Below are 100,305 nucleotides of genomic sequence, written 5' to 3'. Positions count from 1 at the left end.
CCCCCCCGCCGCGGTGGTCGCGCCCGCCGCCCCGGCCACGGCATCGCCAGAGGCCTCGGTGCTGGCCGCCCGCCTGCAGGCGGAAGTCGAACAGGTCATGCGCCAGGCCCTGGCCGACGCCATCGAACAGATCCAGGCCCGCATGGACGAGGAACTGCCGCGTATCGTGGCGCGGGTGATGCAGGACGTCAGGCCCGGTTGAAATCGGCATGACCATCCCCATAATGGGGTCATGCCTGCCCACCCTGCGCGCTAATTCTTCCGAAAACTGGATTCTTCAGGGAACTGTAAGGTATCCTTGGCATCTAAGCCTTCTAGGCAAATCAATTTCTGCCGTACACAGGAGTCCTCCATGAACGAATATCGTCCGTCCCCCTTTAACCGTTCCGGCACCCTCGCCGGCGCGCCGGGCGAGGTCGTGCGCAACAAAGTCCTGCGCAACACCTATTGGCTCCTGGCCCTCTCGCTGATCCCGACCGTGCTGGGCGCGGCCGTCGGCCTGTACACCGGCATCAACCGCGTCATGGGCGCCAGCCCGGGCCTGTCCGCCATCGTGTTCCTGGTGGGCGCCTTCGGCATGATGTTCGCCATCGAGAAGAACAAGAACAACTCGCTGGGCGTGGTCCTGCTGCTCGCCTTCACGTTCTTCATGGGCGTGATGCTGTCGCGCCTGCTCGGCTTCGTGATGGGCTTCAGCAACGGCTCGCAACTGGTCATGACGGCCTTCGGCGGCACGGCGATCGTGTTCGGCACCATGGCCACGCTGGCCACCACCATCAAGCGCGACCTGTCCGGCCTGCAGAAATTCCTGTTCATCGGCGCGGTCGTGATCCTGGTGGCGGCCCTGGCCAACATCTTCCTGCAGCTGCCCGCGCTGATGCTCACCATCTCGGTGCTGGCCATCGTGATCTTCTCGGCGTTCATGCTGGTCGACCTGCAGCGCGTCGTGAACGGCGGCGAGACCAACTACGTGTCCGCCACGCTGGCCATCTACCTGGACGTCTACAACGTCTTCTCGAACCTGCTGATGCTGCTGGGCATCTTCGGCGGCAACCGCGAGTAAACGCGCTGCCGTGACAGTCGCAAGGGCCTGCATGAACAATGCAGGCCCTTTTTCATTGGAGCGAGCCATGCCTGATCGCCGTCGATTCCTGCAGGCCGCCGCCTGCGCGCCGCTGCTGGCCCAGTCGTGGACGGCAAGCGCCCTGAGCCCCCGGCAGCCGATGCTGGCCCGCCCGATCGGGTCCACCGGCGACATGCTGCCGGTGATCGGCCTGGGCACCGCCGACACCTTCAATGTGTCGCCCTCGGACGCGGCCGCCATGGCACCGCTGGCGCAGGTCGTGGACGCCCTGCTGGAGGCGCGCGGCTCGCTCATCGACACCGCCCCCAGCTACGGACAGGCCGAGGCCGTCACCGGCGCGCTGCTGGCGCGCGAGCCGGACCGGCGTCCGCTGGTGTTCCTGGCCACCAAGATCAACACCCAGGGCCACGACGCGGCCCGGCGCCAGATCGAGAACTCGCTGCGCGCGCTGCGCACGCAGAAGCTCGATCTGATCCAGGTCCACAACCTGATCGACACCCGCAACCAGCTGGCGCTGCTGCGCGAACTCAAGCAGCAGGGCGTGACGCGCTACCTCGGCATCACGCACTACACCGACGCCGCCCATGACGAACTGACCGAGCTGGTCGAAAAGGAAAAGCCCGACTTCCTGCAGATCAATCTGTCGGTAGGCGCGCGCAATGCCGAAAAGCGCCTGCTGCCGGCCTGCCAGGCCAATGGCGTCGCGGTGCTGATCAACCGCCCGTTCCAGGACGGCGCGCTGTTCCGCCAGGTCCGGGACCGGCCGCTGCCGGACCTGGCCGGTGAAATCGGCTGCACCTCGTGGGCACAGTTGTTCCTGAAATTCATCATCGGCCATCCGGCCGTGACCGCCGTCATCCCCGCCACCTCCAAGCCGGCCAACATGGCGGACAACGCGCGGGCCGGCTTCGGGCCGCAACCGGACGCGGCGCTGCGCGAACGCATCGCGGCCCTGCTGGGCTGACGCCATGCGCGCCGCCGGCTCCTGGCGCCAGCGGGCGGCGCAAGCGCTGGGGATCCAGCCCGGCGAGGTGGCGGCGGGCGCCTGCGGCTTCGCCTTCTTCTTTTTCCTGTTCTGCGGCTATTTCATGCTGCGGCCGATCCGTGAGACCCTGGGCATCCAGGCCGGCGTCGACCAGCTGCAATGGCTGTTCACGGCCACCTTCCTGGCCATGCTGGCGGTGGTGCCGCTGTTCGGCTGGCTGTCGGCCCGGGTGCCGCGCGCCACGCTGGTGACCTGGGCCTACGCGGTGTTCGCCATCACCATGGCCGGCTACGCGGCGCTGTTCCACTGGCAACCCGATGGCGTCTGGGCCGCGCGCAGCTTCTACGTGTGGCTGTCGGTCTTCAACCTGTTCGTGGTCTCGCTCGGCTGGAGCCTGATGGCCGACGTCTTCCGCATGGAGTCGGCCAAGCGCCTGTTCGCCTTCATCGCCGCCGGCGCCAGCGCCGGGGGACTGTGCGGTCCCCTGCTGGGCGGCCTGCTGGCGGGCACGCTCGGCGCGGCGGGCCTGCTGCTGTTGTCGGCGCTGCTGCTGACGGCGACGCTGCCGCTCAAGCGCTGGCTGCTGCGCTGGCGCGCCGCGACCCGCCCCGAGGCCGAGACCGCCGAACTGGCGCGCCCGATCCCGGGCGCCATGCTGGCGGGGCTGTCACGGGTGTTCCAGTCGCCCTACCTGCTGGGCATCGCCGTGCTGGTGCTGCTGCTGGCCACGCTCAGCACCTTCCTGTACATGGAGCAGGCGCGGCTGGTGGCCGAGACCTTCCCGGACAGGGCGCAGCGCATCCGCGTCTTCGCCACGCTGGACTTCATCGTGCAGGCCCTGGCGTTGCTGTCGCAGCTGTTCCTCACCGGCCGCGTCGCCGCCTGGCTGGGCGTGCGCTTCCTCATGGCGGCGGTGCCGCTGGCGATGGCGCTGGCGTTCCTGGCGCTGGCGGCCTACCCGGTGTTCGCGGTGCTGGCCGTGGCCATGATCCTGCGGCGCGCCGGCGAGTACGCCCTGGTCAAGCCGGGACGCGAGATGCTGTTCACCGCGGTCCAGCCCGAGGACAAGTACAAGACCAAGAACGTCATCGACACGGTGGTCTATCGCGCCGGCGACGCGGCCAGCGGCTGGGTCAAGGCCGGGGTCGATGCGCTGGGCCACGGCGTGGCGCTGATCGCCCTGCTGGGCGCGCTGTGCGCGCTGGCCGCAGCGGCGCTCGGCTACGGCCTGGGACGCAAGGCCGACCGGCAGCCGCCGTCCCAACCTTAGATTTCACCGAACAACCATCTTAGAAAGCCAAACGGATTCCCGGCGCGGCCGCCGCACAATAGCGCAGCCCTCAACGTTCCGGGAACCGTCATGAAACGCGCCGCCAGCCTTGCCGCCCTGTTGCTTTGCCTGACCGCGCAGCCCGCGCTGGCCGAATACCCGGAACGGCCGATCACGATGATCGTGCCGGCCGCCGCCGGCGGCAACGCCGACATCACCGCCCGTCTCGTCGGCCAGGAAATGAGCCGCGTGCTGGGCCAGCCGGTGGTGATCGAAAACCGCGTCGGCGCCGGCGGCCGCATCGGCACCCAGGCGCTGGTGCGCGCCGCGGCCGACGGCTACACCATCGGCTATGCCCACGTCGGCACGCTGGTGCTGCATCGCTACCTCTTCAAGCAGCAGCTCTATGACCTGGACCGCGACATCACGCCGATCGGGCTGGTGGCCGAAACGCCCAACGTCATCGTCGTCAACGCCGCCTCGCCGTATCGCGATCTCAAGAGCTTCATCGACGCCAGCCGCGCCCAGCCCGACCGCCTGACCATGACGTCGGCCGATCCCGGCACCACCAGCGAAGTCGGCGTCAAGCTGTTCATCGCCCAGACCGGCGCGGCGGTGCGGCAGATTCCCTACAAAGCCACGGCCGCGCAACTGGCCGACCTGCTGGGCGGCCACGTCGATTCGATGATGGAGAACCTGCCGCCCCTGATCGGCAACCTGAAGGATGGCCGCCTGCGTGCGCTGGCGGTCACCACCAAGGCCCGCGCGGCCTCCAACCCCGACGTGCCGACGGTGGCCGAGCAAGGCTACCCCGACTACGAACAATCGGCCTGGAGCGCATTGGTGGCGCCGGCCGGCACGCCGCCCGCCGTCATCGCGCGACTGAACGCGGCGATGAATGCCGCGCTGCGCGCGGAGCCCGTCGCCCGCGAACTGCGCAGCCGCTCCCAGGAACCGCTCGGCGGCACGCCCGCCGACGTCAAGACCCAGATTCAGAAGGAACTGCCCAAATGGGAACACCTCATCAAGGCCGCCGGCACCACGCTGGATTGACGCCCCATCGCCCGCAACCGGAAGGCACGCCATGATCAAGGTGAGCCGCGAAGACTTCACCTGCGCCGCGGCGACCAACGCCTCGGCCTACCGGCGCGTCACCATCCCGGTATTGAAGATCGAGGCCGGCCCCGGGCCGGCCGTGGCGCTGATGGCCGGCGTGCATGGCGACGAATGGGAAGGCCAGGCGGCCATCCTGCAGCTCTGGCAGCTGTTGCCGGGCGTCCTGCAGCGCGGCACGGTCTACCTGCTGCCCGCCGCCAACGCTGAGGCCTCGCTGGCCGGCACGCGCCTGTCGCCTTCCGACGGCGGCAACCTGAACCGCGCCTTCCTCAGCGCGCCGGCGCGCGGCTATACCGAGAGCGTGGCCGCCGCCCTGGAGGTCCGGCTGCTGCCGCGCATCCAGGCGCTGGTGGACGTCCACAGCGGCGGCGCGTCGCTGCGCTACCTGCCGTCCTCGGTCATCACCCGCTATGGCGACGACGCCTATGATGCACGGCTGCCGGCCCTGGCCCGCGCCTTCGGCATGCCGCATTGCGTGTTCTTCCGCGGCGGCGAATCCGGCTCGATGCCGGCCGCCGCCAGCCGCCTGGGCGTGTTGCGCCTGAGCGCGGAAATCGGCGGCGGCGGCGAGACCTCGCGCGCGCTGGTGGAACGCTGCCGCGACGGCCTGCTCGGCTGCCTCGCCGAGCTGGGCCTGCTGGCCGCCGCCGCGCCGCGCCAGCCGGCCCCGTCGCTGCACGACCTGGACGCGCCGGCCGCGACCCTGCGCGGCCGCGAACCGGGCGTGTTCATCCCCGCCGTCGATCTGGGCCAGACCGTGACCGCCGGCCAGACCATCGGCCAACTCATCGAACCCGCCCGCCCCGACCTGCCGGCGCGCGCCCTCGCCAGCCCGCAGGCCGGCACCGTCGTCTGCCTGCGCGCCATCGCCCGCAGCGACGACGGCGACTGCCTGCTGCAGGTCGCGCCCGCCCTTCCCCTGGACTCCCTTGCCTCGTTGTACTGACCCATGCAGATGAACCCCCGCTTGTCCGGCCTGCGCTGCATCCGCTGCGACAGCCGCCTGCCGCCCGCCGACTACCCGGAAGGCTGCCCGCATTGCCTGGAGGCCGGCCATCCCGCGACGCTGGAATGCCAGTACGACGCGGGCGCCGCCGACGCGATCGACCTGCCGGTGCTTGACCCCGTGACGCTCGGCGAAGGCGCCACGCCCTGCCTGGACGCGCCCGCGCTGGCGCAGGCCGAGGGCGTGGGCCGGCTCTGGCTCAAATGCGAAAGCGCCAACCCCACCGGCAGCCACAAGGACCGCATGGCCGCGCAACTGGTGTCGCGCGCCCGGCTGGCCGGCGCCACGCGCGTGGCCGCGGCCTCCAGCGGCAACGCCGGCGTCTCGCTGGCGGCCTATTGCGCCGCCGCAGGCCTGCAGGCCGACATCGCCATCACCCGCAACTGTCCGCCGTTGCAGCGCGACGCCATGCAACGCTTCGGCGCCCGCTTGACCGCGTTCGACGACAGCCTGGGCCGCTGGCCCCATGTCGCCGACCTGTGCCGCAACCAGGGCGCCTTCGCCGGCACCAACTACCTCAATCCGCCGGTCGGCACGCATGCCTACGGCGTCGAAGGCTACAAGCCGATCGCGCGGGAATTGTTCGACCACTGCGGCCTGCCCACCGATATCGTCGTGCCGACCGCGCGCGGCGACCTGCTGTGGGGCATCCTGCTGGGTTGGCAGCAACTGCTGCGCGCCGGTCGCATCCCGCGCCTGCCGCGGCTGCACGCGGTCGAGCCGTACGCCCGCCTGTCGCGGGCGCGCGCCGCGGGCGATGCGCGCGGCCTGTGGGAAGGCGCCACCGACCAATACTCGATCGCCGGCGGCACGGTCACGCTGCAATCGCTGGAGGCCCTGGCGCGCTCGGGCGGCTCGCCGGTCGAGGTCTCCGATGCCGCCGCCGCCCAGGCGCAGCAGCGGCTGGAGCGCCTCGGACTGGCCACGGAGCTGTCATCGGCCGCCGCGCTGGCGGCGGTCACGCGTTTGCGCCGCGCCGGCCAGCTGGATGCGGAATCGTCGGTGGTGCTGATCCTGACGGCGGACGGCCGCCGCGGCTAGGCGGCGGCAACGACCGCGCGGCACCCGCGCCCGTCAGCCGCGCTTGACGCCGTAGCGCTCCAGCAGCGGCGCCAGCGCCGCGCGCAGGCAGGTCGCCCAGTACTTGCCGGCCTCCGACAACGGCCGGCTGCCATGCAGGATCATGTGGCATTCGAAATGCACCGGCGCCGCCAGCGGCCGGTGGCACAAGCCCGCGGCTTCCAGCCCCACCGCGGTGGCGGGGTTGGCGATGCCGACGCCATGGCCGGCCAGCGCAAGCTGGCACACCGTGCTCGAGTACGGCGTCTCGATCGCGACGCGCAGGCTGAGGCCGGCCTGCAGCACCAGCGCGTCCAGCCGCTGGCGCGAGGCATCCTCGGCATTCAGGGCGATCACGTCCACCTCGGCCAATTGCGCCAGGCCGACCTGCTCCAGGCGCGCCAGCGGATGGCCATCGGGAAATACCGTCACGGCCCGCAGGCTGGCCAGGCGATGGCCGCGCAGGCCCTCCAGCTCCGACTCATCGGCCACGGCAGCCAGATCGAGCTCACCCGACACCACCATGTCGCGCAGCGTGTTCGAATCCCGGATTTGCAGATACAGGGGCGTGTCCGGATAGCGCTCGCGAAAGCGCGCGATCGTATCGCTGACGATCGCCCCGCTGTAGGCATGGATGCAGCCGATGCGCAGGCGCGGCTGGGCCGCGCCGCGGATCGCGCGGATCTTGCGACCCAGGCTTTCCAGGCCGACGTTCAGGCGGCGGATTTCCTCGTACAGCAGCGTGGCTTCGGGCGTGCGCTGCATGCGCTGGCGCACCCGCTCGAACAGCCGCAGTTCGATGCTGGCCTCGAGCGCGGCCAGCGTGGCGCTGACGGTGGCGGGCGACACATCGAGCCGCCGCGCCGCGGCGGTCACGCTTTCCGTTTCATAGACGGTGCGGAAGGTCTCGACCTGTTTGAGCGTGAAGGTCATGGCCGGACGCGCCGCGGGTTCAGATGCGCTGCAGGTCCATCAGCACCCGGCGCGTGGCCAGGGGCCGGCCCGCCAGGTTCTCGGCCAGGCGTTCGCGCAGGTCGCGGCGCAGCGCCGGCTCGATGACGGGGTCGTCGAAATCGGGTTCGGCCTCATCGACGCCGTAGCCGGTTTCGCGCAACAGCGTCCATTCGAAGCGGCGCAAGGCGCCGGCCGCGCGCGTGCCGCCCGACAGCTGCTGCAGCGCCATGTCATAGGCGTCGAACAGCAGCGGATGGGCGTCTTCGCGCGGCAGCAGCCGCAGCAGCAGTTCATTCATGTACCACGCCGACATCAGCGCGGTGCCGCTCAGGGCGCGCACGCCCATGATCTCGGCGCGGGTCAGGGTCTTGACCTCGCCGTTGCCGGTCCAGGACAGCAGCAGCGGCTGGAACGCCGACAGCACCGGGCGCAGCACGGAATACGGGCGCTTGGCGCCCTTGGCGACCATGGCGACACAGCCGTGGTCGCGCGAGAAAGTCTGAACGATGAGGGATGTCTCGCGCCACGCCGTGGCGTGGAGCATGTATCCCGGGCGATCCTGGACGCGAGGCGCCCGTTTACTCATAGCCCAGGTCGCGCAGCGCACTCTCGCGGTCAGACCAGCCCTTGCGCACCTTGATGTAGATCTCCAGGTGCACCGGCTTGTCCAGCAGCTTGGCGATGTCCTGCCGCGCCTCGGAGGCGATGCGCTTCATGTGCATGCCGCCGGTGCCCAGCAGGATGGGCTTGTGGCTGTCGCGCTCCACCACCACGCAGGCGGCGATGCGCGCGCCCTTGTCGGTCTCTTCCCATTGCTCGATCACGACCGTACAGCCGTAGGGCAGTTCGTCGCCCACCAGGCGGAAGATCTTCTCGCGCACCAGCTCGGCGGCGATGAAGCGCATCGGCCGGTCGGTCAGGGTGTCTTCCTCGAACATCGGCTCGCCTTCCGGCAGCCGCGCCGCGATTTCCTGCAGCAGCTGGTCGAGCTGCTGATTCTTGGTGGCGCTGACCGGCACCACGGCGCCGAACGGATGCAGCGCCATGATCTTCGAGACGAAGGCGAACAGCTCGTCGCGGTTCTTCAGCGCGTCGATCTTGCTGACGACCAGGATGGTGCGTTCCGGCGCCGGCAGCAGCGGCAGCAGCTTGGCGTCGCCCTCCGACCACTTGCCGGCCTCGACCACGTGGACCACCACGTCGACGTCGGCCAGCGCCTGCGTCACGACGCGGTTCATCATGCGGTTCATGGCGCCGCCGTGGCGCGTCTGGAAGCCCGGCGTATCGACGAACACGAACTGTTCGTGGTCGCGCGTCAGCACCCCGTGGATGCGGTGGCGCGTGGTCTGCGCCTTGCGCGACACGATGGAGATCTTGGAACCGATCAGCGCGTTCGTCAGCGTGGACTTGCCCACATTGGGGCGGCCGACGATGGCCACGAAACCGGTACGGAAAGGGGTATCGCTCATTTAGTCTCTTGGGACACTGCCACGGGCAGCGACAACTGCGCGGTCTTGCGCGCCTTGCCCGACTTGCGGGCGGCCTTGGACGCCGGGCTGATGGCCTGCGCCGCCTCCAGCGCCAGCTTGGCGGCCGACTGCTCGGCCGCGCGGCGGCTGGCGCCGGGCGCGTTCACCTTGATCTCCAGCGCCGGAATGGCGCATTCGACCTCGAACTGCTGGCTGTGGGCGGCGCCGTGCGTGGCCACCACGGTGTACACGGGCAAGGCCAGCTTGCGGCCTTGCAGGAATTCCTGCAGCAAGGTCTTGGCGTCCTTGCCCAGGGTCTTGGGATCGACCGAGGCCAGCACCGGCTGGTACTGGCGCACGATCACGCGACGGGCGGCATCGAAGCCGGCGTCCAGGAACACCGCGCCGAACAGGGCTTCGACCGTGTCGGCCAGAATCGACGGACGGCGGAAACCGCCGCTCTTCAATTCGCCTTCGCCCAGGCGCAGGTATTGGGACAGTTCCAGGCGCTGGGCGATATCCGCCAGCGAGGCCTGCTTGACCAGGTTGGCGCGCAGGCGCGACAGGTCGCCCTCGTCGATTTTCGCGTAACGCTCGAACAGCATCGCCGCGACGACGAAGTTGAGCACGGAATCCCCGAGGAATTCCAGGCGCTCGTTGTGGCGCGCACCATGGCTGCGATGGGTCAACGCCTGTTCAAGCAATGCTGGGTCACCAAAGTGGTGATCCAGCCGGTTTTCTAGCGTGGCTAGCGACATAATCAGTTGAACCGGCCGATGCGGCTGAGATCGCTGAAATTCATCCAGATGAAGAAGGCCTTCCCGACGATATTGGATTCCGGCACGAAACCCCAGTATCGGCTGTCGGCGCTGTTATCCCGATTATCGCCCATGGCGAAGTATTGCCCCTCGGGTACTTTGCAGCGTACCCCATCGCGGGAATATTGGCAGTTCCCGAGGTTGGGAAATTGGTATTGCGGGCGATATTCCTGCGGCCGGCCCTCATCCAGCAGGATATTGTGGCTAACTTCGCCCAACTTCTCTTTATATTGTGCGATATACGAGACACGGTCGGGTTCGAAATAGTCGCCGGCGCGCTCATGCGGCACCAATTGACCGTTCACATACAGTTTTTTGTCGAGGTAGGCGATTTCGTCACCGGGCAGGCCGACCACGCGCTTGATGTAGTCGACGTCCGGATCGACCGGATAGCGGAACACGAACACGTCGCCGCGCTGCGGCTTGCCGATGTCGACGACCTTCTTGTCGATCACCGGCAGGCGCAGGCCATAGCTGAACTTGTTCACCAGGATCAGGTCGCCGGATTGCAGCGTCGGCAGCATCGAGCCCGACGGAATGCGGAACGGCTCCACCACGAACGAACGCAGCACGAACACGAACAGGATCACCGGGAAGAAGCTGACCGCGTATTCGATCCACCACGGCACGCGGCGGGCCTTGTCGCCGGCCTCGCGCCGCTGGCGTTCGGCATCCTGCAGATCGTCCGCCAGCGCCGCGTCGTACTGCGCCATCGCCTCTTGCGCCCGACGCTCGCGGCCGCGTCGCAATACGGCCAGATCGAGCGCCCAGATAATGCCGGTCAGCACCAGCAGAACAAACAGGATCAGGGCAAAGTTCCAACTCATCAGCTAACCGCCTTCTTTGGTTCTATTTGTCTTCCACTTGCAGGATGGCCAGGAACGCCTCCTGCGGAATTTCCACGGTACCGACCTGCTTCATGCGCTTCTTGCCGGCCTTCTGCTTTTCGAGCAGCTTCTTCTTGCGCGAGATGTCGCCGCCGTAGCACTTGGCCAGCACGTTCTTGCGCAGCGCCTTGACGTTCTCGCGGGCGATGATTTCGGCGCCGATGGCCGCCTGGATCACCACGTCGAACATCTGGCGCGGAATCAGGCCGCGCATGCGTGTCACGACGTCGCGGGCTCGATGGCGGGCGTTGCTGCGGTGGACGATCACGGCCAGCGCGTCGACGCGGTCGTTGTTGATCAGCAGGTCCACGCGCACCACGTCGGCCGAGCGGTACTCGAGGAACTCGTAGTCCATCGAGGCGTAGCCGCGCGACACCGACTTGAGCTTGTCGAAGAAGTCCAGCACGATCTCGGCCAGCGGGATCTCGTACACCAGGTGCACCTGGCGGCCGTGATAGCTCATGTTGATCTGCACACCGCGCTTGTTGTTGCACAGCGTCATCACCGGACCGACGTAGTCCTGCGGCATGAACAGCGTGACCTTCACGATCGGCTCGCGAATGTCGGCGATCTTGCCGATCTCGGGCATGCGCGACGGGCTTTCGACGGTGATCACCGAACCATCGCGCTGCTCGACTTCGTACACCACCGACGGCGCGGTGGTGATGATGTCCATATCGAACTCGCGCTCCAGGCGCTCCTGCACGATTTCCATGTGCAGCAGGCCAAGGAAGCCGCAGCGGAAGCCGAAGCCCAGCGCCTGCGACACTTCGGGCTCGAACATCAGCGCGGCGTCGTTCAGCTTGAGCTTCTCGAGCGAATCGCGCAGCTGGTCGTATTCCGAGCTTTCGACCGGGTACAGGCCGGCGAACACCTGCGGCTTGACTTCCTTGAAGCCGGGCAGCGGCGCGGCGGCCGGCTTGTTCGCCAGCGTCACCGTGTCGCCGACCTTGGCGTCTTCGAGCTGCTTGATGCCGGCGATGATGAAGCCCACCTCGCCCGCCGACAGGTGCGGACGCTGCTGCGACTTGGGCGTGAACACGCCGGTCTGCTCGCACAGGTGGGTGGCGCCGGAGGCCATCAGCAGGATCTTGTCCTTGGGCTTGAGCACGCCATTGACGATGCGCACCAGCATGACCACGCCGACGTAGTTGTCGAACCACGAGTCGATGATCAGCGCCTGCAGCGGCGCGTCGGGGTCGCCCTTGGGTTGCGGCACGCGCGCGACGATGGACTCGAGGATCTCGTCGATGCCCATGCCGGTCTTGGCGCTGGCCAGCACCGCGTGCGAAGCGTCGATGCCGATCACGTCCTCGACTTCCTGGCGCGCGCCTTCCGGATCGGCCTGCGGCAAGTCCATCTTGTTCAGCACCGGCAGCACTTCCACGCCCAGCTCGATGGCGGTGTAGCAGTTGGCCACGGTCTGGGCCTCGACGCCCTGCGAGGCGTCGACCACCAGCAGCGCGCCTTCGCAGGCCGACAGCGAGCGGCTGACTTCGTACGAGAAGTCGACGTGCCCCGGGGTGTCGATCAGGTTCAGGTTGTATATCTTGCCGTCCTGCGCCTTGTAGTGCAGGGCCGCCGTCTGGGCCTTGATGGTAATGCCGCGCTCACGCTCGATCTCCATGGAGTCGAGCACCTGGGCCGACATTTCGCGATCCGCCAATCCGCCGCAGCGCTGGATCAGGCGATCGGCCAGGGTCGATTTGCCGTGATCGATGTGGGCAATGATGGAGAAGTTGCGAATATGCTGCATGCTTGAATTTAAAAGGGACGGAACATTCGGCAAACTGCCGGAAGACGCCGCCACCAGGGTAGGCACGGCTGACGGGTTGGGGCCGCTAGGCCGGACCGCCCGCCGCCGGGCCTCGCTTGCGGCGGGCCGCGGGCGGCATCTGGCGGGGAGCCGGGCAAAAACGAGGGGGCGCCAGGCGCCCCCTCTTGCGGCAACCAGCCATTTTAGCCGGTCTTGGGCCTTATTTGCTTGCGGGCACCGCCACCCACTGGGTCTGCTCGCCGCGGCGCACCAGCAGGCCGACCGCGCGGCCCTTCTCCAGCTTGCCGACCAGCTCGGCGAATTGCTTGGCGCCGGTGACATCGGTGTCGTTCAGGGCCAACACAATGTCGCCTTCCTGCAGGCCGGCCTTGGCCGCGGCGCCTTCGGCGACCTTGACCTGCACGCCGCCCTTGATGCGCAGCTTCTTCTGCACATCGGCGGGCACGTCGATCACGCCCAGGCCCAGCGCGTTGGTGACTTCCGGCGCCGGCGGCGTGCCCTTCTTGCCCGGGGCCGCCTTGTCGACCGGAATCTCGCCGACCTTGACCGACAGGGTCATCTTCTTGCCCTTGCGCCACACTTCCATGTCGGCGCGCGTGCCCGGCTTGGTTTCGCCGACGATGCGCGGCAGATCGGACCAGCGCTTGATCGGTTCCTTGTTGAAGGTCAGGATCACGTCGCCCGGCTGCACGCCCGCCTGTTCGGCCGGACCGTCCGCCTCGACGCTGCTGACCAGCGCGCCCTCGGCCTTGGGCAGGCCGATGGCCTCGGCCACGTCCTTGCCGACTTCGCCGATCTGCACGCCGACGCGGCCGCGCGTGACCTTGCCAGTGGCGCGCAGCTGGTCGACCACCCGCATCGCTTCGTCGATCGGGATGGCCAGCGAGATGCCCATGAAGCCGCCGCTGCGCGAGATGATCTGGGAGTTGATGCCCACGACCTCGCCCGCCAGGTTGATCAGCGGACCGCCCGAGTTGCCCGGGTTGACCGCCACGTCCGTCTGGATGAACGGCAGGTATTCGCCGGTATCGCGGCCGATCGCGCTGACGATGCCCGAGGTCACGGTGGAGTCCAGGCCGAACGGCGAACCGATCGCCAGCACCCACTGGCCCTTCTTCAGCTTTTTGGGGTCGCCGATCACCAGCGGCGTCATGTCCTTGGCTTCGATCTTGATCAGCGCCACGTCGGTGCGCTCGTCGGTGCCGATGACCTTGGCCTTGAATTCGCGGCCGTCGGTGAGGGTGACGTAGATGTCGGTTGCATCGCTGACCACGTGATTGTTGGTCATGATGTAGCCGTCATCGGAGATGAAGAAGCCCGAGCCCACGCCGCGCGGCACGGTGCGCTCCTCGGGCTGTTGCGGCTGCGGGCGCTGGCGCGGGTTGGGCGACTGCTGGCCCGGCGGCTGGAAGTCAGGACCGAAGAACCAGCGGAACAGCTCGGCCGGATCGTTGCCGCCCGGGCCCACGCCGCGGATCGGCACGGTGGCCGTGGTGCGGATGTTGACGACCGCCGGGTCGGCTTTTTCGATGATGCTGGTGAAGTCAGGCAACGCCACCGTCGGGGTGGGCGTTTCGGCCGCCGGGGTCTGCGCGTGCGAGACCGGCGCGAACGCGGCCGACATCAAGAGCCCCGCCGTCGCGGCCGCCAGGAAGCGGCGCAGGCCGGGGTTCGACACCATCATTGCTTTCATAGATTGCTCCGAAATCACTTCTTGCCGCAGAGGCCGCTCATCACTTGGAGCCGGCCGCCGGAGCGTTCGCCACGGGTACGTATTCTGTCGCTTCCGCCAATTGTTCCAGCGTCGCCACGGGCACTTCGCCCACGGCCGTCAGCCAGTAATCGGCGATGCGGGTGCCATAGACGGTAATCGATCCACGCTGCGCCGCGCCAGGGGGCGGATGATGGCCGCGCTGGCTGTCGTAGGGTTCGATGAACACCGAGATGGCCGCCAGGCCGTCGGACAGCACCATCTGGTTGACCGTCGCGCCGCGACCCATCGAGCGCGCCACCTGCATCACCACCGTGAACCCCTTGGGCGCCGGAATGCGCCATCCCAGGGCGCCCAGGTCGACCGGCTTCATGGAGGGCTCGAGCACCTTCCAGTCGCGCGTGTTCCAGCGCGACGACAGCGACTTGGGATCCACTTCGGCGCCCAGGCGCAGCGAGGTGAACGACACCTGCTCGACCACGCCGCGGGCGGCGTTGAGGGTCTGGGCCTTCAGCAGCAGATTGGTTTCGACGTCGGCGCAGAGGCGATAGCCATAGCGCAACTTGTCCAGCGGCTCGATAGTGATCAGGCGGCATTCGCGCCCGGCGACGCGATGCAGCGCCGACTCGGTGCGGATCTTGTAGTGATCGGTCAGGTTGGCCGGATCGCCCAGCAGCAGGCCGGGAAAGCGGTCGCCGCGGCGACGCTCGATCAGGACCGTCTTGCGCTCGGGGATCAGGCACTGCACGTCTTCGTTGTGCCGCAGGTATTCGCGCGGCTGCCCGTCCAGGATCTCGAGACGCTCGCGCTCGCCGGTGCCGTCCAGGACGTGCACCAGCCGCGAGGACTGGATCATCTCGCCTTGTTGATACATGAACACGCCGGCGTAGTCCTGCTTGCGCGCGGCCTGCTGGATGCGCGAAAGCAACTGCACCACGTCATCGCCCTGCTGGGCGGGGGCGGCGTCGGCGGCGCGCGCGGGGTCATGCGCGGCCAGGAATGCGGTCAGGAGCGTAGCGGCGAACCAGCCGGCGCGGTGGGCTTGCCAGGAGGCAGCCCGTCCCAGCACCGGCCAACGAGTCGGAAGCACCAGGGCCATCAGCGCCCCGCCCCGACGTCGAACGACACCTGACGCACCGCGCTGGGGCCGGCCATCTGGCGATGGGCCTCCAGGTAGTCGCTCAGGCCCGACGTATCGGCGCTGCCGCTCAGGCTGGCGTCCGCCAGCACGCGCGTCTCGGTGGCGGGGGAACCGCCCGCCAGATACGGCTGGGCGACCCAGGCCACCGTGGCGACCGCGGCCGCCACCGCCAGGCCGGACAGGCCCAGGCGCAGCGGTGAGCGGCGCCGCGGCGCGGCCACGATCGGCAGTTCGGCATCCAGCGCCCGCGACAGGCGGGCGTGGAAGTTCGCGCTGGGCGTCAGCGCCAGGTCGGTGTTGCGCAGGGCATCACCGATCAGATGATAGGTATCCCAGGTCTGTCGCCCTTCGCGGGTCAACAGGCCGGAGAGAATATCGTCGGTTTCTTCCCCGTCCATCCAGGCGGAAACGGATTCCTCCCAGGCGGCTTCGGAAGAAACGACGGACTTGGCTGCTGTAGTCTGCATGACTGCCACTCCTTACCAGCGACGCTCGGCATCGGTGCCAAGCAATGGGCGCAACTTGGTCGCAATGGCTTCTCGCGCACGGAAAATGCGGGAGCGCACCGTACCAATGGGGCAGTCCATGCTCTGGGCGATGTCTTCGTAACTCATACCTTCGATTTCACGCAGGACGATTGCGGTGCGCAATTCCTCGGGCAATTCCTCGATGGCCGCGTTCACCGTTTCGGCGATCTCGCGGCTGGCCACCATGGACTCCGGCGTGCTTATATCGGTTAGGTTGTCGGTTTCGTTAAAAGTTTCACCGTCTTCCGTTTCTATCGCATTGGGCGCGCTCGGCCGCCGTCCCTGGGACGCGAGCCAATTTCGGGCCGTATTGATGGCGATACGATACAACCAGGTGTAGAACGCGCTCTCCCCCCGGAACTGGGGCAAGGCCCGGTAGGCCTTGATGAACGCTTCCTGGGCCACGTCCTCGATCTCGGCGGGATCGCGGATCATGCGGGCCAGCAGACGGAGGATCTTGCGCTGGTACTTGAGCACCAGCAGGTCAAAGGCCTTCTTGTCGCCCCGCTGGACGCGCGCGACAAGCTCAGCGTCGACTTCGCGCTCGCTCATGAGGCCTCCCGCAGGCGGACCGTCCGGGGCGTCTGCCGCGCCGCGCCGGCCAGCAGGCACAGGCGCCGCCAGTCGTCGGGTCGCAACGTCGGTTGCCAGACGGTGAAAGTTACATGGTGGTCGTTAAAGGCCATACTCCCGGAGGGCAAGGGCTGCAGGGTGAGCGAAAGCCACGCCGGTCCGCGACGCTGTTGCACCAGCGACGCGTCCCGCCAACCGCTCGGCAGGCGCACCTGCCAGCGGCCGCCACCGGCCGCCGTGCGCAGGGCCGATACCGGGGACAGGCTGCGACGGGTCAAGTGTAACAGCCCCGCCGCCAACGCCGATGACATCAGCGCGGCGCCGGCCGTCCAGGCCGTGCCGTGCCACGAGGCGGCGGTGAGAAGGCTGGCCGCGGCGGCGGCCAGCCCCAGGCCGGGCAACGCCGTCACGCCGCGCGGCCGCAGAACGGGCACGCGAAACGTCCAGCGCCCCTGGCCCGGGCCTTCCAAATCAGACCCGGCGAACGGCCATCGAGCCGTTGGTGCCGCCGAAGCCGAACGAGTTGGACAGGCCGACGTCGATCTTCATCTGCCGCGCCTCGTTGGCGCAGTAGTCCAGGTCGCATTCCGGATCCTGGTTGAAGATGTTGATGGTCGGAGGCGAAACCTGGTTGTAGACCGCCAGGGTCGTGAACACCGCCTCGATGCCGCCGGCCGCGCCCAGCAGGTGGCCGGTCATCGACTTGGTCGAATTCACCACCAGCTTCTTGGCGTGGTCGCCGAACGCCAGCTTCAGCGCGTCGCTCTCGTTCTTGTCGCCCAGGGGCGTCGAGGTGCCGTGCGCGTTGACGTACTGGACGTCTTCCAGGTTCAGGCCGCCGTTGCGCAGCGCGTTGAGAATGCCGCGGCGCGGGCCGTCCTTGTCGGGAGCCGCGATGTGATGCGCGTCGGAGCTCATGCCGTAGCCGGCGAACTCGCCATAGATGCGCGCGCCGCGCTTCTTGGCGTGTTCGTATTCTTCCAGCACCAGCACGCCGGCGCCCTCGCCCAGCACGAAGCCGTCGCGGTCGCGGTCCCAGGGACGCGAAGCCGTCTGAGGATCATCGTTGCGGGTCGACAGCGCGCGCATCGCGGCAAAGCCGCCGATGCCCAGCGGCGATACGGTCGACTCGGCGCCACCGGCCAGCATGACGTCGGCATCGCCGTACTCGATCAGGCGGGCAGCGTCACCAATGCTGTGCAGGCCCGTGGTGCAGGCCGACACGACGGCGTAGCTGGGGCCCTTCATGCCAAAGGCGATGGACAGGTGGCCGGAGATCAGGTTGATCAGCGAACCCGGCACGAAGAACGGCGAGATCCGGCGCGGACCCTTGGCCATGTATTCGACCTGGGTTTCCTCGATGCGCGGCAGACCGCCGATGCCCGAGCCGACGATCACGCCGATGCGTTCGGCGTTGGCTTCGGTGACTTCCAGGCCGCAATCGCGCCAGGCCTGCATCCCGGCGGCCAGGCCGTAATGGATGAAGGTATCCATCTGGCGGGCTTCTTTGCTCGAGATATAGGTGCTGATGTCGAAGTCTTTGACTTCGCCGGCAATGTGCGTGGTGATGGCCGAGGGATCGAAACGGGAGATACGGCTGATGCCAGAACGTCCGTTGACGATATTGTCCCAAGCGGTGGTCAGGTCGTTGCCAACGGGCGAAACGATACCAAGGCCAGTGATGACGACACGTCGCTTCACGGATGACTCCTCAAACAGACAAAAGAAAGGCGGCTTTCGGGATGCACTGCGCGTGCGGAACACGCAATAGCGGGTCGGGCATCAATGCCCTTCCCGCGCGTGGACCACACGGCAAATTCCTGAAACCGCCCCGGTTCCCGGCTGGCCCCGGACATGGGGCAACCGGAAGGATATAGGCTGAGCTTACTGCTTACCGTTCGAATTGATGTAATCAATCGCTTGTTGCACGGTCGTGATCTTTTCGGCCTCTTCGTCGGGGATCTCGGTCTCGAATTCGTCTTCGAGCGCCATGACCAGTTCGACCATGTCGAGCGAATCGGCACCGAGGTCGTCAAGGAAGGAGGATTCGTTCTTGATCTCGGCTTCGTTCACGCCAAGTTGTTCAGCGACGATCTTCTTGACGCGCTGTTCGATGCTTTCCATGCAGATCTCCAAATGGGAAAAATCCCGCGAATTATAGCCAAGCGCAGAGTACTGCAAACGCCAGGCCGTGACAAAAATAACACCGCGCACTTTGATCTGTCGCCCGCCGGGCGCAGGAAAACCGGTGTGCGGCGTTTCCGGATGAACCGCGCGTTGCCGTGCCGGTTGTGCGGCGCCGGCGCGGCGGCCTGGGCCGCCCGCGCGTTTCGTGACTTATTGCATGTACATCCCGCCGTTGACGTGCAGGGTGGTGCCGGTAATGTAACCCGCCTGCGGCCCGGACAAAAAGGCCACCGCATGGGCGATGTCCGTGGGCGAACCCAGCCGGCCCAGCGGAATCTGCTGCAGCAGCGCGGCGGTCTGGTTCTCGCCCAGCGCGCGCGTCATGTCGGTGTCGATGAAGCCCGGCGCGACGCAATTGACGGTGATGTTGCGGCTGCCCAGCTCGCGCGCCAGGGCGCGCGACATACCGGCGACGCCGGCCTTGGCGGCGGCGTAGTTGGCCTGGCCGGCATTGCCGCTGGAACCCACCACGGAGGTGACGTTGATGATGCGTCCCCAACGGGCCTTCATCATGTTGCGCAACACGGCGCGCGACAGGCGGAAGACCGACGCCAGGTTGGTGTCGATGACCGCGGACCAATCGTCGTCTTTCATGCGCATTGCCAGCGTATCGCGGGTGATGCCGGCATTATTGACGAGGATGTGCGGACCGCCGCCTTCCTTGCCGAGCGCGTCGATGAGCGCGTCGCAGGCCTCGGCGTTGGTCACGTCCAGCACCACGCCGCGGCCGCCGAACGGCGCCAGCGCCTCGGTGATGGCGGCGGCGCCCGATTCGGAGGTGGCGGTGCCGACGACCACCGCGCCGCGCGCGGCCAGTTCCTGGGCGATGGCGCGGCCGATGCCGCGCGTCGCGCCGGTGACCAGGGCGATCTTGCCCTGCAGTTCGATCGAGGTGTTTTCCATGGTCTTAATTTCCGTTGACCGCGGCCAGCGCGGCCTCAAGCGAGGCCGGATCCGTGATGGCCAGGCCGGTGAGCTCGGGGTCGATGCGTTTGGTCAGGCCGGCCAGCACCTTGCCCGGCCCGCACTCGATGACGTGGGTCACGCCCTGCGCTTTCATGGCGCGCAGCGTCTCGACCCAACGCACAGGATACCATGCCTGGCGCACCAGCGCATCCCGGATTGCCCCGGGTTCCGTCGGCGAGGCGACATCGACGTTGTTGATGACCGGGATCTGCGGCGCCGCCACGTTGACCGCGGCCAGCGCGCCCGCCAGCACGTCGGCGGCGGGCTTGAGCAGGCTGGAGTGGAACGGCGCGGACACCGGCAGCAGCAGCGCGCGCTTGGCGCCCGCGGCCTTGGCCAGTTCGCAGGCACGTTCGACGGCGCCCTTGTGGCCGGCGATCACGACCTGCGCCGGCGCGTTGAAGTTGACGGCTTCGACCACTTCGCCCTGGGCTGCCCCGGCACACGCGGCGCGCACGGCATCATCGTCCAGGCCGAGAATGGCGGCCATGGCGCCCGTGCCGACAGGCACCGCGGCCTGCATGGCGTCGGCGCGCACGCGCACCAGGCGCACGGCGTCTTCCAGCGCCAACGAGCCGGCGGCCGTCAGCGCGGCGTATTCGCCCAGGCTGTGGCCGGCGACGACGTCGGGATTGCGGCCACCCGCCGCGCGCCAGGCCGCGAAGAACGCGACGCCGGCCGTCAGCATGGCGGGCTGGGTGTTGGTGGTCAGGTTGAGCTGTTCGATGGGGCCCTGCGCGATCAGCGCGCCCAGGTCCTGGCCCAGCGCCTGCGAGGCGCGCGCCACGGTATCGGTCACGGCGGCGACGCCGGCCCAGGCATCCAGCATGCCGACGGCCTGCGAACCCTGGCCAGGAAAGACAAAAGCGATTTTCATGTTCGACCGTGTGGAGTGATTCTGAGTCTGTGGAATGTCGGACGCGGCATCCGGGCGGGCGCGGCAATCCGCGTCCCGGCCGGACACGCCCTTACATGCGGGCCAGTACCGAACCCCAGGTGAATCCGCCGCCCACGCCCTGCATCAGCACGAGCTGGCCCGGCTTGACGCGGCCATCGCGGCGCGCGGCGTCAAGCGCCAGCGGCACGCTGGCAGCGGAGGTATTGGCATGGCTGTCGACGGTGATGACAACCTTCTCGACCGGCACGGCAAGCTTGCGCGCCAGGAAATTCAGGATGCGGACGTTGGCCTGATGCGGCACCAGCCAATCGACTTCACTGATGTCGACGCCGGCTTCGGCGCAGGTGTCGCGGGCGGAGCGGTCCAGCACCGTGACGGCCTGCTTGAACACCGCCTGGCCGTCCATGCGCAGGAACGGATCGCCGGTGACGTCGCCATAGGCCACGTTGCCCGCGGCGCTGAGGATCTTCATCTGGCTGCCGTCGGCATGCAGCTGGGCGGCCAGGATGCCGGGCTTGTCGGAGGCCTTGAGCACCACCGCGCCGGCGCCGTCGCCGAACAGCACGCAGGTGCTGCGGTCGTTCCAGTCGAGGATGCGCGAGAACACTTCGGCGCCGATCACCAGGGCGCAACGCGCGCGGCCGGCGCGGATGAAGCTGTCGGCGGTGGTCAGGGCATAGACGAAGCCGCTGCACACGGCCTGCACGTCGAAGGCGGCAGACCCCTTGGCGCCCAGGTTGGCCTGCACCAGGCAGGCGGTGCTGGGAAACACGAAATCGGGCGTGGACGTAGCCAGCACGATCAGGTCAACCTCGGAGGCATCGACACCCGCATCGGCCAGCGCGCGGCGCGAGGCCTCGGTCGCCAGCTGGCTGGTGGTGACGCCGCGTTCGGCGAGGTGGCGCTGGCGGATGCCCGTGCGCTCGACGATCCACTCGTCGGAGGTGGCGATATCGCGCGTCGCCAGCTCCGCGGCCAGGGCGTCATTCGAAACCACACGTTCCGGCAGGAAGCTGCCGGTGCCCGCGATCACGGAATATTTCATTGCGGTATCCATCAAGCGGTGTCTCCAGCCGCGCCCGGCTCGAGCGCCGGAGCACCCGAGGCAGACTGGACGCGCTGGTTGAGCTGCGCGACCGTCTGTGCGGTGCGCTCCAGCAGTTTACTCACGACGGCTTCGCGCGCCCGTTGCAGCGCGAACCCGAAGGCGTAGACATCAGCCGAGCCGTGGCTCTTGATGACCACGCCACGCAGGCCCAGCAACGCCGCGCCGTTGTAGCGGCGGTTGTCGACGCGATTGCGCAAGCGGTTCAGCACCGGCTTGGCCACGGCGCCGGCCAGCAGCGTGATCAGGTTGCGTTTGAACTCTTCGCGGATGACGCTGGACAACATCTTGGCCAGGCCTTCCACGGACTTGAGCACGACGTTGCCGACGAAACCGTCGCAGACGACGACGTCGACCGTACCCTTGAAAATGTCATTGCCTTCCACGTTGCCGTAGAAGTTCAGGGGACTGGCGCGCAGAAGCTCGGCGGCTTCCTTGACGACCTCGTTGCCCTTGATGACTTCTTCGCCGATGTTGAGCAAGCCCACGGTGGGGTTGTCGCGATGGTCCACCGCCTGCGACAGCGCGGCGCCCATGATGGCGAATTGCAGCAGGTGCTCGGCCGTGCAGTCCACATTCGCGCCCAGGTCCAGCACCGTGGTGGCGCGGCCCGTCTGGTTCGGAATGGACGTGGCGATCGCCGGCCGGTCAATGCCGTCCAGCGTCTTGAGCACATAGCGTGAAATGGCCATCCACGCGCCGGTGTTGCCGGCGGAAATGCAGGCGTCGGCATTCCCGTCCTTGACGGACTGGGCGGCCAGGCGCATGGAGGAGTCTTTTTTGCGGCGCAGGGCGACCTCGACCGGGTCGTCCATGGTGACGACTTCGGAAGCCGCCACGATCTCGAAGCGATCACGCTCGACGCCGCGGTGCTCGGAGAGCGCCGCTTCGATGGCGTCGGGAAGCCCGACCAGCAATAGCCGGATGTCCGGAAATTGCCGGGCGAACTCGATCGCAGCCGGAATCGTGACGGGCAGACCGAAGTCTCCGCCCATACAGTCTATGGCGATGCGTATCACGGGTGCCAGGTATCAGCGCTCAGCCGAATTGGTCCGAGTACGAGTTCGGCCCGGGGGCCTTATTCGTCGGCCTTGGTCTTCAGGACCTTGCGGCCACGGTAGAAGCCGTTGGGGCTGATGTGGTGACGCAGGTGCGTTTCGCCCGTGGTCGGTTCGATAGCCGTCGACGGATTCACCAGAAAATCGTGCGAGCGGTGCATACCGCGCTTGGACGGGGACTTCTTGTTTTGTTGAACAGCCATGATGACTCCTAGAAACGGGGCGCATTGTACGCGATGCGGCCCGATGTTGATCTCAATCTTTGTGCTTCAGTTGTTCCAGCACCGCAAACGGCGACGGACGCTTGACAACGGGCTCTTGGGGAGCTTCGCTGTCCTTGGCCTGCGCGCCCGGGCATACATCATGCTTGGGCACATACGGAACGCTCAGAATGAGCTCATCTTCGATCTGGGCCAACAGATCGAAATGATGCGAACCCACCACCTTTTCAGGCTGGTTGGACACAAAACCTTTTCCTGCGTTTCCTGCTTCCTCGCCGTCCTCATCCTCGTCGTCGAAACCCGCGGCGTGACCGCCGGAGGCAAAGCCGTCGTCGAGGTCGGCTTCGGACTTGACCAGTTGCAGCAGGACCTCGCTGTCCACCGGATAGGCGAACGGCTCATTGCACCGCTGGCACACCACGACCGGATTCGCCCGCACATGAATGTGCAGGAGCGGCTGACCTTGCAGCAACCCGGCCTTGCCCATCTCGCCGCGCACGGACCACGTCACGAGGCCGGCCTCACCCGCCGGTTGCTCGGGAAGTCCGTCAACCGCGCGCGTCAACCGCACAAGAGGTATGGTGCCTTGCGCTTCCTTGCCCGAATGGGCGAATGCGAATGCGTCGATGGGCTTGATGTTCTGTCCTTTCGCACAAGACCGCCGGGCATGCGCATCGCGCACAACCTGCTCATCCCGTGCATTCGCGGCCATCCCAGGGCGCCAAACCGATGACTCGCGCCGGGGTTGCGCCCCGCCCAAAAGTCATGCTGCCCTGCAAAAATGCCGCAAAACGTTAGATAATACTGTGACTTACGTCCCAGCGTCAAATATCGCATGCCCTCACAACCCAGCCTGATCCTCGCTTCCAGCTCGCGCTACCGCAAAGAACTGCTCAGCCGCCTGCGCCTGCCCTTTACCGCCATTTCGCCGGATGTGGACGAAACGCCACAACCGGGCGAATCCCCCGAAGCGCTGGCGCTGCGCCTGTCGGTCGCCAAGGCCATGGTGGTGGCGTCCGCGCATCCGGGCAGCATCGTGATCGGCTCGGATCAGGTGGCGACCGTGGACGGCCAACCCATCGGCAAGCCTGGCGACTTTTCGCGCGCCCAGGCGCAATTGCGGGCACTTTCCGGGCAGATGGTGGAATTTCACAGCGCGTTGGCGGTCACGGACGGTCAACGGGTGGAAAAAGCCGACATCGTCACGCGCTGCCGCTTCCGGCGCCTGTCCGACCAGGCCATCGACGCCTATCTGCGCGCAGAGGAACCCTACGATACCGCAGGCAGCGCCAAGGCGGAAAGCCTGGGCATCGCCCTGATGGAAAGCATCCAGAGCGACGATCCGACCGCCATCATCGGCCTGCCGCTAATCGCCCTGACCACCATGCTGGCCGGGTTCGGGCTCGACCCGCTGGCGGCGCCGGGAGCGCCCGCATGAGCGGCTCGCTGCACCTGATCCCCGTGGGGCTGGGCGAGGCCGCCCTGGAAAGCTGGCTGCCCGCCGACGCGCGCGCCCGGGCCGGCAGCCTGGACACCTACATCGCCGAGAACGCCAAGACGGCGCGCGCCTTCCTCAAGCTGGTGGGCACCACCCGGCCGCTGCAGGAAATCACCATCCACACGCTCAGCGACAAGACCGACGCCGCCGAGATCGGCGCCTGGCTCGAGCCGGTGCGCCGCGGCGCCGACATCGGCCTGGTGTCCGAAGCCGGCTGCCCGGCGGTCGCCGACCCTGGCGCCAAGGTGGTGGACGCCGCCCACCGGCTGGGCATCACCGTCAAGCCCTGGGTCGGCCCCTCCTCCATCCTGCTGGGCCTGATGGCCAGCGGCCTGGACGGCCAGCGCTTCGCCTTCCACGGCTACGCCCCCGTGGACGCCAGCGAGCGCGCCAAACAGCTCAAGGCCTGGGAACAGCACTCCGCCCGGCACAACCAGACGCAACTGCTGATCGAAACCCCCTACCGCAACGCCGCCATGTTCGCGACGCTGCTGGCCAGCCTGAAGGGCGACACCAAGCTGTGCGTGGCCCGCGCGCTGACCACCGCCGACGAATGGATCGCCACGCGCACCATCGCCGACTGGAAAAAGCAGCCCGCCCCGCAGCTGGACAAGATGCCCACCCTGTTCCTGTACCTGGCGCGCTGACCATGATCCGAATTGCCGCCGTATTCCTGGCCCTCGCGGCCCTGGCCGGTTGCGCCCAGCGCGGCCCCGCCGGCCTGAACCTGGACACCTCGGTCACCGCGGCCAGCCAGAGCAGCCGGGTGCGTTTCGTCGTGGTGCACTACACCTCGACCGACGACGCCGTATCGATGAAGCTGCTGTCGCAGGGCAAGGTCAGCGCCCACTACCTGATCGATACCTCCGGGCGCGCCCACCGGCTGGTCGATGAAACCCGCGCCGCCTGGCACGCCGGCGAAAGCGCCTGGTACGGCCTGAACGCCATGAACAGCACCTCGATCGGCATCGAGATCGTCAACCCGGGGTGGACCGACGGCACCGACGGCAAGCCGCAATGGCATGCCTACGGCGACCGCCAGATCCGCGCCCTGACCATCCTGTTGCGCGACATCATCCAGCGCAACGGCATCACGCCCGAGAACGTGGTGGGCCACAGCGACATCGCGCCCCAGCGCAAGGTCGATCCGGGCCCGCTGTTCCCCTGGAAGCAATTGGCCGCGGCCGGCATCGGCCGCTGGTACGACGAAGCCGGCGCCGCCGCGCACCTGGCGCGCCTGCAGGCGCAGGGCACGCCCGACGTCGCCTGGTTCCAGCAACAGTTGCAGCGGCTGGGCTACACCACGCCGCAGAGCGGCACACTGGATCGCGCCACCATCAATGTGCTGGCGGCCTTCCAGATGCACTACCGCCCCGCCCTCCACGACGGTCAGCCCGACGCCGAGACGGCGGCGATCCTGCTGGCCATGCTGTAGCCGGACGGTGCGCGCCGCTCAACCCGGGCGGCGGCGCCACCAGGCGGCCAGCCGCCAGCCCAGCAGCAGCGCCAGCGCCGCGGCGTACAGGATCGGCTGCGACAGGTCGTTCTTGCCGGCCTTGTGCCACCAGTAGTGCAGCACCGCCAGCAGGCCGATCAGGTAGATGGCGCGGTGCAGCTGCTGCCAGCGCCTGCCCAGCTTGCGCATGGCCCATTGGGTCGAGGTGGCCGCCAGCGCCGTCATCAGCACGAAGGCGGCGAACCCCACGGTAATGAAGGGCCGCTCGCCGATGTCCTGCAGCATGGCCGCCGGATCGAAGCCGCGATCCCACCAGACCCAGGCCATGAAATGCATGGCGCCGTAGAAGAACGCGAACAGGCCGCACATGCGGCGCAGGCGCACCAGGGCCGGCTGGCCGGTCAGGCGCCGCAGCGGCGTGATCGCCAGCGTCACAAGCAGGCATACCAGCGTCCAGGTGCCCGACGAGCGGGTCAGGAATTCCACCGGGTTGGCGGTCAGCCCATTGGTGAAGCCCAGCCAGATCCAGCGCGCGAACGGCGCCAGGCCCAACAGGAACAGCCAGGGCTTGAGGCGCCCCACCGCGCGCGCCGACCACTGCGGCTTGCGCGGCGCGGCCACGGCGGCGCCATCAGCCACGGGCGGCTTCAATAGTTGGCCTTCAGATCCATGCCCTGGTAGAGCGACGCGACCTGATCGGCGTAACCGTTGAACATCAGGGTCTTGCGCTTGGGCGTGAACAGGCCGTCCTCGCCGATGCGGCGCTCGGTCGCCTGGCTCCAGCGCGGATGCGGCACGGTCGGATTGACGTTGGCATAGAAGCCGTATTCCTGCGGCGCGGCCTTGACCCACGAGGACACCGGCTGCTTTTCCACCAGGCGGATCTTGACCAGCGACTTGCCCGACTTGAAGCCGTACTTCCAGGGCACGGCCAGCCGCAACGGCGCGCCGTTCTGGTTGGGCAGCACCTTGCCGTAGACGCCGAACACCAGCATGGCCAGCGGATGCATGGCCTCGTCGATGCGCAGGCCCTCGACATAGGGCCAGTCGAGGATGGCGGCGCGCACGCCCGGCATGTTCTCGCGCTGCACGGCGGTCACGAATTCCACGTACTTGGCATTGCCGGTGGGCTCGACCTGCTTGAGCAGCGCCGACAGCGAGTAGCCGACCCACGGGATGACCATGGACCATCCCTCGACGCAGCGCAGCCGGTACACGCGCTCTTCCATGGGCGCCAGCTTGAGCAGCTCGTCGATGTCGAAGGTGCGCGGCTTGCCGACCTCGCCCTCGACGCTGACCGTCCACGGACGGGTCTGCAGCTTGCCGGCGTTGGACGCGGGCTCGCCCTTGTCGACGCCGAATTCGTAGTAGTTGTTGTAGGACGTGATATCAGCGAAGGACGTCTGCTTGTCCATGACGCTGAATGCCGCGTTGGGCTGGCCCGCCAGGCCGCCGGCAGCCGCGCCCTGGGCGAAGGCGCTGCGCGCCGCCCAGCCGGACAGCCCCAGCCCCGCCGCCGCCACGCCCGCGCGCAGGATCAGGTCGCGGCGCGAGCGCCAGACCGCCTCGGTAGTGATGTCGGACGGAACGATGTCATCGGGCCTGCGTATCAACATGGGGATTCTCCTGGGGGCCGGCGCGTGGATTCGCGTCGCTGCCGCCCCGCTCAAACCGTGGACGTTTCGCGACCCCATGATATTCCGCCGGACTGGCCGACGGCGATCAGCAATAGACCGCCCCACCCGCCGGGCGTTCCCGGCGGGACCGACGCCTCGGCCGTCAGGCGGCGGCCAGGGCCCGGCTGAGCAGCCATTCGCGCACCAGCGGCACGCTTTCCAGCACCGCCTGCGGGCCGCAACCCTCAAGTTCCTTCAGGGTATGCGCGCCGTAGGTCACGCCCAGGCCGTGCACGCCGGCGTTGGTGGCCATCTGCATGTCGTGGGAAGTGTCGCCCACCATCACCACGCGGGCCGGATCGACATCCAGCTCGCTCATCAACTCGTGCAGCATGGCCGGATGCGGTTTGCTGAAGGTCTCGTCGGCGGTGCGGGTGGCGTCGAACATGGGGCCCAGGCCGGTCGCGGCCAGGGCGCGGGTCAGGCCGACCCGGCTCTTGCCGGTGGCGACAGCCAGGCGCACATCGCGCTCGGCCAGCGCCGTCAGCAGCTCGGGGACCCCCTCGAACAGGCGCAGTTCGGGGTCGCGCAGCAGGTAATGGGTGCGGTAGCGCTCGAGAAAGCGCGGCAGCATCGCCTGGGTCAGCTGCGGCACGGCGCGGCGCAGCGCGCTTTCCAGCGACAGCCCGATCACCCAGCTGGCGTCGGAGGCCGACGGCACGGGCAGCTCCAGGTCGCGACAGGCGCCCTGGATGGCGGCCACGATGCTGTGCGTGGAATCCATCAGGGTTCCGTCCCAGTCAAAAACGACCAGCGAATACGACATATCAGACCGACTCCAGTTGTTTCAGTATTTTCCGGCAGGCGGGCGGCAATTCGGCGGTCAGCGTCATCGGCTCGCCCGTCAGCGGATGGTTCAGGGTCAATTGGTGGGCATGCAGGAACATGCGGCCAAAGCCCATGCGCGAGAACTCGGCGCGGACCTCGTCGTGGCCGTACTTGTCGTCACCCACGATGGGAAAGCCGCTGGCCGCCAGGTGCACGCGGATCTGGTGGGTGCGCCCGGTGCGCAGTTCCGCGTCCACCAGGCTGTAGCGGCCGAAGCGCTGCTTGAGCGTGATGATGGTGTGGGCGGTCTGGCCGTCGGGATCGACCTTGACGCGGCGTTCGCCGGACTGGGTGGTCCATTTCGACAGCGACAGCTTGATGTGCTGGCGGTCGTTGACCCAGTCGCCCTCGACCAGCGCGTAATAGTGCTTGTCGCTGCGCCCCTCGCGCAGCATGGCGTGCAGGGCCAGCAGCGCGCTGCGCTTCTTGGCGACCATCAGCAGGCCGGAGGTCTCGCGGTCGAGCCGGTGCACCAGCTCCAGGAACTTGGCCTCGGGACGGGCGGCGCGCAGTTGCTCGATCACGCCGAAGGACACGCCGCTGCCGCCGTGCACCGCCACGCCGGCGGGCTTATCCACCACCAGCATCGCGTCATCCTCGAACACCACCGGGAATTCGGCGGCCGGCACCGGCTTGGGCTTGCCCGGGTCGGGCAGGCGCAGCGGCGGAATGCGGACCATATCGCCTTCCGCGACCCGATAGTCGACCGAGATGCGTCCCTTGTTTACCCGGACCTCGCCGCCACGGATGGCCTTGTAGATGTGGGTTTTGGGGACGCCCTTGCACAGGCGCATCAGGTAATTATCCAGGCGCTGGCCGGCGTGTTCGGCCCCCACTTCCACCATGCGGACGGAGGGGGTGGCCATAGGGGAGGAAGTTTCTTTGCGCATTGCGGAAAGCGACATATAATCGGGACAGCCTTAAGGGGCTGAATCAGCCGCTGGCGTAGAGATGCAACTCAAGTACGCAACTCCGTCGAGCGCGTGGGCCGCCATTGTACTGCCTGCTCATTCAACCCCTGGGTCATTTGGTCGCCGGCGCAACCGCGCCCTGCCGGATAGTGGTGTGGCATTCATTTTGCCCGCTGTCCCAGCAGGTCCGTTGCCTGCCGCAAGCGGCTTGAAGCACTGCAAGAATCGTCGCATATTTAAAGCACCAGCTGCGCGTCGGCAACCAATCCGGCCGCAACTGCCGTTCACAGCACATTTCCGTCAAACCACATTCAGTGAAGCTGACCCTCCTGCTGAAAGAACCCCGTGCCCCACGGCACGACGTGCCCGCCTGACCCGCGGCGGATACGCCTGGGCGCCGCCCAGGTACGGTCCGCATCTTCTTGCCCGCTTCAGCCGCAACCCGAGTGGCCCGAGGTCACGCGCCGATATCGGCGCGTCATGACAACGGAGAAACCCTCTCATGAAGCGCATGCTGTTCAATGCGACGCACCAGGAAGAATTACGCGTCGCTATCGTCGATGGGCAAAAACTCATCGACCTCGACATCGAGACTGCCGGCCGCGAACAACGCAAAGGCAACATCTACAAAGGTGTCATCACCCGGATCGAACCCGGCCTCGAAGCCTGCTTCGTCAACTACGGCGAAGACCGCCACGGCTTTCTTCCCTTCAAGGAAGTGGCCCGCAGCTTCTTCAAGGAAGGCGTCGACGTCCGCACCGCCCGCATCCAGGACGCCCTGCGCGAAGGCCAGGAACTGATCGTCCAGGTTGAAAAGGAAGAGCGCGGCAACAAGGGCGCCGCCCTGACCACGTTCATCTCGCTGGCCGGCCGCTACCTGGTCCTGATGCCCAACAACCCCCGTGGCGGTGGCGTTTCGCGCCGCGTCGAGGGCGAGGACCGCCAGGAACTGCGCGACACGATGGAGCAGCTCGAGCTGCCCCAGGGCATGAGCATCATCGCCCGCACCGCCGGCATCGGCCGCAACGTCGAAGAACTGCAATGGGACTTGTCGTACCTGTTGCAGCTCTGGACCGCCATCGACGGCGCCGCGCGCGACAACTCCGCGCCCATCCTGATCTATCTGGAATCGAGCCTGGTCATCCGCGCCATCCGCGATTACTTCTCGCCCGAGATCGGCGAAATCCTGATCGACACGGACGAAATCGCAGACCAGGCCACCGCGTTCATGAGCGTGGTGATGCCGGACAACGTCCAGCGCGTGAAGCGCTACCGCGACGACATCCCGCTGTTCTCGCGCTTCCAGATCGAACACCAGATCGAAACGGCCTACTCGCGCACGGTCACGCTGCCCTCGGGCGGCGCCATCGTCATCGACCACACCGAAGCGCTGGTGTCCGTGGACGTCAACTCGGCCCGCTCGACCCGCGGCGCCGACATCGAGGAAACCGCCCTGCGGACCAACTCGGAAGCCGCCGACGAAGTGGCCCGCCAGCTGCGCTTGCGCGACCTGGGCGGCCTGATCGTCATCGACTTCATCGACATGGAAGACAGCAAGAACCAGCGCGCCGTCGAACAGCGCCTGCGTGACGCCCTCCATTTCGACCGCGCCCGCGTCCAGATGGGCAAGATCTCGCGCTTCGGCCTGATGGAACTGTCGCGCCAGCGCCTGCGTCCGGCCCTGAACGAAGGCTCGCACATCACCTGCCCGCGCTGCAACGGCACCGGCGTGATCCGCGACGCCGAATCCAGCGCCCTGCACGTCCTGCGCCTGCTGCAGGAAGAAGCCATGAAGGAAAACACCGCGGCGGTCCACGCCCAGGTGCCGGTCGACGTGGCGACCTACCTGCTGAACGAAAAGCGCGCCGACATCACCAAGATGGAAGCCCGTCTGAAGGTCAACCTGGTGCTGATCCCCAACAAGCACCTGGAAACGCCGCACCACCACATCGAGCGCCTGCGCCACGACGATCCGCGCCTGGAAGAAGTGAAGACCAGCTTCGAGCTGGTCGAAGCGCCCGCCACGGACGCCCCCTGGCAGCCGCGCGAAAGCGAGATCAAGGCCCGTCCGGAAGCGCTGGTCAAGGGCATCACGCCCTCGCAGCCGGCTCCCGTGTCGACCCCTGCCCCGACGCCCGCCCCCGCGGCCGCGCCGGCGCAATCGGGCGGCCCCGGCCTGCTCAAGCGCCTGTTCGGCTGGCTGACCGGCAACAGCGAGCCCGCCAAGGCCGCGCCCGCCGCCCAGGAAGAGACCGGCGCCAAGCGCGCCGCGTCGCCGGCCCGCGGCAAGGGCCGCAGCGGCCACGACGGCCAGGAACGCCGCGGCGAACGCCACGGTTCCGACCGCAACCGCAACCGTCGCGGTGAATCCCGCGCCGAAGGCGCCGAGGGCAGCGAAGGCGGCCGTCCGCATATCCGCGGCAACCGTCGCCCCGAAGGCGAACGCGGTGAACGCCAGGAACGCGGCGAGCGCCACAACCGCAACGAGCGTGGCGACCGCGATCAGGCCGTGCAGGCCGCGCAAGCCTCGAACCGTCCCGACATCGCCCCGGAAGCCGCTGGCGATGACGCCGGCGCCGGCCGCAACCGCCGTCGCGGCCGTGGCCGCAACCGCCGCGAGGAAGGCCAGGCCGACGCGCCGATGAGCGATCAGGAAAGCATGGTGGCCGCACTGGCCCAGACGGTCGCCACAGCGCTGCCTGAAGCCAAGCTGCCCGCCGCCGACGCCGCGGCCGAGCAGGCCGATGCCGTCGAACAGACCGCCGATGGCGTGCCTACCGCGGAAGGCGCCGAAGCCGGCGCCGATCCGGAACGCAAGCGCCGCCGCCGCCGCAGCCGTCGTGGCCGCCGCAGCCCGGACGAAGCCGGCCTGGCTGGCAGCGACGAGCAGCAGGAAGATGGCATCGACGACGAAGCCGGCGAGCCGGCCTCGGACGTGACCGCCGCGCCCGCGCCGGTGGCCGCCGCTCCGGTGGCATCGCAAGCCGAAACGGCCCCGGCCGAGGCGCAAGCCCCGACCCAGCCGGTCGAGGCCGCGCCGGTTCAAGCCGAGCAGGCTCCCGCTCCGGCGGCCGAGCCCGTGGTCGAGCCGCAGCCCGTGCAGGCCGCCGCGCCCGAAGTGACCGCGCCGGTGGCCGTCGAGCCCGCCAGCCAGGTCTCCGAGCCCGCCGTGCCCGCCACGGCGCCGGTGGAAGCCGCCACGGCCGAACCGGTCGTCGAGCCCATCGTGACGGCGCCCCCCGCCGCGCCGGCCGAACCGGTCGCCGCTCCGGCTCCGGTTGCTGCCCCGGCTCCGGTTGCTGCCCCGGCTCCGGTTGCCGCTCCGGCGCCGGTCGCCGCGCCCGTGGCCGCCGCGCCGGTCAGCGCCCAGCCCATCGTGGTGCCGGCAACGGCTCCGTCGGCCAAGGCCCAGGCCCTGCACGAAGTGGTCAACGCCGCCGGTCTGCAGTGGGTGGAAACCGACCCTGAGCGCCACGCGCAGACGCAGCTGCGCATCGCCGCCGCGCACACGCCGGTGCGCCTGGGCCGCGAGCGCAAGCCGGTGGCGCAGGTCTCGAACGAACCCCTGGTTCAGGTCGAAACCCGCCACTGAAGCAAGCCGCGCAAGCAAAAGCCCCCATCGAATGATGGGGGCTTTTTTTTTCAGATCACGCACCTACGTTCGACAACCTGCTCGACCGCCTCTGCTTCGGGGGCCGGCGAGCAACGCTGGCAGTTGCCGGCGGTCAGCTCGCGCAGCGCGCATTCATCGCGCTTCCGGCCAAGTCTTCAGAACGCGCACACCTTCGGTTCCAGCCCCGGGCCAAAGCTGGATCACGTATCGGTCATCTCCTTCCAGGCCATCTTCATCGAGCGTGTCGAGGCCGGAAAAACTGGCACGCACGCCGAGCGGCCCCACCGTCACGGGAAGTCGCGGCGCGGTGGGCGCGTAATCCGTCAAGCCGGCCAGCACGAGTTGACCCGAGGGACAATCGAACCGGGCCTCGACAACGTGTTGGTAGGCATCGAGATCGGGAGCGGGACGCTGATCGTGCCATTCAACGCGGATCGGCACGGTCATATTGCGCGCTGTCTGGAGGACGACGGCATAGGGCCCGACCATGAGGCGGCGGGCCAACACCTCATCGGTGTAATCGTCAGGCAGGTCGGGATGCCCCTCATCGTGCAGGTAGAGCTGGAAATAGTCGGCGAAGAGCTCGCCTTGATAGAGTATCGAGGATGCCGTTGGACGAGCGGCCATGGGCTGTGTCATCGTGATCACTCCGGTTCGCGAACCCTCAATGGGTGAAAGGCGGCATGCCCCGCCTGGAAATACGCCGCGAATCGCCGGGGCATGGCGCGCACCGTGGTCGAAAAAAACCCTCGTCGCCGAGGGTTTTCGTTTGTCAGGCCGGATCGCGCAGCGATCAGAACTGGTACGTGTAGGTCAGCTGCACCATGTCCAGGCCCGGGTTCGGGCGCTTGATGCTGGCGTTGGAGAAGTGCGAGTAGCGCACGCCGATGCGGTTGTTCGGCGTCAGCAGGAAGCCCATGCCGACGTGGTCGCCGAACTGGAAGGCGGTGCTGATGTTCTCGTCGGCGAAGCGGGTGCGCGAGAACACGGTGGCGCCGATACCGGCTTCGAGGTAGAAACGCTCGCCGGTCCACCAGCGGAACATCGGGATGGCGTTCAGTTGCCAGACGCTGCTCGGCGAACGATCGCCGTCAGCCCACCAGTACGAAGCGCCGAATTCCGGCGTCAGGTCGAGGCGGCCCCAGTTGCCGCCGAATTGGTACGTCCAGATCGACGGGGTTTCGTAGTTCAGCGTCAGGCGCTGGTAGTGGTCACCGATACCGTAGTGCAGGCTCACGCCGCCCTGGGTGCCTTGAGACGACTGCGCGCTGGCAAGGGTAGCGCCACAGGCCAGGGCCAGACCGACAAGGCGGACGAGCATTTTCTTCTTGGTCGACTGCATTGGGAGCAACTCCGTATTTTGTTGGCACGAACACCCGGCAAAAATCACAGGTGACATCGAGTACTACAGAACATAGCAAAAACCGGGCCAGAAGGCTCGCAATATGTCGCAATAAGGCAACATAATCGATGGAAAACACTGTTCCGCTCGGCGGACGAAATGTTGTTGTCATGCTCCTGCCCGCGCGCACGTGAAAACGCCGCCGGCACGATGGCGCGGCGGCGTCCTGGTGGGCCTGCCCCGGACAGGAGGCGGCGGATCGATCAGGCGGCGGTGACGACGTCGGCCGGCTGATTGGTCAGCAGCGCCAGCAGGCGGGCGATTTCCTCGCGCAGCTGACGGCGGTCCACGACCATGTCGATGGCGCCCTTCTGCAGCAGGAACTCGGCGCGCTGGAAGCCTTCGGGCAGCTTCTCGCGCACGGTCTGTTCGATCACGCGCGGACCGGCAAAGCCGATCAGGGCCTTCGGTTCGGCGATGACCACGTCGCCCATGAAGGCGAAGCTGGCGGACACGCCGCCCATGGTGGGATCGGTCAGCACGCTGATGAACGGCAGGCCGGCCGCCGACAGGCGCGTCAGCATGGCGTTGGTCTTGGCCATCTGCATCAGCGACAGCAGGCTTTCCTGCATGCGCGCGCCGCCCGAGGCGGCCACGCAGATGAAGGGCGTCTTGTTGTCGAGCGCGGCCTGGGCGCCGCGCGCGAAGCGCTCGCCGACCACCGAGCCCATGGAACCGCCCATGAACTCGAATTCAAAGCACGCCAGCGTGGCGGGCACGCCGCGGATGGAACCGCTGACCACCACCAGCGCGTCGGTCTCGCCCGTCTGCTTGACGGCTTCGGCCAAGCGCTCGGGGTACTTGCGGGTGTCCTTGAACTTCAGCGTATCCACCGACCGCGTGGACTGGCCGATCTCGACCCGGCCTTCGAGGTCGAGCAGCGACTCGATGCGAGCGCGGGCGCCGATGCGCATGTGGTGGTCGCACTTGGGGCAAACGTGCAGGTTGGCCGCGAGATCTTCGCTGTACAGCACCGTTTCGCACGACGGGCATTTCACCCACAGGCCTTCCGGCACGCGGCGGGCGCCGCTGTCGCTGGTCTTGTTGATGCGAGGCGGCAGGAGTTTTTCGATCCAGCTCATTGTTTGTTCATCCCGTAAGGAGGTCGCGCCAGGCCGTTCAGGCCGACGCGCTCTGTCGTTTTACTTGGTCCAGCGCCTGCCGGATGGTGCGCAGCCAGCCGCTGGCGGCGGCGACTGCGGCGTCGGTTTGCTGGGCGGCGGGGGCGTTGGCCACCGCCTGCTCCATGGTTTCAATCAGTTTGCTGCCGATGACGACCGCGTCGGCCACGGCGGCCACGCGCTGCGCGCTGTCGGCGTCGCGGATGCCGAAGCCCACGCCGACCGGAATGTCGCGCACGTGGCGGCGGATCACGGCCAGGCGCTCGGCCACGTTGTCGGTGTTGAGCGAGCCGGCGCCCGTCACGCCCTTGAGCGACACGTAGTAGACATAACCGCGGGCCACCTTGGCCACGGCCTGGATGCGGTCCTCGGTGGAGGTCGGCGCCAGCAGGAAGATCGGGGCGATGCCGTGGCGGCCGAGGGTTTCGGCGAACTCGACCACCTCTTCGGGCGGATAGTCGACCACCAGGACGCCGTCGACGCCGGCGGCTTCGGCACGGCGGGCGAATTCAGCCTGGCCCATGCGTTCGATGGGATTGGCGTAGCCCATCAGCACCACCGGCGTGGCCGTGTCGCGCTGGCGGAATTCGGTGACCAGGTCGAGCACGCGGCTCAGCCCCACGCCCTGGGCGATGGCGCGGTCGGCGGCGCGCTGGATCACCGGGCCGTCGGCCATGGGATCGGAGAACGGCACGCCCAGTTCCAGGACGTCGGCGCCGGCCTCGACCAGCGCGTGCATCAGGGGAACGGTGGCGGCGGGCGAAGGATCGCCGGCCGCGATGTAGGGGATCAGCGCCGCGGCGCGGCCGGATTCGGCGGTGCGCGCAAAGGCGGCGGCGATGCGATCGGAGCGGGTTGTCGTCATATCAGAGTTCGATACCAGCGCGTTCGGCGACGGTATGCATGTCCTTGTCGCCACGGCCCGACAGATTGACCAGGATGACCGCGTCGCGCGGCAGCGTGGCGGCCATCTTCACGGCCTGGGCGATGGCATGGGAGGATTCCAGCGCCGGCATGATGCCTTCGATGCGGCAGCAGTCGTGGAAGGCCTTGAGGGCTTCATCGTCGGTGATGCCGGCGTATTCGGCGCGGCCGGTATCCTTGAGCCAGGCGTGCTCGGGGCCGACGCCCGGGTAGTCCAGGCCGGCCGAGACCGAGTGCGTTTCCTGGACCTGGCCGTCGGCATCCTGCATGACGTAGGTACGGTTGCCGTGCAGCACGCCGACCTGGCCGGCGGCCAGCGACGCGGCATGCTTGCCGCTGTCCATGCCCTCGCCGGCGGCTTCGACGCCGATCAGGCGCACGTTCTCGTACGGAATGTAGGGGTGGAAGATGCCCATGGCGTTGGAACCGCCGCCGACCGCGGCCACGACGTAGTCGGGCTGGCGGCCGATGGCCTCGGGCATCTGCGTCAGGCATTCATTGCCGATGACGGTCTGGAAGTCGCGCACCATGCGCGGATAGGGGTCGGGACCCGCCACCGTGCCGATGATGTAGAAGGTGTTCTCGATGTTGGTGACCCAGTCGCGCATGGCTTCGTTGAGCGCATCCTTCAGGGTGCGCGAACCGGACGTGACCGGCACCACAGTGGCGCCCAGCAGCTTCATGCGGTAGACGTTGGAGGCCTGGCGGCGGACGTCTTCGCTGCCCATGTAGACCACGCATTCCATGCCGTAGCGGGCGGCCACCGTGGCCGTGGCCACGCCGTGCTGGCCGGCGCCGGTCTCGGCGATGACGCGCGGCTTGCCCATGCGCTTGGCCAGCAGGGCCTGGCCAATGCAGTTGTTGACCTTGTGCGCGCCGGTGTGGTTCAGGTCTTCGCGCTTGAACCAGATCTGGGCGCCGCCCAGCATTTCCGACCAGCGGCGGGCGTGGTAGACCGGGCTGGGGCGGCCGACGAAATGCTTGAGTTCGTAGTTGAACTCTTCCAGGAAGGCGGGATCGGTACGGTAGTGGTCATAGGCGGCGCGCAGCTCGTCGAGCGCGTGCATCAGCGTTTCCGCCACGAAAACACCGCCATAAGGACCGAAATGGCCCTGGGCATCCGGAAAATCGTAAGGTTTCACCAAGCATCTCCCCCGGTATCGCGGCCAACCTCTGCCGGCCGCAAATCCGGTTTGCAACCCGTCATTTTACCTGACGCCGGCCATGGCGGGGGTCGCCCCCGACCCGGCCGGGCGCCCCCCGGGGTGTCCCGGGCGGACGGCCCGGCTGGTCGCCCATGCCGGTCACCCTGGCCGGGTCGCCTCAGAGCGACTGGCCCATGCGGCGCAGGAACGTTTCGCAGGCGGCCAGCTGGTCGAGCGCGACGAATTCGTCGGGCTTGTGCGCCTGTTCGATGTGGCCGGGGCCGCAGACCACCGTGGGGATGCCGATGCCCTGGAACAGGCCGGCTTCGGTGCCGTAGGCGACCTTGCGGGTGGCGCGGTCCTCGGTCAGGGCGCGCACCAGCTGGGTGATGGCGGCTTCCTCGGAGGCCTCCAGGGCGGGCGCGGCGGCGCCGGTCTCGATTTCGATGCTGGCGCCGTCGAATTCGGCCTTCATGCGCGGCAGGAGCTCATCGCGCACGTATTTTTCGACTTCTGCCTGGATCTGGTCGGGTTGCATGCCCGGCAGGTTGCGGAATTCATAGGTGAATTCGCACAGTTCGGGAATGGTGTTGACCGCGATGCCGCCCCGGATCTGGTTGGTCGTCATGGTCGAGAACGGCACGTCGTAGAACTGGTCGTACGGGCCGTTGGCCTTGAAGCTGTCGGCCAGATCGCGGATGCGGCAGATCAGGCGGGCGGCGTATTCGATGGCGTTGCAGCCGCGCGGGGTCAGCGACGAGTGCGCCGCCTTGCCGTGCACCTTGCAGCGGAACAGGTTGATGCCCTTGTGCGCCACCACCACCTGCATGCCGGTGGGCTCGCCCACCACGCAGCCTTCGGGACGGATGCCGCGGTCGTGCAGGTCGGCCAGCATGTACGGCGCGCCGGCGCAGCCGACTTCCTCGTCGTAGGAGAACGCCAGGTGGATCGGCTTCTTGCGCGGCATCGCCAGGAATTCCGGCACCAGCGCCAGCGAGCCGGCGATGAAACCCTTCATGTCGCAGCTGCCGCGGCCGTACAGCAGGCCGTCTTTCTCGACCAGCTTGAACGGGTCGGTGCTCCAGTCCTGGCCGTCGACCGGCACCACGTCGGTATGGCCCGACAGGACGATGCCGCCCTGCTGGTTGCCGTCCTGCGCCGGCAGGGTGGCGAAGAGATTGGCCTTGGTGCGCTCGGGATTGTGCGCCAGCCATGCCTCGACGCCCTGGCCCTTGAGCCAGTCACGGACGGTCTCGATGAGGGCAAGATTGGAATTTCGGCTGGTGGTGTCGAAACCGACCAGCGTCTCCAGCCAGGTGCGCGCGTTCATGTAGCAACTCTCTCGGGGAAAAGAAGGAGTGTAAAGCCAGGACGCGTCCGCGTCCCGCGGTCGCGTGGCCGTCCGAGGCGGACACAGGCCTAGAATGACGCCATTCCAGCCGTAAACCCCCAAAGGAGAATCCGTGCAGCACAAAGCAGTTCCCACGCGCAACATCGTGGCGGCAGTCATTGGCAATGCCCTCGAATGGTATGACTTCCTGGTGTTCGCGTTCATGACGCCGGTCATCTCGAAATTGTTCTTCCCCACCGATCCCAGCGTTCCCGGCAGCGAGCTGAACGCCATCCTGATGACCACCGCGATCTTCGGCGTCGGGTTCTTCATGCGCCCCGTGGGCGGCATCATCCTGGGCCTGTATGGCGACAAGAAGGGCCGCAAGGCGGCGATGGTGCTGGTGACCTCGCTGATGGCCGTGTCCATCGCCCTGATCACCGTGGCGCCGACGTATCACGCGGCCGGCATCCTGGCCCCGATCTTCATCCTCATCGCGCGGCTGCTGCAGGGCTTCTCGGCCGGCGGCGAGTTCGGCACCTCGACCGCCCTGCTGATCGAGATGGCCCCCAATGGCAGGCGCGGCTTCTACGGCTCGTGGCAGATGGCCGGGCAGATGCTGGCGCTGCTGCTGGGCGCGGCCTGCGGCACCCTGATCACCGAGTTCTTCACGCAGGAGCAGATCGCGGCCTGGGCCTGGCGCCTGCCGTTCGCGTTCGGCCTGGTGATTGTGCCGATCGCCATCTATATCCGCCGCAACATCGACGAAACCGACGCCTTCAAGCAGATGAAGGAAGACGAGCGCCAGGCCGCCGCGCGCGGCGAGGTGCAACGCCTGAGCCTGGGCGAGATGGTGCGCGCCCACACGCGCGAAACCCTGATCGGCGTGGGCCTGGTGGTGACGGCGACGGTGTCGATCTACATCACCTTCACCTACCTGGTGACCTACTCGACCCAGATCCTGAAGCTGCCGCTGAACCAGACCTTCCTGGTGCAGATGGCGGGCGCGGCGCTGATGGTGCTGCTGACGCCGTTCATGGGCGCCTGGTCCGACCGCGTCGGCCGTCGGCCGCTGGTGATCGGTTCGCTGATCGGCTACCTGCTGGTGCTGTACCCGCTGTATCACTGGCTGTCGGACGCGCCGTCGATCGGCCGCCTGCTGACCGTGCAGATCGTGGTGTGCTTCTTCGTGTCGGCCTTCTTCGGCGTGTTCAGCACCGTCATGGCGGAGCTGTTCCCGGCGCGGGTGCGCTCGGTCGGGCTGTCACTGGCCTATAACGTGGCGGTGATGATCTTCGGCGGTTTCGCGCAGTTCATCGTGACCTGGCTGATCAAGACCACCGGCTCGCCGATGGCGCCGGCCTACTACGTGATGTTCGGCGTGGCGCTGGGCCTGGTGGCGTCGTTCTTCATGCGTGAACGCGCTCACGAGAACCTGGACCACTGAGCTTCGCCGGGATGCGCCCGGGCCTCGATGGCCCGGGCAGCCGCTTCCGCATTCTGTCCCGCGCGGCCTGCATCCGGGCTCCATCCCGGATGGCCTGCCTTGGGACCTCTCCCTCCAGGATGCCGCGCCGGGCTAGCGGCGCGCCGCCGACGACACGCCCGGCACCTCGGCCAGCGCATCGAGCGCGCGGGCCAGCGATTCGCCGCCGCGCACTTCCACCGTGAACACCATGTGGGCCAGCGACTGCCGGCTCTGCGTGTTCACGCCCACCACGTTCAGGCGCAGGCGCGCGAACACTTCGGACAGATCGCGCAGCAGGCCGGAACGGTCGTGCGCGCGCACGCTGATGTCGACCGGGTAGAACGTGTCGGCCGGGGTCTCGCCCCAGGCCACCTCGATCACCCGCTCGGGTTCGCGCGCGGCCAGCGCCAGGTAGCTGTGGCAGTCGCTGCGGTGGATCGACACGCCGCGCCCGCGCGTCACGAAACCGGCGATGGCATCGGGCGGCGCCGGACGGCAGCAGCGCGCCAGCTGCGTCAGCAGCGAGCCCACCCCCACCACCAGCACCCCGCTCTTGCCGCTCTTCTCGGCGCTGCCGGCGCTGGCGTGGCGCAGCGCCGCCGGCTGCGGCTCGACGGCCGGCCCCGGCTGCTGGAACACGGCATCGATCTGCCGCAGGCTGAATTCTTCCTTGGCCGCGGCGACATAAAGGTCGTCGGCGCGGGCAAAGCCGAGGTTCTGCGCCAGCTGTTCGAGATTGACGGCGGTCTTGCCGAGCCGCTGCAATTCCTTTTCGACCAGCGCCTGGCCTTGCGTGATGCGCTGCTGCAGTTCGATGGCGTTGAACCACATGCGCACCTTGGCGCGGGCCCGCGGGCTGGCCAGGAAACCGAGCTGCGGGTTGAGCCAGTCGCGCGACGGGCCGCCCGACTTGGCCGAGATGATCTCGACCGTCTGGCCGGTGGCCAGGCGCGTCTGCAACGGCACCATCTGGCCGTCGACGCGGGCGCCGCGGCAGCGGTGGCCCAGGTCGGTGTGCAGGTGATAGGCGAAGTCGACCGGCGTGGCGCCGGCCGGCAACTCGATCACGCGCGCCTGCGGCGTCAGCACGTAGATGCGCTCGTCCGTCGGCGCGGGCGCGGCGGCGGCGTGGCGGCTCTTGCCCGGGCCGGACCTGGCGGCGGCCGGCTTTGCCGTCTCGGGCGTGTCGGCGGCGGGCGCATCGCCCGCCTCGACGTCGCTGTTCCAGGCCAGCAGTTGGCGCATCCAGGCCAGTTGCCGGTCGTATTCGCTGGAGGCGGCCACCTGCCCGCCCTTGGCGCCGGCTTCCTTGTAGCGCCAGTGCGCGGCCATGCCGTACTCGGCGAACTGGTGCATCTCGCGGGTGCGGATCTGCACCTCGAACGGGCGGCCGTCGTCGTCGGCCACCACCGTATGCAGCGAGCGGTAGCCGTTGGGCTTGGGCCGCGAGATGTAATCGTCGAACTCGTCGGACAGCGGCGTCCACATCTCGTGGACCATGCCCAGCGCCGTGTAGCAGGCGCGCACGTCGTCGACGATGATGCGCAGCGCGCGCAGGTCGTACATCTGGGAGAAGTCCAGGCGCTTGACCCGCATCTTGTTCCAGATGCTGTAGATGTGCTTGGGCCGGCCGCTGACCTCGGCGTCGATGCCATGCTTGGCCAGCGCCGTCTGCAGGCGCTCGATGGCGCCGGCGATGAAGGCTTCGCGCTCGACCCGCTTTTCCTCGAGCAGGCGGGCGATCTGCTTGTAGCGGTCGGGCTCCAGGAAGCGGAACGCCAGGTCTTCCATTTCCCACTTGATCTGCCAGATGCCCAGGCGGTTGGCCAGCGGCGCGTACAGGTCGAGGGTCTCGCGGGCGAAGTCGGTCGAACAGGGAGTCTTGCTTTCGGCGTGCCAGCGCAGGGTCCGCAGGCGCGAGGCCAGGCGCATCAGGACGATGCGCAGGTCGGCCGCCATGGCCAGCAGCATCTTGCGCTGCATTTCCTTCTGCGAGCCGGTTTCCGCCACCGCGTCGCTGGCCTGCCGCGCCACCACGCCCAGCCGCAGCAGGGCCCGGGTGCCCTGGACCAGGCGCGCAACCTCGGCGCCGAAGGCCGTGGCGACCGGGTCGTTGCGCAGCGCGGGCGCCGGCACGGTCAGGTCGGTCGGCAAGGCCGCGAGCAGGGCCGCGGCGCGCGTGGCCGCATCGGTATGCAGGCCCGCCAGGATCCGCACCACGCCGGCGCCGTGCGAGGCCAGCGGTTCGCCCGTCAGGGCCTGCTGGCCCTCAAAGCGGGGAACCGACCAGGCCACCGCCTGGTCGATAAGCGCAAGGCCATCGGCGTCGAGCCCCGCCCCCGCCTCCTGTCGCCAGGAAGCGTCGAAAGGCGAAGGCGCATCAGGAACGGGCGGGGCGGACATCGCGGGAGTATTGCGGTTACGGTAATCGAAGATTCCGACACTCTACACTAGGAATCAACGCTGAAAACCCCGGCAACCACCGGGCACATATACAAGGAACCCAAGCTTATGTTGCGCTGGCTCAAGGGCCGGGGTGCGCGCGCCGCCGAGGTGGCGCAGATGCAGGCCCGGATCGCGCCCGAACTCTGGCGGCAGGTGCTGGACGCCCACCCCTTCCTGGCGGCGCTGGACGCCGATGAATCCGCGCAGTTGCTGGCGCGCTCGGCCTGGCTGCTGGCCAGCAAGACGATCAATGGCGCCCAGGGCCTGGAGGTCACCGACTTCATGCGGCTGTCTATCGCCGCCCAGGCCAGCCTGCCGATCCTGAACCTGACGCCCACGCTGTACGAGGGCTGGGACGAAATCATCGTGTATCCGGCCGGATTCCGCATCCCGCGCAAGCAGATGGACGAGGACGGCGTGATGCACGAATACCTGGAGGATGCCGCCGGCGAGGCCTGGGACGGCGGCCCGCTGGTGCTGTCCTGGGAGGACACGCAACTGTCCGAAGGCGGCTTCAACGTGGTGATCCACGAGTTCGCGCACAAGCTCGACCTGCAATCCGGCTTTGCCGACGGCATGCCGTCGCTGGCGGCGCACGGCGATCTCAAGCCGCGCGACTGGCGCCGCGTCCTGGACGACAGCCTGGACCGCTTCATCGCCGCGGTGGACGCGGTGGAGGCCGCCATTCCGCACGACGTGGATCCGGAAAGCGCCGAGGCCGACGCCTGGTACGGCCGCTTGCCGCTCGACCCTTACGCCGCCACCGACGAGGCCGAGTTCTTCGCCGTCAGTTCCGAGCACTTCTTCGTCGATCCCCACCCGATGGCCGAGGCGCTGCCGGAATGGTTCGGCCTGCTGCGCGCCTATTACCGCCAGGACCCCCTGGCGCGCTACGCATGAAACGGCTGCTGATCGTGTGGCACTCCCGCACCGGCGCGGCCCGCCAGATGGCCGAGGCCGCCGCCCGGGGCGCGGCCGCGGCGGCGGCGCTGCTGGAACAGCCGGACGAGCTGGCGGTGACGCTGCGCCGCGCCGCGGATGCCGGGGTGGACGAGGTGCTGGCCAGCGACGGCTTGCTGTTCTGCGCGCCGGAGAACCTGGCCAGCCTGAGCGGCGAAATGAAGGAATTCTTCGACCGCTGCTACTACGGCGCGCTGGACCGCATCGCCGGCCGCCCCTACGCCTGCCTGGTCAGCGCCGGCAGCGATGGCGCCGGCGCGGCGCGCCAGGTGGAGCGCATCTGCACCGGCTGGCGCCTGCGGGCCGTGGCTCCGCCGCTGATCGTCAACCTGGGCGCACAGACGCCGCAACAGATCGCCGCCCCCAAGACCGTCGCGCCGGCCGAGCTGGCGCGCTGCGAGGAAGCCGGCGGCCTGCTCGCGGGCCTGCTGCTGACGGCGGGGTGACGCCACGCGAAGCGTCCAGGAATAAAAAAAGCCCTCCGGCCTGCCGGAGGGCTTTTCATCGTGCGTCCGCGCCGATCAGGCGATGGCGGCGGTGACGACGATCTCGACCTTGAAGTCGGGGTTGGCCAGGCGGGCCTCGACGGTGGCGCGCGGGGGCGAGTTGCCGTCGGCGACCCAGGCGTCCCAGGCCTTGTTCATGCCGTCGAATTCCTTCATGTTGGCCACGTAGATCTGGGCCATCAGGATTTTGGTCTTGTCGGTGCCGGCTTCGGCCAGCAGGCGATCGATGGTGGCGAGCACTTGCTCGGTCTGGCCGGTGATGTCCAGCGTGGAATCGTCCGGCACCTGGCCCGCCAGGTACGCGACGCCGTTGTAGACGGCCATGTCCGACAGGCGCTTGGCGACGTGGAAGCGCTTGATGCTGCTCATGAATATTCCCCTAATGACGAGTTGCGGGTTGAACAATGCGAAGAATGGCGAACTTTACCCTGCCCGGGCCGGGCCCCGCTAGGCGGGCGGCAGCTGGAACACCTGGCGCAGATAGGCCAGGTAGGCCGGATCGTCGCACATGGTCTTCTCGGGCGCGTCGGACACCTTGGCCACCGGCTGGCCGTTGCAGCGGACCATCTTCATGACGATCTGCAGCGGTTCGTGGCCCAGGTCGTTGGTCAGGTTGGTGCCGATGCCGAACGAGACCTTGCAGCGCCCGGCGAACTGGCGCGCCAGTTCGATGGCGCGCGGGAAGGTCAGCGAATCCGAGAACACCAGCGTCTTGGCGCGCGGGTCGACGCGGTTCTTGCGGTAGTGCTCGAGCAGCCGCTCGCCCCAGACGAAGGGATCGCCCGAGTCGTGCCGCGCGCCGTCGAACAGCTTGCAGAAATACATGTCGAAGTCGCGCAGGAAGGCGTCCATGCCATAGACGTCCGACAGCGCGATGCCGAGGTCGCCGCGGTATTCCTTGGCCCACACCTCCAGCGCGAACACCTGCGAATCGCGCAGCCGCGGACCCAGCGCCTGGCAGGCCTGCAGGTATTCGTGGCCCATGGTGCCCAGCGGCAGCACCTCGTGCTGCTTGGCCAGCAGCACGTTGCTGGTGCCGGCGAAGTGCGGACCCATCTGAGCCTTCATGGTCGAGACGATCTCTTCGTGCCAGACCTTGGAGAAACGGCGCCGGGTGCCGTATTCGGCCACGCGGAAATCGGCCAGCGCCGGGTCGTCCAGCACCAGGTGCATCTTGGATTGCAGGCGCTTGCGGCCCTCGGCCCAGTCCGGGTTCTTGCGCGTGTTGCGGAAGTAGACCTCGTTGACGATGGCCAGCACCGGGATCTCGAAGAGGATGGTGTGCAGCCAGGGGCCCTTGACCTCGATGCTGATCTCGCCCGGCCCCTCGCCCTCTTCGATGCTGATGCAGCGCTCGGGCAGATGGAACAGTTCGAGGAAATCGACGAAGTCGCTTTTGATGAAACGCAAGCCACCCAGATATTTAAGTTCGTCCTCGGTGAAGCGCAGCTGGCACAGCTGGTGCACTTCTTCGCGGATTTCATCCAGGTAGGGACGCAGGTTGACCCCGCGCGTGCGGCACTTGTAACGGTACTCGACCTGGGCAGCGGGAAACTGATGCAGCACCACCTGCATCATGCTGAATTTGTACAGGTCGGTGTCGAGCAGCGAGGTGATTATCATGATTACGCGTATCGTTTCGCGACACCATAGCACAGCGGGACCCCGCAATACCCCAATGCGCCACGATGTCAACACGGGTATTGGCGGCGGTTTGGCGCCGCATTGGGTAAAATCCGCCCAACAAGACACAAATGCCGCCTGCCCGGAGTTCCTGAGAATGACCCACGTAGTCACCGAAAACTGTATCAAGTGCAAGTACACCGATTGCGTCGACGTATGCCCGGTGGACTGTTTTCGTGAGGGTCCGAACTTCCTGGTGATCGACCCCGACGAGTGCATCGACTGTGCCGTGTGCATCCCCGAATGCCCGGCCAACGCCATCTACGCCGAGGAAGACGTGCCGCAGGACCAGCTCAACTTCATCGCCCTGAACGCCGAGCTCTCGCCCGAGTTCGCCAGCATCAGCCGCGCCAAGAAGCCGCTGCCCGACGCCGACGAATGGAACGGCAAGCAGGACAAGCTGCAATACCTGGAAAAATAATCCGCGAGCGCGGGGCCGCCCAGGCCTCGCGACGCGCGATGCCCCGATGACCGACGATTCCAAATACACGCGCCAGACCGTTACCCACGTCCATACCTGGGTGCCCGACAAGCTGTTCTCGGTGCGCGTCACGCGCGACGACGCGTATGCCTTCCAGCCGGGCCAGTTCGCCCGGGTCGGTCTGCCCGGCGCCGAGGATCCCGCCGGCCCGCCCACCCTGTGGCGCGCCTACTCGATGGTGTCGGCCCCGCACCAGCCCTGGCTGGAGTTCTATTCCATCGTGGTGCCCGAGGGCCTGTTCAGCCCGCGCATGGCGCGGCTGCAGCCGGGCGACGCGCTCTATGTCGAAAAAGCGCCCTACGGCTTCCTGACGCTGGAGCGCTTCGCGCCCGGCGGCGACCTCTGGCTGCTGGCCTCCGGCACCGGCCTGTCGGCCTACCTGTCGATCCTGCGCGATCCGGCCGTCTGGCGCGCCTATCGCCGCATCGTGCTGGTGCACGGCGTGCGCACCGCGGCGGAGCTGGCCTACCGCGAGGAAATCGAAGGCTGGCGCAATGATCCGTCCCTGAGCGAGCTGTTCGCGGCCGAACCGGACAAGCTGATCTACCTTCCCATCGCCACCCGCGAGGCGCTGCCCGGCATGCCGCAGGCGCGCCTGACCACCCTGATCGCCGACGGCGGACTGGAACGCCTGGCGGGCCTGCCGCTGGACCCGGAGCAAGCGAAGATCATGCTTTGCGGCAATCCGGACATGCTGGCCGATGCCCGCAAGTTGCTGGGCGAACGCGGTTTCAAGCCGGGCCGCCGCGGCATCCCCGGCAACCTCGCGGTGGAAAACTACTGGTGAGTCCCCGCCCCAGTCGGATCGGCCCCTGGCCCGTCCGGCCTAGGACGGAAATCCCCCTTTTTATGCCGCCGGCGCCCCTGGATTCCGCCCTAAACTGGTGCGCAAGGGATGACGGGTCGCATTTTCGCAACACAAAATCCGGTTTTCGGGCGCTTTCGTCAGACAAATTGGAAATACCGTTACTCCCCGGCGCAATAATCGGGGCACACGCACGACCCAGAAGGACTTCCCCAAATGCTGTACCAATTGCACGAAATGCAGCGCGCCTTCCTGACTCCGTTCGCTGCTTTCACGGATGCCGGTTCCCAGCTGTTCTCCAGCCCCTATAGCCCCCTCGCCTACACTCCGATCTCGCGCCAGATGGCCGCGGGATACGAGCTGATGACGCGCATCGGCAAGGAATACCAGAAACCCGCCTGGAACCTGCCGGCCACGGACATCAACGGCAAGTCGGTGCGGGTCACCGAATCGGTCGTGCTGGACAAGCCCTTCTGCCGCCTGGTGCACTTCCACCGCGACGTGCGCCAGACCCCGCAGGACGATCCCAAGGTGCTGCTGGTGGCGCCGCTGTCCGGCCACCACGCCACGCTGCTGCGCGACACCGTGCGCGCCCTGCTGCCCGGCCATGACGTCTACGTCACCGACTGGATCGACGCGCGCATGGTGCCGCTGTCGGCCGGCCCGTTCCACCTGAACGACTACGTGCGCTACGTGCAGGATTTCATCCGCCACCTGGGGCCGGACGTGCACGTGATCTCGGTCTGCCAGCCCACGGTGCCGGTGCTGGCCGCCGTGTCGCTGATGGCCTCGGCCAACGATCCCTGCCAGCCGCGCAGCATGGTCATGATGGGCGGCCCGATCGATCCGCGCCAGTCGCCCACGCAAGTGAACCGCCTGGCCACCACCAAGCCCTATTCGTGGTTCGAGAACCAGGTCATCCACCCGGTGCCGCCGCGCTATCCGGGGTCGGGCCGCAAGGTCTACCCGGGCTTCCTGCAGCACGCCGGCTTCATGGCCATGAATCCCGACCGCCACATGAAGTCGCACTACGACTTCTACCTGGACCTGCTGCGCGGCGACGACAGCGACGCCGAGGCCCACCGCCGCTTCTACGACGAATACAACGCCGTGCTGGACATGCCGGCCGAGTTCTACCTGGACACCATCCGCATGGTGTTCCAGGAATTCGCGCTGCCCAACGGCACCTGGGAAGTCGACGGCCAGCTGGTGCGCCCGGCCGACATCAAGAAGGTGGCGCTGTTCACCATCGAAGGCGAGCTGGACGACATTTCCGGCCAGGGCCAGACGCGCGCGGCCATCAAGCTGTGCAAGAACATCCCGGCCGACCGCAAGATGCACTACACCGCTCCTAACTGCGGCCACTACGGGATTTTCTCGGGCCGCCGCTGGCGCGAAATGATCTGTCCTAAAATCGCGGAATTCATCCGGCAGTCGGCCTAGGGCGATCCGTCCTTGCCGAACCGTAGTCCACGGGGCCTGAAGGGCCCCGTTTGTTTTGATGCCCGACGGGCATTGCCTGTTTTCCCGCCCGCGCGGCCACGCCCGGTTTCGCGCCCGCGCGGCGCCTTACGCTTTTCACTGTTCGCCATGTCCTGTCGTTCACTCGCCGACCGCGTCGACGCCCTGCTGCCCCAGACGCAATGCACCAAGTGCGGCTATGACGGCTGCCGGCCCTATGCCGACGCCATCGCCGCCGGCGATGCGCCCATCAACCGCTGCCCGCCGGGCGGCGACGAAGGCATCGCCGCGCTCGCCGCTCTGCTGCAGACGTCCGCGCTGCCGCTCGACCTGAGCCGCGGCGAGCCCGGCCCGCTGCTGGTGGCGCGCATCGACGAGGCGCACTGCATCGGCTGTACGCTGTGCATCCAGGCCTGCCCGGTCGACGCCATCGTCGGCGCCAACAAGCACATGCACACCGTGCTGGCCGACTGGTGCACCGGTTGCGACCTGTGCGTGGCGCCCTGTCCGGTGGACTGCATCCAGATGGTGCCCGCCGGCCGCGCCTGGAGCGCCGAGGACGCCGCCGCCGGCCGCCAGCGCCATCGCCGCCACCAGGCGCGCATGGAGCGCCTGGCCGCCGACAACGCGCGCCTGATGGCGCCCGAACCCGCGGCGGCGGCCACGCCCGCCGCCCCCGCCACCGACGACGCGCAGCAGGACGACCGCAAGCGCGCCGCCATCGAATCCGCGCTGGCCCGCGCCCGCGCCCGCCGCAACACCCCGCGCCCATGAACGCCGCCAAACGCCGAGAGATCTTCGCCCGCCTGCAGGCGGCCAATCCGCATCCGACCACCGAGCTCGAATACGACACGCCGTTCCAGCTGCTGATCGCGGTGCTGCTGTCGGCCCAGGCCACCGACAAGTCGGTCAACATCGCCACCCGCAAGTTCTTTCCCGCCTACGGCACGCCGCAGGCGCTGCTGGCGCTGGGCGAGGAAGGCCTGTCCGACTACATCAAGACCATCGGCCTGTATCGCACCAAGGCCAAGAACGCGATCGCCACCTGCCGCCTGCTGATCGAGCAGCACGGCGGCGAAGTGCCGCAGACGCGCGAGGCGCTGGAAGCACTGCCGGGCGTCGGCCGCAAGACCGCCAATGTGGTGCTGAACACCGCCTTCGGCCAGCCCACCATGGCGGTCGACACGCATATCTTCCGCGTCTCCAACCGCACCGGCATCGCGCCGGGCAAGAACGTGCTGGAAGTCGAGCTCAAGCTCGAGAAATTCGTGCCGCGCGAATATATGCAGGACGCGCACCACTGGCTGATTCTGCAGGGCCGCTACGTGTGCGTGGCGCGCAAACCGAAATGCCCGCAATGCGGTATTTCCGACCTGTGCGAATACAAGGACAAGACGCCGGCCTGAAGCGGCTGGCGCGCTGCGCGATATCCGCGCGGCAATACATCGCGCATCGGCGAAAACCGGGTTTTCCCCGATGCGCGCGGCGATGACGAATTGATGACGATCAATACGAATTTGCTGCAATGCATTGCGAGGTCGCATCGGGTTTTCACCCAATGCCAATGCGAATTGTCCACGATCCGACAATTCACCTTTCCGCACCGCAAAACCTATGACAAACCCTCATGGAATTTTGATTCAGAGGTGCGCATACTCGCCGGCAACTCTTATAGAAAACCGTGGCGTTTCCATGATTTTCTTTACCCCGCGGGGGCTCAGCGCATAACGCCGGGCAGGGTCCATATAAATACAACGCCGGTGCAGCGGACATGGACGACACGATCCTGGAGACAAAAGGCCTCACCAAGGAATTCCGCGGTTTTGTCGCGGTCAATGGGGTCGATTTGCGTATCAAGCGGGGCGAGATTCATGCCTTGATCGGGCCGAACGGCGCGGGCAAGACGACATGCTTCAACCTGCTGACCAAGTTTCTCTCCCCCACCTCGGGGAGCATCAAGTTCAACGGCATCGACATCACCGGCGAGCGCCCGGCGCAGATCGCGCGGCGCGGCGTGATCCGTTCGTTCCAGATCTCGGCGGTGTTTCCTCACCTGACCGTGCTTGAGAACGTGCGCATCGGCCTGCAGCGCAAGACCGGACTGTCGTTCCACTTCTGGCGCAGCGACAAGCGCCTGGCCGCGCTCGACGAGCCGGCCCGCGCGCTGCTGGAACAGGTCGACCTGGGCGCGTTCGCCGACGAAACCACCGTGAACCTGCCATACGGCCGCAAGCGCGCGCTCGAGATCGCCACCACGCTGGCGATGGAGCCCGAGCTGATGCTGCTGGACGAGCCGACGCAGGGCATGGGCCACGAAGACGTGGACCGCGTCACGCAGCTGATCAAGCGCGTCAGCGCCGGCCGCACCATCCTGATGGTCGAACACAACATGAACGTCGTGTCCTCCATCGCCAACACCATCACCGTGCTCGCGCGCGGCGCCGTGCTGGCGGAGGGTTCCTACGCCGAAGTGTCCCGCCATCCCGCCGTGATGCAGGCCTACATGGGCACCACCGACGGCGAACTGCAAGGAGCACACGCATGAGCACCCCGGCACTGGAAATCTCGGGCCTGCAGGCCTGGTACGGGGAATCGCATATCCTGCATGGCGTGGATATGCGCGTGGGGCAAGGCGAGGTCGTCACGCTGCTGGGCCGCAACGGCGCCGGCCGCACCACCACGCTGCGCGCCATCCTCGGCCTGACCGGCTCGCGCAAGGGCTCGGTGCGCATCCATGGCACCGAGGCCATCGACCTGCCCACCTACAAGATCGCCCACCTGGGCGTGGGCTACTGCCCCGAGGAACGCGGCATCTTCGCCAGCCTGTCGTGCGAAGAGAACCTGCTGCTGCCCCCCCCGTGGTCGGCTCGCTCGGCGGCGGCATGTCGCTGGCCGAGATCTACGACATGTTCCCCAACCTGCTCGAACGCCGACATTCGCCCGGCACGCGCCTGTCGGGCGGCGAGCAGCAGATGCTGGCGGTGGCGCGCATTCTGCGCACCGGCGCCAACCTGCTGCTGCTGGACGAAATCTCGGAGGGCCTTGCGCCCGTCATCGTGCAGGCGCTGGCCCGCATGATCACCGCGCTCAAGCAGCGCGGCTACACCATCGTCATGGTGGAACAGAATTTCCGCTTCGCCGCGCCGCTGGCCGATCGCTTCTGCGTCATGGAGCATGGCCAGATCGTCGAGCACTTCGAAGCGTCGGAACTTTCAGAAAAACAGGACACGCTCAACGAACTGCTGGGCGTCTAAGACAACCTGTCACCCGCCGGTTTCCCGGCATCCCATATACCAAAGGGAAGAGGAGTCATCCCATGAAGCTGCACACCATCACTGCTGCACTGGCCATGGCGGGCCTGGGATTTGCCGGGGCACCCGCCCTGGCGCAAGGCATCTCCGACGATGTCATCCGCATCGGCTTCATCACCGACATGTCGGGCGTGTATTCCGACATCGACGGCAAGGCCGACCTGGAAGCGATCCGCATGGCGATCGAGGACTTCGGCGGCAACGTCAACGGCAAGAAGATCGAAGTGCTGTCGGCCGACCACCAGAACAAGGCCGACGTGGCCTCGGCGCGCGCCCGTGAATGGTTCGACCAGCAGAAGGTCGATGTCATCATCGGCGGCACCAACTCGGCCACCAGCCTGGCGATGGCCGCCGTCGCGGCGGAAAAGAAGAAGCCCTTCATCGCCATCGGCGCGGGCGCTTCCGACCTGACCAACGCCCAATGTTCGCCCTACACCGTGCACTACGCCTACGACACCGTGGCGCTGGCGCGCGGCACCGGTTCGGCGGTGGTGAAGGACGGCGGCAAGAGCTGGTTCTTCCTGACGGCCGACTACGCCTTCGGCCACGCGCTCGAGCGCGACACGATGGCGGTGGTCAAGGCCGCCGGCGGCGAGGTCAAGGGCCAGGTGCGCGCACCGCTGGGCGCCTCCGACTTCTCCTCGTTCCTGCTGCAGGCGCAGTCGTCCAAGGCGCAGATCCTGGGCCTGGCCAACGCGGGCGGCGACACCATCAACTCGATCAAGGCCGCCAATGAATTCGGCGTCACCAAGACGATGAAGATGGCCGGCCTGCTGGTGTTCATCAACGACGTGCACTCGCTCGGCCTGGAAGCCACCCAGGGCATGTACCTGACCGATGGCTGGTACTGGGATCAATCCGACGCCTCGCGCGCCTGGGCCAAGAAGTTCGAGGCCAAGGTCGGCCGCAAGCCCTCCATGCTGCAGGCCGGCGACTACTCGTCGGTCACGTTCTACCTGAACGGCGTGAAGGCCACCGGCACCGACGACGCCGACACGCTCATGAAGTGGATGAAGTCGAACAAGATCAACGACTTCTTCACCCAGGGCGGCTACGTGCGCGAAGACGGCCGCATGATCCATGACATGTACCTGATGCAGGTGAAGACGCCGGCCGAATCGAAGGGCCCGTGGGACTACTACAAGGTCGTCGCCACGCTGCCGGGCGACGAGGTCTACACCAAGCTGTCCGAGTCGACCTGCAAGCTGGTCAAGAAGTAATTCCCGTCGATGCGACCCCTTGATGCGATCTGGCCCGCGCGGCCAGGTCGCATCTTGAATTTGCCCGCTTCCCTTCGTACGCGCAGGATTTTCACAAGATGACTGATATTTTCGGCATCCCCATACAGGCCTTGTTCGGCCAGTTGCTGCTGGGACTGGTCAACGGTTCGTTCTATGCCATGCTGTCGCTCGGCCTGGCGGTTATCTTCGGACTGCTGAACGTCATCAACTTCGCGCACGGCGCGCTTTACATGCTGGGCGCCTTCGTCGCCTGGATGGGGCTGTCGTACCTGGGGTTGAATTACTGGGTCATGCTGATCCTGGCGCCGCTGGTCGTCGGGCTGTTCGGCATCCTCATTGAAAAGTTGCTGCTCAAACACCTGTACAAGCTCGATCACCTCTACGGCCTGCTGCTGACCTTCGGACTGACGCTGCTGATCGAAGGCCTGTTCCGCAGCTTCTACGGCGTGTCGGGCCAGCCCTATCCCACGCCCGAGGCGCTGCGCGGCGCCACCAACCTGGGCTTCATGGTGCTGCCGAACTACCGCGGCTGGGTGGTGGCGGCGTCGGTGGTGGTGTGCCTGGCGACCTGGTTCGTGATCGAGCGCACCCGCCTGGGCGCGCTGCTGCGCGCCGGCACCGAGAACCCGCGGCTGGTCGAGGCCTTCGGCGTCAACGTGCCGCGCATGATCACGCTGACCTACGGCTTCGGCGTGGCGCTGGCCGGCTTTGCCGGCGTGCTGGCCGCGCCGGTGCTGCAGATCTCGCCGCTGATGGGCTCCAACCTCATCATCGTGGTGTTCGCGGTGGTCGTGATCGGCGGCATGGGGTCCATCATGGGCGCCATCGTCACCGGATTGGGCCTGGGCGTGATCGAGGGCCTGACCAAGGTGTTCTGGCCCGAGGCGTCCAGCACGGTCGTCTTCATCATCATGGCCATTGTCCTGTTGCTGCGCCCGGCCGGGCTGTTCGGAAAAGAGAAATGAATCGTCAATTCCTGGGCTATGCCGTCCTGGCCGTCGTGGTGGCCATTCTTCCCTTCGTCGGGGTGTATCCGATCTTCGCCATGAAGATCATGTGCTACGCCCTGTTCGCCTGCGCCTTCAACCTGCTGCTGGGCTTCACCGGCCTGCTGTCGTTCGGGCACGCCGCCTTCCTGGGCAGCGCCGCCTACGCGGCCGGCCATGCGCTCAAGGTGTGGGGCGTGCCGACCGAGATCGGCCTGCTGTTCGGCGTCGCGGTGGCCGCGCTGCTGGGCCTGGCGATGGGCGCGCTGGCGATCCGCCGCAGCGGCATCTACTTCGCCATGATCACGCTGGCGCTGGCGCAGATGGTGTTCTTCTTCTTCCTGCAGGCCAAGTTCACCGGCGGCGAAGATGGCCTGCAGAGCGTGCCGCGCGGCACGCTGCTGGGCATCATCGACCTGTCCAAGGACCTGAACCTGTACTACCTGGTGATGGGCGTGTTCATCATCGGCTACTTCATCATCTGGCGCACGGTGCATTCGCCGTTCGGCCAGGTGCTGCAGGCGCTGCGCGAGAACGAGCCGCGCGCGATATCGCTGGGCTACGACGTCGACCGTTTCAAGCTGCTGGCCTTCGTGCTGTCGGCCGCCATCGCCGGCCTGGCGGGCGCCACCAAGACGCTGGTGTTCGTGTCGGCCACGCTGTCGGACGCGACCTGGCAGATGTCGGGCCTGGTGATCCTGATGACGCTGATCGGCGGGCTCGGCACGCTGACCGGGCCGATTCTCGGCGCGTTCATCGTGGTGCTGCTCGAAAACAAGGTCGGCGACTTCGGCCAGATGATGGCCAGCCTGACCGGCGTCGACTGGTTCCTGCGCCTGGGCGAGTCGGTCACCATCGTGATCGGCCTGATCTTCGTGATCTGCGTGCTGGCGTTCCGCCGCGGCATCGTGGGCGAGATCGGTGCGCTGATCGAGAAGCGGCGCGCGGCGCGCGCCTGATGCGCGCGGCCGCCGGCCGCATCGCCTGCCTGACCCTCGGGGCCGCTGAACGCGGCCCCGATTGCATGGGGCCTTTACAATGACCGGCACGCAATCAGAAAGGTGCTCCATCATGCGCATGAAGCCTTTGCTCGCGGGCGCCCTGGCGCTGTCCGCCGCCCTGCTCGCGCCGGCCGCGGCCCACGCCGCCAAGCCGGTCTGCGAAGTCGACCGCCCGGTCCGCTTCAGCGGCCTGAACTGGGAATCCAATCTGGTGCTGGCCGGCATCGAGCGCTACGTGATGGAGCACGGCTACGGCTGCAAGACCAGCGTCGAGATCGGCGAGACGCTGCCCATGCTGGCCGCGCTGCAGCGCGGCGATGTCGACGTCACGCCAGAAGTGTGGCCGGGGCAGATCGAAGTGGCCTGGAAGAAGGCGCTGGCCAGCGGCCGCGTGCAGGGCCTGGGCCATGTCTACGACGCCGGCGAAGGCTGGTACGTGCCGCGCTATACCGTGCAGCGCCATCCCGACCTGAAGTCGGCGGCGGACCTCGCGCGCTTCAAGCAGGTCTTCGCCGACCCCGAGGACCCGGGCCGCGGCCGCATCTACGGCTGCCCCGCGGGCTGGGCCTGCGGCACGCTGAACGACAACCTGCTGCGCGCGCTGGGCCTGGACCGCGACTACAGCCTGTTCGCGCCCGGTTCCGGCGCGGCGCAGAAGGCCGCCATCCTGTCGGCCTACAAGCGCAAGCGCGACATCGTCTTCTACTACTGGACGCCCACCGCGCTGGTCGGCGCGCTCGACCTGGTCAAGCTGGAACTGCCGGCCTTCGACCAGACCGCCTATACCTGCCTGACCGATCCCAAGTGCGCCAAACCGGTGGCCACCGAATTCAAGCCCAACCCCGTGGTCACCGGCGTCAACAGCGCCTTCGCCAAGGAGGCGCCGCAGCTGGCCGCGTTCCTGGCCAAGCTCACCATTCCTGGCGACGCCATCGACGCCACGCTGGGCTGGCTGGAGACCGAGGGCAAGGAGCCCGAGGAGGCGGCGCGCTACTTCCTCAAGCAATACGGCCCGGTCTGGCGGCAATGGATGCCGGCCGATGCGGCCGAACGGGTGCAGGCGGCGCTCGACAAGGAGTGAGACGGTCCGCGCCTCATGTATCCTGACGTTTCGGCGCCATTGTCGCGCCACCCGATACCCCCGAAGGAAACCCATCATGGACGCCTTGTTCTGGCACAACGGTCACTGGACCCCTGAAAACCCCAAACTGCTCGGCCCCGCCGATCACGCCTTCTGGATGGCCAGCATGGTCTTCGACGGCGCGCGCGCGTTCCGCGGCCTGACGCCCGACCTCGACCTGCACTGCCAGCGCGTGGTGCGCTCGGCCGAAAAGATGCTGATGAAGCCGCAGATCTCGTGGCAGGAAATCCAGTCGCTGTGCCTGCAGGCCGTGGCCAAGTTCCCCGAAGGCAGCGAGCTCTACATCAAGCCGGTGTTCTTCTGCGCCGACGGCTTCCTGCTGCCCGACGCCGACAAGACCCAGTTCGTGCTGCACGTCTTCAAGGTGCCGATGCCGGGCGAACAGGGCTTTGCCGCCTGCTTCTCCAGCTTCGCGCGCTCGTGGCCCAACATGGCGCCGACCGACGCCAAGGCTTCGTGCCTGTACCCCAACGGCCAGCGCGCCATCCGCGAGGCGATGGACAAGGGCTTCGACAACGCCATCATGCTGGACGGCGCCGGCAACGTCGCCGAGTTCGCCTCCAGCAATCTGTGGATCGCCAAGGACGGCGTGGTCTCGACCCCGGTGGACAACGGCACCTTCCTGAACGGCATCACGCGCCGCCGCGTGCTGGCGCTGCTCAAGGCCGACGGCGTCGAGGTGCAGGAGCGCAGCCTGACGCGCGCCGACATCGAGGCCGCCGACGAAGTGTTCTCGTCCGGCAACTACGGCAAGGTGGTGCACGTGAACCGCGTCGAAGACCGCAAGCTGGAATATGGTCCGCTGGCGCGCCGCGCCCACAAGCTGTACATGGACTACGCCGAAAGCACCCGCAAGCAATAAGCCCACCGGCCGCGGCGCGGCGGACCGCGCCGCCCGCCCCGGGTGGCGCCGCATGACAAGGAAGATCCCGCATGCAATCCCGACGCGAGTTCCTGCGCGGCGGCGCCGCGATCGCCGGCGCCGGCAGCGCCCTGGCGCTGCTGCCCGCCTCCATCCGCCGCGCGCTGGCGATTCCCGCCAACCGCCGCAAGGGCACGATCGAAGACGTCGAGCACATCGTCATCTTCATGCAGGAAAACCGGTCGTTCGACCACTACTTCGGCGGCCTCGCCGGGGTGCGCGGCTTCGGCGACCGCTTTCCGATCCCGGCGCCCGCCAGTCCCGACTTCGAGCGCCGCACGGTCTGGGCGCAGTACAACGGCCGTCCCGACGACGGCGCGCCGCGCAGCGTGCTGCCGTTCCGTCTCGACACGCGCGAGGCCTATGAGGCCATGCGCGTGGCCAGCACGCCGCACACCTGGTCCAACGCCCAGGACGCCTGGGATGCCGGCCGCATGGGCCAGTGGCCGGCCGCCAAGAAGAACCATTCAATGGCGTACTACACCGAAGCGGACATGCCGTTCCAGTACGCCATGGCGCGCGCCTTCACCGTGTGCGACGCCTATCACTGTTCGTTCACCGGCGGCACCAACACCAACCGCCTGTTCGTCTGGAGCGGCACCAACGACGGCCTGGGCCGCGGCCACGGCCCGGCGCTGGGCAACACCTACAACAAGCTGGGCGGCGGCGATCCGGCCGGCGCCTACACCTGGACCACCTATCCCGAGCGCCTGGAGCGCGCCGGCATCCGCTGGCGCATCTACCAGGACATGGCGGACAACTACTCGCTCAACCCGACCGCCGGCTTCAAGGCCTACCGCGACGCATTCCACGGCCTGCCCGGCTCGCTGGCCGCGCTCAAGGACAAGGCGCTGACCACCCGCGGCCTGGACCTGCTGCGCCAGGACGTGCTGGACGGCACGCTGCCGCAGGTGTCGTGGATCTGCGCCACCAAGGCCGGCTCCGAGCATCCCAGCCCCTCCAGCCCGGCGCAGGGCGCGGACTACACGGCAAAGGTGCTGGACGCGCTGACCGCCAATCCCGAGGTCTGGAGCAAGACCGTCCTGTTGCTGATGTTCGACGAAAACGACGGCTTCTTCGACCACATGCCGCCGCCCGCCCCGCCTTCGCGCGGCCGCGACGGCCAGTTGGCCGGCGCATCGACGGTGGACACCGCCGGCGAATACCACGAGATCGTCACCGGCACCGAAAAGGACGATACGGCCGCCCACCTGCACGGCGTCTACGGCCTCGGCCCGCGCGTGCCGATGTACGTGCTGTCGCCCTGGACCAAGGGCGGCTGGGTCAACTCGGAAGTGTTCGACCACACCTCGGTGCTGCGCTTCGTCGAGCGCCGCTTCGGCGTCGCCGAACCCAACATCTCGCCGTGGCGCCGCGCGGTCTGCGGCGACCTGACCTCGATCTTCGATTTCGCGACGCCCGACGAGGCCGACCTGACGCGCGGCCTGCCGGCCACCGCCGCGCGCGCGGCGCAGGCCGCCGCCCTGCCCGGCACCATCACGCCGCCCGCGCCCGAGCGGCCCGCGCTGGCGCGTCAGCAGGCCGGCATCCGGCCGTCGCGGGCGCTGCCGTACGCGCTGTCGGTGCAGGCCCGCGCCGGCAAGGACAGCATCACGCTGCGCATGGACAACAGCGGCGCCGCCGGCGCCGTGCTGCATGTGTACGACCGCCTGCGCCTGGAGGACGGCCCGCGCCGCTACACCCTCGAGGCCGGCAGGCATCTGGAAGCCAGCTGGCCCGTGGCGGGCAACGACGGCCGCTACGATCTGTGGCTGCTCGGCCCCAATGGCTTTCATCGCCACGTCGCGGGCCGGCTGCACGCGGACACCGAGCCGCTGTCGGTCGAGGCCATCTGCGATCCCGCCGGGCCGACCTTGCGCCTGAAGCTGCACAACCCGGGCACGCTGCCGCGCGGCTTCCAGGTCGAAGCCAACGCCTACGGCTACGCCGGCCACCATGAACCGGCGCTGGAACCCGGCGTCGGCGCCACCCTGGCCTGGGACCTGGCCGCCAGCGGCGGCTGGTACGACTTCAGCGTGCGCGCCGACGACGCGCCCGGCTTCATCCGCCGTATGGCTGGACGCCTCGAGACCGGCGCCCCCTCCACCTCCGACCCCGCGATGGGCCAGGAACTGATTCTGCATTGGACGCTGCCGGCATGAAACCGCCCGCCCCTTACGAAAACGCCGTGACCTTCCAGTTCGGCGATTCGCCCGAACTGGCCGACGAACTGCTGGCATTGGTGCTGTCCGGCGCCAAGACCGCCACCTGCGGCGCGCTGCGCGACTTCGACGAGAAGGAACCGGTGCCCGAGCCGGGCCGGCGCGACGTGGTGCTGGACGGCCGCGGCCGTCCGGCCTGCGCCATCGAGACGCTCAGTATCGTGATCCAGCGCTTCGACGAGGTGGACGAAGCCTTCGCCCTGGCCGAGGGCGAAGGGCCCTACGACGTCTGGCGCGCCGAACACATCGCCTATTTCGACCGCAATGGCGGCTACGCGCCGGACCTGCTGCTGGTGTGCGAACGCTTCCGCGTGGTCGAAGTATTTGAACGCGAGGCGGACTGACGCGTCCGCCTCGCCTTGGGCATCAGGCCTCGGCCTGCTCCGCGCCCTTGCCCAGGCCGAGATAGCTCTCGATCACCTTGGGATCGCCGGCCAGCTCGCGCGCCGGGCCGTGCAGGATGACTTCGCCGGTTTCGAGCACGTAGCCGTAGTCGGCCACCTGCAGCGCCGCGCGCGCGTTCTGCTCCACCAGCAGGATCGCCACGCCGGTCTCGCGCAGGCGCGCGATGATGTGGAAGATCTCGCGCACGATGCGCGGCGCCAGGCCCAGGCTGGGCTCGTCCAGCATCAGCAGCGCCGGCTTGGCCATCAGCGCGCGGCCGACCGCCAGCATCTGGCGCTCGCCGCCCGACAGCGTGCCGGCCTGCTGGGCGCGGCGTTCGCGCAGGCGCGGGAACAGGTCGAAGACTTCGTTGAGCGTGTCGCGCCAGCCGCTTTCGCGGGCGCGGTAGCGGCGGAAACCGCCCAGCAGCAGGTTGTCTTCGACCGACATGCTGCCGAACAGCTCGCGCCGCTCGGGCACCAGCGACATGCCGGCGGCGACGCGGCGCTCGACCGGCCAGCTCGACACGTCGGTGCCGGCGTATTGCACCGTGCCGGCCGCGTGGCCGGTCTGGGGCAAGGCGCCCATCATGGCGTTCAGCATGGTGGACTTGCCGGCGCCGTTGGCGCCGATCACGGTGACGATGCTGCCGGCCGGGACCGTCAGCGTGGCGCCGGCCAGCGCGCCGACCTTGCCGTAGCGGGCCGACAGGTTGCTGACTTCGAGAACGGGTTTGGACGTCGTCATTGCACGCCTCCCGCGGACACCGGCTTGGCCTGGTCGGCTTCGGGCAGGTCGTCGTCGATGCCGCCCAGGTAGGCTTCCAGCACCGCCGGGTTCTGTTGCACCTCGGCCGGCACGCCTTCGGCCAGCTTGGTGCCGAAATCCATCACCACCAGGTGGTTGGTCAGGCGCATCACAAAATCCATGTCGTGTTCCACCAGCAGAATGCTCATGCCCTCGGCGCGCAACTGTTCCAGCACGCGCGCCAGGTCCTGCTTTTCCTTGTAGCGCAGGCCGGCGGCCGGCTCGTCCAGCAACAGCAGCACCGGATCGCTGGCCAGGGCCCGCGCGATTTCCAGGATGCGTTGCTGGCCCAGCGCCAGATTGCCCGCCTGCTCGTAGAGATATTCGCCCAGGCCGACGCGCTTGATCTGCTCGGCGGCCTCGTGCAGCAGCTGCGCCTCGCGTGCGCGGTCGGTGTGCAGGGCGCCGGCCCACACGCCCACATCGGAGCGCAGGTGCGCGCCCAGCGCGACGTTTTCCAGCACCGTCATGCCCGGCAGCAGCTGCACGCGCTGGAAGGTGCGGCCCACGCCCAGCTTGGCGATCTCGCGCGCCGAGCGGCTGTCGATGCGCTCGCCCATGAACGTGACCTGGCCGCGCGTCACCGGCAGCACGCCGCTGATCAGGTTGAAGGTGGTGCTCTTGCCGGCGCCGTTGGGGCCGATCAGGCCCATGATCTCGCCGGAGCGGACCTTGAAGCTGATGTCGTTGACGGCGACCAGGCCGCCGAATTCCTTGCGGATGGCGTCCACTTCCAGCACCACCTGCCCGGCCTGCGGCCGCGCGCGCAGCGGCAGCGCCGGCGCCGGCTTGGGCGGGGCCAGGTTGCGGCGCGAGCCGTCGGCGCCGGTGATGCTGCCCCACCAGCCCGCCAGGATCGGCCAGAGGCCGTTGCGGGCGTATTGCAGCATCAGGATCAGCAGCACGCCGAAGACGATCATCTCGAAGTTGGCGTTGGTGTCCAGCAGCTTGGGCAGCAGGTTCTGCAGCTGGTCCTTCAGCACCAGGATGACGCTGGAGCCGAGCAGCGCGCCCCAGACGTAGCCGGCGCCGCCGACCACGGCCATGAACAGGTACTCGATGCCGTAGTTGATGCCGAACGGGCTGGGGCTGACGGCGCGCTGCATGTGCGCGTAGAGCCAGCCCGAGACGCAGGCCAGCAGCGCGGCCCAGACGAAGATCACGACCTTGTAGGCGGCCGTGTTCACGCCCATCGACTCGGCCATGCCGGCGCCGCTCTTGAGCGCGCGGATGGCGCGGCCGGGACGCGAGTTCAGCAGGTTGCGGGTCGCCCACAGCGCCAGCAGCACGAACACCCAGATCAGGTAGTAGATGTGGCGGCCGCTGGCCAGCGACATGCCGAAGATGCTGATGGGCTCGATGCCGGCGATGCCGTCATGCTTGCCCAGCCAGTCGAGGTTGCCGAACAGGAAGTACAGCGACAGGCCCCAGGCGATGGTGCCCAGCGGCAGGTAGTGGCCCGACAGGCGCAGCGTGATCGCGCCCAGCAGGTACGCCACCACGGCGGTCAGGATCAGGCCGGCGGGCAGCGCCAGCCAGGGCGACACGTCGTATTGCGTGGTCAGGTAGGCGGTGGTGTACGCGCCCAGGCCGACGAACGCGGCCTGGCCGAACGAGGTCAGGCCGCCGACGCCGGTCAGCAGCACCAGCCCCAGCACCACCAGGCTGGCCAGCCCGATGTAGTTCAATTGCGTCACCCAGAACTCGGGCGTGACCGGCAGCAGCGGCAGCCCCGCCAGGACGACGATGAAGACGGCAAGCAGAATGCGGTTCATGGCGTTTATTCCTCTTCGTCCACGTGATGGGTGCTGAACGAACGCCAGACCAGAACCGGGATTATCAAGGTGAAGACGATCACTTCCTTGTAGGCGCTGGCCCAGAAGGACGAGAACGATTCCAGCACGCCCACCAGCAGCGAGCCGGCGGCCGCCACGGGGTAGCTGGCCAGGCCGCCGATGATGGCGCCGACGAAGCCTTTCAGGCCGATCAGGAAGCCCGTGTCGTAGTAGACCGTGGTGATGGGCGCGATCAGCATGCCGGACATGGCGCCGATGGCGGTGGCCAGCGTGAAGGTCAGGCTGCCCGACATGGTGGTGCTGATGCCCACCAGGCGAGCGCCGCGGCGGTTGACGGCGGTGGCGCGCAGCGCGCGGCCGTACAGCGTCTTGCCGAAGAACAGCCACAGCGCGATGATCAGCAGCGCGCAGGTCGCGACCACGAACAGGCTCTGCGCCGACCAGGTGGTGAAGCCCAGGTCGACCTGGCCGCTCACGAACGCGGGCGTGCGCCAGCCTTCGGCGCCGAAGAACACCAGGGCCAGGCCGGTCAGCGCGAAGTGCACCGCCACCGAGACAATCAGCAGCACCAGCACGGTGGCCTCGGCCAGCGGCTGGTAGACGATGCGATAGACCATAGGGCCCATCGGGATCACCAGCAGCAGCGTCAACAGCATGTTGAGCCACAGGGAATTGCCGGCGGCGGTGTAGGTGACCGTCAGCCACAGCAGCGCGAGCGGCAGGACGAGACAGGTCACCAGGGCCTTGGGCAGGCCTGCCGCGCTGCGGGTCCGCAGCGCGCGCAGCAGTTCAAGCGCCAGGCACACGGCGCCCAGCAGCGGTAAGAGATAGGCGGTGCCGGGCACCTTGCCGTCCACCAGCATCGCGAGCGTCAGGGCGCCGAACGCCACGAACTCGCCCTGGGGAATGAAAATGACGCGCGTAACGGCGAACACCAGCACCAGCGCCATGCCCAGCAGGGCATAGATGGCGCCGTTGACGATACCGTCTTGCAGCAGAATCAGCGCAATTGAGGAATCCATCTAACAACCTTATTGATTCTTGGTGTTCCGACCCCGCCCGGAACACTGATACGACACACCGGCCGGAGAGGCCGGTGCGAAGCATTGCTCGGGCACCACAAGAGGCGCCCGTGGATCGGGCAATCCAGGGGGATTACAGGCCGGGCTGGTAGACCCACTTGCCGCCTTCGACCTTGACGATGACGCGCGAACGCTCGTCAAAGCCGGCGTGGTCGGTCGGCGACATGTTGAACACGCCTTGCGACGCGGGCAGGTCCTTGATGTTTTCCAGGGCGTCGCGCATGGCGGCGCGGAACTCCGGCGTGCCCGGCTTGGCGCCGGTCTTCAGGGCCACGGGCAGCGCGGCCACGACCAGCTGGCCGGCATCCCACATGTGGCCACCGAAGGTGTTGGTCGAACCAGCGCCGTTGGCCTTCTCGTAGGTCTCGACGTAGGCCAGGGCCGACTTCTTGACCGGGTTGCTGTCGGGCAGCTGGGCCGCGACCAGCAGCGGGCCGGCCGGCAGGTACATGCCGTCGCAGTCCTTGCCGCAGACGCGCAGCACGTCGTTGTTGGCGGCGCCGTGAGTCTGGTAGATGGTGCCGCCGTAGTTGCGGGCCTTCAGTTCCTTTTGCGGCAGCGCGGACGGGGTGCCGGCGCCGGCGATCAGGATGGCGTCGGGCTTGGCGCCGATCAGCTTGAGCACCTGGCCGGTGACGCTGGTGTCGGTGCGGCTGTATTTCTCGATGGAGACGATCTCGATGCCCTTGGCCTTGGCGGCCTTCTGCATCACATCCAGCCAGCCGTCGCCGTAGGCGTCGGCAAAGCCGATGAAGCCCAGCGTCTTGACCTTGGACTTGGCCATGGCGTCGGCCAGCGCGCCGGCCATCAGGGCGTCGTTCTGCGGGGTCTTGAAGACCCAGCGGCGCTTGTCGTCCACGGGTTCGACGATCTTGGCGCTGGCGGCCACGCTGATCATCGGCACCTTGGCTTCGGCGGCCACGTCCACCATGGCCAGCGAGCCCGGCGTGACCGACGTGCCGATCAGCACGTCGACCTTGTCGTCGGACGCCAGCTTGCGCGAGTTCTTGACGGCTTGGGTCGTGTCGGTGGCGTCGTCCAGGACGATCCACTCGATCTTCTGGCCGGCCACTTCCTTGGGCAGCAGCGCGACGGTGTTGCGCTCGGGGATGCCCAGCGACGCGGCGGGGCCGGTGCTGGACACCGTCACACCCACCTTGACCTGGGCGCTGGCCAGCAGCGGCAGGGTCAGGGCAACGGCGGCGGCGGCCGCGGACAAGCCGAAGTGCTTGCGCATGTTTTGTCTCCTGTGGTGGCTCTTTTTTTGCCCCGGACGAGGCGGAAGCGAGCCTAGTTAAAGTTATACAGAAAAAAATATTATAGGGTTAAAACAGTATCAGATGACCTCGCGCAACTACGGTAAATCCCTGACGTGCTACAGAAACCACAATTCAGCAAACGCATTCGTTAATGGCGAACTTGTACTTGAAAGCCTCGCGGGCGTCAGTTGGGGGATTCCCTTGGACCACGACCGCCCGCGCAGCGTTCAGCGGCCGCGCATCGGCCACACCCGCTCGACCCGCGTCGCCACCCACGCCGCCAGCGCCGCCTTGATCAGATCGCCCGGCACGAACACCGCCACCGCCAGCGCGGCCTTGGCCAGCCCCATCTTGGTGACCGTTGCCAGCCACGGCACGCCGAAGGCGTAGACCACGGCGATGCCGCCGATGACGCAGGCGATGGCGCAGCCGGCCAGCTGGCCGCCGAAGCCCGTCGCCCTGCCCGCCAGGCGCCGCGCCAGCCAGCCGGTCACGAACGCGCCCGCCACCAGCCCCACCAGGAAACCGCCGGTCGGCCCGAAGAACGCCCCCAGGCCGCCGCGCCCGCCCGGCAGCACCGGCAGGCCGATGGCCGCCAGCGCCAGGTACAGCAGGCAGGCCAGCGCGCCGCGCCCCGGCCCCAGCATGGCGCCGGCCAGCATGGCGCCCAGCGTCTGCAGCGTGATCGGCACGGGAATGCCCGGCAGCGGGATCGGCGGAATCAGGCTCAGCACCACGATCAGCGCGGCGAACAGCGCCACCAGCACAGTGTTGTTGGATTTCATTGCAATGCCCTTTCTATCTAGCGGGACGGGGGAATCAGGAAGGCAGTCGGAACGTCACAGGCTGCGGGCGTCGATGGCCTCGGCCACTTCCTGCGCCCGCTTCAGCGTCAGCACCACCAGCGGCACGATCAGCGCCACCGGGTTGGCGCCCAGCCCGCGGGCCGCCTGGGCCTCGCGGATCTCGTGGAAATTGCGCCATATCTCGGGCACGAAGCGCAAGGCCAGCGCCAACGCCAGCGAGACCTTGCCCGCGTCCAGCAGGCCGATGCGCTGCAGCGGCATCAGCACCCGCTCGCACACGGCGATCAGATCCGAGCTGCGGGTCGACAGCGTCACCGCCAGCGCCAGCCCGACCATCGCGGCGATGCGCAGGAGTACGGCCAGCGCCTCGCGCCAGCCCTGGAACCAGGCCGTGAACGCGCCGACGGCCAGCAACACCCAGACCAGGCCGCGCACCTGGCGCCAGACGCCGCCGGGCGTGGCGCCGGCGCACCACAGCAGCAGGCCGGCGACCGCGCAGGCGCCCGCCAGGAGGGCGGGATCGCGCACCAGGAACAGCCCGGCGCCGGCCGCGGCCAGCGCCAGCAGCTTCAGGCCGGCGGGCAGCCGGTGCAGCGGCGAGTCGCCAGGGATATATAAGGGCTCGATCACGCGCAGTGATTCCGGTACCAGCGCAGCGCGGCGGCCGGCTGGTCGTCGGCGGCAATGGCGCCGTCCTGGATCACCAGCACCCGCTCGAAGTCTTCCAGCAGCGCCAGGTCGTGGCTGACCACGATGGCGTCCTGCGGCATGGCGGCGATGGCGTCGCGCACCCGGTTGCGGTTGCGCAGGTCCAGCTGGGTGGTGGGTTCGTCGAACACCACCAGCCCCGGCCGCATCACCAGCACCGCCGCCAGCGCCACCAGCTGGCGCTCGCCGCCGGACAGGGTGTGGCTGGTGCGGTCCGCCAGGTGGGCCACGCCCAGGTCGGCCAGCGCGGCCTCGATGCGGGCCTCGCGTTGCGCGCGCTCGGGTTCCAGGTGTTTCAGGCCGAACGCCAGGTCCTCGCGCACGATCGGGAAGACGATCTGGTTCTCGGGGTTCTGGAACACGAAGCCGACCTGGCGGCGCACCGCCTTCAATTCATGCCGGGTATCCAGGCCGCCCACGCGCACGCTGCCGGAGGTCGGCAGCACCAGGCCGTTGACCAGCCGCGCCAGCGTGCTCTTGCCGGCGCCGTTGGGGCCGACGATGCCGACCCGGCGCCCGGCCAGCGCCACGCTCACCCCGCGCAACACTGTGGTCTGGGGCGTCGATACAATCGCCTGGTCAAACTCGATTAACATGGGGCGGGATTATGCCCGAACCATTTCGGGCATCGGGACTCCAAGAGCTGATATGGATAAAGTACGCAAAACCGACGCCGAATGGCGGGCCCAGCTGTCCCCGGAAGAATACGTCGTCACCCGCCAAAAGGGTACCGAACGCGCGTTCACCGGGCGCTACTGGAATACCTTCACCCCGGGCATCTACCGCTGCGTGGGCTGTGGCACGGCGCTATTCGCGTCGGACACCAAGTTCGACGCCGGCTGTGGCTGGCCCAGCTATTTCCAGGCGCTCGACCCGGAACTGGTGCGCGAGGAACGCGACACCACCCACGGCATGGTGCGCACCGAGGTGCTGTGCAACGTCTGTGACGCGCACCTGGGCCACGTCTTCCCGGACGGCCCCGAGCCCACCGGCCTGCGCTATTGCATCAACTCCCTGTCGATGACGTTCGAACCCATAGAAGAATGAAGAAGTTCCTGTTCGACCTCTTTCCGCTGTTCCTGTTCTTCCTGGCCTACCGGTTCACCGACATCTTCGTGGCCACCGGCGTGGCCATGGCGGCGGCGGTGCTGCAGATCGTCTGGCTCAAGGTCACCGGCCGGCCGACCGAAGCCATGCACTGGATCAACCTGACCGTGATCCTGGTGTTCGGCGGCGCCACCATCTGGCTGCACAGCGACGTCTTCATCAAATGGAAGCCCACGGTGCTGTACTGGCTGTTCGGCGGCGCGCTGGTGTTCGCCCGCCTGCTGTTCGGCCGCAACCTGATCCGCCGCCTGATGGAAAAGCAGATCCAGCTGCCGGACGCGGCCTGGGACAAGCTCAACCTGATCTGGGCCGGCTTCTTCCTGTTCGCTGGCGCCATCAATCTCTATGTGGCGTTTTCGGGGCACTTCACCGAATCCCAGTGGGTCAGCTTCAAGGCCTTCGGCCTGATGGGCCTGATGATCGTCTTCGTCATCGGCCAGTCGCTCTGGCTGGGCAAGCACATCCAGGCCGAGGACGGCCCGGGCGCGCCGCCCAAGCCCTGACACCCTGCGGCCGGGCCTGAACGCCCGGCTCCCTCCCCTCATGGCGCGCCCCGCGCGCCGGAACTTTACGATCGACGCCATGTCTGAGACCACCGACCGCATCGCCCTGATCCGCGAGCGCCTGGCCGTCCTGGAACCGGTTTCCCTGGACATCCTTGACGACTCGCATTTGCATGCCGGTCACGAAGGCAGTAAAAACGGCGCCGGCCATTATCGCGTGCATATCGTGGCATCCTGTTTTGCAGGACTGACCGCCGTGGCGCGACATCGGCTGGTGTATCATCATTTGCAAGATTTGATCCCCTATCCGATTCATGCGCTTGCGCTAGACGCCCAGGCTCCCAAATAGAAAGTAAAAGGATATTCATGAAACGCATCGTCATGCTGGCCGCCGCCTGCGTCATCGCCGTGCCCGCTTTTGCCCAGAACGTCGCCACCGTCAACGGCAAGGCCATTCCGCAGAAGAGCCTGGATCAATTCGTCAAGCTGCTGGTCAGCCAGGGCGCCACCGATTCGCCCCAGCTGCGTGAACAGGTCAAGCAGGAAATGATCAACCGCCAGGTCTTCGTGCAAGCCGCCGAATCCGGCGGCATCGCCAAGCAGGCCGACGTCCAGACGGAAATCGAACTGGCCCGCCAAGGCATCCTGGTCCGCGCCCTGATGGCCGACTACCTGGCCAAGCACCCGGTGTCGGACGCCAAGGTCACGGCCGAGTACGACAAGATCAAGAAAGAACAGGCCGGCAAGATGGAATACAAGGTCCGTCACATCCTGGTCGAAGACGAAAAGACCGCCAACGACCTGCTGGCCCAGCTGAAGAGCAACAAGGGCAAGTTCGACGACCTGGCCAAGAAGAACTCGAAGGACCCCGGCAGCGCCGAAAAGGGTGGCGACCTGGGTTGGGCTCCCCCGACCAACTACGTCCAGCCTTTCGCCCAGGCCGTGACCCAGCTCAAGAAGGGCCAACTGGTCGACAAGCCGGTCCAGACCCAATTCGGCTGGCACATCATCATGGTCGACGACACCCGCCCGGTGGAATTCCCGCCGCTGGATCAGGTCCGTCCGCAACTGGAAGAAATGCTGCGCCAGCAAACCCTGGCCGACTACCAGAAGGAACTGCGCGAAAAGGCCAAGATCCAGTAAATCTGGCGTCTTCCCGCGAAAACCGCCCGCCCTGCGCGGGCGGTTTTTTTGTCCGCGCGAAACGCCGGGGGAAGATGACGACGGTCGCGCCGGCAAGAAAAACAGGCCGCGCGCCAGAAGGCGGGCGGCCTGTTCGACAGGGCCGGGCGACGGGCCGGCGGCGCGGCCCCGACGCGATCAGGACAGGCCCAGCAGTTCCTTCAGCGCGTCCTCGTCCAGCACCGTGACGCCCAGTTCCTGGGCCTTGGTCAGCTTGCTGCCGGCGTCTTCGCCGGCCACCAGGTAGGCGGTCTTCTTGGACACCGAGCCGCTGACCTTGCCGCCCGCGGCCTGGATGCGCATGGAGGCTTCCTCGCGCGTCCAGTTGGGCAGCGTGCCGGTCAGCACGAAGGTCTTGCCGGCCAGCGTGGTGTCCTCGGGCACGGCCTCGGCCACCGGGTGCACGCCCTGCGCCTTGAGCTGGTCGATCACCTCGCGGTTGTGCTGCTCGGCGAAGAAGCGGCGGATCGAACCCGCCACCACCGGCCCCACGTCCGGCACCGAGGACAGCGCGTCCTCATCGGCGTCCATGATGGCCTCGATGCTGCCGAAATGCCGGGCGACGTCGCGCGCCGTGGTCTCGCCCACGTGGCGGATGCCCAGCGCGAACAGCAGGCGTCCCAGCGCCGGGGCGCGCGCCTTGTCGATGGCTTCGACCAGATTGTCGGCCGACTTCTGGCCCATGCGGTCCAGCCCCACCAGCTCGAGCGGACGCAGGCTGAACAGGTCGGCCAGCGATTTGACGCGGCCGCTGTCCACCAGCTGCTCCACCAGCTTCTCGCCCAGGCCCTCGATGTCGAGCGCCTTGCGGCTGGCGGCGTGCCACAGCGTCTGCTTGCGCTGCGCGGCGCAGAACAGGCCGCCGGTGCAGCGGGCGATGGTTTCGTCTTCCAGGCGCTCGATCGCCGAGCCGCAGACCGGACAGCCCTTGGGCATGACGAATTCACGCGCGTCGGCGGGACGCTGCTCGAGCACCGCGCCCACCACTTCGGGGATCACGTCGCCGGCGCGCCGCACGATGACCGTGTCGCCGATGCGCACATCCTTGCGGCGGATCTCGTCCTCGTTGTGCAGCGTGGCGTTGGTGACGGTCACGCCGCCCACGAACACCGGCTTGAGCCGGGCCACCGGCGTGATCGCGCCGGTACGGCCGACCTGCACCTCGATGTCCAGCAGCGTGGTGGTGGCCTCTTCGGCCGGGAACTTGTGCGCCAGCGCGAAACGCGGCGCCCGCGCCACGAAGCCCAGCAGCTTCTGCGCCGGCAGCGAGTCCACCTTGTAGACCACGCCATCAATGTCGTAGGGCAATTCGGGGCGCAAGGCGCCGACCTTGGCGTAGAAGGCCATCAGGCCCTCGGCGCCGGTGGCGCGATGGTTATGCTTGACGTTGACCGGCAGGCCGAGCGCGGCCAGCCAGTCGAGCATGGCGCCGTGCGATTTCTCGGGCAAGGTCGCGGCGGCGTCGGTCGCGCCGGCCGGCGCCTCGTCGAACAATCCGCTCTGGCTGCCCGGCAGGCCCTGCACTTCCCCCCACCCATAGGCGAAAAAGCGCAGCGGCCGCTTGGCGGTGATGCGCGGGTCGAGCTGGCGCAGGCTGCCGGCGGCGGCGTTGCGCGGATTGACGAAGACCTTCTCGTCACGCTTGGCCTGGGCGGCGTTGAGCTTCTCGAAATCGGCGCGGTTCATCAGCACTTCGCCACGCACCTCCAGCACCTTGGGCGCCGGGCCGGTCAGCTGCAGCGGGATCGCCTTGATCGTGCGGATGTTGGACGTGACGTCCTCGCCCGTCTGGCCATCGCCGCGGGTGGCGGCCTGGACCAGCCGGCCGTCTTCGTAGCGCAGGCTGATCGCCAGGCCGTCGAGCTTCAGTTCACAGAAATATTCGGCCTGCTGCGCCGGGCCCAGCAGGCCCGCGCCGCGCAGCGTGTCGGTGACGCGGCGGTCGAACGCCACCACGTCTTCCTCGTCGAAGGCGTTGCCCAGCGACAGCATCGGCACCGCATGGCGCACGCTGCCGAAGGCCGAAACCGGCGCCGCCCCCACCCGCTGGGTCGGGGATTCGGGCGTGACCAGTTCAGGGTGGGCGGCTTCCAGATCCTGCAGCTCGCGCATCATCCGGTCGTACTCGGCATCCGAGATCGACGGGTCGTCGTAGACGTAATAGCGGACGTTGTGCTGCTCGATTTCCGCGCGCAGGCGCGCCGCGGTTTCCGCCGCGAGGGTCCCTCCGGCCTTGCTCATTATGCAAACACCCGCTGGGCGCGCTCGCTGCCGGCGGGCAGGCCAGCCTGCTCGAGCTGGCCGAACAGCACCTGCAACCGTTCGTCGATGACGCTTTCCGAGCCGTCGGCCAGGGGCTTGCCCTGGTCATCGACCAGATCGGCGCGCAGGCGCGCGGCGAGCTCGCGGCCCACGTCGACCATGCGGCCGAAGGCGCGGCTGTCGGCGGGGCTGCAGGGCACGTCGAGCAACAGGTACAGGCGCTCGATGCCGCCCATGCCGGCGTCGAAGGCGGCGCCGTCGGCGCGCGCCAGGGTGAAGCGGGCCACGCCGTTCTCGGCCGGCCAGGCCAGGCGGTTGCCGTCGGCGACGAAGCCGGCGTCGCGGGCGACGCTCAGGACCTCGGCGGCCGGCTGGGCGGCGCCCAGCAGCAGCGTCAGGCCGACCTGGGTGTCCAGCGCGGCGCAAGTGTCGTCCAGGCGCGCGGCCTGTTCCAGCACGGCCTGCTGGTCGGGGCCTTCGATGGTGGCGTCGAAGCGTTCGGCCATGTCCTGGGCGCGGGCCCAGGCCTGCGACCATTCGATGGCGGTCAGCGGGCCGCTGCGGTTGGCCAGCAGCACGGCCAGCTGCATCGAGGCATACGATTCGCCGGTGTGCACGCGCGCGCGGTGGCGGCGTTGATCGGTTTCGGCGAACACGCGCATGGGCTTGCGGCCCACCTGGCGCAGGCTCTGCATGTAGGGCAGCAGGTCGGCGCCGCGCGCCGGCTCGGCGAAGTTGATCTCGATGACCACCTCGCAGGCGGGATCGGGTTCCTCGGCGTCGTCGGCATCGCTGCCCGGATCGACCGGCTTGGGCTGCTCGGGGTGCGCCTTGGGCGCGTCGCCCATGCCCGGCTCGCGGCGCACGGATGCGCCACCCGCGGCGGCGGCCGTTGCGGCACCCGCGCCCAGCAGCGGATCCTGCTCGGAGGTGGGGAAATGGCTTTGCATCTTGCGGCGGACGCGGCGGTCCTGCCACCAGTTGAAGCCCAGCACCAGCAGTATCAGCAAGACGCCCAGGGCAATCAGCCCGATCTGCAAATCACTCATGTGTAAATCCCGCGCCATGAAGCCGGCGCCATTCTGAATATTGGTTTATGCCGCTTCGGAGGCCATCATCTGGACGGCCGAATCTATGTCTACCGCAACGATACGCGAAACCCCCTGCTCTTGCATGGTGACGCCGATCAGTTGCTTGGCCATCTGCATCGCGATCTTGTTGTGCGAGATGAACAGGAACTGGGTCTGCTCGCTCATGTTGGCGACCAGGTTGGCGTAGCGTTCGGTATTGGCGTCGTCCAGCGGCGCGTCCACCTCGTCCAGCAGGCAGAACGGCGCGGGGTTCAGCTTGAACAGCGCGAACACCAGCGCGGTGGCGGTCAGCGCCTTTTCACCGCCCGACAGCAGGTGGATGGTGCTGTTGCGCTTGCCCGGCGGCTGCGCCATGACCTGCACGCCGGCGTCGAGGATTTCCTCGCCGGTCATGGTCAGCTTGGCCTCGCCGCCGCCGAACAGCTTCGGGAACAGCTCGCCAAAGTGGCCGTTGACGACGTTGAAGGTCTCTTGCAGCAGGTCGCGGGTTTCGCGGTCGATCTTGCGGATCGCGTCTTCCAGGGTCTCGATGGCGGTCATCAGGTCCTGGTGCTGGTCGTCGAGGAAGCCCTTGCGCTCGCGCGAGGTGTTCAGTTCGTCCAGCGCGGCCAGGTTGACCGAGCCGAGCGATTCGATCTGGCGCGAGATGCGCGTGACTTCCGATTGCAGCCAGCTGGCGCGGCGCCATTCGTCGGGCTGGTTGGCCAGGTCCTGGGCCAGGGCCTCGCGGTCGACCTCGCGGGCGTTGAGCTGCTCGGTGAACTGCTCTTCGGCCAGGCGCGCGGCCTGTTCCTGCAACTGCAATTCGGTAATGCGGGCGCGGCGCGGCTCGAGCGTGCGCTCCTGTTGCATGCGGTCTTCGTCGGCGCCGCGCAGCAGGGCCGCCAGGTTTTCCATTTCCTGGCGCGCGCGCGACAGCGCCTCTTCGCGCTCGGCGCGCAATTCCAGGGCGTCCTGCAGGCCGGCCTGGGAGGCCGAGGCGTCCAGGTCGACCAGGTCGGCCAGCAACTGTTCGAGTTCGACCTCGCCGCGCTGGCTCTGGTCGGCCGCCAGCTGGCGGTTGCGCTGCAGGTCGGTGATGCGGACCTGGATGCCGCGCTCGGCGAATTCGGCTTCCTGGGCGGCGCGTTCGAGCTCGCGCAGGCGGGTGCGGGCGGCCTCGGCCTGGGCGGCCAGGGTCTCGCCGTCCATTTCCGCGTCGGCGAAGCGCGACTGGTGCTCGGCCAGTTCCTCGTCGAGCGCCTCGAAGCGGGCTTCGGCCTCTTCGCGGGTGGCGCGCAGGTCTTCTTCGTGCGCCGAGATCTCTTCGAGGTCCTGGCGCAGGCGCGAGGCGTGCTGGCCGGACTGCTCGGCCTGCTGCTGCAGGCGCGAGTGCTCCAGCTGGATGTCGTGCACCCGGCGGGTGACTTCGGCGACCCGCTGGCGGGCCGGCGCGATGGCCTGGCTGACCTGCTGCCAGGCGACCTCGGCGCGGGCGACGGCGGCGCGGGCCTGGTCGGTGATGAGCTGCTGGGCCTTGATCTCGCGCTGCAGGTTTTCGATTTCCTGCTGGCGCGCCAGCAGGCCGGCCTGCTCGGAATCCGGGGCATAGAAGCGCACGCTGTGCGCATCGACCAGATGGCCCGCCTTGACCACGCAGGCGGCGCCGGCCGGCAGCGTGGCGCGGGTGGCCAGGGCCTGGGCCAGATCGGTGGCGGTGTAGATGCCGCCCAGCCAGTCATTGAGCAGCGTGCGCAGGTCCGGATCGGTGATGCGCAGCAGGCTGGCCAGCGGCGTCAGGCCGGCGGGCGCGGCCGGCGCGGGAGCCGCGGCCGGCAATTGATAGAAGGCCAGGCGGGCCGGCGGCGCGTCCTCGGAGAAGGCGCGGGCCCAATCCAGGCTGCGCACCTCGAGGGACGCCATGCGCTCGCGCAGGGCGGCTTCCAGGGCGGTCTCCCAGCCCGGTTCGATATGCAGTTTCTGCCACAGGCGCGACAACCCGGCCAGCTCGTGCTTGGCCAGCCACGGCTCCAGCGCGCCCTGTTTCTGCACGTCTTCCTGCAGCTTCACCAGCGCCGACAGGCGGGCTTCCAGGCGCGCCAGGTTCTGCGCGTCGGTCTGGGCGGCGGCCTGGGCGCGGCTGCGCTCGGCGTCGGCGTCGGGGATCTGGCCTTCGAGGGTGGCCAGCGCTTCCTGGGCCTCCTCGAGCTGGTCTTCGCCGGCGACGCGGTCGCCGGCCAGTTGCTCCAGGCGCACCGGATCGGGGCTGTGCAATTCGCGCAGTTCCTGCTGCAGGCGCTCGCGGCGCTGCTCCAGGGTCTGCATCTGGCGGTCGGCGTCGCGCTGGGTCTGCGCCACCAGGGCCAGGTTCTGCTCCACCCGCGCCAGCGAGGCGCGCATCTCGTCGCGGCCGGAAGCGGCCTCGCGCACGCGCTGCTCGACCGCCGGCAACGCCGCCTGGGCGTCCTCGGCGGCGGCGCGCGCCTCTTCGGTGCGGGCGGCGCCGGCGGCCAGGTCTTCCTCGGCCTGCGCGATCTGCTCGGTGCAGTGCTCGCGCTGGCTGGTCCATTCGGAGATCTGCTGCTGCAGCTGGTCGCGGCGGGCCTGCAGGCGGTTGCGGGAATCCACCACGTGGCGGATTTCCGCCTCCAGGCGGCTGACCTGGGCGTTGGCCTCGTACAGGGCGCCCTGGGAGGCGTGAACCGCGTCGCTGGCGGCGTAGTGGGCCTGGCGCCGGGATTCGAGCGCGGCCTCGCCGGCCCGCAGGCCGGCGATGGCGGCTTCCAGCTCGTTCTGGGCCTGGGCCATTTCCTGGGACTTCCTGGCGCGCTCTTCGCGCGCGCCGGTTTCCTTCAGGAACCACAGCGCGTGCTGTTTCTTTTCGCCGTCGGCCTGCAGCTCGCGGTAGCGGGTGGCGACCTCGGCCTGGGCCTCCAGCTTTTCCAGCTGGCTGTTCAGTTCGCGCAGGATGTCTTCGACGCGGGTCAGGTTCTCGCGCGTGTCGGACAGGCGGTTTTCGGTCTCGCGGCGGCGCTCTTTGTAGCGCGACACGCCGGCGGCCTCTTCCAGGAACACCCGCAATTCCTCGGGGCGTGCCTCGATCAGGCGGTTGATCATGCCCTGGCCGATGATGGCGTAGCCGCGCGCGCCCAGGCCGGTGCCCAGGAAGATGTCATGGATGTCGCGGCGCCGGACCTGCTGGTTATTGACGAAATAGCTGCTGGTGCCGTCGCGCGTCAGCACGCGGCGCACCGCGATCTCGGCGTAGGTGCTCCATTGCCCGGCGGCGCGGCCCTCGCTGTTGTCGAACACCATTTCGACCGACGCGCGGGCCGCCGGCTTGCGGTTGCCCGAGCCGTTGAAGATGACGTCCTGCATGGACTCGCCGCGCAGCTCCGAGGCCTTGGCCTCGCCGAGCACCCAGCGCACCGCGTCGATGATGTTCGATTTGCCGCAGCCATTGGGACCCACCACGCCCACCAGCTGGCTGGGCACGGGAATCACGGTGGGATCGACGAAGGACTTGAAGCCGGCGAGTTTGAGCTGAGTAAGACGCACAGTACGATGACGACGGGGTGGGTTGAACGAAAGGCGTTAACGGACCTGCCGCACAGATTGCAAACCGGCCCGTGTAGGGCCGGCTTGCGTATGGGTCGTATGATACCGCAGGCAGTCTGTCCCCAAACGTGAGCAAAGGTCAAGCCGGGGACTGCCCGCCCCCTTGGCGGCCGCGCGACTGACCCACCGCAACCCGCGGGCAAACGCTGAATAGCCCTCCCCCCGTCACGGGCTATACTCGCTGACACTTTTTCGCAAGACGCATAATTTTCACGCAGACCGACCGGGCTCAGGTCAAAGTACGGGGACATTCTTGAAACGAGGTTTCTATCTGGTCATGGCCGCGCAGGCCTTCTCGTCATTGGCGGACAACGCGCTATTCATTGCCGCGATCGCCCTGATACAGGAACTGCACGGCCCCGACTGGCTGGCCCCGATCATGAAATGGTCCTTCGCGCTGGCCTACGTGGTGCTGGCGGCCTTCGTCGGCGCCATCGCCGACTCCTACCCCAAGGGCCGCGTGATGTTCTCGACCAACGCCCTGAAAGTGGCCGGCTGTCTGCTGATGTTCTCGTACGCCAGCATCGGCGTGGCGCCTGAATACCAGACCTACCTGGTCTGCGCCGCCTACGGCGTGGTGGGCATCGGCGCCGCCGCCTACTCCCCCGCCAAGTACGGCATCGTCACCGAAATGCTGCCCCCCAGCATGCTGGTCAAGGGCAACAGCTGGATCGAGGGCCTGACCGTCTTCTCCATCATCCTGGGCACGGTGCTCGGCGGCCTGCTGATCTCGACCACGGTCTCCACGGCGCTGCTGCAACATTCCTTCATCGGCAAGCTGGTGCACACCCCAGCCGAGGCGGCCATCCTGGTGATCGCCTTCGTCTACCTGCTGGCGGCGCTGTGCAACCTGCTGATCCCGCACACCCACGTGCGCTATCCGCCGCAGCAGAAGAACCCGATCAAGCTGATGGGCACCTTCCGGGGCTACGTCCGCGTCCTCTGGAAAGACAAGCTGGGCCAGATCTCGCTGGCCGTCACCACCCTGTTCTGGGGCGCCGGCGCCACGCTGCAGCTGATCGTCATCGAATGGGGCCGCAGCCACCTGGGCTACCAACTGGACAAGGCCTCCATGCTGATGGGCGTGGCCGCCCTGGGCACGGTGGTGGGCTCGATCCTGGCCGGCCGCATTCCGCTGCGCCGCGCGCTGTCGGTGCTGCCGGTGGGCGCGGCCATGGGCCTGGTGGTGCTGCTGATGCCGCTGGTCTACTCGCCCTGGAGCGTCTACCTGCTGCTGTTGCTGACCGGCGGGCTGGCGGGCTTTTTCGTGGTGCCGATGAACGCCCTGCTGCAGCATCGCGGCCACGTGCTGCTGTCGGCGGGCCACTCGATCGCGGTGCAGAACTTCAACGAGCAGCTCAACATCCTGCTGATGGTGGCCGTGTACACGCTGCTGCTGTGGCTGCAGCTGCCCATCAACGTCATCATCGTGATCTTCGGCACCGTCGTCGCCGTGCTGATGGTGGTGTTCATGCGCTGGAGCAAACGCAACCTGACGGACAACCCTGAACTGCACGACCAGATCGGCCAGGAAGGCCACGGCCACGCGCTCGACTCGCACTCGCATTCGCGCCAGTAAAAAGCCGGCCGCCGCCCGCGCGGCCCGCCCCGTCCCCCGGCAGCGCCCGGGGCCGACAACGCCCCGGCGGCGCTAGACCAGCCGGGCCGCCAGCTTCAGGTCCTGCCAGGCCCGCGCCTTCTCGGCCGGGCTGCGCAGCAGGTAGGCCGGGTGATAGCTCACGATCACCGGGATCTCGCGCCCCTCATCCGTTTTCATCTGGTGCACGCGGCCGCGCAGGCTGCCGATGGTGGCATCCGTGCCCAGCAGCGTCTGGGCGGCGAAGCGGCCCAGCACCAGGATGCGCTCGGGCTTGAGCAGCGCGATCTGGCGCATCAGGTAGGGGCTGCAGGCGGCGATTTCCTCGGGCTTGGGATTGCGGTTGCCCGGCGGACGGCACTTGATCACGTTGGCGATGAAGACGTCGCGCTCGCGGCTCATGCCGACGGCGGACAGCATGGCGTCCAGCAATTGCCCGGAGCGGCCGACAAAGGGCTGGCCCTGCCGGTCTTCCTGCTCGCCCGGGGCCTCGCCCACCACCAGCCAGCGCGTGGGCTGGCCGCCATGGCCGAACACCGCGTGGCGCCGGCCGCCGCACAGGCCACAGGCGGTGCAGGCCAGCACCTGTTCGCGCAATTCATCCAGATTGGCATTCTTGACCGCTTCGGCGACCGGAATGACCGCCGGAGCGGCCTCCTCGACCGCCGCCTTGGGCGCCGGCTTGGGAGGCGGGCCATTGCGCAGGCCCGGTCCCGGGCCGGCCGCCCGGGCAACGGGCGCCTGGACTTGCGGCTGCGCCGCCGCGGGCGGCGGCGCGGCAACGTCGCGCAACGGCGCAGCGGCAGCGCCGGCCGGCTCGACGACTGGGGAATCCGTTTTGGAAACAACGACTTGCGGCGCGGGCACGGCCACCGGCTGCGGCGCCGGCCGCAGCCACAGGCGTTCCATGCCCAGCTCGCGCAGCCACAGGCGCTGCAGCGGATTCACGCGCGGCGCGGGCGAGGCCGGCACGGTATTGGGCGCCGTCACGCCGACGCTCCCACGGACGCCGCGGCGACAGGCGCGTCCAGGCGCTTCTGCATCACCAGCGCATCCTCGCGCCCGCCCTTCTCGGCCGGGTAATAACCGCGCCGCAGGCCGATCTGCAGGTAGCCGCGGGCCTTGTAGAACTCGACGGCCGACACATTGGACGGACGCACTTCCAGCAGCACGCCCTCGAGACCGCGTTCGCGCGCCTGCTGCTCGCACCAGTCGAGCAGCACGCTGCCCAGCCCCTGCCGATGCAGGTCGCGGGCCACGGCAATCACCAGCAGGTGAGCCACGTCGGGGGCGAACATCAGGATGCAGAAGCCCGCCACCCGGCCCTCGCGCCGCAGCGTCCAGGCGCCATAGCCGGCCGCCAGCGCGTCGGTGAAATTGCCGCGGGTCCAGGGAAAGGCCTGGACGTTGGCCTCCAGGGCCACGACCTCGTCCAGGTCCGCGTCGGTCAGCGGCTGCGGGCAGACCGGCGCCAGCGTCGACTGCGCCTTGGGATTGCCGCCCTCGCCGCGCAGGCGTTCGGCGGTGGTGAAGGCGACCTTGTCGCGCACGTACAGCGGCGCGGCCAGCTCCGGCGGCACGGTTTCCCCGCGCTGCCAGGCCTGGCTCGCCAGGCGTGCCACGCTGGCGGCCTCGGGCCGCCGCGCCTCGGCGGCGCGGCGCCAGCCAGCGGGAATGGTCATCTCGGCGGCGTAGGCGTCCCAGGCGTCACCCGCCAGCAGCGCCTGCAGCGGCCGCCCGGCGGCGCGCGACCAGGCCGGCAGGTGGTGCGCCGTCCAGGGCGCCACTTCGGCGGCCGCGATCAGCAGCGGCGCCTGCAGGGTGTCCCAGACGGGCTCGCCCGTCGGGCCGGCGCCCTGGCGGTAGACCGCCAGATAGACTTCGTTCATGCGGGCGTCCAGCGCCACCACGATGGCGTCGTCCGGCCCGCCGCCCGCCTGGGCGGCCACGGCCTGATGCGAGACCACCGGCAATACCGGGATGCCCAGGCCCATGGCCATGCCCTGGGCCACGCCGCAGGCCACGCGCAGCCCGGTGAAGCCGCCCGGCCCCTGGCCGAACGCCACCGCCTGCAGGGCGCCAGGCGCCAGGCCGGCCTCGGCCAGCAGTTCATTGGCCATCGGCAAGAGGCGTTCCGCGTGCTCCTGGGAGCCCTCGTGTTCGCGGACGGCGACCTCCAGCCGCCCGTCGGAGACGCGCAAAAGGGCCACGCCGCACCGCGACGAAGAGGTTTCCAGAGCCAGCAGGTTTAGTTCCATAGATGCAGATTGTACGAAATACCGGGGGATTCCCCCCGTATGTAAGGGGGATTTCAACCATGGTTCGCAATGTGTAATATCTTGTGAACGCCCACTAGCCGCTGGTTCTTGTCACTGTTACATTTCCGGCCATGAACACGCAAAACACCACCCCCACCCGAAAAATCCTCGTCGTCGACGATGATCCGCGCTTGCGCGATTTGCTGCGTCGGTATCTGTCCGAGCAGGGATTCAACGTTTTCGTTGCCGAAGACGCCAAAGAGATGGGCAAACTCTGGCAACGCGAGCACTTCGACCTGCTCGTGCTGGATCTGATGCTGCCCGGCGAAGATGGCCTGTCCATCTGCCGCCGGCTGCGCGGTGGCCACGACAATACTCCCATCATCATGCTGACGGCCAAGGCGGAAGAAATCGACCGCATCGTCGGCCTGGAGATGGGCGCGGACGACTACCTGTCCAAACCGTTCAATCCCCGTGAGCTGCTGGCCCGGATCAACGCGATCCTGCGCCGCCGCGGCACCGAGGAACATCCCGGCGCCCCCAGCCAGGAAAACGAATCCATCGCCTTCGGCCCCTACGTGCTGAACCTGTCGACCCGCACGCTCACGCGCAACGGCGAACAGGTGCCCATCACGACCGGCGAATTCTCGGTGCTCAAGGTGTTTGCCCGCCACCCGAAGATTCCGCTGTCGCGCGACAAGCTCATGGAACTGGCCCGCGGCCGCGAATACGAAGCCTTCGACCGCAGCCTCGACGTGCAGATCTCGCGCCTGCGCAAGCTGATCGAGCCGAATCCGTCCAAGCCCGTATTCATCCAGACCGTCTGGGGTCTCGGATACGTGTTTGTGCCGGACGGTGGTAGTTGATCGATACGCCCGCCCCGGGCAGGAGCGCAGCCTCGTGCCCCGCTTGCGCAAAACCTTCAGGAACCTGACTTCACGTCTGCGGCTCGGCTTGTTCGGCCGCACGTTCCTGCTGCTGGCCGCCTTGATGCTGGTCAGTCTTGGGGCGTGGCTACAAGTCTTCTTCAGCATGGAGCTGGGCCCGCGCGCCAATCAGATGGCGCAGCGGGTGATCACGGCCGTCAATATCACGCGCACCGCGCTGATCTATTCCCATAACGGCGAACGCAGCAAGCTCCTACTCGACCTGGCCACCAATGAAGGCATCCAGGTCTATCCGCGCGAGGTCACCGACTTCGCCGAAGCCCTTCCCGACGACGATTACTGGCAGCGCGTGGCGCAGCACATCCGCACCCGCTTCGGCCCGGAAACCCAGATCGCCTGGGGCGTGAACCAGGTGCCCGGATTCTGGGTCAGCTTCCAGATCGAAAAGGATCTTTACTGGCTGGTGTTCGAGCGCGAGCAGATCGGACTGACCGGCGGCATCGAATGGCTGGGATGGGGCGCCACGGCGCTACTGCTGTCCCTGGTGGGCGCGGCGGTCAGCGTCGGCTTTGTCAACCGGCCGCTGTCGCGGCTGGCGCGCGCGGCCCAGGTGCTGTCGCGCGGCGAGACCCCGGCGCCCCTGCCCGAGCAGGGCCCGCTGGAGATCCGCGACCTGAACGCCTCGTTCAACCGCATGGCCAAGGACTTGCGGCAGGCCGAGGCCGACCGCGAGCTGATGCTGGCGGGCATTTCCCATGACCTGCGAACGCCGCTGGCGCGCATGCGCCTGGAAATCGAACTGAGCGGCGTGTCGGAAGACGCGCGCCAGGCCATCGACGAGGACCTCGGCCAGATCGACCACAGCATCGGCCAGCTGATGGAGTACGCCCGTCCCGCCGGCACCCTGCCGCAACTGGCCACCGACATTTCCGCCGTGCTGGCCGAGCTGTACGAGCGCGAGCGCAGCCACACCTCGTCGCTGGGCGGCGAGCTGGACGCCACGCTCGAACCCGGCCTGCGCGCCCGCATCACCGCGCTGGACCTGAAGCGCATCGTCAGCAACCTGATCGAGAACGCGCGCCGCTATGGCCGCTCGACCGACGGCATGGCCCATCTGGTCATGACACTGCAAGCTGAGGGCGGCATGATCGTGATCGAGGTGTCCGACCGCGGTCCCGGCATCGCCCCCGAGGACGTCGACCGCCTGTTGCGTCCCTTCTCGCGCGGCGAAGCCGCCCGCACCGGCGTCAGTGGCGCCGGCCTGGGCCTGGCGATCGTCGAACGCCTGCTCAAGCACGTCGGCGGCGCCCTGCGCATGCTGCCGCGCGAGGGCGGCGGACTGACCGCCCGCATAGAGTTGCCCAAAGCGAAGTTTAGGAATTATCAATTAGACAACGATAATCCATAGCGTAGAATTTATGGTTTGAGGCACCGCCTTAATTCCACCAACAACTACTGGGAGTAAACATGAAAACTGTTGGCGACAAACTCGAGCCCTTCAAGGTTACCGGCGTCAAGCCCGGCTTCAACCAGCACGAAGAAAACGGCGTCTCGGCTTTCGAAGACATCACCGAAAGCTCGTTCCCCGGCAAGTGGAAGGTGATCTACTTCTACCCGAAGGACTTCACGTTCGTGTGCCCGACCGAAATCGTCGGCTTCAACAAGCTGGCCAAGGATTTCGAAGACCGCGACGCCGTCCTGCTGGGTGGCTCGAGCGACAACGAATTCGTCAAGCTGGCCTGGCGCCGTGAGCACCCGGACCTGAACAAGCTGGGTCACTACCAGTTCGGCGACACCACCGGCGCCCTGATCGACCAGCTGGGCGTGCGTGAAAAGGGCGCTGGCGTTGCCCTGCGCGCCACGTTCATCGTCGACCCGGACAACACGATCCAGCACGTTTCGGTGAACAACCTGAACGTCGGCCGTAACCCGGAAGAAGTCCTGCGTCTGCTCGACGGTCTGCAGACCGACGAGCTGTGCCCGTGCAACCGTACGGTTGGCGGCGCCACGCTGTAATTTCCAGCCCGGCCGGGGACCTGTCCGCAGGTCCTTCGCCGGGCTTTAACTGCGCTAGATTATAGGTAAAAACTATGGAATTTCTGACGACCATTAAGGAACAGCTGCCGGATTGGGCCAAGGACATCCGCCTGAATCTGGACGCCGTGATCGCCCGCTCGACCCTGGCCCCGGAAGACGCCGTCGGCGCCGCCCTGTCGGCCGCCTACGCCGCGCGCAGCCCGGTGCTGGTCGAAGCCTTCAAGAGCGGCCTGTCGGAAGCCGACGCCAATGCCGCGCTGACCGCCTCGGCGCTGATGGGCATGAACAACACCTGGTACCCGTATGTCGAGATGACCGGCGACGCCCAGCTCAAGAGCCTGCCGGCCCAGCTGCGCATGAACGCCTACGCCACCCATGGCGGCGTCGACAAGAAGCGCTTCGAGCTGTTCGCGCTGGTGGCTTCGATCATCGGCAAGTGCCACTTCTGCGTCGCCTCGCACTACGAGAACCTGAAGAAGGACGGCCTGTCGACGGAACAGCTGCGCGATGCCGGCCGCATCGCCTCCGTGGTCAATGCCGCCGCCCTGGCGCTGGCCGCCCAGGGCAAGTAAGCCCCGGCTGACGAAAAAAAACCCGCCTGCGCGAGCAGGCGGGTTTTTTATTGGGCGCGTGGCGCCGCGGCGCTTACTTGTCCTGGGCGGTCTTGACCTTCACCATCGGCAGGCCGTTGGCGACCCAGGCCTCGATCCCGCCGCGGTACCAGTAGGCCGGCCAGCCCAGCGTGCCGGCGCGCAGCGCGGCGTTGTAGGACGAGCGGTCGTTCATGCTGGCGCCCACGAACACCAGGGGAACGTTGTGTTCCTTTTCGGTGCCCGTCTTCTTGTGCAGCCAGCCGTCGAAGGCGTTCTGCATCTGGTCCGCGACGCTGCCGTCCGAGCCCGCGTCGATCAGCGGGAAGGCATCGGGCAGCGTCTCGTTCGAGCCGCTGGTGTCGATCACCAGCAGGTTCTTTTCGTTCTTGTACAGGGCCACCAGGTCGCGCGTCGTGATGACCTTGGCGCGCGGGTGGCTGCTCGGCGTCGGGCCCTTGTAGGGCGACGAGAACAGCAAGGTGGTCGGCGGCACGCCGAGGTCGCGCAGTTCGTCGAAGCCGCCGCTGGGCGCGGCGCCGCCGGATTGCTGACGCGGCTGTTGCTGCGGTTGCTGCTGCGGCTGTTGCTGTTGCTGTTGGGGCGCGGCCGCGCCGCCCTGCTTGGGTTCGCCGCCGACCGTGCCCATCTCGATGTCGGACACCATCACCGCGATATTCTCGATCAGTTCGTAGCACATGGTGATCGTGCCTTCGCGCGGGCTGTACCAGGCGTTGAGCTTGCCGCAATCCTTGAACACCACATTGACCGGCCGCGGCAGGACGTAGGTCTTGCCCAGTTCCTTGATGTTGTTGCCGATCGGCTGGGACAGGTTGATGGCGAACAGGTTGCCGACGCGGCGCGACGACGGCTCGAACACCACGTTGACCGGCGCGCCGGGCGCGTTGGCCGGCTGCTCGCCGTCCGGCGTCCAGGCGCCGACGCGGGTGTGGGGCGCCAGGATCCTGCGCCAGGCGCGGTTCTGCTTGGAGTACTCATCCGCGCAGCGCGCCTTGGTCCGGTCCTCGAAGCCGACCTGCTGGACCAGGGATTCGAACACGCCGGGGTTGCCGCCGTACATGATGCACAGCATGTTGCGGAAGCGCTTGAGGTCGCCGGTGTGCTCGTCCTGCCAGGGCGAGTTGCCCGCGCCCTTGGCTTCGGCCAGCTTGCCGCTGTAGTACCACTGCAGCGCGGCGTAGGTCGCGCCGCCGTTGACCATGGCGTTGGCTTCCTTGTCCTTGGACGGGTACATGGTCGGCTCGACGATCTGCAGCGCCGAATAGATGTCGACCGCGTCTTCCTCGGCGCCGGTCGACGGCAATTCGAGTTCGCCGATCAGGGCATGGCCGAACTCGTGCAGGAAGATGCTGCGCATGATGCCGGCATAGACCGACACCATGCGCACGGTATCGCCACCGAAGGTCGGCAGCGGTCCGGAACCCGGCACGCCGCTGTTCGAGCCGGATTGCGGCTGTTGCTGGGGCGCGCGCGGCGGCTGCTGCTGGGGCGCCCCGCCCTGTTGCGGCGCGCCGCCGGCAGGCTTGTTGGAATTCAGGCTCGAATTGATGGTGAAGTCGGCGATCCCGAAGGTGCCGACGTCATACGCCATGATGCCCAGTTCGGAGCCCAGCGCCGGCTCGTCTTCGATGTCGCCGATCTTCTGGCCGTTGACGATGAAGCGCGCCGCGCCCGGGACTTCGACGACCTTGATGCGGTCGGAGCCGTCCAGCTTGGCCACGTTGGGCACGTTGGCGATATCGCGGCGCTTGTCGCCGTTCAGACAGAACAGGATGGTCTGCTTGGCGGCCGTGAGTTCGAGCAGGCAAAGGGCCTTGCGCGCGCGGTTGTTCAGCACCAGGCCGATCGAGGCCTTGGGGTTGGTCGAGTTCAGGACCACGTTGACGTCGGTGATGCGGCCGTTTTCCGGCGCCTCGCCCACGTTGAGATACAGCGTCTGTTCGCTGCCGGCGGCCGCCCGGTTGCGCAAGGTGAACCAGCCATCCTCGACGCCCGCGGTCCAGCCCTGCAGCATCTGGGATCGGACAGCCCCGGAAAGCGGGCCGAGCTGCTGCTCGAATTCTGCATGTGCAGGCGAACCAAAGGCGACCAGGGCCAAAAATAAGGCAGCGCCACGTACATGCATTTCTAGTGTCCCTATTATCCAGACGTTAAGTAGCGGCAGAGTATTCCAGTTCAAATGCACCCGCAAGACGAAAGCAGGCGGCGTTTCCGGCGCCGACGGCCGAAATCACGCGCAATCCCGCCAAACCGCAGCAAGGGCGCGGCTCGCGGCTTTTTTTGCGTTTTGTTAATTTATTATGGACATGTATCCGCACGAATATCCGTGCGAATAAAACAACGCATGCACGCAAAAACAATGGCGCGGAGAAATCCGCGCCATGCGTTCAAAAACGGGTTGGCCTGGCGGCAGTCAGGTCCGCGCCAGCAATGCCACCACGGTCGCCGCGATGCCTTCCTTGCGCCCCAGGTAACCCAGGCCTTCGTTGGTCTTGGCCTTGATGTTGACCTCGGTTTCGGCCAGGCCGGTGTCGGCCGCGATGTTCCTGACCATGGCCGGCGCATGCGGGCCGATCTTGGGCGCCTGCGCATGCAGGGTCGCGTCGATGTTCACCGGCGTCCAGCCGGCCTGGCGCACCCGCGCCATGGCCTCGCGCAAGAGCACGCGGCTGTCCGCGCCCTTGAAGGCCGGATCGGTGTCGGGGAAATGGCGGCCGATGTCGCCGAGGCCGGCCGCGCCCAGCAGGGCGTCGGTGATCGCGTGCAGCAGCACATCGGCGTCGGAATGACCCAGCAGGCCGTGGCTGTGGGGAATGGTCACACCGCCGATGATCAGCGGCCGGCCCTCGACCAGCGCATGCACGTCAAAACCCTGTCCAACGCGGAAAGGAATACTCATAGCCATTTTTCCATCAGTTCGAAATCGTCCGGCCAGGTCACTTTGAAATTGCGCATCGCGCCGGGCACCAGCAGCGGCGCGTAGCCGGCGGCCTCGATCGCCGAGGCCTCGTCGGTCACCGCCACGCCGTTCACCGCGGCGGCCGTCAGCGCGTCGCGCAGGGCGCCGGCGCGGAACATCTGCGGCGTCTGCGCCAGCCACAGGCCGTTGCGGTCGAGCGTGCGCTCGACCCGCTCGTGGCCACCCTTGACGGTGTCGGCCACCGGCAGCGCCAGCAGGCCGCCGACCGGATCCGCCAGGCAGGCGTCGATCAGGCGCGCCAGCGCCGCGGCCGGCAGGCCGGGGCGGGCCGCGTCGTGCACCAGCGCCCAGGTATCGTCGGAGACGCCGCTGTCGGCCAGCGCCCCCGCCACGGTATCGGCGCGGGTGGCGCCGCCGCAGGCGCGCCAGACGGTGCGGGGCAGGCCGGCCACGGCCTGGTCGACCCAGCCGTCGCCCGGCGTCACCGCCACCCGCACCTGCGACACGCGGTCGTCGGCGAGCAAAGCGGCCACCGCGTGGCGCAGCATGGGCTGTCCGGCCAACGGACGGTATTGTTTGGGCACGCTCTCGGCGCCGGGGCGGCTGGCGCGGGCGCCGACGCCGGCGGCGGGAACGATGGCAATGATTGAGTCAGACATGGTTCGGTGATTTTATAATCTTCCGCTTGATGCCTGCTCCCAGCCTGATGCCCGCTCCCACCTCCTCCGCCACGGCAGCGCCGCCCGTTCCCGCGACCGCCCCCACCCTTGCCGCGCTCAAAGCCGGCGCGCGCTATGCGCAGCCTCGCCCGCCGGGCTCCGGCGACGCCTGGCTGCTGACCGACCTGGCCCGGCAGGCGGCCGCGCCGCTGGTGGTGCTGACCGCCGAGCCGCTCGAAGCCCAGCGCCTGGCCGAGGAAATCGCGCTGTTCGCGCCCGGCCTGCGCGTGCGCCAGCTGCCCGACTGGGAAACGCTGCCGTACGACGCCTTCTCGCCGCACCAGGATCTGATCTCCGAGCGCCTGCACACCCTGCATTCGCTGATGATGAAGACGGTGGACGTGCTGACGGTGCCGGTCACCACCGCGCTGTACCGGCTGGCGCCGCCCTCCTTCCTGGCGGCCTACACCTTCTCCTTCAAGCAGAAGGACAAGCTCAACGAGGCGGCGCTGCGCGCGCAGCTGACGCTGGCGAACTACAACCACGTCACCCAGGTCACCGCGCCCGGCGAGTTCTGTCTGCGCGGCGGCCTGATCGACCTGTTCCCGATGGGATCGGCGCTGCCCTACCGGCTGGACCTGTTCGATGACGAGATCGAGACCATCCGCAGCTTCGACGTCGACACCCAGCGCAGCCTGTATCCGGTGCGCGAGGTGCAGCTGCTGCCGGGCCGCGAGTTTCCGATGGACGAGGACTCGCGCAACCGCTTCCGCGCGCGCTTCCGCGAAGAGTTCGAAGGCGATCCCTCGCGCGCCCTGCCCTACAAGGACATCGGCAACGGCATCCCCTTCGCCGGGGTCGAGTACTACCTGCCGCTGTTCTTCGACGAAACCGCGACGCTGTTCGACTACCTGGCGGAAGGCACCATCACCGTCACCGTCGGCGACATCGACGACGCCATGATGCGTTTCAGCCAGGACACCGGCAGCCGCTACGGCTTTCTCAAGAGCGACCGCGAGCGCCCGGTGCTGCCGCCGTCCGCGCTGTTCCTGGACGAACAGGCGCTGTACGCCCGCCTGAAGGATTTCCGCCGCCTGGCGCTGGCCGCCGGCCAGCCGCACCCCGACTTCCGCGCCGCGCCCGACGTCAGCGTGGCGCGCCGCGCCGAGGACCCGATCGCCAAGCTGCGCACGCATGTCGGCAAGCCGCAAGGCCGCGTGCTGCTGTGCGCCGACTCGGCCGGCCGCCGCGAGACGCTGGTGCAGATGCTCAACGAGTTCGGCGTCACGCCCGACGCGCAGCCGGACAGCATCGAGGCTTTCCTGGCCTCCGACGCCCACTTCGGCATCGTCGCCGCGCCGCTGGCCACCGGCTTCGAACTGCCGCAGGCCAACCTGGCGTTCCTGACCGAGAACGACCTCTATCCGGGGCTGACCAGCACCGGCCGGCGCGGCAAGCGCGACCAGGAGCGCGCCAGCAACGTCGAAGCGATGGTGCGCGACCTGTCCGAACTGCGCGCCGGCGACCCCGTGGTGCACGCGCAGCACGGTATCGGCCGTTACCACGGTCTGGTCAACATGGACATGGGCGAAGGCGAGATGGAGTTCCTGCATCTCGAATACGCCAACGGCAGCACGCTGTATGTGCCGGTATCGCAACTGCACGTGATCGCCCGCTACAGCGGCGCCGATCCGGAAGCCGCGCCGCTGCACCAGCTGGGCTCTGGCCAGTGGGACAAGGCGCGCCGCAAGGCCGCCAGGCAGGTGCGCGACACCGCCGCCGAACTGCTGGCGCTGTATGCGCAGCGCGCCGCGCGCGAGGGCTTCGCCTTCAACCTGCCGCTCAACGACTACCAGGCCTTCGCCGAAGGCTTCGGCTTCGAGGAGACCGCCGACCAGGCCGCCGCCATCGAGGCCGTGATCGCCGACATGACCTCGGGCCGCCCGATGGACCGCCTGGTGTGCGGCGACGTCGGTTTCGGCAAGACCGAGGTGGCGCTGCGCGCCGCGTTCCTGGCCGTGGCCAACGGCAAGCAGGTCGCCCTGCTCTGCCCCACCACGCTGCTGGCCGAACAGCATGCGCAGACCTTCTCCGACCGCTTCGCCGACTGGCCGGTGCGGGTGGTGGAGCTGTCGCGCTTCCGCTCGGCCAAGGAAGTGTCCGCGGCCATCGAGGGCATCAACGACGGCCGCGTCGACATCGTCATCGGCACCCACAAGATCCTGTCCAAGGACGTGAAGTTCAAGCGCCTCGGGCTGGTCATCATCGACGAGGAACACCGCTTCGGCGTGCGCCAGAAGGAGGCGCTCAAGGCGCTGCGCGCCGAGGTCGACGTGCTGACGCTGACGGCCACGCCGATCCCGCGCACGCTCGGCATGTCGCTGGAAGGCATCCGCGATTTTTCGGTCATCGCCACGGCGCCGCAAAAGCGGCTGGCCATCAAGACCTTCGTGCGGCGCGAAGACGGCAGCACGCTGCGCGAAGCGCTGCTGCGCGAGCTCAAGCGCGGCGGCCAATGCTACTTCCTGCACAACGAGGTCGAGACCATCCACAACCGCCGCGCCCGCCTCGAAGAGCTGGTGCCCGAGGCCCGCATCGCGGTGGCCCACGGCCAGATGCCCGAGCGCGAGCTGGAACAGGTGATGAAGGGCTTCTACCAGCAGCGCTACAACGTGCTGCTGTGCACCACCATCATCGAGACCGGTATCGACGTGCCCAGCGCCAACACCATCGTGATCCACCGCGCCGACCGTTTCGGCCTGGCGCAGCTGCACCAGCTGCGCGGCCGCGTCGGCCGTTCGCACCACCAGGCCTACGCCTACCTGCTGACGCCGGGCGAGGACGCCATCACCAGCAACGCCAAGAAGCGGCTGGAGGCGATCCAGGCCATGGAGGAACTGGGCTCGGGCTTCTACCTGGCCATGCACGACCTGGAGATCCGCGGCACCGGCGAGGTGCTGGGCGACTCGCAGTCCGGCAACATCCAGGAAGTGGGCTTCTCGATGTACAACGAGATGCTGAACGAGGCGGTGCGCGCCCTGCGCGCCGGCGAGGAGCCGGACCTGGACGCGCCCTTCAACCTCGCCTGCGAGGTCAACCTGCATGCGCCGGCGCTGCTGCCGTCCGACTACTGCGCCGACGTGCACGCGCGCCTGAGCGTCTACAAGCGCCTGGCCCACGCCGCCGATGAAGACGACCTGATCCAGATCCAGGAAGAACTGATCGACCGCTTCGGCAAGCTGCCCGAAGCGGCGCAGACGCTGCTGACCACGCACCGCCTGCGCCTGGCCGCGCAACCGCTGGGCATCGTCAAGATCGACGCCAGCGAAACCCAGGCGCTGCTGCAGTTCGGCCCCAAGACCAGCGTCGATCCGGCGAAAATCATCGAGCTGGTGCAGCGACAACGCCACATCAAACTCGCCGGACAGGATAAATTGCGGGTTGAGATCAAGGCCGCGCAGATCCCGGCCCGCGCCGACGCCGTGCGCGCCGTGCTGCGCGCCTTGAAGTAACCCGCCCCGACCTTCGCATTTTTATGACTATCCATCACCTCGTCGTTCAATCCCCCGGCCTGACGGTCGAACACGCCGAACAGATCGCCGCCCTGGCGCAGGCGCAGGGCGTGGCCCGCATCAGCGCCACCGCGGCCCGCCTGCTCGACGTGCAGCACGATGACGCGACCCGCGCCCAGGTGGTGTCGTGGGCCGAGCGCCACGGCGTCGATACCGCCTTCGTGCCGGCCGGCCTGAAGCTGTCGCACTGCAAGGTGCTGGCGATGGACATGGACTCGACGCTCATCAACATCGAGTGCATCGACGAGATCGCCGGCGTGGCGGGCGTCAAGGACAAGGTCTCGGAGATCACCGAGGCGGCGATGCGCGGCGAGATCAAGGACTTCTCCGACAGCCTGCGCCGCCGCGTCGCGCTGCTCAAGGACGTGCCGGCCGAGGCCCTGGAGCAGGTCTACACCGAGAAGCTGCGCCTGAACCCGGGCGCCGAGCGCCTGATCACCACCGCCCAGGCGGCCGGCATCAAGGTGCTGCTGGTGTCGGGCGGCTTCACTTTCTTCACCGACCGCCTGCGCGAGCGCCTGCGGCTGGACAGCGCCCACGCCAATACGCTGGAGATCGACAACGGCGTGCTGACGGGCCGCGTGCTCGGCGACATCCTGGACGCCGACGCCAAGGCCGTGTACCTGCGCGAGTTCGCCCGCACCCATGGCGCGACCAAGGAACAGATCATCGCCATGGGCGATGGCGCCAACGACCTGAAGATGCTGGGCGCCGCCGGCTTCCCGGTGGCCTACCACGCCAAGCCGCTGGTGCGGCAGCAGACGCGCTACGCGCTGAACGTCTCTGGCCTGGACGGCGTGCTGAACTGGTTCGAAAGCTGATCGCGCCGCATCCGCCCAAGAAAAAAGCCACCGTCGAGGTGGCTTTTTCTTGGGCTGAACCCGCCCGGGAACCGCATGCGCGGCGCCCGGACTCGCGCATCAATAGCGCATGTTCACGCTCAGGATCGCCGAGCGGCCCGGCGCGATGTTGGCGTAGTGCGCCGGATAGGCCTTGTCGTAGTAGGTCTTGTCGAACAGGTTGAAGACGTTCAGCTGCACGTTCCAGTTCTTGTTGAAGCGGTAGCCGGCCATCGCGTCGAAGCGCCAGTACGACGGAATGTAGGTGGTGTTGGTGGTGTTGCCGTACTGCTTGCCCACGTAATAGGCGCCGCCGCCCAGCGTGAAGTCCGGCGTCACCGCGTAGGTCGACCACAGGCTGAAGCTGTTCTCGGGCGTGTTGGGGAAATCGTTGCCCTCGTCGGCGCCCGAACCGTCCTTGAGCTTGCTCTTCATGAACGTGTAGCCGCCGAACACCTGCCAGGCCGGCGTGATGCTGCCCGAGAAACCCAGCTCCAGGCCGTTCACTTCCTTCTTGCCGGCCATGGCGTAGTCGCCGGACGGCAGCGTGACGCGGGCGTTGGTGGTCTCGGTGCGGAACAGCGCGGCCGTCAGCGTCATGCGGCGGTCGAGCACATCCCACTTGGTGCCGATCTCGTAGGTCTTGTTCTTTTCCGGCGCCATGTCGGCCGCGTTCAGGCCGACGTTGCCGCGACCCGGCGTCAGGGCCAGGCTTTCGCTGCCTTCGCCCAGCGTGGCGTTGGACGGCGTCGACGAGGTCGCGTACGACACGTACACGCTGCCGTTGTCGGTCGGCTTGAACACCAGGCCCAGCTGGTAGTTCAGCAGCGTGTCGTCGCGCTTGATGACCTGGTAGTTGTTGGCCGGGGTATTGGTGAACTTGGTCTCGTAGCGGTCCAGGCGCAGGCCGCCGTTGACCAGCCATTGCGGCGACAGTTCAACGGTGTCGAAAGCGTAGATCGACTTGGTGATGGTGCGCGAGCGGGTCGGCTGGCCGAGGCGGTCGCCGTCCAGCGTGTTGACCCAGGGATCGTGCGGATCCGGGTCGTACAGGCTGGTGCAGTTGTAGTTCGATGCCGCGCCCAGTGCATTGCACGCGTTCGCCGGGCCCGAGCCCGAGCCGCGGTTGACCGCCAGCGTGTCCTTCTTGCCTTCTTCCTTGGACAGCTCGATGCCGACGTTGAAGCTGTGCTTGAGCGAGCCGGTCTCGAACTTGCCCGTCAGCTCGGTCTGGTTGGCCAGGCTGTCGACGCGGCTGGCGCGGGTGTTGGCGCGGCGCCAGACGCGGCCGTTGAGCACGTTGCCCTGGCTGTCGTCGGGCTGCGTCCAGACGTAGTCCTGGGTCGAGTAGGTGTAGCGCGTCATGTTGCGCAGGGTCAGGCGGTTCGAGAAATCGTGCTCGATGCCGATCGTGCCCATGTCGGACGTGGTCTTACGGTAGTCGCTGGACAGGCCGTAGAAGTTGTTGCGGTTGACGCTGGCCGGGCCGGTTTCCGTGACGCCCATGTAGCTGCCGTTGCGCTGCACCTTGGTGCTCGGGTAGGCGTACGGGATGCCGCTGTCGGGCAGGTCGTCCGACTGCATGTGGTAGTAGCTCAGCGTCACGCGGGTCGGCGTGTTGACGCCGAAGGTGATGGTGGGCGCCACGCCCCAGCGGCTGTTGTTGACCATGTCGCGGCCGGCCACGTCGGCGTCATGGTACATGGCGTTCAGGCGGAAGGCGGTCTTCTCGCCCAGCAGCCAGTTGCTGTCGATCGTGCCGCGATAGTAGTTGTCGGTGCCGATGCCCAGGCTGGCCGCGGTGAAGTTCTCGGCCTTGGCCGTCTTGCTGATCAGGTTGATGCTGCCGCCGGCGCCGCCACGGCCGCCAAAGGCGCCGTCGGAGCCCTTGATGACCTCGATCTGCTCCAGGTTGAACACTTCGCGCGAGGTCGCGCCGATGTCGCGCATGCCATCCACGTAGGTGCTGGCCTGGGCGTCGTAGCCGCGGATGATCGGACGGTCGCCGAGCGGATTGCCGCCCTCGCCCGCGCCGAACGTGATGCCGGGCGAGTTGCGCAGCGCTTCCGTCAGGGTGGAGGCGGCCTGGTTCTGGATCACTTCCTGCGGGATCACCTGCACCGATTTGGGCGTGTCCAGCAAGGGCGCGGTGAACTTGGTGGAGGCGGAATCCTTGACGTCGTACGGCACCAGCGTGTCGCCCTGCACCTGCACGGGCGATAACTGCGTCACGCCCTGGCCGCCCGATTGCGCCTGCGCGCCGGATGCCAGGAACAGCGCCGGGGTCGCCAGCACCGCGGCCAGCGATCCGCTGAGCGAGGTGACGGCAAAAGTGTCTTCGGATTTCAACGCTTTCTCCAGAATATGAATAACAACGATTCTTGTTTTTTTGAAGGTTGCGATTCTGGACGCCGAACCTGAAAGGTTCCTGAAAGAAAGGTGAATACCTCGTAAAGTCGGGAAAAAAACAACACAAGTTAAGTAAACATTCGCGATATATAACAACTCATAACGCGGGTATTCCCTGAACAAAAACTGAACCATTGCGCCGTGCCGCGTCGACAGCCTCCCGGCGTTCTCATGGCTCGCCCGTCAACGCCCCCGCCCGCCGGCTCCATGAAAAAGGCCACCTCGAAAGGTGGCCTTCTTCATGCGGCGCGCCGATCAGTAGCGCACTTTCACCGACAGCAAGGCCGCCCGCCCCGTGCCGAGCGCGGCATGGTTGCTCGGCCTGGCCCGCGTGTAGAACGTCTCGTCGAACACGTTCAACACATTGAGCTGGACCGAGAGATTCGGGCTGAAGCGGTACTTGGCCATGGCGTCGAAGCGCCAGTACGACGGCACCCAGCGCGTCTTGGGCGCGCCGTGGGCATCGACATCCGTATTCGTGTTGCCGTAGACCTTGTCGACGTAATAGGCGCCCGCGCCCAGCGTCAGTTCAGGCAGCACCTTGTAGGAGGTCCAGAGGCTGAATGCGTTGCGCGGCGTGTTCGGCAGGTCCCGGCCCTCGGCGCCGATATCCTTGCGGCCGCCCCGGATCAGCTTGCTGTCCAGGAAGGTGTAGCCGCCATAGACGTTCCAGGCGGGCGTGATGGCGCCCGAGAAACCCAGTTCGATCCCGCGCACCCGGGTCTCGCCCGCCTGCTCGTACTCGTTCGGCATCACCTCGATGTTGGTGTGCTTGCGCGTGTCCTGGAACACCGCGCCCGAGAGCGTCAGGCGTTCGTCCAGCACCTGCCATTTGACGCCCGCCTCGACCGAGCGGCTCTGCTCCGGCGCCGCCGCCTCGTCCGAGCTCTTTCTCAGGATGTCCGACGCCGTGGCGCCCGCCACCGCGGACGGCGTCGACGACGTGCCATAGGAGGCGTAGAGCGTGCCTTCGGGCACCGGCTTGTAGGCCAGGCCCAGCTGATAGTTCAGCAGATTGTCGGTGCGGCGGTAGCCCTGCTCTTTCTTGTCGTGGCCGCTGGCGCGGTAGTTGTCCCAGCGCAGGCCGACGCTGGCCTGCCACTGCTCGTCGAACTTGAGCGTGTCGAAGCCGTACAGCGCCAGCGTGTCGGTGGCATAGGGCGCCGGCCAGCTGCGGACGGTGTGGCACGGATAGGACACGTTCGGATCGGGATGACGCAGCGAGGTCTGCGCCAGATCGGCCGGGCATTTGGTGACGCCATCCGACGACAGGACCTGGTCGTTGTTGTAGGCCATGGTCTGCTCGACGCTGGTGTATTCGAAACCCAGGTCGAAGCCATGCTTGACGCCGCCCGACTCGAACTCGCCGCTCAGGTCGGTCTGGTTCGCGAAGGCCTTGGTGGTGTAGTACCTGCCATAGGCCGGCCGGTTCACGATCCCCGCGGGCAGGTTGGCGAGCGTGAGGTCGGGTTGGGTGGCCAGATAGTCGGCGGTCTCGTGGCCATATCGCACCACGCTGCGCAGCTTGAGCCTGTCGGAGAAATCATGCTGGAAATCGACCGTGGCCAGGTCATCGCGCGTCTTCATGAAATCGCGCCCGGCCAGGCCATAGAAGTTCTTGCGGCTGATGCCCAGGGTCTCCGTCACCGGCAGGCCCACTCGCGGGTCATAGGGGATGGAGTAATCCGGCATGCTGTCGTTCTGGTAGTGGTAGTAGCTGAGCGTGATACGGGTTGGCGTGCCCATGCCCAGCGCCAGCGACGGCGCCACGCCCCAGCGCTCGAAGTCCACCGCCTTGTCACGGCCCGGCACATCGCCCTTGTTGCCCATGACGTTCAGACGGAAGGCCGACTTCTCGCCCAGCCGCCAGTTGCTGTCGAGCGTGCCCCGGTAGTTACTGTCGGTGCCGATCTGGCCCGTGACCTCGATGGCGTCCTTGGCCTTGGGCGCCTTGCTGACCAGGTTGATGCTGCCGCCCGCGCCGCCGCGGCCGGCGTAGACCGAATCGGGCCCCTTGATGATCTCGACCTGTTCCAGGTTGAAGGTGTCGCGCGCCTGCATGCTGACGTCGCGCATGCCGTCCAGGAACAGGCTGCTGGCGGCGTTCTGGCCGCGGATGACGGGCAGGTCGCCGCCGGCGCGTCCGCCTTCGCCCGCGGCGAAGGTGATGCCCGGCGAGTTCTGCAGCACGTCCTGCAGCGAGGTCGCGGACTGGTCGGAGATGACCTGCTTGGGCACCACCTGCACCGAGCGCGGCGTATCCAGCAGCGGCGCGGTCATCTTGGACGACTGCACGCTGTCCGGCTGGTAGGGCGAGGCCTCGCCCTCCACCTGCACCGGCGCCAGCTGGGGAATGTGGCTGGCGCCCGCTTGCGCCATCGCATAGGGACTGGCGAACAGCGCCGGCACCGCCACGGCGGCGGCCAGCGACCCGGCCAGTGAATTCAGCGCGCATGCATCTTCGCGTTTCACGATCAAGCCCTCCAGGTTGTGAATGACAACCATTTCTGTTTATGGAAGGTTGCGATTCTGGACGGGAAAGCCGATCGGGTTCAGTTCGACGAGGGAAATCGGACGCGGTAACGCGGAAATGCCGTGATTTGACGATATTTCGCCACGGAATCGGCAATCAGCGGATACACCGAGGCATCAAAGCAAAACGCCCCTTGCGGGGCGTTTCACAGGTACTGCTCGGCGCGGCCGGCTCAGGTCCGCAGCCGCGGGTGCCGCTTGAACAGATAGCGATACACGAAACCGGGATAAGCCAGCACCAGGTACAGGCTCAGCGTGATGGCATAGAACTCCCAGGTCTGCGCGAAGCGGTTGCCCAGCACGGACTCGAACGTGAAGCCCAGGGCCCCCACGATCAGGTAGAACACCAGCACTTCGACCAGGCGCATCCAGAACGGCTTGACGGCATCCGCCCCGCCCCGCTTCCACGGCAGCACGGCGAACACGCGTTCCGTCAGGAAGGGCAGATTCGCGCTGACCAGGGCCAGCGCGATCAGGAGCCATACCGCCAGGGTCTGGTTCATGGCCCGGTCCGCTTACAGGCTGAGCGAGCTGCGGATGGCCTGCACGCACAGGGCCATCAGGCCGCCGGGCAACAGGCCCAGCACCAGGATCAGCAGGCCGTTGACCGACAGCACGCCGCGCTGGCCGCAGGTGGCCGACATCGGGGCGGCATCGGCCGCCGGCTCGTCGAAGTACACGACCTTGACCACGCGCAGGTAGTAGAACGCGCCGATCAGCGAGAACAGCACCGCGATCACGGCCAGCGTGACGTGACCGGCGCTGACCAGCGCCTGCAGCACCGCCAGCTTGGCGTAGAAGCCCACCAGCGGCGGGATGCCGGCCAGCGAGAACATCAGCAGCAGCACGATGGCGGCATGCCACGGGCTGCGGCGGTTCAGGCCCTTCAGGTCGTCGATGTGCTCGCACTCGAAACCCTGGCGCGACAGCAGCAGCACGATGCCGAAGCTGGCCAGCGTGGTCAGCACGTAGGTCAGCATGTAGAACAGCGACGCGCCGTAGGCGGACGAGGCCAGTTCCGGCTTGCCGACCACCGAGCCCGACATCAGGCCCAGCAGCACGAAGCCCATGTGCGAGATGGTCGAGTAGGCCAGCATGCGCTTGAAGTTGGTCTGCGCGATGGCGGTCAGGTTGCCGATGGCCAGCGACAGCACCGCCAGGATCATCAGCATCGGCTGCCAGTCGGCCGCCAGGCCGTGCAGGCCGTCGACCAGCAGGCGCAGCGTGATGGCGAAGGCCGCCAGCTTGGGCGCGCCGCCCAGGATCAGCGTGACCGCGGTCGGCGAACCCTGGTAGACGTCCGGCACCCACATGTGGAACGGCACGGCGCCGAGCTTGAACGCCAGGCCCGAGACCAGGAACACGATACCGAACACCAGGGCCAGCTTCTCGGCCTTGCCGGCGGCGATGACCTTGGAGACTTCAGCCAGGTCGAGGTGACCGGTGGCGCCGTAGACCATCGACATGCCGTACAGCAGGAAGCCCGAGGCCAGCGCGCCCAGCACGAAGTACTTCATGGCGGCTTCGGTGGCGACGACGTTGTCGCGACGCAGCGCGATCAGCGCGTACAGCGCCAGCGACATCAGTTCCAGGCCCAGGTAGATCGAGATCAGGTTGCCCGACGAGATCATCACCATCTGGCCCAGCAGGGCGAACAGCGTCAGCACGTACAGTTCGCCGCCGCGCATCATGTCGCGCAGCTGGGCGTAGACGCGGCCGTAGACCAGCGTGACCGCCACCGCGATGTACGAGGCGATCTTGAGCAGGTGCGACAGTTCGTCGGTGACGTACAGGCCGTTGAAGGTCGAACCCGTGACGCCGTTCTTCCACTGCAGCACCGACACCACGGTCAGCACGCCCAGCGCAAGCATGGTCAGCAGGAACGTCGGCTTGCGCTCGGGGTGATTGCTGACCGCGTCGACGAGCAGGATAGCCAGGCCGAAAACCAGCAGGAGGATTTCCGGTGTCGCCAGGGCGAAATCGATTTGGGATTGCATCATTGTCTTGTCTTACAGTTTCGAGACGGCAACGTGTTGCAGCAGGGCCTCGACCGACACGTGCATCACGTCGGTGAAGGGCTTGGGATAGATCCCCATGTACAGCACGGCGATCGCCATCACGCCAAGAATCACGAATTCGCGGCGGTTGATATCGGTCAGTTCGCGGACGTGGTCGTTGGCGATGTCGCCCAGGACCACGCGCTTGACCATCCACAGCGAATACGAAGCGCCCAGGATCAGCGCGGTGGCCGCCAGCAGGCCGATCCAGAAGTTGTGCTCGACCGCGCCCATGATCACCATGAACTCGCCGACGAAACCGCTGGTGGCCGGCAGGCCGCTGTTGGCCATCGAGAACAGGATGAAGAACGTGGCGAAGCGCGGCATCACGTTGACCACGCCGCCGTAGTCGGCGATGCGGCGCGAGTGCATGCGGTCATAGAGCACGCCGATACACATGAACATGGCGCCCGAGACGAAGCCGTGGGAGATCATCTGCACGATGGCGCCTTCGACGCCGGCCGTGTTGAAGATGAAGAAACCCAGGGTGACGAAGCCCATGTGGGCGACCGACGAATAGGCCACCAGCTTTTTCATGTCGTCCTGCACGATCGCGACCAGGCCGATGTAGATCACGGCGATCAGCGACAGCGTGATCATCAGGCCGGCCAGGCTGTGCGAGGCGTCGGGCGCGATCGGCAGCGAGAAGCGCAGGAAGCCGTAGGCGCCCAGCTTCAGCATGATCGCGGCCAGCACGATGGAGCCGCCCGTGGGCGCCTCGACGTGGGCGTCCGGCAGCCAGGTGTGCACCGGCCACATCGGCACCTTGACGGCGAAGGCCGCCAGCAGCGCCACGAAGATCAGGATCTGCGGGGTGTAGCCCAGCTTGGTCTGCTGCCAGGTCAGGATGTCGAACGAACCGCCCGAGGCGTGCCACAGGTAGACGAACGCGACCAGCGTCAGCAGCGAGCCCATCAGGGTGTAGAGGAAGAACTTGAAGGCCGCGTAGACCCGGTTCGGTCCGCCCCAGACGCCGATGATGATGTACATCGGGATCAGCGTGGCTTCGAAGAACACGTAGAACAGCATGCCGTCCAGCGCGCAGAACACGCCGACCATCAGACCCGACAGGATCAGGAAGGCGGCCATGTACTGGGACACGCGGCTGGTGATGACTTCCCAGCCGGCCAGCACCACGATGATGGTGATGAACGCGGTCAGGAGCACGAACCACAGCGAAATGCCGTCGACGCCCAGGTGGTAGTTGACGTTGAAGGCTTCGATCCAGGAGGTCTTCTCGACGAACTGCATGGCAGCCGTCTTGGAGTCGAACCCGGTGTACAGCGGGATCGTGACGAGGAAGCCGGCGATCGAGCCGACCAGCGACAGGCCGCGCGTCAGACCGGGACGGTCGTCACGGCCCACCGCCAGCACCAGCAGGCCGAATACGATCGGGACAAAGATCGCAAGCGTGAGCCAGGGGAAAGTGTTGGATGCCATCTCGCTTGCCATCATTGGGGAATCAGCACAAAGAAAGTCACCAGCGCCATGATGCCGATGATCATCGCGAACGCGTAGTGATAGATGAAGCCGGACTGCAGGTGGCGGCTGATCGCCGACACCCAGCCCACCACGCGGGCGCTGCCGTTGATCAGGAAGCCGTCGATGATGCCGCGGTCGCCGGTCTGCCACAGGCCACGGCCCAGGCAGCGCAGGCCGCGGGCGATGATCTGCTCGTTGACCCAGTCGACGTAGTACTTGTTCTCAAGCACCTTGTTGACGCCCGACAGGCTCGACTTGATCGCGGCCGGGACCTTCGGGTTGATCAGGTAGCAGTACCAGGCGATGACCGCGCCGGCCACGACCAGCCAGAACGGCAGGGTCTGGAAGGCGTGCAGGCCGAAGGCGACCCAGCCGTGCCACTCTTCGTGCAGCTCGTGCATGGCGGGATGCTGCGGCAGCACCGTGATCACGCCGTTGAAGAACTTGCCGAACAGCATCGGATCCACCGCCCAGGCGCCGATCAGCACCGACGGGATCGCCAGCAGGATCAG

Annotated in this window: 90 protein-coding genes and 2 pseudogenes (1 of these 92 only partly in view); 39 read left to right on the top strand and 53 right to left on the bottom strand. The window is 67.5% G+C overall.

Going from position 1 to position 100,305, the window contains the following annotated elements; genetic code table 11:
* The 7 genes and pseudogenes from AOZ49_RS32940 to AOZ49_RS09700 form a co-directional block, all read left to right on the top strand.
* A pseudogene (locus tag AOZ49_RS32940) lies at positions 1 to 202 on the top strand (hypothetical protein); the annotation flags it as partial.
* A gap of 150 nt (positions 203 to 352) precedes the next feature.
* Complete coding sequence (locus AOZ49_RS09725) at positions 353 to 1,063, top strand: Bax inhibitor-1/YccA family protein (RefSeq protein ID WP_006393496.1); 711 nt, start codon at positions 353 to 355, stop codon at positions 1,061 to 1,063.
* Between the two features lie 67 nt (positions 1,064 to 1,130).
* The gene (locus AOZ49_RS09720; protein ID WP_054429579.1) at positions 1,131 to 2,048 is read left to right on the top strand and encodes an aldo/keto reductase; all 918 of its coding nucleotides are present in this window, start codon (positions 1,131 to 1,133) and stop codon (positions 2,046 to 2,048) included.
* Positions 2,049 to 2,052: 4 nt separating this feature from the next.
* Entirely contained in the window at positions 2,053 to 3,339 is a 1,287-nt protein-coding gene (locus tag AOZ49_RS09715; RefSeq protein WP_054474979.1) for an NTP/NDP exchange transporter, read from the top strand.
* 90 nt (positions 3,340 to 3,429) lie between these two features.
* The gene (locus AOZ49_RS09710; RefSeq protein ID WP_054429581.1) at positions 3,430 to 4,392 is read left to right on the top strand and encodes a Bug family tripartite tricarboxylate transporter substrate binding protein; all 963 of its coding nucleotides are present in this window, start codon (positions 3,430 to 3,432) and stop codon (positions 4,390 to 4,392) included.
* Positions 4,393 to 4,423: 31 nt separating this feature from the next.
* A complete protein-coding gene (locus tag AOZ49_RS09705) occupies positions 4,424 to 5,401 on the top strand; it encodes a M14 family metallopeptidase (protein ID WP_054474977.1) in 978 nt (325 codons plus the stop codon).
* A gap of 3 nt (positions 5,402 to 5,404) precedes the next feature.
* The gene (locus tag AOZ49_RS09700; protein WP_054429583.1) at positions 5,405 to 6,502 is read left to right on the top strand and encodes a pyridoxal-phosphate dependent enzyme; all 1,098 of its coding nucleotides are present in this window, start codon (positions 5,405 to 5,407) and stop codon (positions 6,500 to 6,502) included.
* A gap of 33 nt (positions 6,503 to 6,535) precedes the next feature.
* Here the strand turns inward: AOZ49_RS09700 and AOZ49_RS09695 are convergent, their stop codons facing one another.
* The 19 genes from AOZ49_RS09695 to AOZ49_RS09605 form a co-directional block, all read right to left on the bottom strand.
* Positions 6,536 to 7,453 (bottom strand): LysR substrate-binding domain-containing protein, encoded by a 918-nt coding sequence (locus tag AOZ49_RS09695; protein ID WP_054474976.1) that lies wholly within the window; start codon positions 7,451 to 7,453, stop codon positions 6,536 to 6,538.
* 19 nt (positions 7,454 to 7,472) lie between these two features.
* Positions 7,473 to 8,060, bottom strand: coding sequence for a DNA repair protein RecO (recO, locus tag AOZ49_RS09690; protein ID WP_025137141.1), 588 nt, complete (start codon positions 8,058 to 8,060; stop codon positions 7,473 to 7,475).
* Positions 8,053 to 8,943 carry a GTPase Era gene (gene era, locus AOZ49_RS09685; protein ID WP_006393488.1) on the bottom strand — a complete coding sequence of 297 codons (891 nt, stop codon included), beginning with the start codon at positions 8,941 to 8,943 and terminating at the stop codon, positions 8,053 to 8,055. Before era ends, recO begins: the two co-directional genes overlap by 8 nt.
* Complete coding sequence (gene rnc, locus AOZ49_RS09680; protein WP_049072173.1) at positions 8,940 to 9,701, bottom strand: ribonuclease III; 762 nt, start codon at positions 9,699 to 9,701, stop codon at positions 8,940 to 8,942. Before rnc ends, era begins: the two co-directional genes overlap by 4 nt.
* 2 nt (positions 9,702 to 9,703) lie before the next feature.
* Positions 9,704 to 10,588 (bottom strand): signal peptidase I, encoded by an 885-nt coding sequence (gene lepB / locus AOZ49_RS09675; protein ID WP_054474974.1) that lies wholly within the window; start codon positions 10,586 to 10,588, stop codon positions 9,704 to 9,706.
* A gap of 22 nt (positions 10,589 to 10,610) precedes the next feature.
* Positions 10,611 to 12,404, bottom strand: a complete 1,794-nt coding sequence (gene lepA / locus AOZ49_RS09670) for a translation elongation factor 4 (RefSeq protein ID WP_054429586.1) — start codon at positions 12,402 to 12,404, stop codon at positions 10,611 to 10,613.
* Positions 12,405 to 12,624: 220 nt separating this feature from the next.
* A complete protein-coding gene (locus AOZ49_RS09665; protein WP_369815784.1) occupies positions 12,625 to 14,049 on the bottom strand; it encodes a DegQ family serine endoprotease in 1,425 nt (474 codons plus the stop codon).
* Between the two features lie 109 nt (positions 14,050 to 14,158).
* The gene (locus AOZ49_RS09660; protein WP_054429588.1) at positions 14,159 to 15,235 is read right to left on the bottom strand and encodes a MucB/RseB C-terminal domain-containing protein; all 1,077 of its coding nucleotides are present in this window, start codon (positions 15,233 to 15,235) and stop codon (positions 14,159 to 14,161) included.
* Positions 15,235 to 15,744, bottom strand: coding sequence for a sigma-E factor negative regulatory protein (locus AOZ49_RS09655; RefSeq protein WP_054429589.1), 510 nt, complete (start codon positions 15,742 to 15,744; stop codon positions 15,235 to 15,237). The genes AOZ49_RS09660 and AOZ49_RS09655 overlap by 1 nt, the downstream gene beginning before the upstream one ends.
* Positions 15,745 to 15,756: 12 nt before the next feature.
* Positions 15,757 to 16,356 (bottom strand): RNA polymerase sigma factor RpoE, encoded by a 600-nt coding sequence (gene rpoE / locus AOZ49_RS09650; protein WP_006389292.1) that lies wholly within the window; start codon positions 16,354 to 16,356, stop codon positions 15,757 to 15,759.
* The gene (locus AOZ49_RS09645) at positions 16,353 to 16,811 is read right to left on the bottom strand and encodes a hypothetical protein (RefSeq protein WP_082380378.1); all 459 of its coding nucleotides are present in this window, start codon (positions 16,809 to 16,811) and stop codon (positions 16,353 to 16,355) included. The genes rpoE and AOZ49_RS09645 overlap by 4 nt, the downstream gene beginning before the upstream one ends.
* 37 nt (positions 16,812 to 16,848) lie before the next feature.
* Positions 16,849 to 18,078 carry a beta-ketoacyl-ACP synthase II gene (gene fabF, locus AOZ49_RS09640; RefSeq protein ID WP_054474970.1) on the bottom strand — a complete coding sequence of 410 codons (1,230 nt, stop codon included), beginning with the start codon at positions 18,076 to 18,078 and terminating at the stop codon, positions 16,849 to 16,851.
* 183 nt (positions 18,079 to 18,261) lie between these two features.
* Positions 18,262 to 18,501, bottom strand: a complete 240-nt coding sequence (gene acpP / locus AOZ49_RS09635; protein ID WP_005012191.1) for an acyl carrier protein — start codon at positions 18,499 to 18,501, stop codon at positions 18,262 to 18,264.
* Positions 18,502 to 18,714: 213 nt separating this feature from the next.
* The gene (fabG, locus tag AOZ49_RS09630) at positions 18,715 to 19,467 is read right to left on the bottom strand and encodes a 3-oxoacyl-ACP reductase FabG (protein WP_006393479.1); all 753 of its coding nucleotides are present in this window, start codon (positions 19,465 to 19,467) and stop codon (positions 18,715 to 18,717) included.
* Between the two features lie 4 nt (positions 19,468 to 19,471).
* The gene (gene fabD / locus AOZ49_RS09625) at positions 19,472 to 20,407 is read right to left on the bottom strand and encodes an ACP S-malonyltransferase (protein WP_054474968.1); all 936 of its coding nucleotides are present in this window, start codon (positions 20,405 to 20,407) and stop codon (positions 19,472 to 19,474) included.
* Positions 20,408 to 20,498: 91 nt separating this feature from the next.
* Positions 20,499 to 21,485, bottom strand: coding sequence for a beta-ketoacyl-ACP synthase III (locus AOZ49_RS09620; protein ID WP_035360074.1), 987 nt, complete (start codon positions 21,483 to 21,485; stop codon positions 20,499 to 20,501).
* A complete protein-coding gene (gene plsX / locus AOZ49_RS09615) occupies positions 21,485 to 22,552 on the bottom strand; it encodes a phosphate acyltransferase PlsX (RefSeq protein WP_054474966.1) in 1,068 nt (355 codons plus the stop codon). The genes AOZ49_RS09620 and plsX overlap by 1 nt, the downstream gene beginning before the upstream one ends.
* Positions 22,553 to 22,611: 59 nt before the next feature.
* The gene (gene rpmF / locus AOZ49_RS09610; protein WP_006389284.1) at positions 22,612 to 22,794 is read right to left on the bottom strand and encodes a 50S ribosomal protein L32; all 183 of its coding nucleotides are present in this window, start codon (positions 22,792 to 22,794) and stop codon (positions 22,612 to 22,614) included.
* 52 nt (positions 22,795 to 22,846) lie between these two features.
* On the bottom strand, positions 22,847 to 23,524 hold the full coding sequence (locus tag AOZ49_RS09605; protein ID WP_231690288.1) for a YceD family protein: 678 nt from the start codon (positions 23,522 to 23,524) through the stop codon (positions 22,847 to 22,849).
* A gap of 123 nt (positions 23,525 to 23,647) precedes the next feature.
* Between AOZ49_RS09605 and AOZ49_RS09600 the strand changes: the two genes are divergently transcribed.
* From AOZ49_RS09600 to AOZ49_RS09590, 3 genes are read left to right on the top strand one after another with little or no spacing between them, the layout of a single operon-like run.
* Positions 23,648 to 24,250: a Maf-like protein gene (locus AOZ49_RS09600; protein ID WP_054429595.1), complete on the top strand. Its 603-nt coding sequence runs from the start codon at positions 23,648 to 23,650 to the stop codon at positions 24,248 to 24,250.
* Entirely contained in the window at positions 24,247 to 24,957 is a 711-nt protein-coding gene (locus tag AOZ49_RS09595; protein WP_054474964.1) for an SAM-dependent methyltransferase, read from the top strand. The genes AOZ49_RS09600 and AOZ49_RS09595 overlap by 4 nt, the downstream gene beginning before the upstream one ends.
* Positions 24,954 to 25,745, top strand: coding sequence for an N-acetylmuramoyl-L-alanine amidase (locus AOZ49_RS09590; RefSeq protein ID WP_369815783.1), 792 nt, complete (start codon positions 24,954 to 24,956; stop codon positions 25,743 to 25,745). The genes AOZ49_RS09595 and AOZ49_RS09590 overlap by 4 nt, the downstream gene beginning before the upstream one ends.
* An 18-nt stretch (positions 25,746 to 25,763) precedes the next feature.
* Here AOZ49_RS09590 and msrQ read toward each other — a convergent pair whose 3' ends face one another.
* From msrQ to AOZ49_RS09570, 4 genes are all read right to left on the bottom strand, one after another.
* The gene (gene msrQ, locus AOZ49_RS09585; RefSeq protein WP_054474959.1) at positions 25,764 to 26,417 is read right to left on the bottom strand and encodes a protein-methionine-sulfoxide reductase heme-binding subunit MsrQ; all 654 of its coding nucleotides are present in this window, start codon (positions 26,415 to 26,417) and stop codon (positions 25,764 to 25,766) included.
* The gene (msrP, locus tag AOZ49_RS09580; RefSeq protein ID WP_054474957.1) at positions 26,414 to 27,382 is read right to left on the bottom strand and encodes a protein-methionine-sulfoxide reductase catalytic subunit MsrP; all 969 of its coding nucleotides are present in this window, start codon (positions 27,380 to 27,382) and stop codon (positions 26,414 to 26,416) included. Before msrP ends, msrQ begins: the two co-directional genes overlap by 4 nt.
* 163 nt (positions 27,383 to 27,545) lie before the next feature.
* Positions 27,546 to 28,208, bottom strand: coding sequence for an HAD family hydrolase (locus tag AOZ49_RS09575; protein ID WP_054429600.1), 663 nt, complete (start codon positions 28,206 to 28,208; stop codon positions 27,546 to 27,548).
* Between the two features lies 1 nt (position 28,209).
* Complete coding sequence (locus AOZ49_RS09570) at positions 28,210 to 29,175, bottom strand: RluA family pseudouridine synthase (RefSeq protein ID WP_100505113.1); 966 nt, start codon at positions 29,173 to 29,175, stop codon at positions 28,210 to 28,212.
* A 508-nt stretch (positions 29,176 to 29,683) separates the two neighbouring features.
* On the opposite strand from AOZ49_RS09570, the gene AOZ49_RS09565 reads away from it, so the two are divergent.
* Positions 29,684 to 32,773 (top strand): Rne/Rng family ribonuclease, encoded by a 3,090-nt coding sequence (locus AOZ49_RS09565; protein WP_054474956.1) that lies wholly within the window; start codon positions 29,684 to 29,686, stop codon positions 32,771 to 32,773.
* Between the two features lie 153 nt (positions 32,774 to 32,926).
* Here the strand turns inward: AOZ49_RS09565 and AOZ49_RS09560 are convergent, their stop codons facing one another.
* From AOZ49_RS09560 to argE, 6 genes are all read right to left on the bottom strand, one after another.
* Entirely contained in the window at positions 32,927 to 33,433 is a 507-nt protein-coding gene (locus tag AOZ49_RS09560; protein WP_082380376.1) for a hypothetical protein, read from the bottom strand.
* A 154-nt stretch (positions 33,434 to 33,587) separates the two neighbouring features.
* Positions 33,588 to 34,136 (bottom strand): acyloxyacyl hydrolase, encoded by a 549-nt coding sequence (locus tag AOZ49_RS09555; RefSeq protein ID WP_054429602.1) that lies wholly within the window; start codon positions 34,134 to 34,136, stop codon positions 33,588 to 33,590.
* Between the two features lie 263 nt (positions 34,137 to 34,399).
* Entirely contained in the window at positions 34,400 to 35,278 is an 879-nt protein-coding gene (gene accD / locus AOZ49_RS09550) for an acetyl-CoA carboxylase, carboxyltransferase subunit beta (RefSeq protein WP_054429603.1), read from the bottom strand.
* Positions 35,279 to 35,315: 37 nt separating this feature from the next.
* Entirely contained in the window at positions 35,316 to 36,182 is an 867-nt protein-coding gene (trpA, locus tag AOZ49_RS09545; RefSeq protein ID WP_054429604.1) for a tryptophan synthase subunit alpha, read from the bottom strand.
* Position 36,183: 1 nt separating this feature from the next.
* Positions 36,184 to 37,383 carry a tryptophan synthase subunit beta gene (gene trpB / locus AOZ49_RS09540; protein WP_054429702.1) on the bottom strand — a complete coding sequence of 400 codons (1,200 nt, stop codon included), beginning with the start codon at positions 37,381 to 37,383 and terminating at the stop codon, positions 36,184 to 36,186.
* Between the two features lie 181 nt (positions 37,384 to 37,564).
* Positions 37,565 to 38,716 carry an acetylornithine deacetylase gene (gene argE / locus AOZ49_RS09535; RefSeq protein WP_054429605.1) on the bottom strand — a complete coding sequence of 384 codons (1,152 nt, stop codon included), beginning with the start codon at positions 38,714 to 38,716 and terminating at the stop codon, positions 37,565 to 37,567.
* A gap of 133 nt (positions 38,717 to 38,849) precedes the next feature.
* Between argE and AOZ49_RS09530 the strand changes: the two genes are divergently transcribed.
* The gene (locus AOZ49_RS09530) at positions 38,850 to 40,163 is read left to right on the top strand and encodes an MFS transporter (RefSeq protein ID WP_054474955.1); all 1,314 of its coding nucleotides are present in this window, start codon (positions 38,850 to 38,852) and stop codon (positions 40,161 to 40,163) included.
* A gap of 132 nt (positions 40,164 to 40,295) precedes the next feature.
* On the opposite strand, the gene AOZ49_RS09525 is transcribed toward AOZ49_RS09530, so the two are convergent.
* Positions 40,296 to 42,587 (bottom strand): RelA/SpoT family protein, encoded by a 2,292-nt coding sequence (locus AOZ49_RS09525; protein ID WP_054474954.1) that lies wholly within the window; start codon positions 42,585 to 42,587, stop codon positions 40,296 to 40,298.
* 108 nt (positions 42,588 to 42,695) lie between these two features.
* On the opposite strand from AOZ49_RS09525, the gene AOZ49_RS09520 reads away from it, so the two are divergent.
* Both AOZ49_RS09520 and AOZ49_RS09515 read left to right on the top strand, forming a co-directional pair.
* Positions 42,696 to 43,529, top strand: a complete 834-nt coding sequence (locus AOZ49_RS09520) for a M90 family metallopeptidase (RefSeq protein WP_054474953.1) — start codon at positions 42,696 to 42,698, stop codon at positions 43,527 to 43,529.
* Entirely contained in the window at positions 43,526 to 44,035 is a 510-nt protein-coding gene (locus AOZ49_RS09515) for a flavodoxin family protein (protein WP_054429609.1), read from the top strand. Before AOZ49_RS09520 ends, AOZ49_RS09515 begins: the two co-directional genes overlap by 4 nt.
* A gap of 75 nt (positions 44,036 to 44,110) precedes the next feature.
* Here AOZ49_RS09515 and AOZ49_RS09510 read toward each other — a convergent pair whose 3' ends face one another.
* On the bottom strand, positions 44,111 to 44,464 hold the full coding sequence (locus AOZ49_RS09510; RefSeq protein WP_054429610.1) for a RidA family protein: 354 nt from the start codon (positions 44,462 to 44,464) through the stop codon (positions 44,111 to 44,113).
* Between the two features lie 78 nt (positions 44,465 to 44,542).
* Entirely contained in the window at positions 44,543 to 45,718 is a 1,176-nt protein-coding gene (gene pncB, locus AOZ49_RS09505; protein WP_054429611.1) for a nicotinate phosphoribosyltransferase, read from the bottom strand.
* A 157-nt stretch (positions 45,719 to 45,875) separates the two neighbouring features.
* On the opposite strand from pncB, the gene fdxA reads away from it, so the two are divergent.
* From fdxA to AOZ49_RS09435, 14 genes and pseudogenes are all read left to right on the top strand, one after another.
* Positions 45,876 to 46,199, top strand: a complete 324-nt coding sequence (gene fdxA / locus AOZ49_RS09500) for a ferredoxin FdxA (RefSeq protein ID WP_006389264.1) — start codon at positions 45,876 to 45,878, stop codon at positions 46,197 to 46,199.
* Between the two features lie 46 nt (positions 46,200 to 46,245).
* Positions 46,246 to 47,046, top strand: coding sequence for a ferredoxin--NADP reductase (locus tag AOZ49_RS09495; RefSeq protein ID WP_054429612.1), 801 nt, complete (start codon positions 46,246 to 46,248; stop codon positions 47,044 to 47,046).
* Positions 47,047 to 47,280: 234 nt separating this feature from the next.
* Complete coding sequence (locus tag AOZ49_RS09490; RefSeq protein ID WP_054429613.1) at positions 47,281 to 48,507, top strand: polyhydroxyalkanoate depolymerase; 1,227 nt, start codon at positions 47,281 to 47,283, stop codon at positions 48,505 to 48,507.
* A 147-nt stretch (positions 48,508 to 48,654) separates the two neighbouring features.
* The gene (rsxB, locus tag AOZ49_RS09485) at positions 48,655 to 49,299 is read left to right on the top strand and encodes an electron transport complex subunit RsxB (RefSeq protein ID WP_054429614.1); all 645 of its coding nucleotides are present in this window, start codon (positions 48,655 to 48,657) and stop codon (positions 49,297 to 49,299) included.
* Positions 49,296 to 49,931, top strand: a complete 636-nt coding sequence (gene nth / locus AOZ49_RS09480) for an endonuclease III (RefSeq protein WP_054429615.1) — start codon at positions 49,296 to 49,298, stop codon at positions 49,929 to 49,931. The genes rsxB and nth overlap by 4 nt, the downstream gene beginning before the upstream one ends.
* Positions 49,932 to 50,296: 365 nt before the next feature.
* Positions 50,297 to 51,070, top strand: a complete 774-nt coding sequence (locus AOZ49_RS09475) for an ABC transporter ATP-binding protein (protein ID WP_054429616.1) — start codon at positions 50,297 to 50,299, stop codon at positions 51,068 to 51,070.
* Positions 51,067 to 51,779, top strand: a pseudogene (locus AOZ49_RS09470) (ABC transporter ATP-binding protein). The gene AOZ49_RS09475 and the pseudogene AOZ49_RS09470 overlap by 4 nt, the downstream one beginning before the upstream one ends.
* A 62-nt stretch (positions 51,780 to 51,841) precedes the next feature.
* Entirely contained in the window at positions 51,842 to 53,056 is a 1,215-nt protein-coding gene (locus AOZ49_RS09465; RefSeq protein WP_054474952.1) for an ABC transporter substrate-binding protein, read from the top strand.
* Positions 53,057 to 53,154: 98 nt separating this feature from the next.
* Entirely contained in the window at positions 53,155 to 54,042 is an 888-nt protein-coding gene (locus AOZ49_RS09460) for a branched-chain amino acid ABC transporter permease (RefSeq protein ID WP_006393446.1), read from the top strand.
* A complete protein-coding gene (locus AOZ49_RS09455; protein ID WP_006389255.1) occupies positions 54,039 to 55,022 on the top strand; it encodes a branched-chain amino acid ABC transporter permease in 984 nt (327 codons plus the stop codon). The genes AOZ49_RS09460 and AOZ49_RS09455 overlap by 4 nt, the downstream gene beginning before the upstream one ends.
* Positions 55,023 to 55,134: 112 nt before the next feature.
* On the top strand, positions 55,135 to 56,145 hold the full coding sequence (locus tag AOZ49_RS09450; protein ID WP_054474951.1) for an ABC transporter substrate-binding protein: 1,011 nt from the start codon (positions 55,135 to 55,137) through the stop codon (positions 56,143 to 56,145).
* Positions 56,146 to 56,221: 76 nt separating this feature from the next.
* Positions 56,222 to 57,067 carry a branched-chain amino acid aminotransferase gene (locus AOZ49_RS09445; RefSeq protein WP_054474950.1) on the top strand — a complete coding sequence of 282 codons (846 nt, stop codon included), beginning with the start codon at positions 56,222 to 56,224 and terminating at the stop codon, positions 57,065 to 57,067.
* A gap of 71 nt (positions 57,068 to 57,138) precedes the next feature.
* Positions 57,139 to 59,289, top strand: a complete 2,151-nt coding sequence (locus AOZ49_RS09440) for a phosphocholine-specific phospholipase C (RefSeq protein WP_054474949.1) — start codon at positions 57,139 to 57,141, stop codon at positions 59,287 to 59,289.
* The gene (locus tag AOZ49_RS09435; protein ID WP_054429621.1) at positions 59,286 to 59,693 is read left to right on the top strand and encodes an ASCH domain-containing protein; all 408 of its coding nucleotides are present in this window, start codon (positions 59,286 to 59,288) and stop codon (positions 59,691 to 59,693) included. The genes AOZ49_RS09440 and AOZ49_RS09435 overlap by 4 nt, the downstream gene beginning before the upstream one ends.
* A gap of 22 nt (positions 59,694 to 59,715) precedes the next feature.
* Here AOZ49_RS09435 and AOZ49_RS09430 read toward each other — a convergent pair whose 3' ends face one another.
* The 7 genes from AOZ49_RS09430 to AOZ49_RS09400 all read right to left on the bottom strand — a co-directional run bounded on the left by AOZ49_RS09430 (position 59,716) and on the right by AOZ49_RS09400 (position 66,787).
* On the bottom strand, positions 59,716 to 60,480 hold the full coding sequence (locus tag AOZ49_RS09430) for an ABC transporter ATP-binding protein (RefSeq protein ID WP_054474948.1): 765 nt from the start codon (positions 60,478 to 60,480) through the stop codon (positions 59,716 to 59,718).
* Positions 60,477 to 62,315 carry a branched-chain amino acid ABC transporter ATP-binding protein/permease gene (locus AOZ49_RS09425; protein WP_054474947.1) on the bottom strand — a complete coding sequence of 613 codons (1,839 nt, stop codon included), beginning with the start codon at positions 62,313 to 62,315 and terminating at the stop codon, positions 60,477 to 60,479. The genes AOZ49_RS09430 and AOZ49_RS09425 overlap by 4 nt, the downstream gene beginning before the upstream one ends.
* 5 nt (positions 62,316 to 62,320) lie before the next feature.
* Positions 62,321 to 63,358, bottom strand: coding sequence for a branched-chain amino acid ABC transporter permease (locus AOZ49_RS09420; RefSeq protein ID WP_054429625.1), 1,038 nt, complete (start codon positions 63,356 to 63,358; stop codon positions 62,321 to 62,323).
* Positions 63,359 to 63,491: 133 nt separating this feature from the next.
* Complete coding sequence (locus tag AOZ49_RS09415; RefSeq protein WP_054429627.1) at positions 63,492 to 64,655, bottom strand: ABC transporter substrate-binding protein; 1,164 nt, start codon at positions 64,653 to 64,655, stop codon at positions 63,492 to 63,494.
* A 249-nt stretch (positions 64,656 to 64,904) separates the two neighbouring features.
* On the bottom strand, positions 64,905 to 65,462 hold the full coding sequence (locus AOZ49_RS09410; protein WP_054429628.1) for a biotin transporter BioY: 558 nt from the start codon (positions 65,460 to 65,462) through the stop codon (positions 64,905 to 64,907).
* 54 nt (positions 65,463 to 65,516) lie between these two features.
* Positions 65,517 to 66,113, bottom strand: coding sequence for an energy-coupling factor transporter transmembrane component T family protein (locus tag AOZ49_RS09405; protein WP_054474946.1), 597 nt, complete (start codon positions 66,111 to 66,113; stop codon positions 65,517 to 65,519).
* A complete protein-coding gene (locus AOZ49_RS09400; protein WP_054474945.1) occupies positions 66,110 to 66,787 on the bottom strand; it encodes an energy-coupling factor ABC transporter ATP-binding protein in 678 nt (225 codons plus the stop codon). Before AOZ49_RS09400 ends, AOZ49_RS09405 begins: the two co-directional genes overlap by 4 nt.
* Positions 66,788 to 66,839: 52 nt before the next feature.
* Here AOZ49_RS09400 and msrB point away from each other — a divergent pair, with 52 nt between their 5' ends.
* From msrB to AOZ49_RS09380, 4 genes are all read left to right on the top strand, one after another.
* A complete protein-coding gene (gene msrB / locus AOZ49_RS09395; RefSeq protein WP_054429633.1) occupies positions 66,840 to 67,238 on the top strand; it encodes a peptide-methionine (R)-S-oxide reductase MsrB in 399 nt (132 codons plus the stop codon).
* Complete coding sequence (locus AOZ49_RS09390) at positions 67,235 to 67,801, top strand: septation protein A (RefSeq protein WP_054429635.1); 567 nt, start codon at positions 67,235 to 67,237, stop codon at positions 67,799 to 67,801. Before msrB ends, AOZ49_RS09390 begins: the two co-directional genes overlap by 4 nt.
* Positions 67,802 to 67,880: 79 nt before the next feature.
* Entirely contained in the window at positions 67,881 to 68,150 is a 270-nt protein-coding gene (locus tag AOZ49_RS09385; RefSeq protein ID WP_054460648.1) for a BolA family protein, read from the top strand.
* A 17-nt stretch (positions 68,151 to 68,167) separates the two neighbouring features.
* A complete protein-coding gene (locus AOZ49_RS09380; protein ID WP_006393432.1) occupies positions 68,168 to 68,944 on the top strand; it encodes a peptidylprolyl isomerase in 777 nt (258 codons plus the stop codon).
* Between the two features lie 177 nt (positions 68,945 to 69,121).
* Here the strand turns inward: AOZ49_RS09380 and ligA are convergent, their stop codons facing one another.
* Genes ligA through smc form a run of 3 tightly spaced genes read right to left on the bottom strand, consistent with a single transcriptional unit; the run spans position 69,122 to position 75,873 of the window.
* Positions 69,122 to 71,224 carry an NAD-dependent DNA ligase LigA gene (ligA, locus tag AOZ49_RS09375; protein WP_054474944.1) on the bottom strand — a complete coding sequence of 701 codons (2,103 nt, stop codon included), beginning with the start codon at positions 71,222 to 71,224 and terminating at the stop codon, positions 69,122 to 69,124.
* Complete coding sequence (locus tag AOZ49_RS09370) at positions 71,224 to 72,294, bottom strand: cell division protein ZipA C-terminal FtsZ-binding domain-containing protein (protein WP_054474943.1); 1,071 nt, start codon at positions 72,292 to 72,294, stop codon at positions 71,224 to 71,226. Before AOZ49_RS09370 ends, ligA begins: the two co-directional genes overlap by 1 nt.
* Positions 72,295 to 72,339: 45 nt before the next feature.
* On the bottom strand, positions 72,340 to 75,873 hold the full coding sequence (smc, locus tag AOZ49_RS09365) for a chromosome segregation protein SMC (RefSeq protein WP_054474942.1): 3,534 nt from the start codon (positions 75,871 to 75,873) through the stop codon (positions 72,340 to 72,342).
* Between the two features lie 313 nt (positions 75,874 to 76,186).
* Between smc and lplT the strand changes: the two genes are divergently transcribed.
* Entirely contained in the window at positions 76,187 to 77,512 is a 1,326-nt protein-coding gene (lplT, locus tag AOZ49_RS09360) for a lysophospholipid transporter LplT (protein WP_054474941.1), read from the top strand.
* 72 nt (positions 77,513 to 77,584) lie between these two features.
* On the opposite strand, the gene AOZ49_RS09355 is transcribed toward lplT, so the two are convergent.
* Both AOZ49_RS09355 and tsaB read right to left on the bottom strand, forming a co-directional pair.
* Positions 77,585 to 78,520: a uracil-DNA glycosylase gene (locus AOZ49_RS09355; protein WP_082380375.1), complete on the bottom strand. Its 936-nt coding sequence runs from the start codon at positions 78,518 to 78,520 to the stop codon at positions 77,585 to 77,587.
* Positions 78,517 to 79,788 (bottom strand): tRNA (adenosine(37)-N6)-threonylcarbamoyltransferase complex dimerization subunit type 1 TsaB, encoded by a 1,272-nt coding sequence (tsaB, locus tag AOZ49_RS09350; RefSeq protein WP_054474940.1) that lies wholly within the window; start codon positions 79,786 to 79,788, stop codon positions 78,517 to 78,519. The genes AOZ49_RS09355 and tsaB overlap by 4 nt, the downstream gene beginning before the upstream one ends.
* A 131-nt stretch (positions 79,789 to 79,919) precedes the next feature.
* Here tsaB and ompR point away from each other — a divergent pair, with 131 nt between their 5' ends.
* The 4 genes from ompR to AOZ49_RS09330 all read left to right on the top strand — a co-directional run bounded on the left by ompR (position 79,920) and on the right by AOZ49_RS09330 (position 83,284).
* The gene (gene ompR, locus AOZ49_RS09345) at positions 79,920 to 80,654 is read left to right on the top strand and encodes a response regulator transcription factor RisA (RefSeq protein ID WP_003813882.1); all 735 of its coding nucleotides are present in this window, start codon (positions 79,920 to 79,922) and stop codon (positions 80,652 to 80,654) included.
* A gap of 34 nt (positions 80,655 to 80,688) precedes the next feature.
* The gene (locus AOZ49_RS09340) at positions 80,689 to 82,083 is read left to right on the top strand and encodes a sensor histidine kinase RisS (protein WP_006389232.1); all 1,395 of its coding nucleotides are present in this window, start codon (positions 80,689 to 80,691) and stop codon (positions 82,081 to 82,083) included.
* A gap of 59 nt (positions 82,084 to 82,142) precedes the next feature.
* Positions 82,143 to 82,691, top strand: a complete 549-nt coding sequence (locus AOZ49_RS09335; RefSeq protein ID WP_006389231.1) for a peroxiredoxin — start codon at positions 82,143 to 82,145, stop codon at positions 82,689 to 82,691.
* Between the two features lie 74 nt (positions 82,692 to 82,765).
* Positions 82,766 to 83,284, top strand: coding sequence for a carboxymuconolactone decarboxylase family protein (locus AOZ49_RS09330; protein WP_025137075.1), 519 nt, complete (start codon positions 82,766 to 82,768; stop codon positions 83,282 to 83,284).
* A gap of 73 nt (positions 83,285 to 83,357) precedes the next feature.
* On the opposite strand, the gene AOZ49_RS09325 is transcribed toward AOZ49_RS09330, so the two are convergent.
* The 3 genes from AOZ49_RS09325 to ispD form a co-directional block, all read right to left on the bottom strand.
* A complete protein-coding gene (locus AOZ49_RS09325; protein WP_082380374.1) occupies positions 83,358 to 85,337 on the bottom strand; it encodes a DUF4344 domain-containing metallopeptidase in 1,980 nt (659 codons plus the stop codon).
* 399 nt (positions 85,338 to 85,736) lie between these two features.
* Positions 85,737 to 86,222 (bottom strand): 2-C-methyl-D-erythritol 2,4-cyclodiphosphate synthase, encoded by a 486-nt coding sequence (gene ispF / locus AOZ49_RS09320; RefSeq protein WP_054474938.1) that lies wholly within the window; start codon positions 86,220 to 86,222, stop codon positions 85,737 to 85,739.
* The gene (ispD, locus tag AOZ49_RS09315) at positions 86,219 to 86,902 is read right to left on the bottom strand and encodes a 2-C-methyl-D-erythritol 4-phosphate cytidylyltransferase (protein ID WP_054474937.1); all 684 of its coding nucleotides are present in this window, start codon (positions 86,900 to 86,902) and stop codon (positions 86,219 to 86,221) included. The genes ispF and ispD overlap by 4 nt, the downstream gene beginning before the upstream one ends.
* A gap of 29 nt (positions 86,903 to 86,931) precedes the next feature.
* On the opposite strand from ispD, the gene mfd reads away from it, so the two are divergent.
* Positions 86,932 to 90,414 carry a transcription-repair coupling factor gene (mfd, locus tag AOZ49_RS09310; protein WP_082380377.1) on the top strand — a complete coding sequence of 1,161 codons (3,483 nt, stop codon included), beginning with the start codon at positions 86,932 to 86,934 and terminating at the stop codon, positions 90,412 to 90,414.
* 23 nt (positions 90,415 to 90,437) lie between these two features.
* Positions 90,438 to 91,295 (top strand): phosphoserine phosphatase SerB, encoded by an 858-nt coding sequence (serB, locus tag AOZ49_RS09305; protein ID WP_054429644.1) that lies wholly within the window; start codon positions 90,438 to 90,440, stop codon positions 91,293 to 91,295.
* A gap of 99 nt (positions 91,296 to 91,394) precedes the next feature.
* Here the strand turns inward: serB and AOZ49_RS09300 are convergent, their stop codons facing one another.
* The 6 genes from AOZ49_RS09300 to nuoL form a co-directional block, all read right to left on the bottom strand.
* Positions 91,395 to 93,662: a TonB-dependent receptor gene (locus tag AOZ49_RS09300; protein WP_054429645.1), complete on the bottom strand. Its 2,268-nt coding sequence runs from the start codon at positions 93,660 to 93,662 to the stop codon at positions 91,395 to 91,397.
* A gap of 315 nt (positions 93,663 to 93,977) precedes the next feature.
* The gene (locus AOZ49_RS09295) at positions 93,978 to 96,227 is read right to left on the bottom strand and encodes a TonB-dependent receptor (protein WP_054474935.1); all 2,250 of its coding nucleotides are present in this window, start codon (positions 96,225 to 96,227) and stop codon (positions 93,978 to 93,980) included.
* Between the two features lie 200 nt (positions 96,228 to 96,427).
* Positions 96,428 to 96,757, bottom strand: a complete 330-nt coding sequence (locus tag AOZ49_RS09290; protein ID WP_006393413.1) for a DUF2818 family protein — start codon at positions 96,755 to 96,757, stop codon at positions 96,428 to 96,430.
* Between the two features lie 12 nt (positions 96,758 to 96,769).
* The gene (gene nuoN / locus AOZ49_RS09285) at positions 96,770 to 98,254 is read right to left on the bottom strand and encodes an NADH-quinone oxidoreductase subunit NuoN (RefSeq protein WP_054429647.1); all 1,485 of its coding nucleotides are present in this window, start codon (positions 98,252 to 98,254) and stop codon (positions 96,770 to 96,772) included.
* 9 nt (positions 98,255 to 98,263) lie between these two features.
* Positions 98,264 to 99,766 (bottom strand): NADH-quinone oxidoreductase subunit M, encoded by a 1,503-nt coding sequence (locus AOZ49_RS09280; RefSeq protein WP_054429648.1) that lies wholly within the window; start codon positions 99,764 to 99,766, stop codon positions 98,264 to 98,266.
* Positions 99,763 to 100,305 carry the end of an NADH-quinone oxidoreductase subunit L gene (gene nuoL / locus AOZ49_RS09275; RefSeq protein WP_054474934.1) on the bottom strand. The gene runs 1,506 nt beyond the window's last position, so the window shows 543 of its 2,049 coding nt (coding positions 1,507–2,049); the start codon falls outside the window, past its right edge — the gene reads right to left on this strand; it ends in the stop codon at positions 99,763 to 99,765. The genes AOZ49_RS09280 and nuoL overlap by 4 nt, the downstream gene beginning before the upstream one ends.

Origin of the sequence: Achromobacter sp. 2789STDY5608615 (assembly GCF_001298995.1) — a bacterium.
In the GTDB taxonomy this organism is placed as follows: domain Bacteria; phylum Pseudomonadota; class Gammaproteobacteria; order Burkholderiales; family Burkholderiaceae_B; genus Achromobacter; species Achromobacter insuavis.
This window is presented reverse-complemented; position numbering and strand designations above follow the sequence as displayed.

Excerpts from the sequence above, each read along its gene's own strand:
- AOZ49_RS09725 (WP_006393496.1), top strand. The coding sequence starts at position 353 with ATGAACGAATATCGTCCGTCCCCCTTTAACCGTTCCGGCACCCTCGCC.
- AOZ49_RS09720 (WP_054429579.1), top strand. The coding sequence starts at position 1,131 with ATGCCTGATCGCCGTCGATTCCTGCAGGCCGCCGCCTGCGCGCCGCTG.
- AOZ49_RS09715 (WP_054474979.1), top strand. The coding sequence starts at position 2,053 with ATGCGCGCCGCCGGCTCCTGGCGCCAGCGGGCGGCGCAAGCGCTGGGG.
- AOZ49_RS09710 (WP_054429581.1), top strand. The coding sequence starts at position 3,430 with ATGAAACGCGCCGCCAGCCTTGCCGCCCTGTTGCTTTGCCTGACCGCG.
- AOZ49_RS09705 (WP_054474977.1), top strand. The coding sequence starts at position 4,424 with ATGATCAAGGTGAGCCGCGAAGACTTCACCTGCGCCGCGGCGACCAAC.
- AOZ49_RS09700 (WP_054429583.1), top strand. The coding sequence starts at position 5,405 with ATGCAGATGAACCCCCGCTTGTCCGGCCTGCGCTGCATCCGCTGCGAC.
- AOZ49_RS09695 (WP_054474976.1), bottom strand. The coding sequence starts at position 7,453 with ATGACCTTCACGCTCAAACAGGTCGAGACCTTCCGCACCGTCTATGAA.
- recO (WP_025137141.1), bottom strand. The coding sequence starts at position 8,060 with ATGAGTAAACGGGCGCCTCGCGTCCAGGATCGCCCGGGATACATGCTC.
- era (WP_006393488.1), bottom strand. The coding sequence starts at position 8,943 with ATGAGCGATACCCCTTTCCGTACCGGTTTCGTGGCCATCGTCGGCCGC.
- rnc (WP_049072173.1), bottom strand. The coding sequence starts at position 9,701 with ATGTCGCTAGCCACGCTAGAAAACCGGCTGGATCACCACTTTGGTGAC.
- lepB (WP_054474974.1), bottom strand. The coding sequence starts at position 10,588 with ATGAGTTGGAACTTTGCCCTGATCCTGTTTGTTCTGCTGGTGCTGACC.
- lepA (WP_054429586.1), bottom strand. The coding sequence starts at position 12,404 with ATGCAGCATATTCGCAACTTCTCCATCATTGCCCACATCGATCACGGC.
- AOZ49_RS09665 (WP_369815784.1), bottom strand. The coding sequence starts at position 14,049 with ATGTCGGCCGCGTTCGCGCCGGTCTCGCACGCGCAGACCCCGGCGGCC.
- AOZ49_RS09660 (WP_054429588.1), bottom strand. The coding sequence starts at position 15,235 with ATGGCCCTGGTGCTTCCGACTCGTTGGCCGGTGCTGGGACGGGCTGCC.
- AOZ49_RS09655 (WP_054429589.1), bottom strand. The coding sequence starts at position 15,744 with ATGCAGACTACAGCAGCCAAGTCCGTCGTTTCTTCCGAAGCCGCCTGG.
- rpoE (WP_006389292.1), bottom strand. The coding sequence starts at position 16,356 with ATGAGCGAGCGCGAAGTCGACGCTGAGCTTGTCGCGCGCGTCCAGCGG.
- acpP (WP_005012191.1), bottom strand. The coding sequence starts at position 18,501 with ATGGAAAGCATCGAACAGCGCGTCAAGAAGATCGTCGCTGAACAACTT.
- fabG (WP_006393479.1), bottom strand. The coding sequence starts at position 19,467 with ATGGAAAACACCTCGATCGAACTGCAGGGCAAGATCGCCCTGGTCACC.
- fabD (WP_054474968.1), bottom strand. The coding sequence starts at position 20,407 with ATGAAAATCGCTTTTGTCTTTCCTGGCCAGGGTTCGCAGGCCGTCGGC.
- AOZ49_RS09620 (WP_035360074.1), bottom strand. The coding sequence starts at position 21,485 with ATGGATACCGCAATGAAATATTCCGTGATCGCGGGCACCGGCAGCTTC.
- rpmF (WP_006389284.1), bottom strand. The coding sequence starts at position 22,794 with ATGGCTGTTCAACAAAACAAGAAGTCCCCGTCCAAGCGCGGTATGCAC.
- AOZ49_RS09605 (WP_231690288.1), bottom strand. The coding sequence starts at position 23,524 with ATGGCCGCGAATGCACGGGATGAGCAGGTTGTGCGCGATGCGCATGCC.
- AOZ49_RS09600 (WP_054429595.1), top strand. The coding sequence starts at position 23,648 with ATGCCCTCACAACCCAGCCTGATCCTCGCTTCCAGCTCGCGCTACCGC.
- AOZ49_RS09595 (WP_054474964.1), top strand. The coding sequence starts at position 24,247 with ATGAGCGGCTCGCTGCACCTGATCCCCGTGGGGCTGGGCGAGGCCGCC.
- msrP (WP_054474957.1), bottom strand. The coding sequence starts at position 27,382 with ATGTTGATACGCAGGCCCGATGACATCGTTCCGTCCGACATCACTACC.
- AOZ49_RS09575 (WP_054429600.1), bottom strand. The coding sequence starts at position 28,208 with ATGTCGTATTCGCTGGTCGTTTTTGACTGGGACGGAACCCTGATGGAT.
- AOZ49_RS09570 (WP_100505113.1), bottom strand. The coding sequence starts at position 29,175 with ATGTCGCTTTCCGCAATGCGCAAAGAAACTTCCTCCCCTATGGCCACC.
- AOZ49_RS09565 (WP_054474956.1), top strand. The coding sequence starts at position 29,684 with ATGAAGCGCATGCTGTTCAATGCGACGCACCAGGAAGAATTACGCGTC.
- AOZ49_RS09560 (WP_082380376.1), bottom strand. The coding sequence starts at position 33,433 with ATGACACAGCCCATGGCCGCTCGTCCAACGGCATCCTCGATACTCTAT.
- AOZ49_RS09555 (WP_054429602.1), bottom strand. The coding sequence starts at position 34,136 with ATGCAGTCGACCAAGAAGAAAATGCTCGTCCGCCTTGTCGGTCTGGCC.
- accD (WP_054429603.1), bottom strand. The coding sequence starts at position 35,278 with ATGAGCTGGATCGAAAAACTCCTGCCGCCTCGCATCAACAAGACCAGC.
- trpA (WP_054429604.1), bottom strand. The coding sequence starts at position 36,182 with ATGACGACAACCCGCTCCGATCGCATCGCCGCCGCCTTTGCGCGCACC.
- argE (WP_054429605.1), bottom strand. The coding sequence starts at position 38,716 with ATGAACGCGCGCACCTGGCTGGAGACGCTGGTCGGTTTCGACACCACC.
- AOZ49_RS09525 (WP_054474954.1), bottom strand. The coding sequence starts at position 42,587 with ATGTCCGCCCCGCCCGTTCCTGATGCGCCTTCGCCTTTCGACGCTTCC.
- AOZ49_RS09520 (WP_054474953.1), top strand. The coding sequence starts at position 42,696 with ATGTTGCGCTGGCTCAAGGGCCGGGGTGCGCGCGCCGCCGAGGTGGCG.
- AOZ49_RS09515 (WP_054429609.1), top strand. The coding sequence starts at position 43,526 with ATGAAACGGCTGCTGATCGTGTGGCACTCCCGCACCGGCGCGGCCCGC.
- AOZ49_RS09510 (WP_054429610.1), bottom strand. The coding sequence starts at position 44,464 with ATGAGCAGCATCAAGCGCTTCCACGTCGCCAAGCGCCTGTCGGACATG.
- pncB (WP_054429611.1), bottom strand. The coding sequence starts at position 45,718 with ATGATAATCACCTCGCTGCTCGACACCGACCTGTACAAATTCAGCATG.
- fdxA (WP_006389264.1), top strand. The coding sequence starts at position 45,876 with ATGACCCACGTAGTCACCGAAAACTGTATCAAGTGCAAGTACACCGAT.
- AOZ49_RS09495 (WP_054429612.1), top strand. The coding sequence starts at position 46,246 with ATGACCGACGATTCCAAATACACGCGCCAGACCGTTACCCACGTCCAT.
- AOZ49_RS09490 (WP_054429613.1), top strand. The coding sequence starts at position 47,281 with ATGCTGTACCAATTGCACGAAATGCAGCGCGCCTTCCTGACTCCGTTC.
- rsxB (WP_054429614.1), top strand. The coding sequence starts at position 48,655 with ATGTCCTGTCGTTCACTCGCCGACCGCGTCGACGCCCTGCTGCCCCAG.
- nth (WP_054429615.1), top strand. The coding sequence starts at position 49,296 with ATGAACGCCGCCAAACGCCGAGAGATCTTCGCCCGCCTGCAGGCGGCC.
- AOZ49_RS09475 (WP_054429616.1), top strand. The coding sequence starts at position 50,297 with ATGGACGACACGATCCTGGAGACAAAAGGCCTCACCAAGGAATTCCGC.
- AOZ49_RS09465 (WP_054474952.1), top strand. The coding sequence starts at position 51,842 with ATGAAGCTGCACACCATCACTGCTGCACTGGCCATGGCGGGCCTGGGA.
- AOZ49_RS09460 (WP_006393446.1), top strand. The coding sequence starts at position 53,155 with ATGACTGATATTTTCGGCATCCCCATACAGGCCTTGTTCGGCCAGTTG.
- AOZ49_RS09455 (WP_006389255.1), top strand. The coding sequence starts at position 54,039 with ATGAATCGTCAATTCCTGGGCTATGCCGTCCTGGCCGTCGTGGTGGCC.
- AOZ49_RS09450 (WP_054474951.1), top strand. The coding sequence starts at position 55,135 with ATGCGCATGAAGCCTTTGCTCGCGGGCGCCCTGGCGCTGTCCGCCGCC.
- AOZ49_RS09445 (WP_054474950.1), top strand. The coding sequence starts at position 56,222 with ATGGACGCCTTGTTCTGGCACAACGGTCACTGGACCCCTGAAAACCCC.
- AOZ49_RS09440 (WP_054474949.1), top strand. The coding sequence starts at position 57,139 with ATGCAATCCCGACGCGAGTTCCTGCGCGGCGGCGCCGCGATCGCCGGC.
- AOZ49_RS09435 (WP_054429621.1), top strand. The coding sequence starts at position 59,286 with ATGAAACCGCCCGCCCCTTACGAAAACGCCGTGACCTTCCAGTTCGGC.
- AOZ49_RS09430 (WP_054474948.1), bottom strand. The coding sequence starts at position 60,480 with ATGACGACGTCCAAACCCGTTCTCGAAGTCAGCAACCTGTCGGCCCGC.
- AOZ49_RS09425 (WP_054474947.1), bottom strand. The coding sequence starts at position 62,315 with ATGAACCGCATTCTGCTTGCCGTCTTCATCGTCGTCCTGGCGGGGCTG.
- AOZ49_RS09420 (WP_054429625.1), bottom strand. The coding sequence starts at position 63,358 with ATGGATTCCTCAATTGCGCTGATTCTGCTGCAAGACGGTATCGTCAAC.
- AOZ49_RS09415 (WP_054429627.1), bottom strand. The coding sequence starts at position 64,655 with ATGCGCAAGCACTTCGGCTTGTCCGCGGCCGCCGCCGCCGTTGCCCTG.
- AOZ49_RS09410 (WP_054429628.1), bottom strand. The coding sequence starts at position 65,462 with ATGAAATCCAACAACACTGTGCTGGTGGCGCTGTTCGCCGCGCTGATC.
- AOZ49_RS09400 (WP_054474945.1), bottom strand. The coding sequence starts at position 66,787 with ATGTTAATCGAGTTTGACCAGGCGATTGTATCGACGCCCCAGACCACA.
- msrB (WP_054429633.1), top strand. The coding sequence starts at position 66,840 with ATGGATAAAGTACGCAAAACCGACGCCGAATGGCGGGCCCAGCTGTCC.
- AOZ49_RS09390 (WP_054429635.1), top strand. The coding sequence starts at position 67,235 with ATGAAGAAGTTCCTGTTCGACCTCTTTCCGCTGTTCCTGTTCTTCCTG.
- AOZ49_RS09385 (WP_054460648.1), top strand. The coding sequence starts at position 67,881 with ATGTCTGAGACCACCGACCGCATCGCCCTGATCCGCGAGCGCCTGGCC.
- AOZ49_RS09380 (WP_006393432.1), top strand. The coding sequence starts at position 68,168 with ATGAAACGCATCGTCATGCTGGCCGCCGCCTGCGTCATCGCCGTGCCC.
- ligA (WP_054474944.1), bottom strand. The coding sequence starts at position 71,224 with ATGAGCAAGGCCGGAGGGACCCTCGCGGCGGAAACCGCGGCGCGCCTG.
- AOZ49_RS09370 (WP_054474943.1), bottom strand. The coding sequence starts at position 72,294 with ATGAGTGATTTGCAGATCGGGCTGATTGCCCTGGGCGTCTTGCTGATA.
- tsaB (WP_054474940.1), bottom strand. The coding sequence starts at position 79,788 with ATGGAACTAAACCTGCTGGCTCTGGAAACCTCTTCGTCGCGGTGCGGC.
- ompR (WP_003813882.1), top strand. The coding sequence starts at position 79,920 with ATGAACACGCAAAACACCACCCCCACCCGAAAAATCCTCGTCGTCGAC.
- AOZ49_RS09335 (WP_006389231.1), top strand. The coding sequence starts at position 82,143 with ATGAAAACTGTTGGCGACAAACTCGAGCCCTTCAAGGTTACCGGCGTC.
- AOZ49_RS09330 (WP_025137075.1), top strand. The coding sequence starts at position 82,766 with ATGGAATTTCTGACGACCATTAAGGAACAGCTGCCGGATTGGGCCAAG.
- AOZ49_RS09325 (WP_082380374.1), bottom strand. The coding sequence starts at position 85,337 with ATGCTGCAGGGCTGGACCGCGGGCGTCGAGGATGGCTGGTTCACCTTG.
- ispF (WP_054474938.1), bottom strand. The coding sequence starts at position 86,222 with ATGAGTATTCCTTTCCGCGTTGGACAGGGTTTTGACGTGCATGCGCTG.
- ispD (WP_054474937.1), bottom strand. The coding sequence starts at position 86,902 with ATGTCTGACTCAATCATTGCCATCGTTCCCGCCGCCGGCGTCGGCGCC.
- mfd (WP_082380377.1), top strand. The coding sequence starts at position 86,932 with ATGCCTGCTCCCAGCCTGATGCCCGCTCCCACCTCCTCCGCCACGGCA.
- serB (WP_054429644.1), top strand. The coding sequence starts at position 90,438 with ATGACTATCCATCACCTCGTCGTTCAATCCCCCGGCCTGACGGTCGAA.
- AOZ49_RS09295 (WP_054474935.1), bottom strand. The coding sequence starts at position 96,227 with ATGGTTGTCATTCACAACCTGGAGGGCTTGATCGTGAAACGCGAAGAT.
- AOZ49_RS09290 (WP_006393413.1), bottom strand. The coding sequence starts at position 96,757 with ATGAACCAGACCCTGGCGGTATGGCTCCTGATCGCGCTGGCCCTGGTC.
- nuoN (WP_054429647.1), bottom strand. The coding sequence starts at position 98,254 with ATGATGCAATCCCAAATCGATTTCGCCCTGGCGACACCGGAAATCCTC.
- AOZ49_RS09280 (WP_054429648.1), bottom strand. The coding sequence starts at position 99,766 with ATGATGGCAAGCGAGATGGCATCCAACACTTTCCCCTGGCTCACGCTT.